We start from the raw sequence: 87264 nt of genomic DNA, 5'->3' as shown, positions 1-87264 counted from the left end.
GCATAGTGCATTGTGTACATGGTGTGCCAGGCACATTGTGCACTAAGTCGTACATATCAAGGCCGCACTTGCCTGTGCTTCGCCTTCTGGCACACTTTGCTGAACATGCGTGTGGGGCGGAACCTTCTTACGGGGTTCCGCCCCACACGCATTGCTTGATAACGCCGCCACTTGGGCCTGTTCCCGCCAGGCTTCTGCTTCAAACGTTTCGGCCTGGCAGGAATAGGAATGTGCTCCTAATGGCCCATCTTTTCGCGCGCCACGATGCTCATAATGCGCAGATTCAGCAGAGCAAACTTCACAAGCTGAATGGGAATGCAGCGGCGACGGCGCAGCGTGCTCTTGGTGGGCAAAGGTGCGCGTGCAATGCGCTCAGCCTGCTCAGGATCAAGCTCTTCAATGGTGGGTGCTGTGTCAGACATGAGAATCTCCTTTTCGCCCGTCACTCAGGAATGAAGGTCCAGCCCGGGCGAGCCTTTGCCTTATGGATGAACAGGTGGTGCAGCATGTACTTAATCCAGTGTCCGAACAGGCCGATTTCACCACGAGTATGGCGCGGATGGCGCCCAGTCTCGGGGTACTTCTTCCAGTCGGGAACGACGGGGTACATGACCATGGCAGCAGCAGAACCGCTGAGGAAACTTGAACCTGTCGATGCTACACAAGCGGCGCCCATTCGCGTCATTGGTGCTTCGTGGGCTGCCTTATTCCGCCCCTTAATACGATCGATGATCGTGTCAGCGACTGCGCGCCCAATAGTGCCCGACGGCTGGCCGGTTCGAGGCGGAGCAGGAGCAATCAAAGTGCCAGTGGCACTCTTGCGAGGCTGAGAGATTGCGTGCGGCGGCGCGAAAGCGATACCGGCTGCAAACATATTGGGATAGGTCGGATTTTGGTAGGTGCGCGGCCAATCCTCAGCGCTCCAATCCTCGTAGTTGGTCTTAGAGTAATCGGCATCGACCTTCATGAAACCACTGGGAGCAAAAACCACGTCGGTGATGTCTTCGCCTGCCTTATTGAAGGCCTTGATGGGATGACCAGAGAAGGGCGGCAGCAGCATCGCAAAGTCGAAGGTGAGATCATGCTCCACTCCGTCAAGAGTCTCGTAGGTCAAACCACCTTCGACGACCTTCTTGACGGCCGCACCGCTGATAGCCTTCACGCCACGCTCACGGAAGATTGACTCAGTCCAGAGCTGCGAGGTAGTCATGAAACCATCTTGGTGGAAACGCATACCGCCCACACCGAAGTCACCCAATTCGGTTTCATTCGTGAGGTAGACGAGTTCGCACTTGTCGCGCACCCCTGCTTCACGCAGTTCAAACTCAACGTTGAAGGCGTACTCGAATGCGGCACCTTGACAGGTGCAAGTGCCATTGCCCATGCCCACAATGAGGCGCTGCTGTTGGCCGGAGCGGGCAGCCTCAATGACTTTAGCTAGCTCTTTGGAGGCATGCTCAGCGTGAGCGGCTGTGCATACCGAAACCGAATAGCCGTTGTCAGGGCCCAGACCGGGGGTTGCTTCAAACTTGAGCTTCGGGCCGGTGGCATTGATGAGGTAGTCGAAGGGAATACGCTCGACCTCGCCTGCACGATCGGGGGAGGTGTATTCGATTTCCACCAGGGCACTGGCATTGTCGGCGGTCCCCTCAGGATAGATGGCCACGGCACGAGCTTGATGATAGATCACGCCTTTTTTGGCATAAAGAGGAGCGAGAGGGAAAAGAACCTGCTCCTTTGTCATTTTGCCGGTGCCCACCCAGATATTCGATGGGATCCAATTCCATTGAGAATTGGGGGTGACGACAACAACTTCGTGGGCCTTAGAGAGTTTGCGGCGCAAGTGCATGACAGCAGTATGTCCTGCCACGCCAGCCCCGAGTACAACAACTCGTGCCATGGGAAAACCACCTCTTGTGAGTCATGGATAGCAGCGCATCCTTGCATGCTGCTGAGACACACTATAGGCCAAAAGGACTAGATCGAAGAAGTTTTAATACGACACTTTGCAAATAATGCTGGCAGGGTGTCGTCGGAATCCTCGTCAGACTCTACACAGTGGCGCCGTCGTCAAGGAAAGAAAAGGTGCTGTTTGTGGGCCGCCACGAGCTACAACACTGTAAGGCCATGAGCCCGGAAGCGTTCCCGGACGGCTTCGGTGTCCTCCACAGAAGGTGGGCGGGTATCTTTCAGCTCATACTCCAGACCCAAGGCCTCCCACTTATCCATTCCCATTTGGTGGAAAGGCAAGACTTCCACGCGGCTCACTGAAGGCCAGCGGGTAATGATCTCTGCGACGGCCTCGATATTCTCTTCAGAGTCTGTCCAGCCGGGCACGAGAACAAAACGCACCCAAATTTCCTTACCGAGGGCTGAAAGACGGTCGCCAAAATCGATCGTAGGCTGAAGCTGACGGCCGGTGAGTTTCTCATAGACATCAGGGATCCCCGCCTTGACATCAAGAAGAACCAGATCAACGTCTTTGAGCATCTCATCGCTGCAGGCAGCACCAAGATAGCCTGAAGTATCAATGGCCGTGTGAATCCCCATCTCTTTCGCGCCGTGAAGAACCTTGGCAGCAAAGGCCGGCTGCATGAGGATCTCACCGCCCGACAGGGTGATACCCCCGCCGGTCGCTTTGAAGACCTTGCGGTAGCGCTTAATGCGTTTTAGAAGCTCGGCGGTTTCAATGGGCTGGCCGTCTTTCATAGCCATAGTGTCGGGGTTATGGCAGTAGACGCAACGCAAAGGGCAGCCGGAGACGAAAACCGTCATGCGGGTGCCAGGTCCGTCAACTGCAGTGACCAATTCCCAGGAGTGGATAGAGCCGAGGTCACCGCTGCGCATCTGAGCAAGACGATCGGTACGTTCAACGTCGGTCAGCTCTTCTAGACCCGCAGTACCCGCACCAGCAAGACGCGCAGTAGGGGCCTGGAAATCTTGAACACCCATAACAGTGGGGGCATCCAAAGGGACAAGAGACATAACCGCTCCTAAAGGGATGGGAGGTGAGGTGCAAATGCGGGTGGCAGGCCCGTTATGAGCCCGTCACCCGCACCTACGAAACGTGGTCTGATTCAGCTCAGGCCGAGTGGTGGAAGGTACGCGACAGAACGTCGAGCTGCTGCTCACGAGTGAGCTTCACGAAGTTCACGGCGTAGCCGGAAACGCGAACGGTGAGGTTCGGGTACTTCTCGGGGTGATCGATAGCGTCTTCGAGGGTTGCGTGGTCGAGGACGTTGATGTTGGCGTGGTAGAGGCCTGCGTTGCCGCCGTTGGCCTCGCGTGCTGCCTGCATGTCTGCCAGACGCTCTGCGTAGGTCTTGGTTGCCATTGTGCTCATCTCCTTTTTCGATGGGGCTGGGTAAGGAATATCAGGTGAGTGGGGGAGAGGTGGGGCAAGGCGTGGGGTCTGCCCCGTCTCGCCCTCAGTCTTCTTCGGGAATGAAGCCAGCGTCGAGGATGCCGACCAGGTTGGACACCTGCTCTTCCTTGGTGCGGCCCAGGCCCTGGGGGGTGATGGTATTGGTCAGCGAGATGCCGTCCAATGCGTCGTTGTAGTCGAGCTTAGCGACCGAGAGCATGGATGCAACCATGCCGTGCGTATCCACACCGTTTTCGGGGTTGGCGCCGGGGGCGAAGGGGGTGCCTGCGCGGTGACCGGAGGGGAAATTACCTGTTGCCTTGCCGTAAACGACATTCGAGGTGATGGTCAGCACCGACTGGGTCGGGATGGCATCACGGTAGAGGGGGATGGACTTGATCTTGCTCATCACCGTGTGGACGACGGTGGCGGCAATATCGTCAGCGCGGTCGTCGTCGTTGCCGTAGGTCGGGAAGTCGCCCTCGGTGATGTAGTCGACGATCAGACCGGTTTCATCGCGGACAGGGGTCACCTTGGCGTACTTAATAGCGGCCAGGGAGTCAGCCACGATCGACAGGCCGGCAATACCACAGCCCATGGTGCGGATGATTTCCGAGTCATGCAGGGCCATTTCCATTGCCTCGTAGGCGTAACGGTCGTGGCAGTAGTGGATGATGTTGAGGGCTTCAACGTAGGTGCCCACCACCCAATCCAGCATCTCTTCGTACTTGGTCCACACCTCGTCAAAATCGAGGGGGCCATCGCCGGTAATAGGCTCGTAGCCTTCCACAACCTGCTTGCCCGACATTTCGTCGCGACCACCATTCATGGCGTAGAGCAGGGTCTTAGCGGCGTTCACGCGAGCGCCGAAGAACTGCATCTGCTTGCCAATCTTCATCGGTGACACGCAGCACGCGATAGCGGCGTCATCACCCCAGTGGCAACGGATCTGGTCGTCAGATTCGTACTGGATGGAGGAGGTTTCAATGGAGATTGCCGCGCAGAAATCCTTGTAGCCTGCGGGCAGTTCCTCATCCCAGAAGATGGTGATGTTCGGCTCGGGCGCGGGGCCCAGGTTGCGCAGGGTCTGGAGCAGGCGGAAGGAAGTCTTGGTCACCAGGGTACGGCCGTCGTCACCAAAGCCTGCGTCTGACCAGGTCGCCCAGTAGGGATCGCCGGAGAAGATTTGATCGTAGTCAATGGTGCGCAGGAAGCGAACGATGCGGAGCTTAATGACGAGGGCGTCAATGATCTCCTGGGCGTCGCGCTCAGTGATGGTGCCATTGGCCAGGTCGCGCTCAAAGTAGATGTCGAAGAAGCCTGAGAGACGGCCAATTGACATGGCAGCGCCGTCCTGGGACTTCACCGATGCGAGGTAGGCGAAGTAGGTCCACTGGACAGCTTCCTTCGCGGTCTTTGCGGGGCCGGAGATGTCGAAGCCGTAGTCGGCTGCCATCTTCTTGAGCTTCTTAAGGGCCTTGATCTGCTCGGAGTGTTCCTCGCGGTAACGTGCCCAGTGCTCGGAGAAGGGCTGGTCAGCAACGGCGTCCTTATCGGCTTCCTTTTCAGCGATGAGGATGTCAACGCCGTAGAGGGCCACACGGCGGTAGTCGCCAATAATGCGGCCGCGGCCGTATGCGTCGGGCAGGCCGGTAATGATGTGCGAAGAGCGCGCGGCTCGAATGCGGGGGGTGTAGATGTCGAATACCGCGTCATTGTGGGTCTTGCGGTACTGGGTGAAGATCTTCTTGACCTCGGGGTCGATCTCCTTGCCAGCTTCCTTGATGGCAGTTTCAACCATGCGCCAGCCGCCGTTGGGCATCATGGCGCGCTTGAGGGGAGAGTCGGTCTGCAGGCCCACGCAGACATCATCGTCTTCGGAAATGAAACCGGGGGCAAAGGCGTCGATGTCGGCGGGGGTGTGGGTGTCGACGTCAAGGATACGAACCTTGCGCTCTTCACGCAGGTAGTTTTCCTCGAGGGTCTGCCAGACGCGCAGGGTCTTTTCGGTGGGGCCCTCTAGGAAGGCGGCGTCGCCCTCGTAGGGGGTGTAGTTGAGCTGGATGAAGTCGCGGACGTCGATGGTTTCCGACCAATTTCCGGGCGCGAAACCAGCCCATGCTTCGGTAGTGTCGATCGTTGCGCTCATCTTTGTCGTCATGATCCCTCGTTTCAGGTGTTCCGGGTCCCGTGGGTGGGGCCTCCGGTGGGGAGGTTGAAGCCTCCGTGTGGCGCCGGTTGGGCGGACATCTCTATTGTCCGTGTTTCCCGGCGAGTGGGGTATCAAATGTAAGGGTGTGGACCTATGGCCTACCTCTCAAAGCCTAGAAATTGCTAGACCGGTCACATGCCATTTGGGCCGAAAGTCCCCGCTCAACCGATGTCCCCTGTCATGCAGTGGCTCCACTGCTTTTTCTCCTACGATAGGCCACTATGGAGCTTCTTTCTCTGCCACTTTTCATCCTCATCTGTGCAGCTCTTGACGCCTTCCACGATCCGCGAAAACTGCGTATTGGAGTGGCGCTGCTAACGGTGACTCTGATGACTGGTTCCAGTGTTCTCGCCGCTCTTATGGGGCAGTTGCCGACTATCCCAGGCTTTGAGGACTCCGAACTGGCAACGTGGATACTGCTCCTTCTGTGTGGCGTGACTGTTGTTGGCATCTGTGTACTCGCGGGTCTGCTCATCGCCAACGGTGTGACCATGGTGCGCAAGGAAGGCAGAGCCCTTGCGCATATGCTTTCCCTTTTCCTTGGGGTGGGCATTCTGGCGTATGTGATGGGAGGCTTCCTCGCCGCTGCACTGAGCTTTTTTAATGTGGTGGCTTTCCTCCTCTTCCTCGCTTTTCCCCTCGGCTGGATCGGTTATGGTCTTGTGGCCTACCTGTTCTATTCGGCCATCTACGGCTTTTGTGTTCGCCACTTTGCCGGGCCGGTTTACGCCGTGATTGTGCTGGGTGCAGGTGTGCCCGATGGTGTGGTTCGTCCGCTATTGGCTGGGCGCATTAGCCGCGGCCTGGAGTGGGTGGATCGTGAAGATGCACGAGGCCGCCGCCCTCTGCTCGTCATGTCGGGAGGCCAGGGTCCTGACGAACCCTTGTCTGAGGCCGAGGCAATGGCGAAGTGGGCACAAGACAGGGGTGCAGATCCTCAGCGTCTTTTCGAGGAACGGACCTCCACAACTACGGAAGAGAACTTGCTGCATTCAGCGAAAGTTCTATCTGCCTATGGTCGCCTTGGGCGCTGCGCAGTGGTGACCAGTTCCTATCATGCTTTTCGTGCGGCACTGCTGATGCGTACCGTTGGATTGCGCGGCTATGCCATTGGCGCGCCCACGGCTCGCTACTACATGCCCAGTGCTCTTTTGCGTGAGTATGTGGCGATCCTTCGTGACCACAAGTGGCTCAATATCATCGTGATCGGTCTGATGCTCTTGCCTCCTGTATTGCTGGCAATCAACTCCCCGGGAGTGTGAACAGCCCTGCCTTCTGCACAAGATCGAGGCTGCCACGTTATGGACGTTGCCGCATGAGCAGGACGAGATTGCCTAGACTCCCTGCTATTGACCTCGATATTCTCCCTATTCGGTTGTCGCCATTCGTACGGTAGTGCTACCCGCGCATGCGAACACAACTGATGTGGAGATCCCCGCACCTGATGAACAGGAGAATGTATGTCGGAGCATTTGCCTCTCGTGTCTGTTGGCGTCCTTGGCGCTGGAACAGTGGGATCGCAAGTCATTCGACTCATTGGCGAACACGCCACAGACCTGAGTGCCCGCTCGGGCGCTCGCATTGAGGTCACCTCCGTCCTCGTGCGCTCCCTTGATGCCCAGCGCGATGTTGAGATTGATCCGGCACTCCTGACCACCGACCCTGACACTGCCATCAACGGCAAAGACCTCGTCATTGAACTTATTGGTGGCATCGAGCCTGCCCGAACCTTCGTCATGCAAGCCCTCACCCAAGGCATCACGGTTGTGACAGGCAATAAGGCCCTCCTTGCTGCTCACGGCCCGGAGCTGTACGAAGCTGCCGCCGCCAATGGTGCTGATCTTTACTACGAGGCCGCCGTCGCCGGCGCGGTTCCCGTCGTTTATGGCCTGCGTGAATCCCTTGTGGGCGACAAGATGATGCGCGTCCAGGGCATCGTTAACGGCACAACGAACTTCATCCTGGATTCCATGGCCTCCAAGGGCATGTCATACGCCGACGCCCTCGCCCAGGCTCAGGCTCTGGGCTTTGCCGAGGCTGACCCCACGGCCGACGTTGAAGGCCTGGACGCTGCCGCAAAGTGCGCAATATTGGCCTCTTTGGCTTTCCACACCCGCGTGAGCATTAACGATGTCAGCGTCGAGGGGATTACCTCCCTGTCGGCTGAGGATATGGCCGAAGCCGCTGAGTCGGGACACACCATTAAGCTGCTTGCCATCGCCGAGCGTCGCATTGATGGTGAGGGCACCGAAGGTGTGTCCGTGCGTGTCCACCCGGCGCTTGTTCCCAACACTCACCCGCTGGCCAGTGTTGATGGGGCCTTCAACGCCATTGTTATTGAAGGTGAATCTGCGGGCCGTCTGATGTTCTACGGCCAGGGTGCAGGCGGCGCTCCCACCGCATCGGCAGTTCTTTCCGATGTTGTTGCTGCCGCTCACCACCGTGCTTACGGCGGGCATGCCCCTCGTGAATCGGTCTACGCTGACCTGCCCATCTGCGATCATGGTAGCGTTCGCACTCGCTACCGCGTGCGTCTGCATGTCGCTGACAACGTGGGCGTCCTTGCTGAAGTTGCCGGTATCTTCGCTGCTCAGGGGGTCTCTTTGGATTCAGTGAATCAGCGCCCAAGTTCAGGTGAGGGAGAAGCCGTCCTTACTGTTACCACCCACGATGCCTCCGAAGCCGATATGACAGCCGTCATTGAGGCCCTCATACAGGCATCCGTTGTCCGTGAAATCGCATCAACCATCCGCATGGAAGGGGAATGATTATGGCTCACCAATGGCTTGGCCTCCTCAACGAATACGCTGACCGCCTTCCCCTTGTTGAAGGTGACCCCGTTGTCACCCTGCGCGAGGGCGGCACCCCGCTGGTGTACGCTCGCGCGATTTCAGAGCGTGTTGGTGCCGAGGTGTGGATTAAGGTCGAGGGCGCAAACCCCACGGGCTCTTTCAAGGACCGCGGTATGACCATGGCCGTGTCGAAGATCGCTGCCACTGACACAGAAATGATTGCCTGCGCCTCCACCGGCAATACCTCCGCATCTGCTGCCGCTTATGCGGTTGCCGCTGGCCTGCGTTCGGTGGTTGTCCTTCCTGCTGGCAAGATTGCCGCTGGCAAGATCGCTCAGGCTGTTATGCACGGTGCTCAGCTCATCCAGGTGGATGGTAACTTTGACGATTCCTTGCGTATCGTGCGGGCGCTGACCGAGGCCTACCCCGTGGCTTTGGTGAACTCGGTGAACCCCTACCGCTTGCAGGGCCAAAAGACCGCGGCCTTTGAGATTGTTGACGCCCTGGGGGATGCTCCCGACATTCATGTCCTGCCTGTGGGGAACGCTGGCAATATCTCTGCCTACTGGATGGGCTTCAACGAGTATGCGGGACGCGCAGTGGCCTCTACGATGGAGAACTCCTACCAGCGTCTTGAGCCCGTTGCCACGAAGGTTCCCATGATGTGGGGTGTGCAGGCCGCGGGCGCTGCGCCTTTTGTTGCCGGTGCTCCTATTGCGAATCCTGAGACCTTGGCTACCGCTATCCGTATTGGCGCCCCTGCCTCGTGGGATTACGCCGTTGCTGCCCGGGATGATTCGAAGGGGCAGATCACGTCGGTCACGGATGAGCAGATCCTTGAAGCGCAGCAGATTCTTGCCGCTGAGGTCGGAATCTTTGTTGAGCCCGCATCGGCGGCATCCGTTGCTGGCCTGCTTCAAGCAGCGCAGGCACATCAGGTACCCGAAGAGGCGCGCATTGTGTGCACGGTGACGGGCAATGGCCTCAAGGACACTAAGACCGCTCTGGCTGGCCTGGGTGCCGGTGATGATGTCGAGGCCGAGGTTGTGCGCGCCGACGTTGACGCTGTCGCTGCTGTTCTGGGTCTTTGACGAGCAGTAGGCTATGCAGGTGGGGCACTCACGCTCTGGCGTGAGATGTGCTCCACCTGCATCTCTTTCCCGTCCGTGTGCCTCTCACGCCTCCACGAAAGTAAAGGATGGCCATTATGCGTCTGCGCGAAGACTTCGTTGCCGTGAAGGTCCCTGCGACCTCGGCCAATCTTGGCCCAGGCTTTGACAGTCTTGGTCTGGCTTTGAGCCTTTATGACGATATTGCTGTTCATGCCGTCACCGGAGCAACCTCGGTGGTCATTGAGGGGGAAGGTGCAGGCAGCGTTGACACGGGCGAGAACAACCTTGTTGTGAGGGCTTTGCGCATTGGACTGGACCATGTGGGAGCCCCGCAGGTGGGGATTCGTATGCACTGTACGAATCGGATTCCTCATGGCAGAGGCCTCGGTTCCTCCGCTGCAGCGATTGTGGCCGGGTTGACGTTGGCGCGTGCTCTCGTGGGGGATCCCGAGGTGCTCACTGCCGGGGATCTTTTGCAGTTAAGTGCGGATATGGAAGGGCATCCAGATAATGTTGCCCCCGCGATTCTGGGCGGAGCAACGGTGGCGTGGATGGAGAACGGGGTTGCTGGCGCTTTGTCGGTAAATCCGCCGGAGGCCATTGCCCCGCTTGCTTTCATTCCGGCCTTTGAACTGTCGACGTCGAAGGCTCGTGCCGCTTTACCTGCGCATGTGCCTCACGGTGATGCTGCTGTCAATGCGGGGCGTGCGGCTTTGTTGTCGGCGCTATTGGCGAATGGGTCCTCGCGTTTTGTATCCGCTGAAGCTGACGGGGGTGACGGCATACATGAGCTGCTGATGGCGGGTACACAGGATCGTCTGCATCAGGAATACCGTCGTGGCGCAATGGAACCTTCCCTGGCCCTGGTGGATTGGTTGCGAGAGGCAGGATTTGCCGCGGTGATTTCAGGGGCAGGCCCCACTGTTTTGAGTTTGGAGGCTGTACCTGCTGATGTCAGAGAGCAGGCTCGCGCCGCCGGATGGACGGTGGTGAATATGCCGGTGGCGCGCCACGGCGTGTCAGTGACGAGGGGGCGTTTGGCTAAAGTGGCGCTCTGATTGTGCGAGGCAGTTCACCTTGGCCAGTCGGGTAATGTGCGCTAAACGGCACACTTGTGTGGGGTGAAGTGTGCCCAGAGGGGAAAAAGCTTGCTATGCTTGGGGTGTTGGACAGGTTTCCAACCTCAGGTGGCACCTGAGTTTTCGTCATCAAGTGACGTTACCCTTCTCGCAGATTGTTCGCCCTGCGTCACTAGGTTTCCTAGCAAGTTTCGGCAAACACCTCTGATTAGGTGGGGTAGTGTCCTTTACCTTCCCTGAGGATTTCCATAGGGATGTCACCCTGCCTTCACAAGGCCCTCAAAGTGAGGATCACTTCGTGAGTAACGAACTCCCCGCAGGCGTTTCCGCCGCATCGCTGCCCAGCATGAAGCTGGCTGAACTCCAATCTGTTGCTTCCCAGATGGGGCTTAAAGGCATCTCGAAGATGCGTAAGTCTCAGTTGGTTGAGGCTATTTCTGCGGCAGCCGGTTCGACTGCCGCCCCCGAATCTTCCGCATCTGCCGCGCCCTCGCGCGCAAAGAAGCCCGCCAAGGCAGAGAAGGCGGCAAAGAAGGCTGACGCTGCCGAGCAGGATACTCCCGTCCTTGACCTTCCGACACCACAATCAGAAGCTGAGCCGGTGGCATCGGATGCTACCGAGCGTCGCGGCCGTGGCCGCCGTCGCCGCGTGTCCACCGATGGCGCCATTGACACCTCCACCATTCAGCTTGACCTTCCCGCTCCCGTTGCGAAGAAGGACGAGGACAATGCCGAGGCTCCTGCCGCTACTGAACCAGCGATTGAGCTGACGGAGATTGAACTTCCTGAAGGAGATGGGACGGAAGGCCGTCGAGGCCGTCGTGACCGTAATGCTCGTCGTCGTGGACGTGACCGCGACCGCCGAGATAACGGTGATCGCCAGAATGGGCAGAATGGTGAACGCTCGCAGGAGGGCTTCAAGAGCCGCCGCGATCGTCAGGGCGAACCTCAGATTCGTGAGGATGAGCCCCTTGCTCCCATTGCGGGCATCCTCGATATTCAAGACAATCACGCGTTCGTGCGAACCTCGGGCTACCTGCCTGGTCCGAATGATGTCTACGTGACCCTGGGCAACGTTCGCCGCTGGGGCTTGCGTGCTGGTGATGCTGTGGCAGGTGCTGTCAAGCCTCCGCGTGAGGGAGAACGTCAACGCCAGAAGTACAACGCTCTTGTGCGCGTGGACTCAGTGAACGGCATGAGCATTGAGGACGCGCAGCGTCGCCGTGAATTCGGCAAGCTGACCCCGATTTACCCCACCGAGCAGCTTCGTTTGGAAACCACCCCCAAGGCCTACACACCTCGCGTCATTGACCTGGTTGCTCCGATTGGTAAGGGCCAGCGTGGTCTGATCGTGTCCCCACCCAAGGCCGGTAAGACCATGGTGATTCAGCAGATCGCCAAGGCCATTGAGATTAACAACCCCGAGGTTCACCTCATGGTGGTTCTTGTGGATGAGCGTCCTGAAGAAGTCACCGATATGCGCTCGATCGTCAAGGGCGAGGTCATTGCCTCGACCTTTGATCGCCCCGCATCCGATCACACGATTGTTGCTGAGCTTGCCATTGAGCGCGCTAAGCGTCTGGTGGAGCTTGGTCAAGACGTCGTGGTGCTGCTTGACTCGATTACCCGTCTGTCTCGCGCCTACAACCTGGCTGCCCCTGCGTCGGGTCGTATCCTTTCCGGTGGTGTGGATGCTTCGGCTCTCTATCCGCCTAAGAAGTTCTTCGGTGCTGCCCGTAACCTGAAGGAAGGCGGCTCGCTCACCATCGTCGCTTCGGCCCTGGTGGAGACCGGTTCGAAGATGGATGAGGTCATCTTTGAAGAGTTCAAGGGCACGGGCAATATGGAGCTGCGTTTGTCGCGTCAGCTCGCTGACCGTCGCATTTTCCCCGCTATCGATGTCAATGCTTCGGGTACCCGCCGCGAAGAGACTCTCTTTGCTCCCGAAGAGCTGCGCATCATGTGGAAGCTCCGTCGAGTGCTCGGCACTCTTGAACAGCAAAGCGCTTTGGAGATTGTGCTCGATAAGCTCAAGGAAACCCAGTCCAATGCTGAGTTCCTGATGCTCGTCCAAAAGACAACGCCGAGCGCTGACTGAGGTTCCATCACCTGAGGTGTTATGCACCTGAACGTCATGGCCGGGGGCGGAAGGGAAACCTTCCACCCTCGGCCGTTACAGTGCCAAAGTGCCTGAAGCGATGATCGTCCGTCAGCCAAAAAAGCTTTTGAGGGGCAGTCTCTTCCGGTGGACTTAAAGTGAGGAGGTATGAGACTTTTTCGCCATAATGAATAAAAGTGAACCCCCTCTACGAGACACAAGGACGAATGTGTGAACAACACGATCCCACGACTGCACTCATCTCCGCAGGAGAGAGCTCGGATCGCTGTCATCCTTGTGCTGAGTTTTCTCATACTCATTGCCTCTTCTCTGGTGGTTGTTGCTCTGTTCATCAACACAAAACAACCGCTTGAGACAGTACGTGTCTACGACAGGGGGCAAATCCTTGACGGCGACAGCCTATATCACAGCCTGAAAGCTCACCGCGTGGACGAAGAGCTCGCTGTCATCGTTGTTAGTGTTGACAGCGGCCACGGGGTGCCGCCCGACGTAGAGCTGTGGAATTTCTTGCGAAGTAACCCGCATGTGGACAGATGGCTTGTCCCAGGGGCGAAGGAAGGCCCAGCCTCACCGTCCTCGCCAGATCCGCGGCTGAGGGGGCGCGTTATTGTGATGGCGATGAACGCTGATAATCAGATGTGGGCAGCAGTTTCGCCGGATTTATGTCCCGATGAAGCGAGCTGTGATGCACTGCTGAGAGTAGTGTATTGGGACTCTCAGGCTCACACTCGAAACGATGCGTTGGAGGCGGTGGTGGCCCGTCAGATTAACCATCTTGACTCTGGTCTCTACCCACGTCTGCTTGGCCTTACTTTTGCCTTGTTCGCTGGTGGGGCCGCTGCCCTAGCCATTATGGAGATCGACAGTGTAGGGGTGAGAAACCGGAAGAGTCTTGCATGGATTTTGACACAGTATCGTGAGCTTGAGAGCCAGGCATTGGAGCGCTTCAGAGAGGTAGAAAGGATCCTGGTCGCCGATATGCACGCTCTCGATGCTCTCACGCATTACCAACGGTATGTGGAAAGTATCGAAGCGTGGGAGACAACAATGGCCTCCTACCTGCCACTAAGGTTCATCGAGTCCTGCACGCCCACGGCCGAAAAGAGCGTGGAACGTTTTGAATCAGCCCTAGAGGGACTCAAGATCTTGAGTGCTGAACGCGAAGGAATCGCCGATCTGATTGCCGGCAATGCGGCTGGAACTCAGCGCTGGGAGGCGCATGTAGAACTCGTCCGCGAAAGTATCCGTCACTATAGATCGATGTGGATCAGAGCCTATGAAGCCCCATCGGGAATCGCTCTGAGCGCGGGGGATGTTACTTCGGAGACATTCAGCTCTCAGTTGAGTGTGATTACCTGGGACTACCGGGAGGGGCGTATCGACATTGTCGAAGCCTTTCGTCGATTGGTGGCACTGCGGCGTGATCTGAAGCGCCAGGCCTGGATGATTGCGGTCCGTCATTGCGCGCAGGAGATTCTTCTGATTGAAGAGGGTACGCTCAATGTGGAGGAGCAACTTTATGAGAAGGTGCGTGCCCACCTTGAGGAGGAGTTTCTCAGCGACCTCCCTAACATCGACTGGCGAACTCTCCCTGATCTGTCCGGGCGCGAGGAGGAATACTTCCTCGCCGTTGCTCGCAAGAGGAAGGCCGATGCGGGGGAGCAGGACGAGGACGACACGGAGGTTTTCGTCGGCTCTTTGGGGGCTTTGCGCTTTGTCTACGAGCAACGGCTTAAGATGCTCAACATCGAGAACACGAGGCATGAATGACATCCCGCTTTCGACCGTCAGGAGCGTTGCTCACCTACGCATTGGTTAGTGTCTTCGCCCTATTTGCGGTATTTGCCCTCCCCGCGCTCTACGTTTTCGGCAGAGAGGAAGATCAGCCGATTGATTCCGTGTACATTTACGATGCGACGAAACAACTCAACGAAACGGAGTTGAGTAATCGCCTCGCCAGGAAGCAGTCACACCGTCTCCTTCACCTCGTCGTATTCGTCTCTGATACACCTTTGGCCAGCCCCCCAGAGCTGACGCTCCGAGAGCACGTGGCTGCGAACCCGGAGCTGGAGTGGGTCGATGAAGGTACTCCCAGCCGATGGCGGGAAGGACTGGCTGCACTCGTCCTTTCCCATGATTTTGGGCAGTTGAGCATCGTCGAAGCAGATGATCTTCGCAACACCCGAGGGAGGCGCTTGAGGGTCGTAGATGCTATTAATCATGCGCATGAAACGAAGCATTTTGACGAAGGCATTGAACGAGCGCTGGACGCCTATGTGAGTGAGGTGGATGAAACTCCCTGGGGTAGCTATTCCCTAAGATTCTTCACCTTCACCCTTTCTGCAGCGGGGGTGGGCTGGTTTGTCGTGCTTTTCTATCGGCGCCACTTCGCTACATTGGCGTTCAGGCAGGCTCAGGTGTGTTTTAGGCGCTCCCATGTTGTAGTTGATGAATGGAAAGCTCAGTATGCCTACGCCGAAGCCACCGGTGATGGCACGGAACGAATGAAGCAAGAACTGCACAAGTACATGGCCCGTTATGATGCTTTCCGAGGAGCCTTGAATGACTTCGGAGAACTAGGATTTTGGGAGTCTTTCACCGCTTTGGCCAGTCACCAGGCCGAGGCTCTCTGGTGGCAGGGGCTTGCTCTTATCGATGTTGAGCGAGACGCGCAACATGAGCTTTACTTGCCGGAGGACTCTGGGCTACGTATGAGACGCCGACGGGTACGTATGCGGCAAATGGCGGTGCGACAAGCCTCGCGATTATTTGTGGACAAGTGAATGAATGCGTGAATCTCTTATCAGCATGGCAGACTTGGGGTGTCGCACCGTGCCTGTCGATTGAAGGATCATTCATGTCCGTTGATTCTCCTGTTTCACTGCCGTCACCTACCGTGGCCGTAGTCAGGTTCCTTTTTGCCTGGATCACAGGTCTGACTCTGATCGCCGTATTGACCTACGGTGCGATCTGGGTGTGGGGTCTACACGGTGCGCCTTCCGTTGAAGTCCACGACAATGCGGGGATCCTTGATGAAGCGGCACTTGAAAGAGAACTCGCATCTCTTTCCTTTAACGGCCCGGTTCATATTGCCGTGCTGACGATGAATAGTCAGGCGAGCTCCGGTGAGGAAGTGAAGGAAGAGATCAAGCATTACGCGTTGAGTCATGTGACGGAAGCGCCGTGGGTCTACGAGGACATTAGTAGTCCACAGTGGATCTGGGCTGACACTCTTGTTCTCTTTGCGATTGTGCCGAATCAAGATGCAGTTCTTGTGGCAAAAGGCGGCTTTATTCGTTTTGACGTCTCTGAAGAGACGATCAATAAGGAGGAGCTTTCTGCACAATTGCCGCCGGAGAAGCTCGTGAAAGGTATTGCTAATAAAGCTTCTCAAGCTGAGCCAACCCTGCCCCTTCCCGAGCGGCCGTGGTGGCAAAAAGTTGTGCCAATTCTCATGGGTGCCTTAGCTGTATTCGGCATCCTCGCCGCATTGGGCTCCATTCTTGCCCTGCGCGACAGGCTGACACAACGCGCGGCACTCATGCAGAGACTCAGGGTTCTTGCTGAACTCAATAAGGAAGAGCTGACAGTCATCGCGCGCTCCCCGTACTCATCAACCGAAGCGGCACACTACTTCTATCAATCTGAGCGCGAGAAACAGAACATTGAGCAAGGAATTGATCAGGTGCGTGCCCTTTTGGCTCTGAGTATTCCTCAGATGACCTCTGAGTATGCGCATAAGCAATTGGCTCGTCTGGAACAACAGGTGACGACCCTTGAGCGTTCTCTAGAGAATGAGCGGTCGGATGCTGCTTTCCTGGTCAACGCAGGGGATTGGCGATCTGGGTGGGAAAAAGAGATTGCCAGTGTGAAAGCGGACTGCCAGAGTGCACGGTCTTTCTTGCAGAGCACGGATTGGTTTCCGACCTATGACAATCCAGATGGGGCACATTTTTCGGCCCTTCCTGACAGAGTCCTTTCTGAATGTGAAGGGGTTGACAGGGCCGTAACATCGGGGGAAATCGAGCCAGCTTTAGCCCTGAAGCGTTTGCGGGAATGTGACACACGGCTTCGGCAGTGGTTACTTGTTGACATTGTCCGTCTGATGAAGGCATCGGGTATGCACGTTCGGCCCTTTAACGAACGATTCGATGACAAGGTCGTTGCTATCGAAAGCAGATACTACGATCCGCATGGTGACTTATCGCGTGAGAACCTTATGAGGTATCGCCTTGCTGAGGCCGCCCCGGGTGCTGTGGGCGGTAGCGCTGTTGCTCACTATGTGTCCCTTGGGGCACTAGCGCAGGCTCTGGAAGAGTGGGTGTAAAGACTCTACGCCTGGACAACAGTATTCTTGCCTGAAACCAGTATTCTCGACAGGGAAGTACGCGAGGGAGTCTGTCATGAATGGAATGAGCGAATTAACCTCCTCACCCGTGGGGTGGAAGATTTTCCGTGTGGTGGCCGGTTTCCTTATTGCTTTTCTTGCAGCCGCGGCTTTCCCTGCATTGCAGTTTTTTGGAAAACCAGCCACCCAAGCTCCTGTCAGCGTTCATGTGTATGACGAGGCAGCAATTCTCAACGATCGTGAACTTGCTGGCGCGATTGCGCAGCTTCAGTTCGTTCGCCCGGTCAAGATCTCCATTCTGACCTTGCCCTCGTTGGATGACGAAAGCCTGAATTATCGCACGCTGGAATACGGTCGCACAGCGGCTTTGGAGGATGCGTGGATTTCTCCAGAGAACCCTAGGTTCTGGGCGGATCAGACGGTGATCCTCGCACTCGCACCCCAGGAACGCAACGTTGGAACGTACTTCGGTGAAGATCTTGCTATTGATGTCAACACTCAACTTGCTATTCAAGAGAGCATGAAGGATGATCTGCGGAACTTTGAGTTTGACCAAGCCTTCTATAAGGGGGCTCAGGCTGTAGCTGCTGAGATTGACACGTCACTGGCGAATAGCACCCTTGGGTGGGGTGTGTCAGGTTTTGCAAGTGCATGTGGCCTTTACTGGTTCGTTCAGCGTTTTTCATACCGCGCTCGTAGTCGACGCCTCCTTCAGGAGGCGCGCAGCAACTATGCGCAGGTCAGCAATGACTTTGAGGCAACGAGCATTGATGCAGGAATCCTTGACCTTACTGATATTCACGGAAGGCGCGTCTACGAACGTTACGAGCAGTATCTCAGTGACTACCACGAGCTCACGCGTCTCTTCCAAGACTTCGGTTCCTTGGGGTTCATTGATTCACTCTTTCCAGAAGGAACGAAGAATGTCACCATTTTGCGAGATAAAGCGGTAGCGCTGAATGCGGTTGACGACGGTATCTCAAATACGGCTGCCTTTCTCTCAATGAGTTCGCGATGGCCCGAGGTATGGAGGAATGAAACAGGGCCACTCTTTGAGGATATTGACGCCCTCGAACAGCTCATCAGTGATACGCGCGGGGTGCCGGAAGGCTTGCGGTCAAGTGCTCGCGCCGATGCGATGAAGGCGCGTCATCGACTGTGGGCGATGCCTGCCGAACTAGAGGCAAGAACTCTGAGCCCCTCGGATGCTCTCAGTGAGCTTGACCGTATGAGCAATATGTTGTGGAGCCTTTCACGGCAAGTCCTTGACGAGGCGATGCGCGCAGCGCGTCAGCGCGGAGAGAACGTGGGTGCCACTGACGTTGATGACCTGTTCACAGGCAATAGCACTCCCTATCGAGGGCAGTGGCGCGAAAGAGGGGAAGTGCAGACCTATCGACCCGGGTCAACGATTCGGGCCAACCGCGGCAGGATGGCAAGCTCTGTGCCGTCATCCACGGCACTAGCCGGAGTGGTAGTGGGGTATTCCTCCTCACGGATGAACCCTGACTATGTTGCCTCACTGTCACGTTCTTCTGGGGCGGGAGGCTCCTCATCTTCGTCGAGTTACTCGTCTTCTGGTGGGGGCGGCGGCGGTTTTTCCGGTTCGGGATCGTCCTCATCGTATTGACGAGCGTATTTCCCGTGATGCAACCAGGTAATACTCAGTGACATGGGGGTATAGTCGCTGTGCGTCGTAGCCTTGACGCAGATAGTTGAGGTACAAGGAGGAACCCGAGTGACCCCGATAGACCAGCCGAAGAAGTCTTTTACCCCTTTGCTCTACTTCTTAGCGAAGAAGTCTCCCCAGGCGTGGCTAGCGGGGGTGATCATCCTCAGCCTCGTCGGGATTGGATCGGGCGCAGGTATTCTTCTGCTCCGGCACGTCGTGGGTTTTGCTCCTTGGTCGGTCACTATTGAAGATGAAACCGGCAGTGTGGACGAGCAGTCTTTGACGGAAGAATTAGAACGACTTCGCTTCAGAGCGCAGGGGGTTCGCGTAGCAGTTGTCATTCTCAACCCCGACACTTCCCGTCCCCTCCAAGAAGCCGCCTTGGAATATGGCAGGCATACTGCGGATCAGTCATTTCTTGAAGGAAGAAACTCTCCCTACCTGAACGGTATGACTCTCCTTATCAGTGCCCGCCCTGGCAGCGGCGAATACGCCTATGCCCTGGGGAATAGCCTGAAGCAGGGATATTTTTCTCTCCCTGGTGGTTCCGGCGAGTTTCTTATTAAGCCCTCAGCGGCACTCACCGAAGAGAACATCACCATGATCGCCCGCGATATTTCGCCCACTATTGATTGGAAGGGCGGCCGCCGAAGCGGTGGCACCATGCTTGACTTTGTGGGCGTACTCTTCATCGTTCTGACGATTCTTGGATGCGCGATGATTGTGCGCCGGAAAGCGCGAAATCTTGCCCTACGTGATGAGATCTACGCTGATCTTGCTGTCGCTCGGAGCAGCTATGACAGGGTTGTCGCTGCCCTGGATGCCCAGACTGTTGATCCGGCTGAGTACCCTCGTCTGGTAGCGCGCGTGAATGACCACCGGCGTGACACCGACGATCTTGGCGCGCGGTGCGCCAACATCACACTTGATGGTGTGGCGGCGTACTCTCCTGCAACAATGTCAACGCTGGTGGATTTGAAGGAAAGGTCGGCAAATATTGCAGCCCAAGGGCGTGCGCTGACGCAGGAACTGTGACCATTCCGGGTCATTTCTGCTGCCTGTGCGCGGACGGCCGGGGGAGGAGGGGGATATCCTCGAAAGACCATGCCCCCTCCAAGGGACGATGTCGGGCATGTCACGGCCTGGCGCCTGGGTTGACATGGACGAGATCACCCCTTTAGTGGCAAAATTACTTCTCGGTTCTGGTTCACCTTTGAGACCAATCCCCAAAGGACCCAGCGCCCTCGAATTCCTAAGGAGAAAACCATGAAGCAGGGTATCCACCCCGAGTACGTTGACACCAACGTCACCTGCACCTGCGGTAACGCTTTCCAGACCCGCTCCACCATTACTTCCGGTGAGATGCGCGTTGACGTGTGCTCCGCTTGCCACCCCTTCTACACCGGCAAGCAGAAGATCCTCGACACCGGCGGCCGTGTCGCTCGCTTCGAGGCTCGCTACGGCAAGCGCGTTAAGTAACGCTTTCCTTCGGCGCCGGTGGTCACTGCGACCACCGGCGCCGTTGTGTCACTTCCAGCCTCGTCCCCATCACCAAGGAGCCTCGCGTGTCACACGTCGGAACTGAATTCGCTGCCCTCGAACCATTGTTGGAAGAGTACGCGCAAGTTGAAGCCCAGATGGCTGATCCTGCTCTGCACGCCGACCCCTCCCGAGCACGCTCCGTTGGACGGCGATTTGCTGAACTCGGGCGGATTAACGCCGCCTACCAGCGTTACTCAAGCGCCGCAGAGGACCTCGACGCCGCACGCGAACTTGCCCAAGAGGATCCCTCTTTCGCAGAGGAAATCCCCTCGCTTGAAGAAGAACTTGCCCAGGCTCACTCAGCCCTACGCACGATCCTCATTCCCCGCGACCCTGACGACGCCTGCGATGCCATCGTTGAGGTCAAAGCCGGGGAAGGTGGCGACGAATCCGCCCTCTTTGCCTCCGACTTGGCACGCATGTATGCCCGCTACGCTGAATCCAAGGGATGGAGCGTGACGGAGCTTTCCGCCACCCACACGGAACTGGGCGGATACAAAGACATCACCCTAGCAATTCGCGCAAAGGGCACCCCCTCGCCTGAAGAAGGCGTATGGGCTCACCTCAAATACGAAGGCGGCGTCCACCGCGTTCAGAGAATCCCCGTGACCGAATCATCTGGCCGAATTCACACCTCTGCCGCAGGTGTTTTCGTCATGCCTGAGATTGACACGGATGACACGGTCGTCATTGACCCTAACGATCTACGCATTGACGTCTATCGCTCCTCTGGCCCTGGCGGACAGTCCGTGAACACCACTGATTCGGCTGTGCGCATCACACACTTGCCGACCGGCATTGTTGTTTCCATGCAAAATGAGAAATCTCAGTTGCAAAACAAAGAGGCTGCCTTGCGTGTGCTTGCCTCTCGTTTAGCAGCCGAGGCGAAAGCCAAGCGTGAGGCGGAGGCCAGCGCTCAGCGTTTGTCTCAGGTGCGAACGGTGGACCGTTCAGAACGCATCCGCACCTACAACTTCCCTGAGAACCGTATTGCCGATCATCGGACGGGATTCAAAGCGCATAATCTCGATCAGGTGCTCAACGGTGCATTAGGGCCGGTTATTGCCTCTGCGATTGAGGCGGACGAGGCCGCACGCCTCGCTCAGGCAGGTGGGGCGTGACCCTCACGCCCGCAGGGTTTTCCACACCCGCTAGCCATGAGTTCACTGTTGCCGAGCTAGTCGCCTGGGGTAGTGAACGCTTAGGCGGCTTAGAGGGCGCTAATCCTGTCATGGATGCGCGCACGCTCATGGAGTGGGTGTGTGGCGTTGATAGCTTCTGGCAGGTTCCCTCAGTTATTGGCGCACACGCGGCTGAACGTTACCGTAGCGCGATTGCGCGACGCCGACACCACGAGCCTCTCCAACATATCGTGGGGCGCATGTGGTTCCGTGCCCTCACTTTGGAAGCCCGCCCAGGTGTGTTTATCGCCCGCCCTGAAACAGAAATGGTCGCCCAATACGCCATTGACGAGGCAGAAACTCTTGCTCGCTCGCGTTCGCAACACAGTGCTGGGCCTCTTGTTATTGACCTGTGCACGGGGTCGGGGGCGATTGCGCTCGCCCTAGCTACCGAAGTCCCAACCAGTCGCGTGTATGCCGTTGAACTGATGGACGAGGCCTACGCCCTGGCTCAGTTGAATTGTGAGCGTCTGGCTCCGGGGCGCGTCACCCTCGTGAAAGGGGACGCCACCACCGCATTGACTGAACTTGACGGGCGTGTGGACGTGGTCGTTGCCAACCCGCCCTACGTTCCCCTGGCTGACGTTACCCAACCCGAGGCTCTTGCTGACCCGCCAGAAGCCCTCTACGGTGGGGGAGAGGACGGCATGGTGATCCCTCGGGGCATTATTCACCGTGCAGCACATCTGTTGAGGCCGAGCACAGACACAGACAAAGGGGGCCTGCTCGTCATGGAGCATGCCGAGAAACAATCCCAACAGCTTCGTGAGGTCGCCCTGGCTGCAGGATTCCGCGACGTTCGCACTGCCCAGGATCTGTCGGGCGCCGACCGCATGCTCATCGCCCGAGCCCCCCTAGCCACTACCATGCCTCCTACTGAGAGTCTCCAGGAAGACGAATGAGCCTGAACTACGATGCACACAGCGGCCTTGCCGATGCCGACTGCCACTCCCTTGCCGCCCTCGTCCGTGAGGGAGGGGTAATTGTGTTGCCAACCGACACGGTTTACGGCATCGGCACGATTGCTACTCGTCCAGAGGCAATCACCCGCCTGCTTGCCGCCAAGGGACGAGATCGTCAGATGCCGCCCCCCGTGCTCGTGCCTACTGCAGCGAGCATTGACGAGCTGTGCGTCAATGTGCCCGAAGCGGCCTACCGCCTGGCAGAGGCCTACTGGCCGGGAGGTCTGACCCTCATCCTTGAAGCTCGCCCCGACCTGGGGTGGGACCTGGGGGAGACGAATGGAACCCTCGCGGTGCGCATGCCTGACCACGAGGCCACCCTCGCCCTCCTTGCCGCCACCGGTCCGATGGCTGTGACGTCAGCAAACACCACGGGAAATCCCCCTGCCATCTCCATTGACGAAGCGCGAGGATACTTCGCCGACCGCGTTGACGCCTACGTTGATGGAGGACAATCGAGAGTCGGAACGGCCTCGTCAATCATTGACCTCGCCCACGGGCAGGCGCGTGCTCTGCGCGTGGGGGCTCTATCCTTAGAAGAGCTCAGCCAGACGGCTGGCATCGTTATTGCTCCGCCGGCCTCGTAACGCGAAGCATCACTGCGCTACTGAGGGCACAAAGAAGGCCAAGGTCGAGAGGATCCGCAGGACGTGAAGGTCTACCTGCTGCTCATGCTGCTGGCAATGGGGATCACCGTGCTGGTGACGCCCATTGTCCGCTTCGCATGCTTGCACTGGGGAATCGTCCCGAAACTTCGCTCCCGAGACATTCAAAGCATCCCCATCCCTCGCCTGGGCGGCATCGCCATGACTATTGGTTTCCTTATCGCGATGCTTATTGCTTCCACCATTCCCTACATGGCACCCGTGTTCTCTACCTCCGTCCCCTGGGCTGTGATGGGTGGAGCGGCAGCCATGTCAGTGCTGGGGGTCGTTGACGATGTCATTGAGCTTGATTGGTTGACGAAACTCTCGGGACAAATCCTCATCACCGGATTAATGGCCCTTTCGGGCGTGCAGCTCGTGAGCTTCCCAATCTTTGGTATCACGATTGGCTCTTCGCGCTTATCGCTTGTCCTCACCTTGCTTGTGGTCGTTGCAATTATTAACGCGGTGAACTTTATTGATGGCCTGGATGGTTTAGCCGCCGGCACTGTAGGCATCGGTGCCATGTCTTTCTTTATTTACTCGTATTCGCTCTCCGTCAAAGCTGGCGCAGCAACCTATGCCACCACTGCTTCCCTTGTTGTCATCACATTGGTGGGAGTGTGCGGTGGGTTCCTATGGTTCAACTTCCATCCCTCGTCCATCATGATGGGGGGTGGAGCTGAAACCCTCGGCTTGATCCTCGCATCGGCGGCGATTATTGTCACCGGCCAGATTGATCCTTCCGTGTTGGGCGATCAACAGCTCCTTGTCGGTTTACTTCCTGTGCTGTTGCCCCTGTCGGTGATTGTTGTGCCTATGGGAGATTTAATCGCCACTTCACTGATCCGCTTGAAGAATGGAAAAAGTCCCTTCCACGCGGATCGTTCACATTTCCATGACCGACTGCTTGCTCGCGGGCATGGGCACCGAGGAGTGGTGGCGATTCTGTGGCTGTGGACAGCCCAGGTGTCACTGTCAGCGGTGGCTCTTTTGAACTATCCCTGGCATCGCGTCGCCTTAGTGTCCTTGCCAACGCTAGTCGTGGTCTTGATTCTGACCATTGCTGAGTTTCCCTGGATGCGAGAGGCTGCGCGCAAAGCTGCCGCACATGGAAAGGACGGACATGAACGACACCCCCATGAATAAGGGCCATGCCGTAGATGAGGCACAGTCTGCGGAATATGAGAACCGGCCGGTGACGCATGGGAATCCTGCGCTTCAGCGTGCCGGAGAGAGAATCCGGGTCGTTACCCTTGTGCTGGGGGCGCTGGTCATACTGGGCATCGGCGTGTGGATGATGGTGGCCTCATCTGATCTGAGGGGGTTGACCGGCCTTTGGGCAATGGCATCCGTGGCAGCAATGGCTTTCTTTTCTGTTGGCATTGTGAAACGTGTATTCAACGCTGCGCAGGCATCACTGCCCGCATGGCTGGGGATTGGCTACCTTGGTCGGATTTTGATTGTTGCCTTTTCCCTTATCGGAGGGCGCTTGGCGGGCGCCGAGGTGCGCATTATTGGGGTCGCTCTCATCATCATGATCCTGCTGTCAACTCTTGCTGAAGTGTGGATGTTGAGCCGCGCGCGCATCCTCAACGTCGTGCCGTTGGACACGTCCCACTAACATTCAATGAGATGGCATCCAGAACCCTTGACGGGACTGGTACAGTTATCTCTGGCTGTTATTTTCGCCCTTGTAGTTACGCCGTCAGTCATCGACGCCTGAAGAGTCCGGAAGGATACCCTGTTGACGATCACCACGACCGAGGCTGAGTCAACCCGCGCCTACCGCACCCCCCTCTGGTACTGGGTGGTCTTGGCACTGATCCTGGCTGTTCTGGCTCTCACGGCCATTCCTGCTTTCACACAGGCTCCACACGCTCCGGGCATCGGTGATTTCTTCCCGGCAGCCATCTTTGGTGAAGGCACGCTCTTTGAGTTCAATCGCCTGACCCTTGCACGCTTCATTATGGGCGGCCTCCTCTGCGTTGTTGCTCTTCTTGCCGTGCGCAACCTCAGCCTTGTGCCTGGTCGCGGCCAGGCAATGATGGAACTCATCGCAGAGTTCATTCGAGGCAACATCGCCGTGGAAATGCTAGGCCCCAAGCTTGGACGCCGCTACGCGCCCTACCTGGCCATGGCCTTCATGGGCATTCTCTTCATGAACATCTCGGGCATTCTTCCCGGTATTAATATCGCTGCTACTTCTGTAGTTGCAGTGCCGATGATGTTCGCCCTCTTCACCTACATCACCTTCATTGGTGCGGGTATTCGCGCGCAGGGCGCGGGGCACTTCTTCAAGTCTCAGCTCATGCCTTCAGGTCTTCCCGCACTCATGTACCTGATCATCACGCCCATCGAGTTCCTGTCGAACTTCGTGGTGCGTCCTGTGACGCTCACCCTGCGTCTTTTGAGCAATATGCTCGTCGGCCACATCCTGTTGGGCATGTCCTACTTTGGTACGGCCGTTCTCCTGTCTGAACTCAATGCGATGACCTCGGTCGCGGCCCTCACAGGCCTGGCCATGGTTGTTATGACGGTCTTTGAGATTTTCGTGGCCTTCTTGCAGGCCTACATCTTCACGATCCTCTCAGCCGTGTACATCAAGCTGTCCGTCGAAAGTCACTGACGGTCCGACCCCACTCAGACGTCCACAGGGACGTCCCAACATGAAAAGGAAACCCACATGGGCATCTCCCTCGCCTACATTGGTTACGGCATCGCCACCCTCGGCCCCGCAATCGGCATCGGTTACCTCGTGGGCAAGACCCAGGAATCCACTGCTCGTCAGCCCGAGGTTGCTGGTCGTCTCTTCACCAACATGATCATCGGTGCCGGTATGGTCGAAGCTCTCGGCCTCATTGGTTTCGTGCTGCCCCTCGTCGTTAAGTGATGAAGACCCTCCTGGCAGCAGCGGGGGACCACGGGGCGGAGAACTCCGTCATTCTTCCCCCGCTGTACGAAGTTTTCTATGCAGCACTGATCCTGCTTCTCATCTGGGTGCTCGTCGGAAAGTACGCCCTGCCGAAGATCTACGCCATGCTTGATGAGCGTCAGGCGAAGATTGAAGAAGGCCTCGGCGCTGCCGAGAAGGCTAAGGCAGACGCAGCTTCCGCTGAGCGTCAGCGCGAAGAGATGCTGCGCGAGGCAAACGCCGAGGCGCACTCCATCCGTGACCGCGCCAGTGAAGAAGCTAAGGGTATTGTTGCCGCCGCTCGCGATGAGGCCCAGGCTGAAGCCGCCCGTATTCTTGAAAACGCTCAGCGTCAGATTGAAGCGGAGCGCGCCGCTGCTGAAGGTACCCTGCGGACCGAGGTCGGTATTCTTGCCACCCAATTGGCAGAAAAGATCGTCGGTGAGCACCTGAGTGACACGGCCCTGACTGCACGCGTTGTTGATCGTTTCCTTGACGATCTTGAGAAGGAAACGGCCGCAGCCCCGGTAGGTGGAGTGAACTGATGAGAACCTCGGGAGAAGTGGCGCTCGCAAGCGCTACTCGCACATTGAACGCCGCCCTGGCTCAGCCCGGGGTGGATGCGATGCGCGTTGCTGAGGATTTCTTCGGTCTTTCCGACCTCGTCCGCGAAGATGCTCGCCTGCGTCGAGGCATGACTGACCCGGCTCGTTCTGTCGATGACAAGCGCACTCTTTCACGAGGCGCCGTCGGCTCGGTGGTGACTGCTACCACCGCAACCGTCCTCGACGACCTGGTCGCATCGCATTGGTCAGATCCTATGGATCTGCACGATGCCTGCGAAGTTCTGGGCATCATCGCCACCATGGAAGACGCTCGCCGCAATGATGCTCTGGAAACTGTTGGTCAGGAGCTCTTTGCAGTTGCTGACTTCCTGGCAGATTATCGCGATCTGAGGCTTGAGCTTTCGGATATGGGACACGGAAATCGCCACGAGCGTGGCGACCTCGCGCAGTCGATCTTTAAGGATCAGCTGACCAAGTGGACCATGCGACTGGTGCGCCGAGGCGTTGGCCGCACCTCCCATGGACGACTGCTTTCGACCTTGCGCCGTTTCGCTGAGCGCGCTGCATCGATGATGAATAGCGTGCTTGTGTCGGTGCAGGCAGCCGCACCCATGACGGATGCTCAGATTGAGCGTCTTCGTGCAGTGCTGACCTGCAAGCTTGGTCGCGATGTCACCTTGACCGTGTCGATCGATCCGGCTCTCGTTGGCGGTTTCCGCTTTGAGGTCGGTAATACCGCACTCGATTCCTCCATTCAGACGCAGCTCAACGATCTGCGTCGCGCACTGGTTGGCTCCCGCTGACCACCCCACACGTACACACACTGCTCACAGAAGGAATGCTCAATGGCTGATCTTTCCATCAGTCCCGAGGAGATCCGGGCGGCTCTGGACTCCTTCGTGGACTCCTACCGTCCCTCTGAGGTTGCCACCGAAGAGGTCGGCTACGTCACCGAGACCGCCGACGGTATCGCCCGCGTTGAGGGACTTCCCGGCACTATGGCCAATGAGCTCCTGCGATTCGAGGACGGCACGCTGGGCGTGGCCATGAACCTCGATCAGCGTGAGATCGGCGCTGTGGTCCTGGGCGACTTCTCCAATATTGAAGAAGGTCAAATTGTTCACCGAACGGGCGAGGTTCTCTCCGTTCCCGTTGGCGACGGCTACCTGGGCCGCACCGTGGATCCACTGGGCCGCCCCATTGACGGCCTAGGCGAGATTACCGATCTTGACGGACGTCGCGCTCTGGAACTCCAGGCTCCCGGCGTTATGATGCGTAAGTCGGTGCACGAGCCCCTCCAGACCGGCTTGAAAGCCATCGACTCAATGATCCCGATTGGCCGTGGTCAGCGCCAGCTCATCATCGGTGACCGTCAGACCGGTAAGACCGCTATCGCCATCGATACCATTCTCAACCAGCGTGAGAACTGGAAGTCGGGTGACCCCACTAAGCAGGTGCGCTGCATCTACGTTGCTGTGGGTCAGAAGGGCTCTACCATCGCCTCGGTGCGTTCGACCTTGGAAGATGCCGGTGCAATGGAGTACACGACGATCGTGGCCTCCCCAGCCTCTGACCCCGCAGGCTACAAGTACATGGCTCCCTACACCGGCTCGGCTATCGGCCAGCACTGGATGTACCAGGGCAAGCATGTCCTTATCGTCTTTGATGACCTGTCCAAGCAGGCAGAAGCATACCGCGCCGTCTCCCTGCTGCTGCGCCGTCCCCCGGGCCGCGAAGCATACCCCGGCGACGTCTTCTACCTGCACTCCCGTCTGCTGGAGCGTTGTGCGAAGCTCTCTGACGAACTCGGTGCCGGTTCGATGACGGGCCTGCCCATCATTGAAACCAAGGCAAATGACGTGTCGGCCTACATTCCGACCAACGTTATTTCCATTACCGATGGTCAGATCTTCCTTCAGTCCGACCTGTTCAACTCCAACCAGCGTCCCGCTGTGGACGTGGGTATTTCGGTGTCTCGAGTTGGTGGCGACGCTCAGATTAAGGCCATGAAGAAGGTTGCCGGTACCTTGAAGCTCACCCTGGCTCAGTACCGCTCAATGGCAGCCTTTGCCATGTTCGCCTCTGACCTTGATGCTGTGACCCGTAGGCAGCTCATCCGCGGTGAGCGTCTGATGGAGCTGCTCAAGCAGCCTCAGAACTCGCCCTACGACGTGGCCGATCAGGTGGCCTCTATCTGGGCAGGTACCAACGGCTACCTTGATGACCTTGACGTCGCAGATGTCCTTCCCTTCGAAGCTCGTTTGCTTGACTACCTGCGCCAGAACTCCTCGGTGCTGACTACTATCACCGAAACCGGTGTGCTCAGTGACGAAACGGAAGCTGAACTGAAGGCTGCTGTCGAAGAGTTCCACACCCAGTGGGTGAGCGCCCGTGGTGCGATGGATCTTGACGATTCCGAGGTTGAAGCTGAGCAATCCCGCGAAGAGATCACCGTTCGTCGCGCTGGCGGAAAGGCCTGACGCATGGGTGGTCAGCAGAGGATCTACAAGCAGCGGATCGCATCTACGCGAACGCTGAGCAAGGTCTTCCGCGCGATGGAGATGATCGCAGCCTCTCGTATCGGCTCGGCTCGCCGCGCGGCGGCGGAGCTTGGCCCCTACGAGAAGGCTTTGACCCAAGCTGTGGCGGCAGTGGCCGTCCACACGGACTTGGATCATCCGCTCACTGTTCATCGCGAGGACACCTCGCGCGTGGCTGTGCTTGTTGTGGCCGCAGACCGCGGTATGGCGGGTGCCTATTCGGCAACAATCCTGCGTGAGACGGAGCGTTTGATCTCCCGTCTGCGCGCAGAGGGCAAGGAGCCTGTGCTCTACGCCTGTGGCCGACGCGCCCAGAGCTACTTCCGTTTCCGTAACGTGCCGATTGAGCGCGCCTGGGAAGGGGAGTCGGACTCGCCAACGGTGACAACCAGCCGCGAGATCGCCGCAGAACTGCTTGCGCGCTTCCTGGATAAAGATCCGGTGACAGCAGTGTCTGAGGTTCACCTTGTCTACACGCGCTTCAAGTCGATGATGAGTCAGGTTCCTGACGTCCGTCAGATGATGCCCCTGACCATCGTTGACACTCCTATCTCGGATGAGGAACGCGGAGGTGAGCTGGGGTGGACTGACAACCCCGATCTGACCTTCCCCGAATACGAGTTCATTCCTTCGGCTGAGGCCGTTCTGGATGGCTTGCTCCCCCTCTACATGGAGAGCCGCATCCATAACGTCCTTTTGCAGGCAGCCGCATCGGAGCTGGCTTCTCGTCAGCGTGCTATGCGTACCGCTGTGGACAACGCTGAAGAGCTCATCACTAAGTACACGCGCCTGGCCAACTCGGCCCGTCAGGCGGAGATCACGCAAGAAATTAGCGAGATCGTTGGCGGGGCCGACGCACTGGTTCAGGGCTGAGTGCCCATGGAAGCGGAGAAGAACACCATGACAGAAACAGTCACCGGCGGCGAGGGCCGCGTCGCGCGAGTCGTTGGACCCGTTGTCGACGTTGAGTTCCCGCCCGACCGCATCCCGCCTCTCTACAACGCTCTCCACGTGGACGTGGATCTGGCGGGACAGGGCGAGGACGAGGGCACTTTCACCATGACCCTTGAGGTCGCTCAGCACCTGGGCGATAACCTCGTTCGCACTATTGCACTGAAGCCCACCGACGGCCTCGTTCGTGGAGCAAAGGTGACCGACACCGGCAGCCCCATTACGGTGCCCGTCGGTGACGTCACCAAGGGACACGTCTTTAACGTGACCGGTGAGCCCCTCAACCTCAAGCCGGGTGAAACCCTTGAGGTAACTGAGCGTTGGCCCATCCACCGTCAACCCCCGGCCTTCGACCAGCTTGAGGCTCGCACCAAGATGTTCGAGACGGGCATCAAGGTCATCGACCTTCTTACCCCCTACGTTCAGGGTGGCAAGATCGGCCTTTTCGGCGGCGCAGGCGTGGGTAAGACCGTTCTCATCCAGGAAATGATCCAGCGCGTGGCTCAAGACCATGGCGGTGTGTCCGTTTTCGCTGGTGTTGGTGAACGTACCCGTGAAGGCAATGACCTCATCCACGAAATGGAAGATGCGGGCGTCTTTGACAAGACCGCCCTGGTCTTTGGCCAGATGGACGAGCCACCGGGCACGCGTTTGCGTATCGCCCTGACTGGTCTGACCATGGCCGAGTACTTCCGTGATGTTCAGCATCAGGACGTGCTCTTGTTCATCGATAATATCTTCCGTTTCACTCAGGCAGGTTCTGAGGTATCGACCCTGCTGGGCCGTATGCCCTCGGCTGTGGGTTACCAGCCCAACCTGGCGGATGAAATGGGTCAGCTTCAGGAACGTATTACCTCTGCAGGTGGTCACTCCATCACCTCCCTGCAGGCAATCTACGTCCCCGCTGACGACTACACCGACCCCGCTCCGGCCACAACCTTCGCCCACTTGGACGCAACCACAGAACTTTCCCGTGAGATTGCTTCCCGTGGTCTCTACCCGGCCGTTGATCCGCTGGCTTCCACCAGCCGTATCCTTGATCCGGCAATCGTAGGCCGCGAGCACTACGACGTGGCAACCCATGTCAAGGCAATTCTGCAGAAGAACAAGGAGCTTCAGGACATCATCGCCATTCTTGGTGTGGATGAACTTTCTGAAGAGGATAAGATCACCGTTGCGCGCGCACGCCGCATCGAACAGTTCCTCTCCCAGAACACCTACATGGCAGAGAAGTTCACTGGCGTTGAAGGCTCCACCGTTCCTCTGTCAGAGACCATTGAGGCATTCAAGCGCATTGCTGAGGGCTACTACGACAAGGTGCCCGAGCAGGCCTTCTACAATATCGGTGGCATCGAGCACCTCGAGCGCCGTTGGCACGAGATTGAGAAGGACGCCTGATGGCTGGGGTTCTCCAAGTTGAGGTTGTCTCCGCTGAGGGACGCCTCTGGAATGGCGTGTGCACGCAGGTCCAGGTGCCGATCCTTGACGGCTCCCTCGGTATCTTGCCGCGCCGTCAGCCTCTGCTGGCTGCTCTCGGTAACGGACAGATGACCCTGAGCACCACTGACGGTCAGAAGCGGCATTTCACCGTAGACGGGGGTTTTGTCTCTGTTGACTCTGACTTTGTCACCGTGGTCGCAAATAGCGGTTTCGAATCCTGAACACTGAAGGGTGGTTGGTCCTGGTAAAAGGACCAACCACCCTTCATTTATACTCACATCACAACGGCCTGGCCTTCGGGCCCGAGATGAAAGGGACTGTCATGACACCTCTGGGTGTTCTTGGGTGGGTACTTGCTGTACTTGGTGTACTGGCAGTTCTGGCCCTGGTGTTTATTAATGTGCGCGCACAGCGTTTGAACCGAACAATCGGTTCTTTTTCTTCTGCCCTTCAAGTGGGCGACGATGGTAAGTGGTATGCGGGTGTTGGCCAGTACGGAGCGGAAACCCTGACGTGGTATCGCCTTGTGTCAATGTCGAATCGCCCTTATTTTGTGTTGGCGCGTCGCACTCTTGAGCTTTCTCCTGCCCGACCTCATGGCACTGTCGATGGCATGCTTGAGGTCACTATCACCTCTGGTGATGAACAGTGGGATCTTGCCGTCGATCCGCAGACTTTCAACGGTTTAGTGTCCTGGGTAGAATCCGGCGCGCCTCACCATACGGCCTTCTAAGCGCGCGTCATGCGGTAGGCTCACCTGCGTGCGTGTTGTCTTTACCCGTTGCACCGTTGATTATTCCGGTCGCCTCACCGCCCACCTTGACCCTGCCCTGCGCGTCATTATGCTCAAGGGCGACGGCTCAGTTCTGATCCATTCTGAGGGAGGGTCCTACAAGCCACTGAACTGGATGACGGCTCCGTGTACGGTGACTGTGTCGGAGCCGCACGAGGATGACCACCTGAGTGACAGCACTCAGGAAGTGTGGACCGTTCAAGCAGCAAAGAGCGACGATAAGCTCGTTATTCGTATTCACGAGATTCTTCACGATGTGACCGAAGATCTCGGCGTTGATCCAGGCTTGGTGAAAGACGGTGTTGAGGCTCATCTTCAGCATCTACTCTCTGAGCAGGTCGCAACCTTGCTGGGGCGCGGCTGGGAGCTTGTCCGCCGCGAGTACCCGACGGCAATCGGCCCGGTTGATCTGTTGGTTCGTGACGCTGATGGCGTTCATGTGGCGATCGAGGTGAAGCGTCGTGGAGGGATTGACGGCGTGGAGCAGCTTACCCGCTACCTGGCGTTACTCTCGCGCGATCCGCTTTTGGAAGGCGTGCGCGGTATTTTTGCCGCTCAGGAAATTACCAAGCAGGCACGAACCTTGGCTGAAGATCGCGGCATTGAGTGCATGATCTTGGACTATGACGCGATGCGGGGCGTGGACGATGTCGAGTCACGCCTGTTCTGAAAGCCTCCCGCCACGTCCACTGGGTGTCGTCCATGTCTAATGAGTTTTCCCTCCTGCGGATGTGTTCACTGGGCCTTGTCGAGGCCACACGCACTTCCACACCTGCACAGGTCGTGCGCTCCCTTTTGGCAATGCAGGGTCAGCAGGTGTCAGCCGTTCCTCATGCCATTGCCGCGCGACTGTCAACACAGGGGCCCCGCGAGACATCAGGGACGGATGCAGCAGCCGTGTGGCAGGCTTTCGCCAGTCACCAGATTCTTCGTTCGTGGCCGATGCGGGGCACCGTCCACATTTCCACCCGTGAGGATCACCACTGGCTGCGAGCTGCGCTGGCGCACCGATACGGCCCCTCTCGTTTCACCGATGCTGAGCTGACTCGCAGCGCCGATATTGCCACTGAGGTCATCGCCCGCACAGGTGGAGCCACTCGTGCCGATCTGCGTCGTGCGTGGGAAGAGGACGGACTTATTGATCCTGCTTCGGAAGACGCTCAGGCGCGCAGACGTGCTTTCCTGCTGCGCCTCCATATTGAGGGGATAGCTGTGGGAGCGCAGCAGGTCGCAGGGGAACACCTCATCGTGGATGCGACGCAGCTTCCTGATGCGGATTCAAGTCCGGTGGGTGTTGGGGTGGCCTTTGGCCAGGCAAATCATGATGCGGCTTTGGCGCAGATTGCCGCCCGATATGCGTGGGGACATGGCCCGGTATGTGCCGCTGACCTTGCACGATGGACGGGGCTGAGTGTAAGCGTCAGTGCGCGCGCCCTGCGTCACGCGGTGGAGGCATCGGCCTCGTCACCTGCAGGCACGACGGGCGGAATTGCCATCGGCCCCCTGGTGTGGGTGCGAGCGGTCTACGAGGGCGACGTTGAAGTTGGTGTTGAACTGTGCACGCATGCCCCTTCAGCTACTGCTTCGGGGACTGCCAGGACGAAGCACGCTGGGGGAGTGGGGATGCGCGGATTCTATGTGATGCGGGCTGATTTGCTTGATATTCTCAGCGAGAATCGTCAGGAGGCAGAAGCCCTGCACTACCTTCCCTCCTTCGAGGAATTGCATGTTGGATTTAAGAACCGTTTGAGTCTGACCGATGCGGCGGGGGAGAAGCTGATTTGCCCCACGAATAATGGGCTTTTCCGACCTTTGCTTGTCGAGGGCGGCCGCGTGATTGCTGTTAACCCGGTGAATAAGGGACTGTTGTGGGCTCAGGACATTCATGTGACCGAAGATATGGATCAGCGCGTGCGCATGGCGATTGCCGACATGCGGGAGCGGCTGGGAGTTGAGGGAAATGGGAGTTGAGGGAAAGACCCTTTCGAGACTGATGTGACAGCAATATGACGTCTTTTGACGACGTTTGCGCCAAGTGCTTTGGGCAGCGGCTGAAAAGTGGGAAGATGGGAATATGTCTGACAACGTGCTGGTCCTTCGTGGACGTGTGATCCTGCCCGATACCCTCTGTGAAGACGGACTTATCCTGTGCGCTGGTGACACTATCACCGCTGTTGGTGAGCGTGACGCTGTTGTTGCACAGCATCCTGAATATGCTGATCTCCTCAGCAGCACTCCTCACTCTGGTCTGACCTATATGCCGGGCCTGGTTGATGTCCACTGCCACGGTGGCGGCGGTGAGTCTTTCCCCAATGCTTCCACCCGTGAACAAGCGATGGTCGCCATTAACGAACACCGCGCTCACGGTACGACCACTCTTGTTGCTTCGACGGTGACGGCCGCCCCTGACGTTCTCGTTGAGCGTGCCACTTTGCTGGGGGCCCTCACTGACGAGGGCGAACTTGCAGGCATCCACTTTGAAGGGCCATTCGTTTCCCACGAGCGTAAGGGCGCGCAAGATGGTACTTACATCATTGACCCCGATCCCAAGCTGACTGCCCGCCTGATTGAGGCTACCAACGGCAATACAGTCACCATGACTCTTGCGCCAGAAAAGCCTGGCATGATCGGTGAGGGCTCCGTTGTGGATGTCCTGATTGAGGGTGGCGCTTTGCCGTCGTGGGGCCACACTGACGCCGATCCTGCTGCCGCAAAGGCAGCCCTTGAATATTCCCGCGAGGTCCTTGACCGCACACCATGCCGTCGTTCCGATCGTGCGACTGTCACCCATCTTTTTAATGGGATGCGTCCTTTGCATCACCGTGACCCCGGCCCGATTGCTGAGTTCCTGGCCGATTCTTCCCAGGGCGGCGCCGTTGTCGAAATGATCTGCGATGGTATTCATCTTGATCCTGCGATTGTTCGTGAGGTCTACACCATCCTTGGTCGTGAACAGTGCGTATTTGTCACCGACGCAATGGCCGCAGCGGGTATGGCTGACGGCGAATACCAGCTTGGCCCTCAGAAGGTGCGTGTGGAGGCGGGTGTTGCCCGCTTAGCTGAGGGTGATTCCATTGCTGGAGGTACCGCACACTTGATGGACTGTGTGCGCGTTGCTGTCCAGCAGGCGCAGATTCCCTTGATTGATGCTGTCTACATGGCAACCGAGACGGGTGCGGCCATTCTTGGTGATACGAGCGTTGGTCGCCTTGAGGCCGGTCGCAAGGCTGATGTCGTCGCCGTTGATGGCGAATTGTCTGTGGTGTCTGTGTGGCGCCGCGGCACACAGGTGCGCTGATGGGACGACGTTCCTCAAAGCGTCCGTGGGGGCAGGAGCACCGACCTCTTGATATGGGGCGGCTTGCTTCTGTCCCTCGAACGGAACTGGGACCTGAAGGTGCGCCCTACCAGGTTCGTCGGGTACGCGGAGGAACGAAGGACTATGTGTGCCCTGGCTGCCTGCATACTGTGGCGGCGGGGGTAGCACATGTGGTGGCATGGCCAGAAGAAGCTCCCTTTGGGATGCCTCAGGGCCTTGATGGGCGTCGGCATTGGCATTCAGATTGTTGGGACAGAAGATTAAGGCCCCGTTGACGTCGAAATACTAGAATGTCATGAGGGATTCCGCTTTTTCGGTGAGTTTTTTCTAATAGGACGCTCTCATTCTGACAGCGTTGCCACATTTCCCGTATCGTTATTAAGGATCGCTAGCAACAGCCGTCACAAGGAGCATGACCTATGGAACGCCTTCAACAATTTGCCGCAGCACTTGTCGCTGCAGCACTGGCTGTCCTTTGCATGATTGTGGGCATCTTGGGGCTGACAGTGTGGAAGCCCGCACAGGAAGTCGTCGCCTCGGTGACGCCTTCACAGCCCTTTGTCATGACGCGAGATGGCGTCTTGCCTCTATTTGGCCAGTCAGTGAAGGTTACTGCTTCTGCTGCCCAGGATGAGGAAGTCGCCCTTGTCGTGGGCACTCCGGCCGACATTATGGGATGGATTGGCACCTCTGCTTACACCGAGATTATTGGTGTTGAGGGTGGACTCACCATGCTCAAGACCGCAGAGCATGAATCGGCCAGCACCCAGGCTGCGCAGAGTGGTCAAGCCGCACAAAGCGGTGCTCAGGATAATGCGCAGTCCCAGGCAACACCACCAGCCGATGGTGCACAGTCTGCATCGGGCACGGCTGATACCGCACAGTCTGGTGGTGGCGTTGTCAACGAGATTGTTTCCAATGACATGTGGCTGCGGGAAGTGAGTGGCAAGGGCTCTGTTTCCCTGGATTTGAAGGATGTTGCTGCAGGCCAGGCAATTATGGCAGCGAGTGAATCGGGAAATGCGGCTCCGACGATCACCCTGACCTGGGGGGTGAAGAAGACGAATGTGCTTGCAGTCTTTGCGTGGGTTCTGTCGATCCTGTTTGCTGCAATCGCAGTATTCCTGGCGTATCGCCAGTGGCGTGTGATGAACTCGCGTCATGAGCGTGCGGAACGTATTGCTGCTCGCGAGAGTGCGGATATTACGGATACTCAGGCGATTTCTCTGGAAGAGATTGCTGACTATGCAGCCTCAGCGGAGCAACGCGACAGTGATGCCTCTGGGAACGAAGGAAGGGACGCCGCAGAAAAAGCTGTTGACACGGATGTACGCGTTGAGGACGCTGCTATGAGCGAGAACATTGCATCCGAAGGACAGCCTGATGCTGATGAATACCCCGCTGACCACTCCGATAAGGAAGCAGATCTCGACGTTGAGGGTGGGGACTCGTCTATTCCGCTAGAGACGACGATTGACGTGTTCTCCTCGGTACCCGATGATGGCTGGGACCAACCGGATACTCCTGATGATGCGGGGGAAGAACCCTCTTTCGAGGCCGATGAGCTCGGCGGAGAACCTGAACCTTCTGGTGAACATGCGCCTTCTCACGACGAGGCTGCCTACCTTGAAGAATATGCTGACATGGTGGACTCCCAGGTTGGGGAAGGACACGCTGCCGATCGAGATGATCACGCCGGGCAGGGGAGTGAGGTCAGTGATGACACCGCAGACGTTCCCGTAGTGTCAAAGACCGCTGGCTCGCCGCAGGCAAATGAGGACGAACCGCGTGTACTCACCATTGGACGCCACGCAGCCAATGGCGGGCCGATCGAGGCCGATCCGCCAGAGACTGTTCCAACCGATACCGGAACCATTGATCTGTCATCGATTCGGCCAGGTGCGGCAATTTTGCCCTCGCGCCGAGCGCTGCGTGAAGCACGGGAACGCGGCCTGGAACGTTTGGTGATCGACGGTAGAGAGTTCGATACAGGTTTGCTTCCCGTGGTGACCCGGCAGGTAGACACCGGCGATGGTGACGAAAAAGTAGATGAGCCTGCAGGGGAAGAAGATTCTTCGACAAACCATGACGAGGATTCCTCATCCTCGCGACCAACAGGGCAGGCAGGGGGATGGAGTTCCCTCATGTCGTCGTGGATGAAGCGTGGTACCCACGCGAAGGAGGAAGAATGAGCAACCGACGACGTGTGAGCGCCTTACTTGCTCTCACCCTTGCTGCCTCGGGCACTTTGGCAGCATGTTCAGGTGACGTTGTGGTGGATTCTCCCACTCAGTCCGAGAGCCAGAGTGGCACGCCGAATCTTGATGCTGAGCGTATCGACACAATGCTGCGTGAGGCGCAAGAGACTATCGATGAGGCCGATAAGGCGGGGAAATCGGAGCTTCTCGCTGAACGCGTGAGCGATCCTGCGCTGAAGATGCGCGCAGCTCAGTACACCCTGGCGTCCAAGACGGGTGCTGCTGTTCCTCATCTGGATCTGACTCCGCAGCTTTTGACGGTGACAAATTCGGCTGAATGGCCGCGTGTCGTTGTCGATATTTCGAAGGCAGAAAGTGGTGCCCTTCCGGCAGCCTATGTTTTCGTTCAAGAGGATGCACGTTCTGGCTACAAGCTCCAGAACTGGACGCGACTGCTTGGCGGCACGAAGATTTCAACACTGTCTGTCCAAGAGGGCTCCCCTTACCTTGCTCCCGATGCAGCGGGGTTTGTTGTGACTCCGAAGGATGCTGTCGCTAAGTATGCTGAGGTCTTGAACTCGGGTACGGCTGGCTCGGATCTTTTCACTGCTGATGAGTTCACTCAAAACAGCTACCTCAAAACAGTGAAGGACCTTAATGAGGCAGTGTCCTCTGCTGGTACGGTAACAGCGAAGGCTCAGACAGGTGATTTCCCTGTGACCGGTGTTCTCCTGCAGGATGGGGCAGCGCTTGTATCGGGTACTGTGACCTACTCTCACACGTACGATCGCACGATTGCCCGTTCAAAGATGCAGTTGGGTGGTTCTCCTGCAGCTTTGGCAGGGGATGCCAATGTCGTGGGTAAGGTAACGGTCAACTACCTGCTGAATGTGTTGATCCGTGTTCCTGTGGAGGGATCGAACGATAAGGCCAGTGTGATTGGCGTAGAGCGGGCCATTGAATCCGTGACCCGTGATGACGCCGCGAAGCCTGAGGGAGAGTGACCCTGACGATGACACAGCCAATGGGAGCCTCTGAGCCTCAGACGCCCTTAGCTCCGGCAGATTCTCACGGGGCGATTGATTTGGCGGCGCATGCTGCCCAGGGAAGCCCTGTGGGAGTTCCTTCTGAGGGGCAGGCGCCGGTGGGTGATGCCACTCAACGCGAGGATGTGGTGAGTGTTCGTCTGGACGTGCCACTTATTACTCAAGCTGATGAGTCCACTTTCGAGTTGGTCATGTCGACCTCGCGGGCAGTGCCGGTCGTCATTGTGCTGTGGGCGCAGGCCTCTTTGGAGTCGCGCAGCACTGTCACGATGATGGAAGATGTTGCGCGGCGTTTCGCGGGTCGCTTCCAGCTTGTGGAGATTGACGCTGCTGCTTCTCCTGCGATTGCTCAGGCTTTCCAGATTCAGGCTCTGCCGACGGTGGTTGCTGTTATTGGCGGCCGCCCTGTCCCCCTCTTCCAGGGGTCTGCTGCGGCTGAGCAGGTTGTGCCGGTGATTGAGGACCTTCTGGCTGCTGCCGCGCAGATGGGTGTGACGGGCGGGGTGAAGGTGTCCGAAGCCGACACTGCCGCCCCGATCCCTGAGGAACACCTCCCTGCTCTTGCCGCAGAGGAGGCTGGGGATCTGCTGGGCGCGATTGCCGCCTGGGAGAAGGTTATTGAGCACCACCCGAAGGATGAGGCAGCGAAGGCTGCTGTGGCTCGCGTGCGCCTACTGGCGCGCCAGCAGGGCTTGTCTGACGAGGCCGGAGCCGCCGGCGAAGCCGGAGCAGAAGAAGCTGCCGCTCAGGCGGACGCCCTTTTTGCCGATGGGCAGCATGCCCAGGCTTTCGAGGTGCTCCTGGCTGCGATTGCCTCAACAGCGGGGGAGGAGCGTGACGCTGCACGACTGCGTCTCTTGGACCTGTTCCGTATTGCTGGGGCTACTGACGAGGTGCGCGTTGCCCGGCAGAAGCTTGCCACGCTGCTGATGGTCTGAGGGATCAGTTCAGCGGATCGGATTGTCCGGCATCTTCGAAGCTGCTCTCTTCGGCCTCCGAGGGAGCGCCGACAGGGGGTAGTCCTTCCTCGCTGCGGCGAAGCTCTTCGAGGTAGTCGGGTTCGGGCACGTCTTCGCGATTGAAGCTCGAATTGCGGCTACATTCCGAAAAAATCCACTCGGCCGTGACTGGATCACCGATGAAGGAATACGGCCTTGCACCCAGGATCTCGGTCTGCTCTTTGACCTGGTGGAAAAAGGCTTCTGTCTCTCGGTGATACTGCTCTGGCGAATACCCGGGTTCAACGATTCGGTTGCGCACAAAACAGGCAACAAGGATCTCGAAACGGTTGTAGTTCGAAGGATTTTCTCTGATGTCTCTGTAGAGGAACTCGATGGCGTGGTAGCCGGTTTGCTTCTGGCAGTTGCTCTCTGCGGCATCGTACACAGCCCGAGTGACAGTGGCATCGTTCCCACCATCCCCAGTGAGACTTGCGGTGAAACCGCTGACACCATTGTCGATCATGCAGGCCGAATAGACATCGAGCAGTTCGAGCATCTCCTGCTCGCTAATAATATTGTCCTCAAGAATTTTTTGGGCAAGGGGTGAGGAGGCTGAATCACGGCGCGCCCGGTCAAACTCGGCGGCATACGCCTGGCCTGAGACCTCCGCCGTGACGCCGGTGTCCTGTGGGGCTATCGTGCAGCCTGTCAGGAGGATGCTACTCAGGCAGCCGGTGGCTAGCCAACGAATGGGCGTGCCAGCGCGCAGGTACTGGCCTGAACGCCCCGCATGAACCCGCTGCATGTCCCCGCTGTCCTTTCGCCATTGCGCGCCTATGACGCGGAGGACTGTCCTGTGCTGCCGGTGTTTTCCGTCGTTTCCCCATTGCGTTCACGGCGCATCATATCGACCCATGCGGGTTCGCTGACCGCCTGGCGGTCGAAACGATGATCGCGAGAACACTCGCCGTGGATCCATTCAGCTGTGGCTGGATCACCCAGGAAGGGGAATGACGGACCTCCAGCAACAACACTATCTTCGGTGATCGCCCGACCGAAGTCCTCAGCGACCTTGTCGTACTGTTCTGCGGTGAATCCAGGTTCAAGCACCTGATTGCGCGTGAGGCACTGAACGGTGAGCGCACTCCAATTGTAGTTCTCAGGATTAACGGTGATGCTCCGATAGAGGATGCTCACCTCGAAATAACCAGTTTTTGCGATGCAATTCTCTTGAGCGCGTTCATAGACCTCCCACGGCACCGAATCATCCCACTTCAGTGAATCCGGGTCCAGCCCCTCTTGGTAGCCTGTCACGCCATTGTCCTGCATGCAGGTCGACCACAGGTCCAACATACCGATCATCTCGGCTTCGGTGATGCGATTGTCAGCGAGGATCTCTTGGGCGAGGGGAGCGTTCGCTGTGCGTTGGCGCGCTTGTTCAAAATCGGCGGCGTAGAGCTCGGCGCTGCGAGCGGCTGAAGCGTCCTCATCCCCGCCGCTCATGGCCGCACACCCCGCACTGAAAGATATGAGGGGGATGAGGGCGGCGCAGGCACCCCAACGCTTCCAATAGCGTCGGTCAGCCTGGAGGGAAGGAGACAGCAATGACGAATGCGCTGTGTGTGTCATAGGGCTCACCTATTCTTGAAGAAGGACAGGAGGTGCTTCTCGCGCACGCCGAGGGTGGCAAGGAAAGCGCCGATCAGGCATGAAGCAGCACTGAGAAACAGGTAGAGAAGCACCATCATCCACATCTGACCTTGGTCAGCGGCAGGATTGCGCAAAACCATCCAGGTCATGACGGGCAGGGCCAGAATCTGTGTGGCCGTCACCCAGATGGCGCTCTCCCACATGAACTTCACGAGGATATCCGCGCGCGCCACACCAGCATGTAGATCTGAGGAGATCTCCAAGCGCCTGCGCCACACGCTGGCAGCACCAATGAGCACACCAAGCACCGCTACAAGCCACGGCGCATAAGCACTCAGACGATCGTGAAAGAGACCATTACCGTCAAAGGTTGCGCCCAAAGAAGAATTGAAGGGGTAGAGCTTGGGGCTCAGATGCGGAAGATTCTCGCCCGCCTCAACGCTTCCACGGATCATGGAATCGAGCGCAGGGTTCATTGGCCAGGTCTCTACCCAGCATTCATCGAAGCTTCCCCGGGGTGGCACCGGCAAAAAGAGGGAGTAGGCAAAACCGGGGCGGCGCCCGTCGGCCTCGTCCCACGGGAAGATCCCCATTGTCATCGTCTGCTGGCCGCCGAGGCTGAAGCGCTCGCCAGGGCCGAGCGCTAAGGTTTCGGCCACACTTTGGGACACGTAGGCTCCCACCTGCTCGGGCGCAATGTCAGTACCCGCGCGCTCCGTCACGGGGATACGAAGGATGCGCTCCACACCGGGGGTGGACTCGTAGGTACGGATCGAGGAGGAGGGCAGTGCGTCAGCACTCACCTGCTTCTCGGGGGAACGCACGGCAACGACGGCATGAACGCCCGGCTGGCGTGAGAGCGCAAGGCAGGCGTGAGCATTGATCTTCCCCTTGGCCTCCATCACCATAATCGAGGCCATCGAGGAGCGGTAGTGCTCGGCCTGAGCATTAATCCTGCTCACCAAGAGCACGTCGGCAGCGGCCAGCCCCGTCAAGAGCACAGAGGCAACGAGCGTGAATATGACACTCCACGCAGTGCCGGTCGAGATATCGCGCCAGATTTCGCGGCGCAATGCGGAGGACTTCACGCTCCCACCTCCGCTGCTGTAATGCCCTCGTCATCATCGAAGGAGACAAAATCCGCCAAATCAATGACCGAGGAACACTGATCGCGCACCGAGGGGTCGTGAGTGGCAATAATGACCGCCACGCCACGGCTTTGCAGGGCAGTTAAAGTTCCTGCGACCTGGTGTGCGGTGCGCTGGTCAAGCTGGGCAGTGGGCTCATCAACGAGGAGCACATCAGGAGCTGCAGCAAGAGCGCGAGCAAGCATGAGACGCTGGCCCTCACCACCTGAGAGGGTCGCAAAAGGTCTGTCTGCAACATGGCTGAGCGCAAAGTCTTCCATGAGGGCCTGCGCGGCCTCCTGCGCTTGGGGAATAGTAAAACCGCGCGCAAAGAGGGGAACCATCACATGATCGATGGCGCTGCGGCGCGGCACGCCATGAGGATTCTGGAACACCCAGTTGAGTCTTGCCGGAGAGCCATCCGCGCGCGGGGCAATCTCCACTGCGCCCTCGGCAGCGCCAATCCACCCAGCAATAATGGCCAGCATCGTTGACTTCCCCGAACCCGACGGGCCAATCAACGCTGTCACGTCACCTGGCACGACCTGGGCGTTCACCGTGCGAAACAGCCACGGGCCACCGGGGAAACGGTGTCCAAGATCGCGCAGAATCACGGACATTTCAGGCCCTCCACCTGCAGGTCAACCTCGGTCAGAGGCTCGGCGGTGGTGATGAAACTTTGTCCCAGTTCAGAGGCAATGATCGTCACAGGTAGGATCTTTCCGCCACTGGAGACACATGCCGTCTCAGGCGTGACATCAAAGAGTGCCGCAGCAGGCACAGCTTGCACGTCAATGGGCTCAGCGAGCTTCCACGGTAAAGACAGCACCGCGTCCTCCTTGCCTTGCTGTTGCATCTGGCCAAAGGTGTAGGCCTCAGAAGCAACGATGGCCTGAAGGACAGTTTGATCTTCGATAATGCCGGTGTCAGGAACGGGGTAGTCCTTGCCGCTGACTTTGAGGACGCGCGAGCCGTCAACAGCTCCCGGCGGCAGGGTAATGAAGCCGCTACTTGCCCCGCCTGTGAGCGTCACCAGCTCAGCGTTGGGTTCTAGCACGTCGCCCAGGTGTGCGTTGACAGCCTTAACGTTGACCTTCTGGGCAGGCAGCCAGAAGATAAGGTCGTGGGGGATCGAGGCGGGCACACCGCCATTACCGTCATCAATGTCGAGCAGGTCAGCTAGAGCATAACGTGTGCCCCAACTTCCGCGGCCGGTGACAGCAATGTCGTAACCAAGGTTAACGAGTTCGTTTTGAAGAGCTTCAATATCGGTGCCGACTGCCTCGTCATTGATCTCGCGATAGAGAGGCGTTGCAGTATGAAGAGCGATAATGCGATGACCGTCAAGGCTGAGCATAGGAGAGCCGGAGGTGAGCTCGCTACCAGGGACAACATTCAGCGCTGTGACACGTCCGGCTCGCGGAGTGACGGCAGCATCGGCTTCTTTGATCTTGAGAGTGATGGTCACGGTGCGTTCATCAACGAAGGAGCGACTGCTCACGGCTGCTGAGGTAATGGAAGGGGGCGTGCTCAAGGAACTGGGAACTGGGGGAGCAAAGGTGAGGGCTCCGAGCGTGGCGCCCAGAGCGCCAACAATGAGGGCCCCTGTCAGGCCAAGACCAATATGCCGAAGAGATAGTGCCATGGGGGTGCTCCTTCGCGTCCCGATGTGTCACAGTAGTTTATATATTCAAATCTTACATACTTTTCTGTGGGGGGGAAGCCTCCGCAAGGGGAGAGAACGCGTGTTGCCCGCATAAGGGATAAACAAGGGCGGGTGCGTTCGCTTGGAATCGCACCCGCCCTCAACGATCGGTCACCCGCCACAGGGGTGCCGAACGTCAGCTCAGTTCTTCTTGGGACGAAGCCACACGGCGCCCAGTGGCGGCACGCGCAGCTCCACGGAATGAGCCCGGCCATTCCAGCCGATGTGCTCGGCGTAGATCGTGCCCACATTGGTCACGCCTGAACCACCAAAGGCTACATCGTCGGTGTTGAGGACTTCCTCCCACTCACCCCCAAAGGGCAGGCCCACGCGGTAGCCCTCATGGGGGTTACCCGCGAAGTTGGCCACGCACACCAGCACGTCCTGCTCGCCATCTTCTACTGCGCCCTTACGCAGGTAGGAGATGACATTGTGGTCCCCGTCAGAAGCATCGATCCACTCAAAGCCGGTGTAGTCGTCATCCCACAGGGCAGGGGAGGAGGTGTAGATCTTATTCAACGCAGCCACCAGGCGGTTGAGCCCAGCATGATCGGGCTGGTCAAGCAGCCACCAGTCCAGGCCGTAAGCCTCCTGCCACTCCACCTCCTGGGCAATCTCTTGACCCATAAAAAGCAACTGCTTGCCGGGGTGGGACCACTGGTAGGCAAAGAGTGCGCGCAGGCCAGCCATGCGCTGCCACTTATCGCCGGGCATCTTATTGATCAGCGACCCCTTACCGTGCACGACCTCGTCATGAGAGAGCGGCAGAACGAAGTTCTCTGAGAAAGCGTAGACCAGCGAGAAGGTCAACTCCCCATGGTGCCAGCGACGATTCACTGGGTCTTCTTGCATGTAGCGCAGGGTGTCATTCATCCACCCCATATTCCACTTCATCCCAAAGCCCAGGCCGCCACCCGAGGTTGGTGCCGTGACGCCCGGCCATGCGGTGGATTCCTCCGCGATCATCATGATGCCAGGGTGGGCGCGGTAGGCGGTCGCGTTGGCTTCCTGGATGAACTCAATGGCTTCCAGATTCTCGCGTCCACCAAATTGGTTGGGGCGCCACTGGCCGTCATTACGCGAGTAGTCGAGGTAGAGCATCGAGGCCACTGCATCCACACGCAGGCCATCAATGTGGAACTCTTCGAGCCAGTACAGGGCGTTAGCGACCAGGAAGTTACGCACCTCGCGGCGGCCGAAGTTAAAGACGTAGGTGCCCCAGTCAGGGTGCTCGCCACGCAGTGGGTCGGGATCCTCATACAGGGCAGTGCCATCAAAGCGTGCCAGAGCCCAATCATCCTTGGGGAAGTGGGCGGGCACCCAGTCCAAGATGACGCCAATGCCAGCCTGGTGCAGGCGATCCACCAGATAGCGGAAGTCATCAGGGGTGCCATAGCGTGAGGTTGGCGCATAGTAGGAGGTCACTTGGTAGCCCCAGGAGCCGCCGAAGGGATGCTCGGCCACGGGCATGAACTCCACATGAGTAAAGCCCATCTTCGTCACATAGGGCACCAGCTCGTCAGCGAGCTCACGGTATCCCAGCCCCTGACGCCAGGAGCCTACGTGAACCTCGTAGATCGACATCGGGCCCTCATGGGGGTTGGTGGCGGCGCGTTTGGCCATCCACTCGTCGTCTTCCCATTCGTGGAAACGGTCGGTCACCACCGAGGCCGTAGCCGGAGGAATCTCCGTGGCGCGAGCCATCGGGTCAGCCTTTTGGAACCAGTTACCATCGGGACCCTGGATCTCGAACTTATAGCGGGCTCCCACTGTCACGCCAGGAACGAAGAGCTCCCACACGCCCGATGCTCCCAGGGAACGCATGGCGGTGGCAGTCCCATCCCAGAAGTTGAAGTCACCCACCACGCGCACAGCGCGAGCGTTGGGTGCCCATACGGCGAAGGCAACACCCTCGACAGCGCCCATGTCCCCGTCAAAGCACATCACGCGCGCACCCAGGACCTTCCACAAATCCTCGTGGCGGCCCTCAGAAATGAGGTAGGTGTCCATCTCACCCAGGGTGGGCAGGAAACGATAAGGGTCGTCCACCTCGGTGGTGTGATCCCCGTAGGTGACGCGCACGCGATAGTCGGGGATGACTGTCAGGGGCAGTACCGCCACCCATACACCCGAGCGTTCGTGAACGGCGGGGAAGGAACCTTCAGCGGTGACGATCTCGACGGCATCAGCCAGATGATGAACGCTGCGGATCGTGACGCTGTCTTCGCCCAGATGGGCGCCCAGCACGGCATGCGGCATGTAGTGGTGGCCTGCGGCAACGGCGTCAAGCAGGGACGTATCCACGGTAATTGGTGTCAGCTCCATCGGTTAATCCTCCCAGGTGGAATGTGTGCGGGACGGCACTACTGCCATGATATGCCCCAGGCGAGTCCAGGGCGACAATCTCACCCAGTTCTTTGTTCCCCAGGTGTAGTGGCGTCCGTCCAGTTCATCAACCAGGTCAACAAGGTGATCCCCGTGACCGCCGGATTCTCCGACGCCCATTTCACTCAAATCAAGTTCAATCGTGCCCTCGACGGTGTCGTGAGGATTCAATGACAAGACGGTGATGACCGTGTCCGTCTCACCCGAGGTGGTAAAACGTCCATCAACTTGGCGGGAGAAGCACAAAATTTCAGGGTGGTCGGTGTGGTGGAAACGAATCTGATGCAACTGCCGCAGGGCCGGGTGCTTCGCCCGCGCGGCATTGAGCAGGGTGAAGAGCTGAGGAATACCTGTCGTCTCGGCTTCTTCCCATACGCGTGGGCGGTACTCGTACTTTTCGTTATTGTTCTGCTCTTCAAAGCCGGGTCGAGGCTCATTCTCGACAAACTCATAGCCAGAATAGATGCCCCAGGTGGGTGAGGACGTGGCCGCCAGGATTGCTCGCAGAGCGAAGATCGCCGTGCCGCCCGTCCACATCTGAGGGGTCAAAATGTCGTGCGTGGTCGGCCAGAAAGCGGGGCGCATAAGGTGGGCGGTCTGGGTGGAAACCTCGGTGAGGTAGTCGATGATCTCGTCCTTGTCGACCCGCCAGGTGAAGTAGGTGTAGGACTGGTCAAAACCAATTGCTCCCAGCGTGCGCATCATGGCTGGACGGGTGAAGGCTTCCGCCAGGAAGATGACTTCGGGGTGGGTGGCGTGGAAGTGATCGAGGGTGTCCTTCCAGAAATTCAGCGGCTTTGTGTGGGGGTTATCCACGCGGAAGATCGTCACCCCGTGATCGATCCACACCTGGATCACATCACGAATAGCATCGCCTAAGCCTTCAGGGTCCTTGTCGAAGTTCAGGGGGTAAATGTCTTGATACTTCTTGGGAGGGTTTTCCGCATAGGCAATGGTTCCATCGGCTCGGACATTGAACCATTCGGGGTGTTGGGTGACCCAGGGGTGGTCTGGGGAGCATTGGAGGGCCAGATCAAGGGCGACCTCCATACCATTGGCCTTCGCGCGAGCGACAAAAGCATCGAAGTCATCGAAGGTGCCCAGATCAGGGTGGATAGCGTCGTGGCCGCCCTCGGCAGAACCAATGCCGTAGGGGGAACCTGGGTCGCCTTCAAGGGCTGTGAGGGTATTGTTTTTCCCCTTGCGGTGGGTGGTACCAATGGGGTGGATGGGGGTGAGGTAAATGACGTCAAAGCCCATCGAAGCGATACGCGGCAGGTCCTCTGTTGCGCCGCGCAGGGTGCCCGACACCCAGGTGCCGTCAGGCTTTTGGAAGGCTCCGGCTGAGCGAGGGAAGATCTCATACCAGGCGCCTGCCAGTGCGCGTGAGCGTGCCACGTCCAGGGGGTAGGCCTCGGTTGAGTCCAGGAGATCACGCACGGGGTGGGCCGCAAAAGCTGCCTTCACCTGCGAAGCTAGGCCCGCTGAAAGGCGTTGCTGGGGGGTCAGGGTGCGGTCGCGTAAGGACGAGGCCGCCGCCGTCAGCACCTCACGCAGGGCAGCGGGAGCAGGAGCCTGGGTGGGGTTTGCAATCGCCCTCCCGGCAATGCAGCGTTCCATGAGGCGCGCGCCCTCTTCGCACATGAGCTCAACATCGATGCCTGCCTTGATTTTGATCGTGGCATCGTGACGCCAAGTGGCGTAGGGGTCTGCCCAGGTGTCCACCCGGAAGGACCAGTCTCCGGGCGTGGGGGCCATCACCCATGCCTCGTAGCGGTCAAGCCCCTTGGCAATATCGCGCATCAGTGTGCGGGAGTGGACAGCTCCGGTAGGCGTCACAAGGACAGCTTCGGCGGCGAAGGCATCGTGTCCTTCCCGAAAGACGGTAGCGCGGATCGGGAAGGGTTCTCCTTCGGCGGCTTTGGCGGGCAGGCGGCCTCCCTCGACGGTGGGGAAGAGCTCAACTGCGGGAATACGTGTCATATGGAATTCGCTCACCCCACTAGCCTACTACTGAGAAGCACCTGAGTGTGGGGCAGAGCACACGGTTGTGTGCAGGGTGCTAGATATTTACTCCAAAGAGATGGCCAACCCAGTAGGTCAAGCCCATTGCCACACCACCACCAATAACCAAGCGTGCCGTTGCTTTAAGGCGCGGAGCCTGCCCCAACCATGCCGAGAGCCAGCCGGTCAGCGCCAGAGCCACCGTCACCGCGACGAAGGTTGCGCCGATACGCCACGCCACCGGCGATACAAGCATCGTGATAAAAGGCAGGAGGGAGCCAATGACGAAGGCAATAAAGGACGAGATCGCTGCAGCCCACGGACTGGTCAGATCGTCGGGGTCAATATTGTGTTCCGTCGTCAAATGCGCATCAATGGCATCATGGGCAGAAAGCTCAGCGGCCACAGCCTTTGCTGTCGTCTCGCTCAGGCCTCGATCCACCCAGAGCTTGGCCAAGCGAGCTTCCTCCGCTGCGGGGTTATCAGCGAGCGCTAACCACTGCTTACGCACCAGTTCTTGCTCAGTGTCTAACTGAGTTGACACCGACACGTACTCGCCCACCGACATCGACAAGGAAGCGGCAACGATACCGGCCACGCCGGCCAACGCAATCGCCGTCGTGTTCGCCGGGTCAACGGCAGCCACACCCACCAGCAGGCCAGAGATCGACACAATGCCGTCATTGGCGCCGAGCACGCCAGCGCGCAGCCAGTTTAGGCGCGAGGCAACGGAACGCTGCTTTTCACCGTTCGTGGCGTGAGCAGTGCTTTCAGTGCGCGCGGTGCTTTCAGCGTGGGTAGCGAGGCCATCTGAGGGGCCTTGCGAGGCCGACAACGAAGCCATCTGCGAGGGAGATAGTGCTGCACTCATACCCCCACCCTAAAAGCGAGAAAACAGCCTGTCTACGAAGGGCAGCCGCTCCTGTACGAGGGCAGGAAAGGCTGGCCTTAAACCTACGAATTGAGGGAACGCAAGGCTCCCACCACCTCGTAAAGTGCGCGAAAACTTGGGCGCATAGCGGCGGTTGAGCCGAAGTTAATGACAATATCTGCGTCGTGAACGGGATCGTGCCATACATGTGCGGCACTCACTCCCAAATGTCCACCAAGGCGTGGCCAATTGCGTGCCCAGGGGGACAACTCCGCAAAATTAACGATCATGGTGCCTGCCCCATAGCGCAGACCTACGCGGAAACGGTTTCGCAGGATCGTCATCCGCTCCCACGACTCTTGCGACACCAAGGTTCCATTTCGAAGGCCCCGAATAAGACGAACGAAGTCGTTTGGCGTAGCAGCAATGCCTCCGCCGGCCCAATCCAGAGTCAGCGCCGGGGAAAGGTCTACTCGTGTTTTTCCTAGCCACATGGGCGCAAGGCTGCTCCCGCCCTGATGTGGGGATGAGCGGTAGGGCATGAAGGCACTTGTCATCTCTAAAGGAGAAAACACCCTCTCGTGGAAGAGAGTCTCAAGGGGCAGACCGCTGGTCTCTTCAAGGATGCGCCCGAGCAGAACAAAACCGGTATCGCTATAGAAAAAGCGTTGTCCTGGCTTGCCGACGGGCCGTTGATTGGTACGAGTGTGATTAAGCAGATCGTGAGGTGACCATTTTCGTTCCAGGTCAGCAAGGGCACGTTTGCTGAGTTTGCCGCCCCTGGCCCGTCCATCGAAGTAGTCATTGACACCCGAGGTGTGGGTCAGGAGGTGCTCAATGGTGACCTCATAAAGATGTCCCGCAGCGAACAGTCCCTCAAGCTCGGCAGAAGCAAGGACGCTGGCAATCGGGGTATCGAGCGTTAAGGCACCATTGTCCACCTGCTGCATGACGCAGGCCGCTGTGACGAGCTTGCCTACGCTTGTCCCGTGAAAAGGGATGTCACGAGGCCCGTAATGAAAGTTGATGCCCCGATGGGGCGCCGAAACCGCGACTTGCGGTTGCCATGTGTGTGCCGACCGATCGAAGTGGCGTGTTAGGCGTGTATAAAAATCCTGCAGCTCCACACCATGCTCCTTCCTCTAACCTTCTTGCTAAGCAAGGCTCAGTGGAGGCCACTTGATATGGCAGGAGCCGCTCTCTGTTGACACCTTTACGTTGCTCTCGCAGTGTCGCCAACAGAAAGCGGCCTCCTCCCTTTAAGCCTGCACTTAGTACACCATCTGCATGGCCTGGCGAACCTCATTCAGGGTCGCCTCGGCCTGAGCAGTGGCCTTTTCATTACCGGCAGCCAGAACGGACAGCAGGTAATCCTCGTTTGCTACCAGCTCCGCACGGCGGGCACGAATGGGGGCCAGCATGTCATTGAGAGCCTCGGTCACGGTCGCCTTCAAGACGCCGCCACCGCCATCACCAATGCGCTCAGCGATCGCTTCGGGAGCCTCGCCCGTTGCCATGGACGCCATCATCAAAAGGTTCGACACCTCAGGGCGATTCACCGGGTCAAAGGTGATGACACGATCAGCGTCCGTCTTTGCCTTACGCAAAATCTTGGCCGTCTCATCGGCTGTCATAGCCAACTCAATGGTGTTTCCACGTGACTTCGACATCTTTGCCCCGTCAGTCCCCAACAGCAGCGGCACCTCAGACAAAAGCGCATCGGGGCGGGGGAACACGGGATGTTCAGGATCAACGCGACCGTAGCGCTTATCGAAACGCTGCGCGATCAGACGCGACTGTTCCAAGTGGGGGAGCTGATCCTGGCCGACAGGCACAATATTGGCCTTGCAGAACAAGATGTCGGCAGCCTGATGAACAGGGTAGGTCAGCATCAGGCCAGACATAGCTCGACCGTCCGTGGCCTCCAACTCGGCTTTGACTGTGGGGTTACGGTGAAGCTCCGACTCAGTGACCAGCGACAAGAAAGGCAGCATCAACTGGTTGAGAGCCGGAATCGCAGAGTGATTAAAGATCGTCGTGCGCTCAGGATCAAGGCCGACCGCCAGATAGTCGGCAACCAAACCCAGAACGCGCTCGCGGATGGGCCCCACGCCGTCACGGTCGGTAATCACCTGGTAGTCAGCGACAAGAACCCAGGTATCCACTCCGCGGTCTTGCAAGATCACGCGGTTGTGCAGGGTGCCAAAATAGTGGCCCAGATGCAGCCGACCCGTTGGGCGATCGCCCGTCAGCATACGGAAACGGCTGGGATCGGTGTCGATAGCGGCGTCAATCTCTGCACTGCGAGCGCGAGAACGCGCCAGGGATGCCTCGTTTGTTGAATTAGCCAAAATATCTTCGGAAGTGCTCACCCGAATAGTCTAATAGGCCAACTCACGAGAGCAGAATTACCACCGACTGAGGCTCTAACTGGATGCTTGTCTTATCGCTCTTGAGCATCTTGAACTCAGGAGTGGTGTGCCCGTCCAAAGCATTGACGTCAATACCACCATCAAGAGGTGTCGTCCACGCCGAGTCGAAGGCGATACTCCATCCCTTCTTGTGCCCAACAGGGAATTGGACTGTGCGGGGCTCAAGGGTGCCGTTGATGACAATGAGGGCATCATCCCCACCCCAGTGCTGGCCAGAACGCATGAGCTGGAAGACGCGGTTGTGTTGCTCTCCCCACCCGTGGTCGGGCATACGTTCACCTTCAGCAGTCCACCAGGACACGTCAGGAATGGAATCACCATTGAGCGCTTGCCCCTTGCCGAAATCATCGGGACGCAGTGCAGGGAAGTGGCGGCGCAGGTAAAGCAGCCAACGCGTGGTATCGAACATATCGCGCTGCGCTTGATCGAGTGTCCAATCCACCCAGGAAATCTCATTGTCCTGGCAGTAAGCATTGTTATTACCAAACTGGGTGCGGCAGATTTCGTCGCCACCAAGAATCATTGGCGTACCCGCTGCCACCAAAAGCGTGGCGAGAATATTACGGCGAGTACGCAAACGCGTCGGCATCAGGTCCTCGATGAGTTCTGCAATGTCGGGGTTAAGAACACCATCAACGGGCCCTCGAGAGGTTGTGCCCTCAATACCGTGATTCCACGAGCGATTATCGTTCGTGCCATCACGGTTTTCTTCGAGGTTAGCCATATTGTGCTTGTGATCAAAGCAGGTGAGGTCTGACAGAGTGAAACCGTCATGAGCTGTCACAAAGTTCACCGAGGCGCGGGGTCCACGCAGGTAGCCCACCCCATTACCGAAGAGGTCTTCTGAACCCTGCAAGCGTGTCGCAAGATCGTTAGGCCCGGGGGCGCAGCGTCCGGCAGCGAGCTCGCGCATATCCACCAGCCAGAAGTTACGGACTGAGTCACGGAAACGGTCATTCCACTCCGAGAAAGGCGGAGGGAAATTACCGGTCTGCCAGCCTCCCATGCCCACATCCCACGGTTCAGCAATGAGCTTATCCAGGCTCAGGGTAGCGTCGGTGGCAATCGCCATCAACAAGGGGTGCGCGGGAGTATAGCCGTCAGCAAAACGGCCAAGCGTCGCCGCAAGATCAAAGCGGAAACCGTCAACGCCCATCTCTTCGGACCAGTAGCGCAGGGAGTCCAACACCATCTGCATAGCGCGTCCGTGGTCAACAGCCACCGTGTTACCGCATCCCGTAACATCCACGATGTGACGGGGGCGTTCGGCCGAATGACGGTAGTAGACGAAATTATCCAGGCCTCGCCACGACAATGAGGGGCCGTCATTATTGCCTTCACAGGTGTGGTTGTAGACCACGTCCAAGATGACCTCAATACCTGCCTGGTGCAGGATCGACACCATGCCACGGAACTCATCAACGACGGCCTGCGGGCCGCGCTCTTGTGCGATGGCGGTGGCGTATGAGGCTTCAGGGGAAAAGAAGTTGAGTGTGGAGTATCCCCAATAGTTCGTTAACCCGCGAGTGGTGAGGAAGGTTTCCTCGTGCTTGACGTGAACCGGAAGGAGTTCAACGGCGGTGATGCCAAGGCTCTTCATGTGGGCGATTGAAGCGGGATGAGCCAAGCCAGCGTAGGTGCCGCGCAAGTCGGCGGGCACCTCAGGCATCTCTTGAGTGAAACCCTTGACATGGATCTCATACAGGACAGTGTCCTTCCAAGGCGTGCGCGGTTTGGACGCAATAGGGAAGGAGGAATCAACAACAACGGAGAAGGGAACATGGCCCGCTGAATCAAGCTCCGAGCGTGAAGGAGGCTGTGAGGTGGGGGCCAGGTCGGAGTTGACAACGTGGGCGTAAATTTCGGGAGAGACATTCACCTCACCGTCAAGCCCACGCGCGTAGGGATCAATGAGAAGCTTGGCAGGGTTGTGGAAGAGGCCCGAGTCAGGATCCCAAGGTCCGTCAACGCGGAAACCGTAGCGGGTCCCAACTCCATAGCCTTCGAGACGGCCATGCCACACGCCATTGTCGGGACCAAGCAGGGTATAGCGTTCCTCGTGGGAGAGATCGCCACCAGGGAAGACGCAAAAGTCCACGGAGGTCGCATGCGTTGCCACCACAGCAATGTTGAGTGCACCATCTTGGTAGTGCACACCCAGCTTCTCTGGCAAAGGATTAGGCACAGTCAAAGGATGGGCGGTAAACATTAGGGCTCCTGGTCGGGGCGGGACGGTTTTAATGACGCTCCATCCTAATACCGCCTCACGTAAATAGCCCTGTGGGGCGCTGTGAACTTCGCCCATTCATCACGGGGATTACCTGGAAATAGACGAATATGTGACATGTGCCGAGCATTGCTGTGGAAGGAGCGTTTTCCGCACAATTTATGGCACCCTTAAAGGCATGAGAATCGTAGTGTGTGTCAAGCACGTTCCCGATGTGCAATCCGAGCGTCGCTTTGAGGACGGTCGCCTCGTGCGAGGAGAGGACGATGTCCTCAACGAACTCGACGAAAACGCTGTTGAAGCGGCCGTTAGCCTCGTAGAAGAACACGGCGGCGAGGTGATCGCCCTGACAATGGGCCCCGCCGACGCAGAAGACGCCCTCATGCGCGCCCTGCAAATGGGTGCCGACCGTGCGCTCCTGATTTCCGATGATGCGCTGGAAGGCACCGACGCTGCCGGTACCGCCGCTGTCCTTGCCGCTGGGATTGCCCGCATTGAAGAAGAACACGGCCCGGCTGATCTTGTTGTGACCGGCATGGCCTCTCTTGACGCAATGACCTCCCTCGTTCCTGCAGCCCTGGCCGCCCACCTGGGCCGTCCGTTGCTGTCCTTGGCTCACGCCCTGGAGATTTCCGGCGAGGGCCCGTGGACTGCCACGATTACGCGCAGTGTTGATGGCATGGACGAAGTCCTCAGCGCCTCCACGCCACTCGTTCTGTCTGTCACCGACCAGATCAACGAGCCGCGCTACCCCTCCTTCAAGACCATGAAGGCCGCCCGCTCCAAGCCGCTCGACGAGGTCTCACTGGAGGACCTCGGATGCGACACGCCCGCCACCGCCACCATCGTCAACACCACGGTTGAACATCAGCGGGACGGCTCAGGAACGATCATCACCGACTCCGGTGACGCCGGCGAACGCCTCGCCCACTATCTCATCAACGAGGTGAAGTGACATGACTCTGACCACCCCAATCCTCGCCCTCGTGGATCATGACGAGGCGGGAGCCCTCACCGCCCCCTCCGCCCAGGTGCTCACCGCCGCTCGCTCACTCACCAGTGGCCCCGTCGTCGCCCTCGCACTGGACACTCCCGACACCGATGCCCTCGCCCGCTACGGCGCCGCCCGCGTTCTCGTTGCCGACTTGGGAGGCCGCAGCCCTCGGCTGAGCGCCGTTGTCGCTGACGCAGCGCAGGCCGCTATGCAGGCTGTTGGTGCGGAGGCGCTCCTGTGCGTCTCCCACTACCTGGGTCGCGAGGTCGCCGCACGCCTCGCTGTGGCACTCGGTGGAGCCCCCATTGTCGACGTCACCCGCGCATGGGAAGAAAACGGCAATATTCACGCTTCTAAGCCCGCCCTCGCCGGCGCCTGGGAGACCTCCATCCACGTCGAGGACGCCCCGGCAATCCTCGCCATCCGCCCCTCCGCGATTGAAGAAACCGAGGCACCCGCCGACGCAAACGTCGAGGCCCTCACCGTGGACTTTAGCGCCGCAGCCGACGCCGTCACCGTTGTCTCATCCACCCCGCAGGAGCGGACCGGCCGTATGCCCCTCACTGAAGCCCGCACCGTCATCGTTGGCGGCCGTGGCCTTGAGGGGGACTTCAGCCCTGCAGAAGAACTTGCCGACCTCCTGGATGCCGCTGTGGGCGCCACCCGCGTCGCCACCGATGAAGGGTGGGTGTCGCGCAGCCTTCAAGTCGGTCAGACCGGCGTCTCCATCTCACCCAATCTTTACATCGGCCTGGGTGTCTCAGGTGCCATCCACCACACGGTTGGTATGCAATCCTCACGCCACATCGTGGCTGTTTGTGACGATCCCGACGCACCCATCTTCGAGATTGCAGACTTTGGCGTTGTCGGTGACCTATTCGAGGTCGTTCCCCAGGCCATTGAGGTTCTTCGTCGAGAGGGCTACGGGCAAGCGTGACCGCAGCCGACTCGGTCTATCTTGACTACGCAGCATCAGCACCCATGCTTCCTGAGGTTGAGGAGGCATGGGTTGCTGCTGTACGCGCTTTGCGGGTCGCTCCAGGCAATCCAGCAGCCCTCCACGGCGGGGGGCGCACGGCTAAGCGCATGCTGGAGGACGCCCGAGAGCGCGTGGGCGCAGCCCTGGGGGCAGAACGCGCCGAGGTGATCTTCACCTCCGGCGCCACAGAGTCCTGCGCCCTCGGGGTAAGCGGTGGAGCACGAGGGGTACGTGCACGCCACCCCCAACGCCAAAAAGTGTTCTACTCCCTGGCTGACCATGATGCCGTCGCCCACCAGGAGGGCGTGCTGACAGCAGAAGGTTTTCAGGTCTCCGCTTTCGCTCTTGACGGGCGAGGTGTCAGCATCCTCCCTGACAATCTTGAAAGCATGCTGCCCCAGACCGCGCTACTGACCGTTCCTATGGTCTGCTCAGAACTGGGCACCATCCAGCCCTTAGAAGAACTCGTTGCCCGTGTGCGCGCTGGCTGCAACGATGCCGTGCCGGAACAGACTCACGATACGGCGGGGGAGGGCACTCCTTTGATCCATACGGATGCCGCCCAAGCCATCCGCACCCACGCCATTGATTTTGCCGCGATGGGCGTTGACCTGCTCAGCCTCGGCGGACACAAGATCGGTGCCCCTGTCGGCATTGGAGCACTACTCGCGAAACGTGGCACACCCCTGGCCACCGACCGCCCCGGCGGAGGCCACGAGCGAGGCATCCGCTCGGGCACCCCAGACGTTGCCGGCGCCGTGGCGCTCGCGGCCGCCCTCGAACATGCCGTGAGCGTGCGCGATGCCCACTATGCCCACATGGCGGAGCTCCGCGACTACCTCGTGAACCACCTGCCGGAGGATGTGGCAGTGACTGTTCCAACGGAGGTCGCCTCGCCAGCCATCATCCACCTGTCAATCCCCACCACCCACCCCGAGGCGGTCCTCATGGCCATGGATATGGCTGGAGTGATGGTGTCTGCAGGATCAGCCTGCCACGCGGGGGTTACGCGCCCCTCTGCCATGGTGATGGCTATGGGGCGTAGCGCTGACCAAGCCCTAGGTGTCCTACGTATCTCTTTGGGGGAGAGAAGTAGCCGCGCCGACCTTGAGAGGTTTGTTGCGGCATTACCGGCTGCTATTCGAGCCGGGCAGGCCCTTGACGCCCGCGACACACGCAAAACCACGCACACTGCTGCCAATAAGAGGAGCGCCCAATGAGAGTTCTAGCCGCGCTATCAGGTGGCGTTGACTCCGCAGTTGCCGCTGCCAAGGTTGTCGAAGCCGGACATGAGGTGGTGGGCGTCCACATGGCGCTGTCCACCAACCCCCAGGAATGCCGCATCGGTTCACGAGGCTGCTGCTCGGTAGAGGATGCCGGTGATGCCGCGCGTGCTGCAGAAATCCTTGGCATCCCCTTCTACGTGTGGGATCTTGCCGAAGAGTTCGAAGAGACAGTGATTACCGACTTCGTTGAACAGTACCAAAAGGGGCACACTCCTAACCCCTGCGTGCGCTGCAATGAGTTCGTGAAGTTCCGTGAGCTGGCTGATCGTGCCCGCGCCCTTGGCTTTGATGCCGTGTGTACGGGACACTACGCGCGTATCGTGGAAGGGGAGGCAGGTAAAGAGCTGCACCGCGGTTATGACAACCTGAAGGATCAGTCCTACGTGCTGGCCGTCATGGGAGAGGACGAACTTGAGCGGGTGCTCTTGCCTTTGGGGGATGCCCCCGATAAGGCATGGGTGCGCGCCGAGGCCGACCGTTTGGGCCTGGGGGTTGCCGATAAGCCCGACTCCTACGACATTTGCTTTATCCCTGACGGTGATACGCAAGGTTTCTTGCGCGCACGCCTGGGGTCAACTCCAGGACAGATCATTGACGCTGATGGAGCCGTTGTTGGGGAACACGATGGCTATTGGAACTTCACCGTCGGTCAACGTCGAGGTCTGCACCTGGGTAATCCCGCTGCGGATGGTCGGCCACGTTATGTCATTGAGACTCGCCCCGAGAGTAACCAGGTTGTTGTGGGCGCTGCTGAGCTTCTCAGCGTGGATCGGATTCTCTGCGAGGACATTATTTGGCTCGCTGGGGACGATCAGGGTGAGGATACTCACGACCTCTTCGTGCAGGTGCGAGCTCACGGCACGCCGGTTCCTGTCGCAGAGTGTGCGCATGAGGGCAGTGGTTTACGCGTTGACCTGGCTCAATCTTTACGAGGTGTTGCCGCCGGGCAATCGTTAGTGGTGTACCGGGGGACGCGAGTGCTTGGTGAAGGAACCATTGTCAAGGCGATGCGACGCTGATGATACGTGGGCAGATGCTGCGGTGCGGGTAGTGTCCCGGTAGCATTGAGTCCTGGCAACTGATAAAAAATCTGAAACATTGAGTGGGGGCGTGACGTCATGCTGACCTTGCCAGAAAACATCCAAGCCCAAGTGGGTGCAGCGCGACATAAAGTGAACGCATCAGCCAATATGGGGTACTACCTTGTGGGCGCAATCATGGCAGGCCTCTTTATCGGCCTTGCCGACGTCTTTATGATGACCGGCGGCGGCCCACTGCGCGTGGCAGGCTCTCCCTGGGCGTCACTGGTCGAAGGTGGTGTCTTTGGTATTGGCCTGATCTTGGTGGTCTTCGCTGGAGGTGAACTGGCTACCTCGGCCATGATGATTCTGCCAATCGGCCTCAAAGAAAAAGGTGTGAGTACCTCCGGGGCTGCACGTGCTTTCGGCATTATGATCGTCGGCAATCTTCTTGGATCAATTCTGGTCGCTGCCCTGGTCTGGGGAGGTGGCATCATGGCCGAGGGAACCGTCCCCGGCGCGGCGATGGCCTCCGTCGTTGCTGCCAAAGCCCACAAGACCACCGTGGAACTCTTCTTCCGTGCAATCCTGTGTAACATCCTTGTCTGCCTGGCCATTTGGTCGGTCTCTCGTGCACAGCATGAGGTGGCAAAGATGATCCTCATGGCATGGTGTATGGCAACCTTTGTTGCTTCAGGCATGGAACACGTTGTCGCCAATATGACCACCTTCGCCCTGGGAATTATGCACGGTGTTGACGGTGGTACATGGGTCGAGGCCGCCCGCAACCTCAGTGTTGTCTTAGCGGGCAATATTGTTGGTGGCGCTGTCTTTGTTGGTGGCACCATGTGGTTCGCAGCCCAGGCTGATCGCACACTCGTTCACTGACGCGCCGGTGCCTTCACTCAGTAGTGGGTGAGAGCACCGCGCTGGCTGTCAAAGACGGAGAAAAATCCCTGTAGAATAGACAGGGTAGGCGTGAGTGGCGGAATTGGCAGACGCGCTGGATTTAGGTTCCAGTGTCTTCGGACGTGTGGGTTCAAGTCCCATCTCGCGCACATGTGGATTGTGCCGCGACATCCCTTCTGGATGTCGCGGCACAGTGTTTATGTTCCCTTGGGTAAGTGTGGGGCGATTGGCCTATTCTTGCTGCCAATGCTCGCCTAGGTGCTGTCGCGGCTATAGCTCATTACTGGTCTGCAGGGTCTGAGGTCGCATGATTGGCGGATGAAGAACTGTTGTGCGAGATGAAACGCTATCGGTAGCGCGGTAAAGGGCTGCGGGGCGGCCGATGCCGCTTGAGGTGTTCCCTGTGGGTTCGATGAAACCTTTTGTGCCGGTTGCTTTGCGGTGAAAGTTTCGAGGATCAAGAGGGGTTCCCCACACTGTTTCGTAGACCCGACGTAGCTGCTCAATGGTGAACTCCTCGGGACAAAAAGCGGTAGCGAGTCCCGAATATTCGAGCTTTGCTCGCGCCCGCTCAAGCCCATCGTGCAGGATCTGGGTATGGTCAAAAGCCAAGGAGATCTGCTTTGTCAGAATCGTGTCAACGGGAACCCATTGAGCGCTGCGCGCGTCGCCACCTGCTGAAGGGAGATCAAAGCTAGGGGCAAGGAGAAGGTAGGCGACGGAAAGAATCGGCCCGCGCGGATCTCGACCAAGCGGGCCGTATGTTCGCAGTTGTTCGAGGTGTCCAAGGGGGGTGAGGCCTGTCTCTTCGCTGAGCTCGCGACGTGCTGCATCTGCTAGGTCCTCGCCCTGAAGGATAAAGCCTCCTGGAAGAGCGAATTTGCTGTCAAAAGGAGGAAGGGCGCGTTCAATGAGAAGCGTGCAGAGAGTGTCGTCGTGAATTGTTAGAAGGACAATGTCGACTGTGACGGGAAGTAATTCTGCCGTTGCAGGTATCGAAAGAGGGGTGGGGGTAGTCATGCAACCAGCCTACATTATCGTCAACTTGACAGAAAGGGGGTGGGGGAATTATCGTCATAGTGACGTTAATTAAGGAGGTCATCATGGGACACATCAGCCGCTACCCCTTCATCGCACACTACCAAGGTGCACCCACCGACCACATCGTTCACCTCAGCAATGGCAAGATCCACCATGAAGGACTGGGGCGTAGCTTCTGGTTCCGTCCCACTACCAGCGCCTTAGCTGAGGTTCCTGCAATTGATCATGAACACTCCGCGCTCTTCCATGCTGTCACCGCAGACCGGCAAGACATCGCGGTACAAGCCGTCGTCACCTACCGCTTTGCCAACCCCGCAATGGTTGCTCAACACTTCGACTTCAACATCTACCCCATTGATAGGGGACAACAACCGCAAGGACCGCGCCAAGTTGCCAAACTCGTCGAACAGCTCGCCCAATCCATCACCACCCACGTCATTGCAGCCCTGCCACTCAGTGACGCCCTCCACAGCGGTATCACCCACGTTCACAACGCCCTCGTTGAACAACTCTCCCAACAAACACGGCTCAGCGATACCGGTATCAACGTCTACGACGTCCGCGTCCTCTCCCTGCGCCCCACCCCGGAGGTAGAAAAAGCCCTCCAAACACCCCTGCGAGAACGCCTCCAAGCTGAAGCCGACCGGGCCCTTTACACTCGCCGCGCTCAAGCTGTCGAACAGGAACAACGCATCTCTGAAAACGAAGCTGCCGCCAAGCTTGAACTTGCACGCCGACACAAAGAAATCATCGCCCAGGAAGCCGCCAACGAGCGCCTCCAAGCTGAAGAAAAGGCTGCAGCCTCACTCATTGCTGCGCGAGGCAATGCCGAGGCTACTGAAGTCACCGAGAACGCTCGAGCGGCCGCAATGCGACTCATCGGTCAAGCAGAAGCAGATAACGAGCGTGAACGCCTCGCGGCATACACGACGGTTTCACCAGAGATCCTCCACGCTCTTGCTCTGCGTGAACTCGCCACTCATTTGCCGGCAATCGGTCAACTTAATCTCACCCCAGATATGCTCAGCAGCGCCCTTGGTAACTTCGTCGCCACCTCGAAGGAATAGCCACATGAGTATCCTGCGCCCGCGCCTCGTCCTCGTCTATCGCAATACCGAACTCACCGAACTTCTTGCCCGTCACTCTACGCGAGGCCAAGCAGAGTTCTTCCTGCGCTCGCGCGGGCGCTCTCTCGAAGATGTGGACAGAGCACACGCCAGCACCGAGGCCGCACTTGCCACCATACGAGCAGCGGTCCCTGCGGAATGGAACGTGGCCGAAGTAGAACGCGCTGACCTGTCACGCTTCCTATTTCTTGAGAACGACATTATTGCGGTTGTCGGTTCCGACGGACTCGTCGCCAATGTCGCCAAATACCTTAGCGGCCAACCCGTTTTTGGGATCAATGCGATGCCAGAAATCAATGCCGGGGTGCTTGTGCCACTCTCCGTTGACACAGGTGCCCGACTGCTCAGCAGACATGCTGCGGGTCAGGCTGCTCAGGCGACAGGCCTGACAATGGTGCAGTGCGAGCTTGACGATGGTCAGCGTCTGAACGCGCTCAACGACATTTTCATAGGGCACTCCTCGCATCAATCTGCGCGCTATCTCCTGCACGTTGACGGGCAAGAGGAACGCCAATCCTCCTCAGGAATCATTGCCAGCACAGGGGCGGGAGCAACAGGGTGGGCGGCCTCCCTGGCCCCTGCCTATGGGCATCCAGTGCTCCCAGCCCAAACAGATCGCGCCGTCGCCTGGTTTGTACGAGAAGCCTGGCCATCACCAGCAACCGGCACAACACTGGTTAACGGCATGATTGGTGATGGGCAAAGTCTTTCTCTCACTGTCCAATCTGAACGTCTCGTAGCCTTTGGAGACGGACTTGAAGAGGACTGCCTCGTTGCTCAGTGGGGGCAAACGCTTGCGGTAAGCGTGTCAGGAGAACGCCTCCACCTCGTTCAGCCCGACATCTGACAAGAAGTATTTCAGCGATCATCTGAGTGGTCCTGCCGATGAGCATGCCACCGGCAGGACCACAAGAGAGCGCTCATCACCGAGAGCGTTCGCCCTTAACGAGTGCTACGAAACGGTCGACATACGCTTGGACGAAAGCGCGCGTGTCATCTGATGCCCACCTTCCGTCCTCGCCCAGCAAAGAAGGGGACTGCCCAAGGAACACTTCGGGCTGACCGGGCATTGGCATGTCGAAGTATGACAAAGCCAACCGGAGATTCTTCTGCGAGGAATATCCGCCCATGCGACCCACTGAATGGCTGATAATTCCGGCAGGCTTACCTTTCCAGGCCACATCATGGTTGGGCTTGGAGCATATATCTACCGCGTTCTTCAGGCACGCAGGAATAGTGCGGTTGTTCTCTGGGGTGACGAAGAAAACCCCATCAGAGGCAGAAATCGCCTGACGGAAGGCGATATATGACTCAGGAAGGTGTATGTCCTCAACGCCTGGATCGTCATAATCAAAGTTGTAGAGAGGAAGATCGCCGATCTCAACAATGCGAACATTCCAGCCGTCTGGAAACATCGTCAGTAGATTCATTGCGATCTTTCGCGCATATGAGCCTCGGCGTAAGCTGCCCACTAGCACAGAAATAGTCGTCATCACGGGATCCTTGTCGTTCATAGAACTAATGACATCGATATTTGAGCAGCCTCACCATTGTAGGCTCCGGAGCGAGGCTATTCATAGCCTCGCTCCCCTCACACATACTTCCGTGCGAAGACTGCCCTATGCGGACACCTAGAAATTCCAGTCTTCGTCCTCGGTCGCCACCGCAGTGCCGATAATGTAGGACGATCCTGATCCAGAGAAGAAATCATGATTTTCCTCTGCGCCCGGTGCCAAAGCAGCCAAGATCTCAGGATTCACTTCGGTCTCTTCCGGGCTGAAGCGTGCAGCGTACCCAAGGTTCATCAACGCTTTGTTCGCGTTGTATCGAACGAACACAGCAACGTCGTCCATCAGCCCCAAAGGTTCATAGAGTTCACCGGAGTAACGTAACTCCAGAGCGTAGAGTTCCTCCAGAAGGCCGTAGGTGAAATCATGCATCTCTTGGCGTTCTTCGGGGGAGCACTTTTCTAAACCACGTTGATACTTGTACCCCGAGTAATAGCCATGAACGGCCTTATCACGCAGAATCAAACGGATCATGTCTGCGGTATTCGTCAATGTTGCATGTACCGAGAAATGCAATGGCAAGTAGAACCCTGCGTACAACAAAAGCGAGGACAACAGGGTTGAAGCCACTTTGCGCTTGAGGGGATTGTCACCGTAGTAGTAGCCCAGCACCGTCTTAGCGCGTTGTTGGAGCAGATCATTGTCAACCGCCCAACGGTACGCCTCATCAATCTCATCAGTGTTACTTAGGGTTGAAAACACCGATGAGTAAGAACGAGCGTGCACCGACTGCATGAAGGCAATGTTGGTATACACCGCTTCCTCATGTTCGGTTTGGGCGTCTTGAATCTGGCTAATCTCGCCAACTGTTGCCTGGACGGTATCGAGCATCGTCAGGCCAGTGAACACCCTCATCGTCAGGGTGCGCTCCTCGGGCCTCATCCGATTCCATGCAGGTAAATCATTCGACAGCGGAACCTTCTCGGGAAGCCAAAAGTTCGCTGTCAGACGATTCCAGACTTCCAAGTCCTTATCATCACTGATGCGATTCCAGTTAATCGGACGCAGACGTGCCGTCGGGTCGTGGCGGAAGAAGGGCGGGGTAACAGAAAACTCGCTGATGGGGTTGTTAGGCAAGACAGGGTACATGATGTGTCCTTCGGTGGGGGATGTGTAAAACGCGAGGTAAGGGTGCCTTAGAGTTCGCATGATGCGCAGCCTTCAACTTCGGTTCCCTCAAGTGCAGGTTGACGAAGTCGGATGTAGTACAGGGTCTTGATCCCTGCTCTCCAGGCATAGATTTGTGCTTTGTTGATATCTCGCGTAGTTGCCGTATCACGGAAGAAAAGAGTCAAAGATAAGCCTTGATCGACGTGCTGAGTCGCCGCCGCATAGGTATCGATAATCTTCTCGTATCCGATCTCGTAGGAGTCAGCGAAGAACTCACGATTCTCATCGGTGAGATGGGGCGCTGGATAGTACACGCGGCCGAGCTTGCCTTCCTTGCGGATCTCAATTTTCGCAGCAATCGGATGAATTGAAGCGGTGGAATGGTTGATGTACGAAATGGAACCGGTGGGAGGAATCGCTTGTAGATAGGCGTTGTAAATGCCGTGTGTCATCACTGCATCGCGTAACGTCACCCAATCAGCACGAGTGGGAATCGCGACTCCGGCCTCGTCAAAAAGTTCCCGTACCCGAGCGGTTGCAGGCCCCCACTCCTTTTCGGTGTATTTGTCGAAGAAAGAGCCGTCGGCATAGGAGGAGTCCTCAAAACCTTCAAAACGGCTGCCGTGCTCGCGAGCAAGTGTCATGGATGCTCGAATCGCATGGTAGGTAACGGTAAGGAAATAGATGTCAGTGAAGTCAATACCTTCAGGGCTACCGTAGTGGATACGCTGGGACGCAAGATATCCATGGAGGTTCATCTGCCCTAAACCGATGGCATGAGAAGCAGCGTTACCGCTCGCAACGGAAGGGACAACCTCAACGTCCGTTTGTTCGGAAACGCTGGTGAGAGCGCGCACTGCTATCTCAACGCTTTGAGCAAGATCGGGGCTGGACATCGCATGGGCAATATTCATCGAACCGAGGTTGCAGGAAATATCGTGGCCGACAGTCTCGTAGGCTCCAGAGGGGCGGTAGGTTGATGGCGAGTTGACCTGCAAGATCTCACTGCACAGGTTAGACATATTGATCCAGCCGCTCAGTGGATTTGCTCGATTTACTGTGTCTTCAAAGAGAATGTAGGGATAACCCGACTCAAATTGCAATTCAGCGAGGGTCGTGAAGAACTTTCGGGCACTGATCGTGCTCTTTCGGATACGGGGATTGGCCACAAGGTCCTCATAGTGGCTGCTCACCGAAAGATCCCCCAGAGGGATACCATATTCGCGCTCAACATCGTAGGGGCTAAATAGGTGCATCTCCTTGTTGTCGCGAGCAAGCTCGAAGGTGATGTCGGGGATGACCACTCCTAGTGAGAGGGTCTTGATTCGGATTTTCTCATCAGCGTTTTCACGTTTGGTATCAAGGAAACGCAAAATATCGGGGTGGTGGGCGTGAAGGTACACCGCACCTGCGCCTTGGCGGGCACCCAGTTGGTTGGCGTAGCTGAAGGAATCTTCCAAAATCTTCATCACGGGCACCACGCCGGAGGCTTGGTTTTCAATCTTCTTGATCGGTGCCCCTTGTTCGCGCAAGTTGGTCAAGAGGAGTGCCACTCCACCTCCGCGTTTTGACAGTTGCAGGGAGGAGTTAATTGCGCGCCCGATGGATTCCATCGTGTCTTCGATGCGTAGGAGGAAGCATGAGACGAGTTCACCTCGTTGCGCCTTGCCAGCATTAAGGAAGGTTGGGGTGGCGGGTTGGAAGCGACCGCTCATTATTTCGTCAACGAGATCCTCGGCGAAAGCCTCGTTGCCGCGCGCCAGGAAGAGGGCGCAGGCGACGACGCGCTCCTCGTAGTTCTCCAGGTAGGTGCTTCCATCGAAGGATTTGAGGGCGTAGGAGGTGTAGAACTTGAAGGCCCCGAGGAAGGAGGAAAAGGAATGATGAAAGTCCTGAGCGCGTTGGTGGATGCGCACGAGGAAATCCTCAGAGTATGCGCGCAGGTAGGTTGATTCGTAGTAGTCGTTGCTGATGAGCCATTCGATGCGTTGTGGAATCGACTCAAACTTCATGGAATGAGGAAGGACGTGCTGGGTGATGTAGGCATCAACGGCTTGGCGGTCCTTCTCAAGCTGGATCGAGCCATCCGGGGTGAGAAGATTGAGCTGAGCGTTGAGAGCGTGGTATTCCTTGCGTTCTCCAATGCCGCCTTCGGGGGGTGTGCTCATAGGGGGTTCCTTTCGGGACTGGTGGCCTGCGATTCCCAGAAACGGGTGAGGCCATTTTTTACTTTCTCGACGTCGCGTTGCGTGCCCAAAAGCTCGAAGCGATAGAGTTCTGGGACATGACACTTGGAAGCGATCATGGGGCCAGCGAGGCAGTATGCCTCGCCAAAGTTGGTGTTTCCGCTGGTGATAACCCCGCGTAGAAGAGAGCGGTTCTGGGGGTCGTTGAGAAATAGCGCTACCTGGCGGGGAATAGCGCCTTCTCGCGCGCCGCCGCCATAGGTGGGGACGATGAGGACGTAAGGGGTGGATACCCGAATCATTCCCTCTTTACGAGGGCGAAGGGGAATGCGCAGCGCGGGACGTTCTAAACGTTGGACGAAACGCAGGGTGTTTTCTGATGCGCTGGAGAAGAAGACAAGGTCGGGTGAGTGCTCAGGGTCGAGATCTATGAATGAGATGTCTGTCGGAAACCGTGGGGACGGGGTGGGCATGGGAATCCTTTGGGGCATGGTGTGTGACGTGGAGCAGGCGCTTCCACTACAGGTAGTGGTGATCTGATCTTCAGGGTGCCGTATCTAGTAATACACCTATTCCGCAGCAAAAACTACGACACGCCGTAATGTGAACTACGGCATGGCGAACTTTTGTGGGGAGAGTGTAGCGTGATCTGAGAAAGAGACGCTCACGGCAGGCGATCTGCCAGCGCCTGCTCTCAGGTTGAAGCGCTCACCCAAATAGCGTCAGTGGCAGTTGTCCCCAGGGAAAGAATCATCCCCGACCCCTCGATCATCACATCGCACGCCTGCGAAAAAGGAGGGCTCGGTTGCTTCTCAATCACCACGCCGTACAGCAAGCCCCGATCCGCGAAGAACTGGAGAAGAGCCGGATCGTTGTCGCTGATCCGTTCGACGCGCGCTCGCGTACCAACTGGCAATGAAGACAGGGGCATGGCATGAGGGATTGAGATAGTGCCATCGGAGCGAGGAATGGGATCTCCGTGAGGATCCCTTTCGGGGAATCCCAACAGAGAATCAATTCGCTCAGCCATGAAATCAGATATTGAGTGTTCAAGGTTCTCGGCCTCGTCATGAACCTGATCCCAGGTGTAACCAAGAATCTCGACGAGGAAAGTTTCAATTAAACGGTGGCGGCGCACCACGGCCAAGGCCAATACCTGGCCTTCGGGTGTGAGCTTGACATCCCCGTAAGGAGAGTGCTCCAGCAGCCCTTGAGCGGTGAGTTTGCGAATAGCGTCAGATGCGGTGGATAAACGTACCCCAACGCGCGCAGCAATCGTTGAAGCCGTCACAGGCTTTTCAGACCACTCATTCAAGCTCCACACGGCCTTGAGATAGTTCTGACTACTGTCCGACAGACTCGATAGCGACATGTTGGCATGTTAACAAATCAGAGAGCATTCGCTTGATGCGAACGGTCAGTTGTCAGCAGGCTGGTCGACATCAACAGTCATTAGCTTGCGGCGGCGACGCAAAATCTTCGGACGATTGAAGGAGCGCAGAACCGGTTCGGTGTCGTCTGACATGAGGATTGCCAGAGGGCGGGTTGCCGGAATCTCCTTGAAAATGATCGTCAAGATCGACGTCAAAGGCACAGCAAGAATCGCGCCAGCAATCCCCCAAATTGCCGACCAGAAGGACAAGGCCACGAGGACAACGAAGGGGGAGAGGTTCACCCTGCGTCCCAGCATCTTCGGCTCAAGGACATTGCCGGTAATGAGCTGCACCACCTGCAAAACGACAAAAAGGATAAGCGTTTGCGTCCAGGAACCAAATTGGACCAGGCTCAGCAAGGTGGGAAGCAGGACAGCAATAATCGAACCAATGTAAGGAATGTAGTTCAGCAGACCGATGAGAAGTGCCCAGAATGCTGCGTAATCAAGGCCGAAGGGCAACATGACGATGTACGAGACGATACCAACAATGATGTTGATTAAGGTCTTGGCACCTAGATACTGGCCGACCGACTCGTTGATGGCGGTGATGATGTTCTGAGTGCGTTCAGCCTGCTCAGGGTTGGGGAAGGCATCACGCAACTTAGAGGCAAATCCTGCGCGCTCACCAGCCAGGAAGAAGACGTAAATGAGAATTAGGAAGAACATGCCACCAGCGGATGAAAGCTGAGAAGCAGCTAGAGAAAGCCAAGCCTGAATATCAATACGCTTCACGATTGCCGCACGTGCGGTCTCCCAGTCGGGCAGGCTCTCAACGGGAAGAGCCGATGTCAACTGTCCAAAGAGCTTTGTCAGATTCTCTTGATAGAGGGGCGCCTGGTAGACAAGCTGTTGAACGGTACTGGAGATCAGAGTCGCCAAGCCCGCAATCAGGGCAATGAAAACGAGGTAGAGAGAAATCTTGCGCAGCCAGGCTGGTAGGTGCCGAAGAACTGGTACGCGCGCCAAGAACTTATCGAATGCCGCCACGATGTAGACGAAAATAAGCGCCAGAATGATAGGCAGCAGTAGGGACTGGCCAATAATGAGCAGCCATCCGATGAGTACAGTGAAGATCGTCGCATAAGTAATGTTCTGCAGCGTCCGACCTTGAGGTTTCTCAGGGGTCACAGGGGGCCTTTCTTTCCTAAATAACGGAGTTCAGCCTAGCGGTAGATATCGCGGAGCGCGCGCGATCATGCGAATATGGAACAATGACTGAACTTGTTGAGGGGCAAAAGGCCCCAGATTTCACTCTTGAATCCACAGCGGGTCCCATCACCCTTTCCGCCCTTCTTGAACAGGCTGATAAGGGGGTCATCGTCTACTTCTATCCCAAGGCTTCGACCCCTGGTTGCACGACTCAGGCCTGCGACTTCCGCGATAACCTCAACTCCTTGCTGGGTGCTGGGTACACAGTCGTTGGTGTTTCTGCTGATTCGATGGAAGCGCTTGAACGTTTCGCTCAGAAGCAGTCATTGAACTTCCCTCTTGCCACTGACCCCTCGAAAGAGATGCTCACCGCATGGGGAGTGTGGGGCGAGAAGAAGAACTACGGAAAAATCTTCCAAGGGATTAAGCGCTCCACCATTGTCATTGGGAAAGATGGAGTGATCGTCCTCGCTAAGTACAACGTCAAGGCCACCGGACACGTCGCTCGTTTGCGCAAGGAACTCGGCATCGATCAGTGATAGGCGAGTAACTGTCAACTAGCAGACGTTACGCGTGAATTGTTCCTACCAGCGGCGCCCTCGTCTGTCCCTATCAAAGCGATGGACGAGGCCGACGCCGTGGGCTGAACGGTGCGGAGATGTGAAGTGGCGTGGATAGTACTCATTGGTTCAGGTCTGTTTGAAGCCGTCTGGGCAACAGCATTGAGTAAAAGCGAAGGCTTCACTCGCCTGTGGCCATCAGTGATCTTCCTCGTGGGCCTGTTTATATCAATGGCTGGTTTGGCGTGGGCTTTGCGTGAGATTCCTGTTGGCACCGGGTATGCGGTGTGGGTGGGAGTCGGCGCGGGAGCAACAGTCATGTGGGCGATGCTGACTGGAGCAGAAGCAGTCTCTGTCGTTCGCGTGGCGCTTTTATTGGGTCTCATTGGCTGTATTGCTGGATTAAAACTTGTAGGGGAGTAACGAGATGCTCGGATGGTCAAAGAAAAAAGAGATTGCCCCTGTGACGGATGGGGTGAGTAGCCTCATTCCGGGCGCGAAAACCTTCACCCCTGAAATGGCGTCATTCGTCGATGGTGAAACTGAAGAGTTTGCCTCCTCGGTGCTGCGCCGTGCCGCTTCCCTGCCTTTTGTGAAGGTTGACCGTGATTCCTTCCTGCGTAAGGAAATTGGTCGCTACTATCCCAAGGCTGATAGTGAGAAAGCTGTTGCCCTCTCACCACTGGCAGCAGGGCTCAGTATGGCTCAGATTGACCGCATTGCCGCCAAAGTTATCAACGCTGAGGCAAAGCAGACCGCAGGCCTGTCCTTTATTACGGGGCTTCCCGGCGGCATTGGCTTGGCGGTTGCCGTTCCCGCTGATGTCATCCAGTATTTCGGTCACGTCATTCGGGTTGAGCAAAAACTTGCCTACCTTTACGGCTGGCGCTCCCTGCTTAACGAGGACGGCGAGGTGGACGATAACACCATGCATGATCTCCTGATGTTGATGGGAGTTATGCTCGGGGTTGAGGCCGCAGAAAAGGCTGTTACCGCGCTGGCCAGTACTGTCGCGCAGCAGTCCATGGCGAAGGCTGCGAAACGTAAAGCATTGTTGGCAACCGCGGAATCTCCAGTACGTCGGCTGATCTTGCGAGTTCTGGGGATTAAACTCACCGAGGAGGCAACCTCGAAGGCCGTGGGGAAGATGCTGCCTGTCGTGGGTGGTGTTATTTCAGGCGGTCTGACCTATGCGACCTTCAAGCCCTCCGCAAAGCGACTGCAGGCGTATCTGCGTACCCTGCCTCCTGCGACAGGAGCTGGGGTTGTTGAAGGCCAGGTCGTGCAAGGACAGGTTGAACACGGCCAGATCGTGCAGGGGCAGGCCCAGTTCGTGCAGGGGCAGGTTAAGCAGAACTAGCGCGGCTTTCCGTGGAGGCCGCGTGGCGCGGCTGTCTCTGGATTTACGTGACACTTGTTGCGTAAGGGAGCATTTGCCTCCTTACGTGACAGGTAGAGGCGTCACAAACAGTCGCACATGCAATGCGCTGCAACAAGTGTCACGCAATCACTGCAGGAGAGAAGGAATTGCAGGCGCATGGCGGGGCAATGCCAGCATAAACCGGCAATACAAAACCCCGAACCGCTACGCGATCCGGGGGACAAGTGCGTCATGAGGGAATCGAACCCCCAACCCGCTGATTAAGAGTCAGCTGCTCTGCCAATTGAGCTAATGACGCGGGATCTGCATGATCCACAACCAATGTTGAGCACCATCCAGATGGTGCGTCATGAGGGAATCGAACCCCCAACCCGCTGATTAAGAGTCAGCTGCTCTGCCAATTGAGCTAATGACGCGGCATCTTTCGACAAGAGAAAACTCTAGCGGGGAAGGCATCCAACTGGCAAATCAATCGGGTGCGGATCGGGCCACATTTTCGGACGGTGTACGCGCCATAAGGCGTCCTATGCTTAGGGTGGGCAGAGGAAACCAGGGGAGGGTGCATGAGTACCGAGGCGAAGAAAGCCCGCACGACGGTCACGGAGGACTACCTGAAGGCCATATGGTCTGCAGAAAGTGTGGGTCGAGGGATTTCCATCAATGAGCTGGCAGCAAAGATGGGGGTCGTTGCTTCAACGGCCTCAGAAAATGTCAGCCGCCTCAAAGAGCAGGGCCTCGTGGAGCACGCGCCCTACCAAAAAGTGCACCTCTCAGTAGAAGGCCGTGCGATTGCCGTGGGCATGGTGCGCCGTCATCGCATCCTTGAGACATACCTTCATGAAGTCCTCGGCTTCGAATGGGATGAGGTCCACATAGAAGCTGAGATCCTCGAGCATGCCATCTCTGACCGTCTGCTTGACCGCCTTGACCAGGCTTTGGGCTACCCAACGCGCGACCCTCATGGCGACCCGATTCCTACAGCAACGGGGGAGTGGGTAGCTCCCATTACCCGTCCCCTCGCTGAACTGTGTGAGGGCGGCGAGGGAGTTGTTGCACGAATCTCCGATCGAAACGCGCAGGTACTGCGCGATCTTGAACGGCAAGGGATTGGGCCTGACGTTCGGATCAGGGTCGATCGCGTTCATGAAGGACGGGGCATGAGCCTGGCCATCCTCAACGATTCGGGCGAACGCCCCATTGTTTTGGGGGTGGAGCATGTGCAATCCGTGCACCTCGTCGACGACGAGGCTGGTGTCTGATCAAGAGCCTGCTCACCTCAGCGTGCTTGCCTGAAAGGGAGCTTGGCGTGCTGTGCCTTTCGCTGGGATGAGGGGCTAGTGCGTGACCGGTGGGCAAATGCTCATATCCTCAGGTACGAACTCGCCGTAGCCAGCGGCCACTAAACCGTCGCGTAGACGCCTCATTGCGTCGTCAAGAGCCTCGTCAGAGGCAGGAGCCGCATTGGCAAGGGCGACGTCAGCCTCGCTAAGTAGGGGAATGACATGCAGGTGCGTGTGTGGGACCTCAAAACCAGCGATGACTAGGCCGGAGCGGGGTACATCGAACACGCCTTCTTGGACGCTCCCGATCATGCGCGCAACCTCGAACAGTCGGGCGGTAATATCTGCGGGAACATCCGTCCACTTTGCCCACGGTTCACGCGGAACAACCAGCACATGTCCCGGTGCTGTGGGAGCAATAGTCGCAAAAGCAACGCAAGAATCCTCAGCCCAGCAGAAGCGTCCGGCCCATTCGCCACTGATGATTTTCTCAAAAACGGTACTCATGACTCCTATTGTGAGCCAGCGAAGGCATCCCGGCTAGTGCGGGTAGCCTCGTCTGCGTGACGCTGCGCCATCGCGCGCATCTCAGGCGCGACGGGAGGGGCTCAAAGTGGGTCAATCTCACCCGGACGTCTCCAAGAAAAGCAGGGCGAATGAGCTACCCTTGAAGGGTTGATTTCACGGAAGAAATGGGAGACACCACGTGAGTGAGGAACAGGCCGTTCAGGCGCCTGCGGCAACTGAACCCACCTACCGCTACACCGCCGAAATGGCCGGTGACATCGAACAGAAGTGGCAGGAACGCTGGGAAGAACTCGGCACCTTCCACGCCGATAACCCCGTTGGAGACCTTGCCGGTCCCCTCGCTGAACGAGCACCCTTCTTCCTGCTGGACATGTTCCCCTATCCCTCGGGTAAGGGCCTGCATGTCGGTCACCCCCTGGGCTATATCGCCACCGACACTGTCGCACGATTCCGCCGCATGAAGGGGGACAATGTCCTCTACACCATGGGCTATGACGCTTTCGGCCTGCCTGCCGAGCAATACGCCGTGCAGACCGGTCAGCACCCACGTATTACCACCGAAGAAAACGTGGCCAATATGCGCCGCCAGCTTTCTCGCATGGGGCTGTCCTATGACTCGCGCCGCAGCTTGTCCACGACCGATGTTGACTATGTGCGCTGGACCCAGTGGATCTTCCTCCAGATTTTCAACTCCTGGTTTGATCCTGAAGCCACCGCCCCCGATGGGTCGATCGGCGCAGCCCGCCCCATTGAGGAGCTGCGCGCCAAGCTTGCCTCTGGCGAGGTCGCAGTCCCTGACGGTCGCAACTGGACCGACCTGAGCGCCGTGGAACAGGCGAAGGTCGTTGATTCCTTCCGCCTAGCCTTCATCTCTGAGGCCCCTGTGAACTGGTGCCCCGGCCTGGGCACTGTTCTGGCTAATGAAGAAGTCACCGTTGATGGCCGCTCTGAACGTGGTAATTACCCCGTCTTTAAGCGCAATCTGCGCCAGTGGATGATGCGTATCACCGCCTACGGCAAGCGCCTCACTGATGACCTTGACGGCATTGACTGGCCCGAGAAGGTACGCACCATGCAGCGCAACTGGATTGGGCGTTCTGAGGGTGCCGACGTTGACTTCCGTATTGACGGTGAAGGTGTGAATGGCTCCGAGGTGACCGTCTACACCACTCGTCCCGATACTCTCTTTGGCGCGTCCTTTGTTGTGTGGTCTCCTGAGCATCCCCTGTTGGAAGGTACGACCGCTGGAGCGCCTGATGATGCTGATGCCCTAGAGGTTCCTGCGCAGTGGCCAGAGGGCACTCGCGAGGAATGGACCAATGGTTTTGCCACCCCCGCGCAGGCCGTTGCCGCATACCGTGCGCAAGCTGCAGCAAAAACCCCGCAGGAACGCGCTGAAGATGCTGGCGAAAAGACCGGCGTTTTTACGGGCCTGTGGGCAACTAACCCGGTGAATGGTAAGCAGATCCCGGTCTTTATTGCCGACTATGTGCTCATGGACTACGGCACCGGCGCCATTATGGCTGTGCCTGCCCACGACGATCGCGACTGGGCGTTTGCGACGAAGTACAACCTTGACATTATTCGCACCATTGGCCCGGCCGATGACCCCTACGGTCATGACCTGACCGAGAGCGCCTACACGGGCGATGGCATCGCCGTTGACTCCGCCAATGACGAAATCTCCCTCAATGGCCTGTCCAAGGATGAGGCTAAAGCCGCCATGATCGAATGGCTCGTCACCAAGGGCGAGGGCGAAGGCGCGGTCACCTACCGCCTGCGCGACTGGCTTTTCTCTCGCCAGCGTTACTGGGGAGAACCCTTCCCGATCGTCTGGGATGAGGATGGCCTGCCTCACGGCGTGCCCGAGGACATGCTGCCCGTTGAACTGCCCGAGATCAGCGACTACTCGCCTCGTACCTTCGACCCCGATGATGCGAACTCTGAGCCTGAAGCGCCGCTGGGCCGCGCTCAAGAATGGGTCAATGTTGAGCTTGATCTGGGGGATGGCCCCAAGATGTACCGCCGCGAAACGAACACCATGCCTCAGTGGGCAGGCTCGTGCTGGTACGAAATGCGTTACACCGATCCTCACAACGACGAGGCCCTCTCCGCACTGGAGAACCTCACCTACTGGATGGGGCCGCGCGAGGGCAAGCCCATGGGAGGCACTGACCTCTACATCGGCGGCGTTGAGCACGCCGTTCTGCACCTGCTCTACGCGCGCTTCTGGCAAAAAGTCCTCTTTGACCTCGGGCATGTGCCCGACGCTGAGCCTTACCACCGCCTCTTCAACCAGGGCTACGTCCAGGCATACGCCTACAAGGATGCACGCGGCCAGTACGTGCCCGCCGACGAGGTGGAAGGCGACGCTGAAACAGGCTTTACCTGGCAGGGTGAGCCCGTCACACAGGAATACGGCAAGATGGGCAAGTCGCTCAAGAACATCGTCACCCCCGACGAGATGTATGACGCCTACGGCGCTGACGTCTTCCGCGTCTACGAGATGAGCATGGGCCCGCTGGACCTGTCTCGCCCGTGGGATACCCGCGCTGTCGTTGGCTCGCAACGTTTCTTGCAGCGTCTGTGGCGCAATGTCATCGATGAGACCACTGGCGAGGTCACGATTGTTGATGAGCCTGCCGATCTGGAAACGAAGCGTCTCGTGGCTCGCACGATTGCTGATGCCACCGTCGAGTTTGAGAACCTGCGTATCAACACCGGCATCGCTAAGCTCATCGTCCTGAACAACCATCTGACCGGTTTGCCCGCGGTGCCGCGTGAAGCCATTGAGCCTCTGGTTCTTATGGTTTCCCCGGTGGCTCCCCACATTGCTGAGGAGCTCTGGGAGCGCTTGGGCCATGGTGAGTCTCTGGCGCGTGTGCCTTTCCCTGTGGTGGAGGATGAATCCTTGCTGGTGGAGGATTCTGTCACTTGCGTCATCCAGGTCAACGGCAAGGTGCGTGCCCGCCTGGAGGTTTCGCCCTCGATTAGCGAGGACGACCTGCGTGCTGCCGCCCTTGAGTGCGAGCCTATCGCCCGTGCCCTGGATGGGGCTGAGCCGCTGAAGGTGATCGTTCGCGCGCCAAACCTCGTGAATGTCGTGTTGCCACGTCAATGAGGTGTCACTCGGGCGTCTAGCCCGCTTAGTGTGAATGATGGTGTTGGTAGGGGCGTTGCTCCTACCAACACCATTGTCATTGCCGATGTCTGACCTGGGATAAACCCTTGTGATGAAAGAAGAAGTCCATGCCTGAAGGTGATGCCGTACGCCGCCTTGCCACAACGCTCACAGACGTTTTTGGCGGGCAGAGCTGCCAAATGTCCTCCCCACAAGGGCGTTTTGCTTCTTCCGCCGCCCTGCTGGACGGCTGGGTGATGGAGCGTGTGGAGGCCCACGGGAAGCACATGTTCATTGGTTTTGTCCCGCCAGAACTCTCCCAGGGTGGCAGCGCCGACATTGACCACTGGATCCACATTCACTTGGGTTTGTACGGAACATGGCGCTTCAGCGGCGATGAGACGCTACGCGATCATGGGCACGGCGTGGTTGAGCGTCTCGCTCCTGAACCCGAACGCCCCGGCCCAGAAGGGGCGCATAAGGCAGAGCGTTGGAATCCTGGTGGACATCACGAGGGCGGCGCATGGAACCCTCCAGAGCCCATCGGTCAGGTTCGTCTGCGCATCCTCACCCCTTACGCGGTGGGGGACCTGTCAGGTCCGAATCGCTGCGAGGTGATTAGTGACGTTGAACGCCAGGTGGCATTGGCAAAGCTTGGCCCAGATCCCTTGATTCCTGGTGCCCGCGATGACCAGGAGGCCACGGAACAATTTGTGCAGGCTGTGCGCTCACGCAAGCGTGCGATTGGTGAGCTCATGATGGACCAGTCGATTGTGGCCGGCGTGGGCAATATTTACCGCGCCGATATTCTTTTCCTCGCGGGTCTTTCTCCGATGCGAACCGGTAATCGGATTGCGGCATCCCGAGTGGCCGATCTGTGGCGGCTGACCTGCGACATTATGAATCGTGGGCTTGCTGCGGGACGCCTTGACACAATGGACCCGCAAGAGGCTCCCGCAGAGGAGATCCCGGGGGACGCAGAAGCCTCGCGCTGGTATGTCTATCACCGAACGGGACGTCCCTGCCTGCGCTGTGGGACGCCTGTGGCGGAAAAGCCCATGCAGGGGCGTCGCCTGTTCTGGTGCCCCAGTTGCCAACGCTAAAGGCTCCTTATCGAGTGAGGGCGCGTCTGCGGCAACCTCGTCGATTGGGGTAAGGCTTCTATGCTGGAACTTCGGTGAACCCAAGAAGCTCGTAGAGTTTAGCGGCTGCGCCGTGACGCGGGCCGACCCTGAGGGTAAGAGATCCCCAGCCCCATTCGGTGGCTCGCCGTGCGAGTTCAGCAACCAGGCCGGTGGCAATGCCGCGGCGTCGGTATTCGGGGTCCACCATGAGATCAATAACGCAGGGGCCGGTGGGGAAATCATCCCAGGGGGACTGGGCAACGCAGAGGATAGCGCCGACCAGCAGCCCATCATCCCAGGCACCAATGAAGGAGTGATCGAGGGGCTCACCGAAGGCTCCTTCAAAGCACATGCGCATTTCCTCGGCGGATTCCCACAGGTTCTCGGCGGTGGGGGGTTCGTCGTAGGCGACGACGTGCAGCGCTGCGAGTGCGGGGATGTCGTAGCGCGTGAGAGAGGCGACCTCGAGGCCTTCAAGACGCTCGACATCTGCCAATACATCCAGATCTGCTCGTAAGGTACGTTCGCTCATACACCCAGTGTAGGTGAGCTGTACCACAAATGGTAGGGAAGTGGGCATGTGGCGCAGAGTCCACCACACTCAACTGGCCACGGGTAGCTATGCGAGGCAGACGACGTGTGGGGCGAGATCAGATGAAAAGCGAGGGATCGCCAGCTTCAGCCATTTGTTGGGCCTGCTTAGCAAGGAGCTCAGCTGCAATATGGCCAGCTTTTTCCTCGAAACCGTCCTCATGGCAGTTGGGATCAACAATCAGATCCTCATCGGACTCGTCATGCACCTTGGGTGGGCGAATAGAAGCCGGAATGCCAATCGCTACCGAACCGCACGGCACATCCTTCGTCACCACCGCGTTCGCACCGATCTTGACGTCATTACCAATCTCAATGGGGCCAAGAACCTTCGCGCCGGCACCGATCATCACATGATTACCCACTGTGGGGTGACGCTTACCGGGGTTCATCGACACGCCACCCAAGGTCACGCCATGGAAAATAACCACGTCCTCACCGACCTCAGCGGTTTCACCGATCACCACGCCGGTGGCATGGTCAATAAAGACTCGGCGGCCAATGGTGGCGCCAGGGTGAATATCAACGCCTGTGAAGGTGCGAGCAAAGGAGGACACCATGCGGGCAATTGTCGACCAGCGGTGTTTCCACAATCCATGTGCCAGGCGGTGTGCCCAGATCGCATGAACACCCGGGTAGGTCAGGGCTATCTCAATGCGTGAGGTTGCTGCAGGGTCACGGCGGCGCACATTATCGAGGTCCTCGCGCATGAGAGAAAAGAAGCCGGGGTGCCCTGCTGAACCCTGCTGGCCTGAACCCTGCTGGGTTGAACTTTGCTGGCCTGAACTCTGCTGGGCTGAACTCATGAGGACCTCACTTGGTGGACACAACTGGCATATACACTAACAGCCTGAACGTAGGGGCGGCGGGGCCCATGCGAAAAAGTCAGTCGCAATTCCTAGCCCCGCCGCCTTCTCAAAGCATTCAGTCGCGCAGATCCTCGAACAGGGGGGTGGAAAGGTAACGTTCGCCGGTGTCAGGCAAGACGACAACAATGGTCTTGCCAGCATTTTCGGGACGTGCCGATACCTCTGCGGCGATGGCGAGCGCAGCACCAGAGGAAATACCTACCAGGAGGCCTTCCTCAGCGGCAGCCCGGCGAGCGTAGGCCATGGCGGTTGCTGTGTTCACGTTGAGTACTTCGTCAACAACAGAGGCATCGTAGGTCTGGGCAACGAAGTTCGGACCCATGCCTTGGATGCCGTGAGGCGCGGGCGAGCCCCCAGTTAGGAGGGGAGATTCTTCAGGCTGGGCGGCGATAATCTGAACGCCGGGCACGCGCTCTTTCAGGATCGCCCCCACGCCAGAGACGGTTCCACCCGTGCCAACACCGGCAATGAAGATATCCACCTTACCGTCTGTATCTGCCAGGATTTCTTCGGCGGTGGTGCGGCGGTGCACAGCCGGGTTCGCGGGGTTGGTGAATTGAGAGGCGATGATGGAACCGGGGCGTTCATCACGGATTTCTTCCGCCTTCGCCACCGATCCTTTGATGCCGTCTTTAGGGTCGGTGAGGATAAGTTCGGCACCAAAAGCACGCATGAGAATGCGACGCTCAACAGACATGGACGAGGGCATGGTGATCACCACCTTGTAGCCACGAGCAGCGCCGACCATTGCTAAGGCTACGCCGGTATTGCCCGAGGTTGCTTCGATGATGGTGCCGCCGGGTGTTAACTGGCCGGACGCTTCGGCTGCATCAATGATGGAGGCGGCGATGCGGTCCTTGACGGAGGATGCAGGGTTGAAAGCCTCGATTTTGGCCAGGACGGTTGCCTCCGGCGAGACCAGGCGGTTGAGGCGGACTAGGGGAGTGCGTCCAATGAGTTCAGTGACGTTGTTTGCAACGGTAGCCATGGGGATTCCTTATAAAAGCAGTGTGAGAAAAATGAAGGCCTCAGTGGAGGCAAAAGTTTGCGCAAAGTGACATGGGCGGATAGAGCACAGGGGCGCAGAAAACTACCCGCCCTAGAGACAGTCAGCGTGGCAGCATGCGAAGGCGATGCTGTAAGAGTCACGCACAGGCAGCGCGCAGGCACTCCCGCGAAGGGGGAAAACATTACGCACGCGGTTCATCACAAAAACACTCTATGCCCGTGACTGAGGGATGTCGACTTCAACGATTGTGGATCCCGCCATCTGGAAGCGTGTAACACCGCCTGTCAGTTGAGCGAGCCTTTCTTGTAAAAAAGGTACCTCGGTGGCCTCGGTTCCAATGCGTATATGCACCTCAGCAGCCCACTGAGTATCGAGAATCTGCGCGCCACAGTGGCGTAAATCAGCCTCAATACGGCCCGCATCCGTGGGGGAGAGTGCGGCCTCAAGGACTTCTAGGCTGCGTAGCTCAGCTCGGGGAGCTAGAGCGAGGGCCTCAGATACCGCTGTGGAGTAGGCGCGAATCAGGCCGCCTGCCCCTAAAAGAACGCCCCCGAAGTAGCGCGTTACCACGGCTGTTACGTTCCATACACCTGCGCCACGGAGAGCTTCAAGCATGGGGGTTCCAGCGGTTCCTGCGGGCTCACCATCATCGCTGGAATGTTGGTGTGGATTACGCCCATTAACCTGGATGAGATAGGCCGAACAGTTATGGCGAGCCTGAGGGTGCTCACTTTTCACAGCATCAATGAGGCCCTGGGCCTCCTGAGGTGAATCAGTGCGCCCAATCGTGGCGATAAAGCGTGAGCGTTTGATTTCTATTTCATGGGTGAGGAAGGTGCCGGAGCGAATCGTTGAGATCGCAGTCATCAATCCTCCAAGACATTGGGTATGGGAAGCGGCGGGGCTATCGGGCATGTGTCGTGCGGCAAAGAAAGTTAACAAGCCTTCGTCATAGCGTAGTGCTTTGGGTGAGAAGGTGGCGCGTATCGCATGAGGAAAAAGGCGATGTGGTTGGGAGAACCTGGTGGCGGCATGCTAACCTTGTCGGGTTGCCGGAACGCGATCGATCTCAATGCGTCGCACCGCAGCGCACTTGACCGTGGCGCCCACTGGGCAGTTAGGGAAGGTGCTGCGCCGGTAAGTCGACAATGAACCTGAGAGATAGAGGAGCGGTAGGGTCATGGCAGTTCCCAAGCGCAAGATGTCCCGTGCAAACACCCGCACTCGCCGGTCTGCATGGAAGGCCGACCTGACCGAGCTGAACACCATTAAGGTGAACGGCCGCGAGGTCCGCGTGCCCCGTCGCCTGGCGAAGGCCTACAAGAACGGCCTGCTGGACGTCGAGGCCTGATATACGCACGAGGAAACCCGGTACCGACACGGTGCCGGGTTTTTCGTTCCCTAAAGCGTTCCGTACTGCCCGCTGTGGATTACGTACAGCAATAGCCTCTTATTCGCAGCAAGCGGAAGTTGCCCGCTGCGAATAAGAGGCTATGTAAGAGCGAAGGGGAAGCTACTCGGAATCCGATGCGGCCGAGAGCTCCTCACCAATGGCTTTCCCCATGGCTGCACCTTCAACGCGGCCCTGAATAATTGCTGCCATGTCGATACCAGTCGAAGCCTTCAGCGTGGCGAAGGTTGCTGCAAGAGCCGTTCCTTGCTCACCATTGAAGTGCTCGGCCATTGAGGAATCCGCGCCACCAATAAGCGTGACCTCACCGACGTTGGAGTAGCCCTCAGCAAAGGATGCCATGAGGGAGGGGAGCGTCTCAAGAGCGCGGACGGCCAAGAGTGCCTGCTGGTTGTAAGAGAGAGCATCGGCCTCTTGGCGCAGGGCCTCGGCGCGGGCGCGGCCCTCAGCCTCAATCGCTTCCGCATTTGCGCTGGCCTTGAGGCGGGTTGCCTCGGCCTCCTTCTCGGCCTGGAAACGGCGTGCCTCTGCGTCTTTTTCTGCCTCAAAGAGGCGAGCCTCAGCCTGTCGTTCGATGATGCTGGCCTTTGCCTCGGCATCCTTCATCTGTTCGTAGGCGCGCGCTTCAGCGGCTTTTGTTTGTTCGTAGGCTTTGGCTTCAGCGTCTTGCTCGCGGCGGTAGCGGTCAGCTTCGGCTGTGCGGCGAACCTCGGCGTCAAGTTGAGCCTGTCGGTTGAGGGCTTCTTGCTCAAGGACGCGCTGTTGAGCTTGGGCGCGGGCGAGGGCTTCGGCTTGTTCGGCTTCGGCTTGGGCCTTACCGACTTCTGCTTCGGCGTTGGCGCGGTTTTGGTCGAGGCGGGTTTGCTCGACGAGGTTTTCTTCGTCGGTGGCGATTTGGCGTTGGGTGATGGCGCGCTCGGCGTTGGTTTGAGCGATCTCCGCTTCTCGGCGCTTGGCCTGAATCTGCGGCACGCCCAAACTTTGGATGTAGCCGACAGCGTCTGTGATGCCCTTGATCTGGAAGGAGTCGAGGATGAGGCCCTGCTCTTCAAGTTCGGCGGAGACGTCGGTGGCAATCTGATCGGAGAATTTCTTGCGGTCTCGCATGAGGACTTCGACGCTGAGTGTTGCCACGACGCCGCGCAGAGCGCCCTCAAGTTGTTCGGTGGTGAAGTGCTCGATGGCGCTGTCTTGGCTAGCAAAACGTTCCGCAGCACGACGAACAAGGGTGGGGGAGGAGCCGATCTTGACGATAGCGACACCTTCAACCTGCAGGGTCACATTGTCTTCAGACTGAGCTTCAGCCTGAAGGGAAACCTGACGTGAGCGCAGAGAGATCGTCTCTGCGCGCTGGGTAATGGGGTTTATAAGGGCGCGGCCATTAACGACGACGGTGACGGGAGAGGTCACGCCATCAATCGTCTGCTTACGGCCACTGATGACCAGGGCTTCGTCTGGGGAGGCCACGCGGATCCAACGCCGCAAGCTAAACACGATGAGGCCAAACGCTAGGGCGATAAGGGCGAGGATTATCAAGATCGGGATGAGGATTTCTAAGAGCACGATAGTCATGCGATCAGACTTTCATAGGGTGACCGGGGGTGGGGCTGGCTTCTGTGATGCTTCAAGAGAAAGAGGAGCAAGAAACCTATATATGACCTTAATACGTTAACGGTTTGATCCGATAGCTGGGGTGATCTTGAGCGGATGACGGTCAGAGGCGGACGAAACGCCCAGATTGGCTGATATATCAATGGGATATTCCTGGAATATTCCTGTGAGTAGATGTGTGTTGGAGGGGGTCGAATGGAAGGAGGATCCGGCACTCTTTTGGGGAAGTGTTGCGTGGCAAAGGCATAATCATGCCGATCTTTCTGGCTGTATGCGTAGTAGAGGCTTAGGGGGTATCGCCTTTGAGGGCGAGGGAATGAAGGTTGCGATTGTGTCGCATTGTTAGCTCGTGTCTCTCATATGTCTTTACAAAGTTATCCTGTGGTGTACGATCGTCACTAAGGCATCAGGGTAGATGTCGCTACGGGATGCAATGAACGACTCCCTAGAGAAGCGCCTCCAGGAGTGGGCGCTGAAGTCGCTCAAAGCACCAGAAAAACTGACATTCGTCCAAAGGGGGGCGGATGTGAGGACTGAGCAAGACACAAGGAGGCTGTTGATGACGCAGCAACAGAGTCACACGATGACACGTATCGCTCTTTTTGGAGTGGGGCGTATCGGTGTCGGGCATGCTGCAGCCTTAGTGACAATTCCTGACATACACCTGACAATCTGTGATGCTGATCCTGAGCGAGCTCACAGTGTCGCCAGCGAGCTTGCCAGCCAACATCCAGGAGCCAGCATCAACCATGCAACTCCTGAGAGCGTGTTTGCCCATCCCGACAACTACGACGGTGTCGTTATTGCTACTCCCACTGCCACCCACGAAGAGCTTATCCTTCGCTGCGCAGAAACAAAGCTTCCTTTCTTCTGTGAAAAGCCGGTTGCCGTTGACCTTGACGGCACGCTGCGTTGCATCCAAGCTGTCCAAGAGGCCGGCATCGCCTCGCAAATCGGATTCCAGCGACGTTTTGACCCCGCTTACACTGAAGCGCGACGCCGAGTGCACAGCGGCGAACTCGGCGACGTGCACCGCGTGCACATGATGACCTGCGACCAAAACCCACCCCCCGAATACTTCGTTGCAGAATCAGGCGGTATTTGGCGCGACTGTCTCATCCACGACTTCGACATCCTGCGCTGGATCACCGGACGGGAAGTTGAGGAAGTATTTGCCTTCGGAGCTGTCCGCGGAGCTGACTACTTCCGCACTCACGGAGACGTTGACGAGGGAGTGGCGGTCCTGCGCATGGACGACGACACCCTCGTCACCGCTCACACCTCGCGCAACAATGGCCAAGGCTACGACGTGCGCATGGAAATCTCCGGCACCAAAGCCAACGCCACCGTCGGCCTCGAACCTAAAGTGCCCCTTGTCAGCGTCGAACCTGGAGTGACCTTCCCCGACGACGAGCCATGGGTTGACTTCATCGCCCGTTTCCGTCACTGCTACGACGTTGAGTTACGCGCCTTCGTTGATGTTGTTCGCAGCAAGGCACCGAGCCCCTGCCCCATCGAAGACGCACTCGAAGCACTTCACATCGCCCTAGCGGTAGGCAAGTCCCGTGAAGAAGGACGCCCCGTCAAGGTGTCCGAAATCCGTCAGCACTGAACCATCACCCCGCGGCACACGAGAGAAAAGGAAAGCCCACATGGCCATTGATACCACTGTGGTGCCTCTCATTGAGGCAAAAGGGATAACAAAGAAGTTCCCCGGTGTGCTAGCTCTCGATGACGCGCAGTTCGCACTGCGCCCAGGAGAGGTACACGCCCTCGTCGGTGAGAACGGCGCCGGCAAATCCACAATGATGAAAGTCCTTGGAGGAATCTACACTCCCGACGCTGGAAGCGTATTCCTTGACGGACAAGAAACCCGCATCAACGGGCCACTCGACGCCCAAAACAAGGGCATCTCGATCATCCACCAGGAACTGAACCTCATGCCAGACCTCACGGTCGCTGAGAATATATTCTTCGGGCGTGAACCCTGGACAGGAACCCGATTCACCCTCTCACCCAAGAAACTCCTTGCCGAAACGCGAGAGTTGCTCGACAGGATTGGCCTTGACCTTGATCCCGAAGTGAAGGTTGGACACCTTACCGTCGCCAACCAGCAGATGGTGGAAATCGCTAAAGCCCTGTCCTTCGAGGCCAAAGTCCTCATCATGGATGAGCCGACAGCCGCCCTCACCCAACGTGAAGTCGAAGCCCTATTCCGAGTCATGGAGGACTTCGTCTCGCCTACCACCGGCATCGTCTACATCTCGCACCGCATGGAAGAGATCAAGCGAGTCTCCAATGCCATCACTGTCATGCGTGACGGACGATGGATCTCCACAGACTCCGCCGACGATCTTGAGATTGACGACATCATTGAGCGAATGGTTGGACGACAAATTGTGTCCAATATTCGCCCAGAGCCCCTACCGGAGGGACGAGAAACCGTTCTCGAAGTACGAGGACTCTCAACCCGCCACCTTCTCAAGGACGTCTCCTTCGACCTTAAACGCGGTGAAATCCTCGGATTCGCAGGACTCGTTGGAGCTGGGCGCACCGAAGTCGCCCGCGCCCTCATCGGCGCCGACCCCATCAGTGCAGGCGAGATCATCATCAAGGGCAAACAAGTCACGATCAAGAGCCCCGAAGACGCTGTACGCCAATCGATCGCCTACCTCTCCGAAGACCGCAAACAATTTGGCCTGCTTCTCGACAAGGACCTCATTATCAACACGGGGCTGCCCTCGTACAGGATCTGGTCGCGGGCAACCATCGTTGACGACTCAAAGGCAGAAGAAGTCGCTGAGGCCTACTGCAAACGCTTGCGCGTCAAAACCCCCTCGGTTCACCAGCGGGCCAAAAACCTTTCTGGAGGTAACCAACAAAAGGTCGTCCTCGCAAAATGGCTCGCCCGAGACTGTGAAGTCCTCATCTTCGATGAACCCACACGAGGTATCGACGTCGGCGCGAAAGATGAAATCTACGACCTGCTTGGCGAACTCGTCGCCCAAGGCAAATCCATCATCGTCATCTCCTCAGAGATCCCCGAAGTTCTTCGTCTGTCCCAACGCATTGTCGTCATGTGGGAAGGCCGAGTCACCGGCATCCTGACAAACGAAGAAGCCGCCCAAAACTCGATTATGACCCTCGCCACCGGGCAGGGAGCCAGCACAATTAAGGAGTCAGCGTGAGCACCACCCCCACTTCCGCCGCCTCGGCCGCATCAGACGCTCAACGTCCCAGCGGGGCAATGTTGTACTTCCGTCGACACGCCTCCCAAGTGCTGGTACTCGTCTCCGAAATCATCCTGATTATCGGATTCTCCCTGGCAAGCCCCTACTTCTTCCAGGTCAACAACTTCTCCGCACTACTCCTTGACGCCTCCGTCTACATCCTTCTTGCCTTGGGCCTGACCTTCGTCATCGCCACAGGCGGCATCGACCTGACGCCCGGCTTCGGTATTGCTTTCACCGGCGTATGCCTAGCGGTAGCGATGAAATGGTCATTAGAAGCAGGCCTTCCCCTGTGGCTGTGCATCCTCATCGGCGTCATCGTCGGCATCGCCTCTGGTGCACTCCTCGGCGCAGCAAATGGCCTCATGGTCGCCTACCTCAACATGCAGCCCATGATCGCCACCCTCGCCATGATGCTCGTCGCCTGGGGTCTGGCCATGGTGCTTTCAGGAACCTCCGCCATCCCACTCACCGAATTTGGAGCCTTCCTTGAACTCGGACAAGGACGCACCCTCGGCCTGACGAACGCCATGTACCTCATCCTCATTGCTGCACTCATCGCAGCATTCTTACTCAACCGCACCCTCATTGGCCGCTACGCACTGGCAATGGGGTCCAATGAGGAAGCCACGCGACTGTCCGGCGTCAACGTCCAACGCTGGAAGTTCCGCGTCTACATGCTTGCCGGCTCCTTCACCGGCCTCGCCGGTGTGCTCATGGCATCCCGCCTCGCCTCTGGCAAACCAGACGTTGGTCAGTCGTACGAAATGTACGCCATCGCTGCAGCCGTCCTTGGTGGCGCCTCCCTCCGCGGCGGCAAAGCCTCCGTATTCGGCTCAGTGATCGGCGCAATCCTCATCGCCACCATCCGCAATGGCGCAGTGCTCATGGGCATCCCCGATCAGTGGCAGAAGGTTCTTCTCGGCGCTGTCGTCCTCGCCGCGGTCTACCTCGATACCCGCCGCCGCGACCAATAACTATCCACCATTCCACAGCGCGGCATTCCCGCCGCCCCCCGATTTCAGTGCCCAGCATGGGCTGGCCTGACAAGAGAAATGAGGAAGATTATGAGGCTCACTAAGCCGCTCGCACTGGTAGCAGCACTGGCGCTGTCCGCCGCAAGTCTGAGCGCATGCTCGGGCGACACCGGTTCCAGCTCGGGTGCCTCAGGCGCTCCTGCAGCAGACGGAACAAACAAGTCCATTGCTGTCGTCGCCAAGGGCTACGCCAGCCCCTTCTGGGCTGCCGTCAAGTCTGGCGTTGAGGCTGCAGGCAAGGACCTCGGCTATGAAGTCACCTTCAATGGCCCGGACAACGAAACCGACGTCACCCGCCAAAACGACCAGCTCAACCAGGCTCTCGTACGAACCCCCGCAGCTCTAGCCTTCGCTGCCCTGGACTCCACCGCGCAGTCCTCTGTGCTGCAGCAATTCGCTGACGCAGGCATCCCTGTTGTTGCCTTCGACTCCGGTGTTCCCGGCTCTGACATCCCGCTCACCACGGTCGCCACCGACAACAAGGCAGCCGCAGCAGAGGGCGCAAAGAACCTGGCAGACCTGATCGGCAAGAAGGGCAAGGTCGCCATCATCTGCCACTCGCAAACGTCACTG

The 87264-nt window shown here is 58.1% G+C and carries 79 protein-coding genes and 3 tRNA genes (1 of these 82 cut by a window edge); 51 read left to right on the top strand and 31 right to left on the bottom strand.

The window, feature by feature from the left end; genetic code table 11:
• Positions 1-236 precede the first annotated feature (236 nt).
• The 5 genes from EII11_RS08525 to pflB all read right to left on the bottom strand — a co-directional run bounded on the left by EII11_RS08525 (position 237) and on the right by pflB (position 5525).
• Positions 237-422: a hypothetical protein gene (locus tag EII11_RS08525; protein WP_124871515.1), complete on the bottom strand. Its 186-nt coding sequence runs from the start codon at positions 420-422 to the stop codon at positions 237-239.
• A gap of 20 nt (positions 423-442) precedes the next feature.
• Positions 443-1900, bottom strand: a complete 1458-nt coding sequence (locus EII11_RS08520) for an NAD(P)/FAD-dependent oxidoreductase (protein WP_124871513.1) — start codon at positions 1898-1900, stop codon at positions 443-445.
• A gap of 209 nt (positions 1901-2109) precedes the next feature.
• On the bottom strand, positions 2110-2985 hold the full coding sequence (pflA, locus tag EII11_RS08515) for a pyruvate formate-lyase-activating protein (RefSeq protein ID WP_124871511.1): 876 nt from the start codon (positions 2983-2985) through the stop codon (positions 2110-2112).
• A 97-nt stretch (positions 2986-3082) separates the two neighbouring features.
• A complete protein-coding gene (grcA2, locus tag EII11_RS08510) occupies positions 3083-3334 on the bottom strand; it encodes an autonomous glycyl radical cofactor GrcA2 (RefSeq protein ID WP_124871509.1) in 252 nt (83 codons plus the stop codon).
• Between the two features lie 94 nt (positions 3335-3428).
• Entirely contained in the window at positions 3429-5525 is a 2097-nt protein-coding gene (gene pflB / locus EII11_RS08505; RefSeq protein WP_124871506.1) for a formate C-acetyltransferase, read from the bottom strand.
• A 272-nt stretch (positions 5526-5797) separates the two neighbouring features.
• Here pflB and EII11_RS08500 point away from each other — a divergent pair, with 272 nt between their 5' ends.
• From EII11_RS08500 to EII11_RS08345, 32 genes are all read left to right on the top strand, one after another.
• Positions 5798-6838, top strand: coding sequence for a YdcF family protein (locus EII11_RS08500; RefSeq protein WP_124871503.1), 1041 nt, complete (start codon positions 5798-5800; stop codon positions 6836-6838).
• 198 nt (positions 6839-7036) lie between these two features.
• A complete protein-coding gene (locus EII11_RS08495) occupies positions 7037-8344 on the top strand; it encodes a homoserine dehydrogenase (protein ID WP_124871500.1) in 1308 nt (435 codons plus the stop codon).
• A 2-nt stretch (positions 8345-8346) separates the two neighbouring features.
• On the top strand, positions 8347-9459 hold the full coding sequence (gene thrC / locus EII11_RS08490) for a threonine synthase (protein ID WP_124871497.1): 1113 nt from the start codon (positions 8347-8349) through the stop codon (positions 9457-9459).
• A 116-nt stretch (positions 9460-9575) separates the two neighbouring features.
• Positions 9576-10538: a homoserine kinase gene (thrB, locus tag EII11_RS08485; protein WP_124871493.1), complete on the top strand. Its 963-nt coding sequence runs from the start codon at positions 9576-9578 to the stop codon at positions 10536-10538.
• Between the two features lie 319 nt (positions 10539-10857).
• Positions 10858-12657 carry a transcription termination factor Rho gene (gene rho / locus EII11_RS08480; RefSeq protein ID WP_124871490.1) on the top strand — a complete coding sequence of 600 codons (1800 nt, stop codon included), beginning with the start codon at positions 10858-10860 and terminating at the stop codon, positions 12655-12657.
• 231 nt (positions 12658-12888) lie between these two features.
• A complete protein-coding gene (locus tag EII11_RS08475) occupies positions 12889-14448 on the top strand; it encodes a hypothetical protein (protein ID WP_124871487.1) in 1560 nt (519 codons plus the stop codon).
• Positions 14445-15461: a hypothetical protein gene (locus EII11_RS08470; RefSeq protein ID WP_124871484.1), complete on the top strand. Its 1017-nt coding sequence runs from the start codon at positions 14445-14447 to the stop codon at positions 15459-15461. The genes EII11_RS08475 and EII11_RS08470 overlap by 4 nt, the downstream gene beginning before the upstream one ends.
• Positions 15462-15535: 74 nt before the next feature.
• Complete coding sequence (locus EII11_RS08465) at positions 15536-17005, top strand: DUF5129 domain-containing protein (protein WP_124871482.1); 1470 nt, start codon at positions 15536-15538, stop codon at positions 17003-17005.
• Between the two features lie 76 nt (positions 17006-17081).
• On the top strand, positions 17082-18656 hold the full coding sequence (locus EII11_RS08460; protein WP_124871479.1) for a DUF5129 domain-containing protein: 1575 nt from the start codon (positions 17082-17084) through the stop codon (positions 18654-18656).
• A 108-nt stretch (positions 18657-18764) separates the two neighbouring features.
• Complete coding sequence (locus EII11_RS08455) at positions 18765-19733, top strand: hypothetical protein (RefSeq protein ID WP_124871476.1); 969 nt, start codon at positions 18765-18767, stop codon at positions 19731-19733.
• 231 nt (positions 19734-19964) lie between these two features.
• Positions 19965-20177, top strand: a complete 213-nt coding sequence (gene rpmE / locus EII11_RS08450; protein WP_124871473.1) for a 50S ribosomal protein L31 — start codon at positions 19965-19967, stop codon at positions 20175-20177.
• Between the two features lie 86 nt (positions 20178-20263).
• The gene (gene prfA / locus EII11_RS08445; protein WP_124871470.1) at positions 20264-21361 is read left to right on the top strand and encodes a peptide chain release factor 1; all 1098 of its coding nucleotides are present in this window, start codon (positions 20264-20266) and stop codon (positions 21359-21361) included.
• Positions 21358-22323 (top strand): peptide chain release factor N(5)-glutamine methyltransferase, encoded by a 966-nt coding sequence (gene prmC, locus EII11_RS08440; protein ID WP_165867125.1) that lies wholly within the window; start codon positions 21358-21360, stop codon positions 22321-22323. Before prfA ends, prmC begins: the two co-directional genes overlap by 4 nt.
• Positions 22320-22970: an L-threonylcarbamoyladenylate synthase gene (locus EII11_RS08435; protein ID WP_124871466.1), complete on the top strand. Its 651-nt coding sequence runs from the start codon at positions 22320-22322 to the stop codon at positions 22968-22970. The genes prmC and EII11_RS08435 overlap by 4 nt, the downstream gene beginning before the upstream one ends.
• 63 nt (positions 22971-23033) lie before the next feature.
• Positions 23034-24176, top strand: coding sequence for an MraY family glycosyltransferase (locus EII11_RS08430; RefSeq protein ID WP_124871462.1), 1143 nt, complete (start codon positions 23034-23036; stop codon positions 24174-24176).
• Positions 24154-24651, top strand: coding sequence for a hypothetical protein (locus EII11_RS08425; RefSeq protein ID WP_124871459.1), 498 nt, complete (start codon positions 24154-24156; stop codon positions 24649-24651). The genes EII11_RS08430 and EII11_RS08425 overlap by 23 nt, the downstream gene beginning before the upstream one ends.
• 123 nt (positions 24652-24774) lie before the next feature.
• Positions 24775-25656 (top strand): F0F1 ATP synthase subunit A, encoded by an 882-nt coding sequence (gene atpB, locus EII11_RS08420; RefSeq protein WP_240623116.1) that lies wholly within the window; start codon positions 24775-24777, stop codon positions 25654-25656.
• A 57-nt stretch (positions 25657-25713) separates the two neighbouring features.
• Positions 25714-25920 (top strand): ATP synthase F0 subunit C, encoded by a 207-nt coding sequence (gene atpE, locus EII11_RS08415; RefSeq protein WP_124871456.1) that lies wholly within the window; start codon positions 25714-25716, stop codon positions 25918-25920.
• Positions 25920-26486 carry a F0F1 ATP synthase subunit B gene (locus EII11_RS08410; protein ID WP_124871453.1) on the top strand — a complete coding sequence of 189 codons (567 nt, stop codon included), beginning with the start codon at positions 25920-25922 and terminating at the stop codon, positions 26484-26486. The genes atpE and EII11_RS08410 overlap by 1 nt, the downstream gene beginning before the upstream one ends.
• Complete coding sequence (locus tag EII11_RS08405; RefSeq protein ID WP_124871450.1) at positions 26486-27310, top strand: F0F1 ATP synthase subunit delta; 825 nt, start codon at positions 26486-26488, stop codon at positions 27308-27310. Before EII11_RS08410 ends, EII11_RS08405 begins: the two co-directional genes overlap by 1 nt.
• A gap of 42 nt (positions 27311-27352) precedes the next feature.
• Entirely contained in the window at positions 27353-28987 is a 1635-nt protein-coding gene (atpA, locus tag EII11_RS08400) for a F0F1 ATP synthase subunit alpha (protein WP_124871446.1), read from the top strand.
• A gap of 3 nt (positions 28988-28990) precedes the next feature.
• Complete coding sequence (locus EII11_RS08395) at positions 28991-29920, top strand: F0F1 ATP synthase subunit gamma (RefSeq protein WP_124871442.1); 930 nt, start codon at positions 28991-28993, stop codon at positions 29918-29920.
• Between the two features lie 27 nt (positions 29921-29947).
• Complete coding sequence (gene atpD, locus EII11_RS08390; RefSeq protein ID WP_124871439.1) at positions 29948-31396, top strand: F0F1 ATP synthase subunit beta; 1449 nt, start codon at positions 29948-29950, stop codon at positions 31394-31396.
• A complete protein-coding gene (locus EII11_RS08385) occupies positions 31396-31659 on the top strand; it encodes a F0F1 ATP synthase subunit epsilon (protein WP_124871436.1) in 264 nt (87 codons plus the stop codon). The genes atpD and EII11_RS08385 overlap by 1 nt, the downstream gene beginning before the upstream one ends.
• Before the next feature lie 101 nt (positions 31660-31760).
• Complete coding sequence (locus EII11_RS08380; protein WP_165867124.1) at positions 31761-32171, top strand: DUF2550 family protein; 411 nt, start codon at positions 31761-31763, stop codon at positions 32169-32171.
• Between the two features lie 28 nt (positions 32172-32199).
• Positions 32200-32901, top strand: a complete 702-nt coding sequence (nucS, locus tag EII11_RS08375) for an endonuclease NucS (protein ID WP_124871430.1) — start codon at positions 32200-32202, stop codon at positions 32899-32901.
• Positions 32902-32933: 32 nt separating this feature from the next.
• Positions 32934-34202 carry a DNA glycosylase AlkZ-like family protein gene (locus EII11_RS08370; RefSeq protein ID WP_240623115.1) on the top strand — a complete coding sequence of 423 codons (1269 nt, stop codon included), beginning with the start codon at positions 32934-32936 and terminating at the stop codon, positions 34200-34202.
• A gap of 103 nt (positions 34203-34305) precedes the next feature.
• On the top strand, positions 34306-35529 hold the full coding sequence (locus EII11_RS08365) for an N-acetylglucosamine-6-phosphate deacetylase (protein ID WP_124871428.1): 1224 nt from the start codon (positions 34306-34308) through the stop codon (positions 35527-35529).
• 53 nt (positions 35530-35582) lie between these two features.
• Positions 35583-35825 (top strand): hypothetical protein, encoded by a 243-nt coding sequence (locus tag EII11_RS10880; protein WP_124871551.1) that lies wholly within the window; start codon positions 35583-35585, stop codon positions 35823-35825.
• A 144-nt stretch (positions 35826-35969) separates the two neighbouring features.
• Positions 35970-37742 carry an ICP22 family protein gene (locus EII11_RS08355; RefSeq protein WP_124871425.1) on the top strand — a complete coding sequence of 591 codons (1773 nt, stop codon included), beginning with the start codon at positions 35970-35972 and terminating at the stop codon, positions 37740-37742.
• The gene (locus EII11_RS08350; RefSeq protein WP_124871422.1) at positions 37739-38752 is read left to right on the top strand and encodes a DUF8094 domain-containing protein; all 1014 of its coding nucleotides are present in this window, start codon (positions 37739-37741) and stop codon (positions 38750-38752) included. The genes EII11_RS08355 and EII11_RS08350 overlap by 4 nt, the downstream gene beginning before the upstream one ends.
• 8 nt (positions 38753-38760) lie before the next feature.
• Positions 38761-39732: a tetratricopeptide repeat protein gene (locus EII11_RS08345; RefSeq protein ID WP_240623114.1), complete on the top strand. Its 972-nt coding sequence runs from the start codon at positions 38761-38763 to the stop codon at positions 39730-39732.
• Between the two features lie 4 nt (positions 39733-39736).
• Here EII11_RS08345 and EII11_RS08340 read toward each other — a convergent pair whose 3' ends face one another.
• From EII11_RS08340 to glgX, 11 genes are all read right to left on the bottom strand, one after another.
• Positions 39737-40540, bottom strand: a complete 804-nt coding sequence (locus EII11_RS08340) for a hypothetical protein (protein ID WP_124871418.1) — start codon at positions 40538-40540, stop codon at positions 39737-39739.
• Positions 40541-40569: 29 nt separating this feature from the next.
• Positions 40570-41364, bottom strand: a complete 795-nt coding sequence (locus EII11_RS08335) for a hypothetical protein (RefSeq protein WP_124871416.1) — start codon at positions 41362-41364, stop codon at positions 40570-40572.
• A 5-nt stretch (positions 41365-41369) separates the two neighbouring features.
• The gene (locus EII11_RS08330; protein ID WP_124871413.1) at positions 41370-42473 is read right to left on the bottom strand and encodes a hypothetical protein; all 1104 of its coding nucleotides are present in this window, start codon (positions 42471-42473) and stop codon (positions 41370-41372) included.
• Entirely contained in the window at positions 42470-43132 is a 663-nt protein-coding gene (locus EII11_RS08325) for an ATP-binding cassette domain-containing protein (RefSeq protein WP_124871410.1), read from the bottom strand. Before EII11_RS08325 ends, EII11_RS08330 begins: the two co-directional genes overlap by 4 nt.
• Positions 43123-44157 carry a hypothetical protein gene (locus EII11_RS08320; protein WP_124871407.1) on the bottom strand — a complete coding sequence of 345 codons (1035 nt, stop codon included), beginning with the start codon at positions 44155-44157 and terminating at the stop codon, positions 43123-43125. Before EII11_RS08320 ends, EII11_RS08325 begins: the two co-directional genes overlap by 10 nt.
• A gap of 201 nt (positions 44158-44358) precedes the next feature.
• Positions 44359-46542 carry a 1,4-alpha-glucan branching protein GlgB gene (glgB, locus tag EII11_RS08315; protein WP_124871404.1) on the bottom strand — a complete coding sequence of 728 codons (2184 nt, stop codon included), beginning with the start codon at positions 46540-46542 and terminating at the stop codon, positions 44359-44361.
• Between the two features lie 3 nt (positions 46543-46545).
• Entirely contained in the window at positions 46546-48600 is a 2055-nt protein-coding gene (locus EII11_RS08310; protein WP_124871400.1) for a maltotransferase domain-containing protein, read from the bottom strand.
• Between the two features lie 64 nt (positions 48601-48664).
• Positions 48665-49477 (bottom strand): VIT1/CCC1 transporter family protein, encoded by an 813-nt coding sequence (locus EII11_RS08305; RefSeq protein WP_205649273.1) that lies wholly within the window; start codon positions 49475-49477, stop codon positions 48665-48667.
• A gap of 83 nt (positions 49478-49560) precedes the next feature.
• Positions 49561-50604, bottom strand: a complete 1044-nt coding sequence (locus tag EII11_RS08300) for a serine hydrolase domain-containing protein (protein WP_124871396.1) — start codon at positions 50602-50604, stop codon at positions 49561-49563.
• A gap of 144 nt (positions 50605-50748) precedes the next feature.
• Positions 50749-51849, bottom strand: a complete 1101-nt coding sequence (gene trpS, locus EII11_RS08295) for a tryptophan--tRNA ligase (protein ID WP_124871393.1) — start codon at positions 51847-51849, stop codon at positions 50749-50751.
• Positions 51850-51871: 22 nt separating this feature from the next.
• On the bottom strand, positions 51872-54118 hold the full coding sequence (gene glgX, locus EII11_RS08290) for a glycogen debranching protein GlgX (RefSeq protein WP_124871390.1): 2247 nt from the start codon (positions 54116-54118) through the stop codon (positions 51872-51874).
• A gap of 196 nt (positions 54119-54314) precedes the next feature.
• Here glgX and EII11_RS08285 point away from each other — a divergent pair, with 196 nt between their 5' ends.
• The 6 genes from EII11_RS08285 to EII11_RS08260 all read left to right on the top strand — a co-directional run bounded on the left by EII11_RS08285 (position 54315) and on the right by EII11_RS08260 (position 59472).
• Complete coding sequence (locus EII11_RS08285; RefSeq protein WP_124871387.1) at positions 54315-55091, top strand: electron transfer flavoprotein subunit beta/FixA family protein; 777 nt, start codon at positions 54315-54317, stop codon at positions 55089-55091.
• 1 nt (position 55092) lies between these two features.
• Positions 55093-56067 carry an electron transfer flavoprotein subunit alpha/FixB family protein gene (locus EII11_RS08280; RefSeq protein ID WP_124871384.1) on the top strand — a complete coding sequence of 325 codons (975 nt, stop codon included), beginning with the start codon at positions 55093-55095 and terminating at the stop codon, positions 56065-56067.
• Complete coding sequence (locus EII11_RS08275) at positions 56064-57329, top strand: cysteine desulfurase family protein (RefSeq protein ID WP_276310962.1); 1266 nt, start codon at positions 56064-56066, stop codon at positions 57327-57329. Before EII11_RS08280 ends, EII11_RS08275 begins: the two co-directional genes overlap by 4 nt.
• Positions 57326-58414 (top strand): tRNA 2-thiouridine(34) synthase MnmA, encoded by a 1089-nt coding sequence (gene mnmA, locus EII11_RS08270; RefSeq protein WP_124871381.1) that lies wholly within the window; start codon positions 57326-57328, stop codon positions 58412-58414. The genes EII11_RS08275 and mnmA overlap by 4 nt, the downstream gene beginning before the upstream one ends.
• A gap of 99 nt (positions 58415-58513) precedes the next feature.
• Positions 58514-59302 (top strand): formate/nitrite transporter family protein, encoded by a 789-nt coding sequence (locus EII11_RS08265; RefSeq protein ID WP_124871378.1) that lies wholly within the window; start codon positions 58514-58516, stop codon positions 59300-59302.
• 88 nt (positions 59303-59390) lie between these two features.
• Positions 59391-59472 (top strand) — tRNA-Leu (locus tag EII11_RS08260).
• Positions 59473-59593: 121 nt separating this feature from the next.
• Here the strand turns inward: EII11_RS08260 and EII11_RS08255 are convergent.
• Positions 59594-60343 carry an NUDIX hydrolase gene (locus EII11_RS08255; RefSeq protein ID WP_124871375.1) on the bottom strand — a complete coding sequence of 250 codons (750 nt, stop codon included), beginning with the start codon at positions 60341-60343 and terminating at the stop codon, positions 59594-59596.
• Positions 60344-60426: 83 nt separating this feature from the next.
• On the opposite strand from EII11_RS08255, the gene EII11_RS08250 reads away from it, so the two are divergent.
• Both EII11_RS08250 and EII11_RS08245 read left to right on the top strand, forming a co-directional pair.
• Complete coding sequence (locus EII11_RS08250) at positions 60427-61431, top strand: SPFH domain-containing protein (protein ID WP_124871372.1); 1005 nt, start codon at positions 60427-60429, stop codon at positions 61429-61431.
• Between the two features lie 4 nt (positions 61432-61435).
• Complete coding sequence (locus EII11_RS08245) at positions 61436-62338, top strand: diacylglycerol kinase catalytic domain-containing protein (protein ID WP_338068046.1); 903 nt, start codon at positions 61436-61438, stop codon at positions 62336-62338.
• A 76-nt stretch (positions 62339-62414) separates the two neighbouring features.
• Here the strand turns inward: EII11_RS08245 and EII11_RS08240 are convergent, their stop codons facing one another.
• From EII11_RS08240 to EII11_RS08215, 6 genes are all read right to left on the bottom strand, one after another.
• Positions 62415-62984 carry an NADPH-dependent FMN reductase gene (locus EII11_RS08240; protein ID WP_124871369.1) on the bottom strand — a complete coding sequence of 190 codons (570 nt, stop codon included), beginning with the start codon at positions 62982-62984 and terminating at the stop codon, positions 62415-62417.
• A gap of 138 nt (positions 62985-63122) precedes the next feature.
• Positions 63123-64148, bottom strand: coding sequence for a class 1b ribonucleoside-diphosphate reductase subunit beta (gene nrdF, locus EII11_RS08235; RefSeq protein WP_124871365.1), 1026 nt, complete (start codon positions 64146-64148; stop codon positions 63123-63125).
• A gap of 47 nt (positions 64149-64195) precedes the next feature.
• Positions 64196-66337, bottom strand: coding sequence for a class 1b ribonucleoside-diphosphate reductase subunit alpha (gene nrdE, locus EII11_RS08230; protein WP_124871363.1), 2142 nt, complete (start codon positions 66335-66337; stop codon positions 64196-64198).
• Positions 66334-66828 (bottom strand): class Ib ribonucleoside-diphosphate reductase assembly flavoprotein NrdI, encoded by a 495-nt coding sequence (nrdI, locus tag EII11_RS08225; protein ID WP_124871361.1) that lies wholly within the window; start codon positions 66826-66828, stop codon positions 66334-66336. Before nrdI ends, nrdE begins: the two co-directional genes overlap by 4 nt.
• 221 nt (positions 66829-67049) lie before the next feature.
• Positions 67050-67727 (bottom strand): metal-dependent transcriptional regulator, encoded by a 678-nt coding sequence (locus EII11_RS08220; protein WP_124871359.1) that lies wholly within the window; start codon positions 67725-67727, stop codon positions 67050-67052.
• Positions 67728-67772: 45 nt separating this feature from the next.
• Entirely contained in the window at positions 67773-68918 is a 1146-nt protein-coding gene (locus tag EII11_RS08215; protein WP_124871356.1) for an AI-2E family transporter, read from the bottom strand.
• 83 nt (positions 68919-69001) lie between these two features.
• Between EII11_RS08215 and EII11_RS08210 the strand changes: the two genes are divergently transcribed.
• The 3 genes from EII11_RS08210 to EII11_RS08200 all read left to right on the top strand — a co-directional run bounded on the left by EII11_RS08210 (position 69002) and on the right by EII11_RS08200 (position 70859).
• Positions 69002-69478, top strand: a complete 477-nt coding sequence (locus tag EII11_RS08210) for a peroxiredoxin (RefSeq protein WP_124871353.1) — start codon at positions 69002-69004, stop codon at positions 69476-69478.
• A 126-nt stretch (positions 69479-69604) separates the two neighbouring features.
• A complete protein-coding gene (locus EII11_RS08205; RefSeq protein WP_124871351.1) occupies positions 69605-69922 on the top strand; it encodes a DMT family transporter in 318 nt (105 codons plus the stop codon).
• Between the two features lie 4 nt (positions 69923-69926).
• A complete protein-coding gene (locus EII11_RS08200; RefSeq protein ID WP_124871347.1) occupies positions 69927-70859 on the top strand; it encodes a hypothetical protein in 933 nt (310 codons plus the stop codon).
• A gap of 246 nt (positions 70860-71105) precedes the next feature.
• Here EII11_RS08200 and EII11_RS08195 read toward each other — a convergent pair.
• Positions 71106-71178: transfer RNA gene (locus tag EII11_RS08195), tRNA-Lys, on the bottom strand.
• Positions 71179-71220: 42 nt separating this feature from the next.
• Positions 71221-71296, bottom strand: a tRNA-Lys gene (locus EII11_RS08190).
• A 147-nt stretch (positions 71297-71443) separates the two neighbouring features.
• On the opposite strand from EII11_RS08190, the gene EII11_RS08185 reads away from it, so the two are divergent.
• The gene (locus EII11_RS08185; protein ID WP_124871344.1) at positions 71444-72139 is read left to right on the top strand and encodes a metal-dependent transcriptional regulator; all 696 of its coding nucleotides are present in this window, start codon (positions 71444-71446) and stop codon (positions 72137-72139) included.
• A 75-nt stretch (positions 72140-72214) separates the two neighbouring features.
• Here the strand turns inward: EII11_RS08185 and EII11_RS08180 are convergent, their stop codons facing one another.
• Positions 72215-72667, bottom strand: a complete 453-nt coding sequence (locus EII11_RS08180) for an HIT family protein (RefSeq protein WP_124871341.1) — start codon at positions 72665-72667, stop codon at positions 72215-72217.
• A 265-nt stretch (positions 72668-72932) separates the two neighbouring features.
• On the opposite strand from EII11_RS08180, the gene EII11_RS08175 reads away from it, so the two are divergent.
• Together EII11_RS08175 and EII11_RS08170 are read left to right on the top strand one after the other, a co-directional pair.
• Positions 72933-75809 carry a leucine--tRNA ligase gene (locus EII11_RS08175; RefSeq protein WP_124871536.1) on the top strand — a complete coding sequence of 959 codons (2877 nt, stop codon included), beginning with the start codon at positions 72933-72935 and terminating at the stop codon, positions 75807-75809.
• Positions 75810-75937: 128 nt separating this feature from the next.
• Positions 75938-76912 carry an Fpg/Nei family DNA glycosylase gene (locus EII11_RS08170; protein WP_124871339.1) on the top strand — a complete coding sequence of 325 codons (975 nt, stop codon included), beginning with the start codon at positions 75938-75940 and terminating at the stop codon, positions 76910-76912.
• Positions 76913-76970: 58 nt separating this feature from the next.
• Here EII11_RS08170 and EII11_RS08165 read toward each other — a convergent pair whose 3' ends face one another.
• The 4 genes from EII11_RS08165 to EII11_RS08150 form a co-directional block, all read right to left on the bottom strand.
• Positions 76971-77465 (bottom strand): GNAT family N-acetyltransferase, encoded by a 495-nt coding sequence (locus tag EII11_RS08165; RefSeq protein WP_124871336.1) that lies wholly within the window; start codon positions 77463-77465, stop codon positions 76971-76973.
• Positions 77466-77583: 118 nt separating this feature from the next.
• Complete coding sequence (cysE, locus tag EII11_RS08160) at positions 77584-78234, bottom strand: serine O-acetyltransferase (RefSeq protein WP_240623118.1); 651 nt, start codon at positions 78232-78234, stop codon at positions 77584-77586.
• A 214-nt stretch (positions 78235-78448) separates the two neighbouring features.
• Positions 78449-79381: a cysteine synthase A gene (cysK, locus tag EII11_RS08155; protein ID WP_124871330.1), complete on the bottom strand. Its 933-nt coding sequence runs from the start codon at positions 79379-79381 to the stop codon at positions 78449-78451.
• A gap of 231 nt (positions 79382-79612) precedes the next feature.
• Positions 79613-80269 carry a YigZ family protein gene (locus EII11_RS08150; RefSeq protein ID WP_124871327.1) on the bottom strand — a complete coding sequence of 219 codons (657 nt, stop codon included), beginning with the start codon at positions 80267-80269 and terminating at the stop codon, positions 79613-79615.
• Positions 80270-80582: 313 nt separating this feature from the next.
• Between EII11_RS08150 and rpmF the strand changes: the two genes are divergently transcribed.
• The gene (rpmF, locus tag EII11_RS08145) at positions 80583-80753 is read left to right on the top strand and encodes a 50S ribosomal protein L32 (RefSeq protein ID WP_124871324.1); all 171 of its coding nucleotides are present in this window, start codon (positions 80583-80585) and stop codon (positions 80751-80753) included.
• A 162-nt stretch (positions 80754-80915) separates the two neighbouring features.
• On the opposite strand, the gene EII11_RS08140 is transcribed toward rpmF, so the two are convergent.
• A complete protein-coding gene (locus tag EII11_RS08140) occupies positions 80916-82385 on the bottom strand; it encodes an SPFH domain-containing protein (RefSeq protein ID WP_124871321.1) in 1470 nt (489 codons plus the stop codon).
• Positions 82386-82983: 598 nt separating this feature from the next.
• Here EII11_RS08140 and EII11_RS08135 point away from each other — a divergent pair.
• From EII11_RS08135 to EII11_RS08120, 4 genes are all read left to right on the top strand, one after another.
• On the top strand, positions 82984-84036 hold the full coding sequence (locus EII11_RS08135; protein ID WP_240623112.1) for a Gfo/Idh/MocA family protein: 1053 nt from the start codon (positions 82984-82986) through the stop codon (positions 84034-84036).
• Between the two features lie 40 nt (positions 84037-84076).
• Positions 84077-85612 carry a sugar ABC transporter ATP-binding protein gene (locus tag EII11_RS08130; protein WP_124871318.1) on the top strand — a complete coding sequence of 512 codons (1536 nt, stop codon included), beginning with the start codon at positions 84077-84079 and terminating at the stop codon, positions 85610-85612.
• Entirely contained in the window at positions 85609-86631 is a 1023-nt protein-coding gene (locus EII11_RS08125; protein WP_124871315.1) for an ABC transporter permease, read from the top strand. The genes EII11_RS08130 and EII11_RS08125 overlap by 4 nt, the downstream gene beginning before the upstream one ends.
• A 90-nt stretch (positions 86632-86721) precedes the next feature.
• Positions 86722-87264: the 5' portion of an ABC transporter substrate-binding protein gene (locus tag EII11_RS08120; protein ID WP_124871312.1), read on the top strand. 453 nt of this gene lie beyond the right edge of the window; 543 of the gene's 996 nt are visible here — the first part of the coding sequence; it begins with the start codon at positions 86722-86724; its stop codon lies beyond the right edge, outside the window.

Source organism: Schaalia canis (genome assembly GCF_003858455.1).
In the GTDB taxonomy this organism is placed as follows: domain Bacteria; phylum Actinomycetota; class Actinomycetes; order Actinomycetales; family Actinomycetaceae; genus Pauljensenia; species Pauljensenia canis.
This window is presented reverse-complemented; position numbering and strand designations above follow the sequence as displayed.

Coding starts and splice junctions, on each gene's coding strand:
- EII11_RS08525 (WP_124871515.1), bottom strand. CDS start 422: ATGTCTGACACAGCACCCACCATTGAAGAGCTTGATCCTGAGCAGGCT.
- EII11_RS08520 (WP_124871513.1), bottom strand. CDS start 1,900: ATGGCACGAGTTGTTGTACTCGGGGCTGGCGTGGCAGGACATACTGCT.
- pflA (WP_124871511.1), bottom strand. CDS start 2,985: ATGTCTCTTGTCCCTTTGGATGCCCCCACTGTTATGGGTGTTCAAGAT.
- grcA2 (WP_124871509.1), bottom strand. CDS start 3,334: ATGGCAACCAAGACCTACGCAGAGCGTCTGGCAGACATGCAGGCAGCA.
- pflB (WP_124871506.1), bottom strand. CDS start 5,525: ATGACGACAAAGATGAGCGCAACGATCGACACTACCGAAGCATGGGCT.
- EII11_RS08500 (WP_124871503.1), top strand. CDS start 5,798: ATGGAGCTTCTTTCTCTGCCACTTTTCATCCTCATCTGTGCAGCTCTT.
- EII11_RS08495 (WP_124871500.1), top strand. CDS start 7,037: ATGTCGGAGCATTTGCCTCTCGTGTCTGTTGGCGTCCTTGGCGCTGGA.
- thrC (WP_124871497.1), top strand. CDS start 8,347: ATGGCTCACCAATGGCTTGGCCTCCTCAACGAATACGCTGACCGCCTT.
- thrB (WP_124871493.1), top strand. CDS start 9,576: ATGCGTCTGCGCGAAGACTTCGTTGCCGTGAAGGTCCCTGCGACCTCG.
- EII11_RS08470 (WP_124871484.1), top strand. CDS start 14,445: ATGACATCCCGCTTTCGACCGTCAGGAGCGTTGCTCACCTACGCATTG.
- EII11_RS08465 (WP_124871482.1), top strand. CDS start 15,536: ATGTCCGTTGATTCTCCTGTTTCACTGCCGTCACCTACCGTGGCCGTA.
- EII11_RS08460 (WP_124871479.1), top strand. CDS start 17,082: ATGAATGGAATGAGCGAATTAACCTCCTCACCCGTGGGGTGGAAGATT.
- rpmE (WP_124871473.1), top strand. CDS start 19,965: ATGAAGCAGGGTATCCACCCCGAGTACGTTGACACCAACGTCACCTGC.
- EII11_RS08435 (WP_124871466.1), top strand. CDS start 22,320: ATGAGCCTGAACTACGATGCACACAGCGGCCTTGCCGATGCCGACTGC.
- EII11_RS08425 (WP_124871459.1), top strand. CDS start 24,154: ATGAACGACACCCCCATGAATAAGGGCCATGCCGTAGATGAGGCACAG.
- atpE (WP_124871456.1), top strand. CDS start 25,714: ATGGGCATCTCCCTCGCCTACATTGGTTACGGCATCGCCACCCTCGGC.
- EII11_RS08410 (WP_124871453.1), top strand. CDS start 25,920: ATGAAGACCCTCCTGGCAGCAGCGGGGGACCACGGGGCGGAGAACTCC.
- EII11_RS08405 (WP_124871450.1), top strand. CDS start 26,486: ATGAGAACCTCGGGAGAAGTGGCGCTCGCAAGCGCTACTCGCACATTG.
- atpA (WP_124871446.1), top strand. CDS start 27,353: ATGGCTGATCTTTCCATCAGTCCCGAGGAGATCCGGGCGGCTCTGGAC.
- EII11_RS08395 (WP_124871442.1), top strand. CDS start 28,991: ATGGGTGGTCAGCAGAGGATCTACAAGCAGCGGATCGCATCTACGCGA.
- atpD (WP_124871439.1), top strand. CDS start 29,948: ATGACAGAAACAGTCACCGGCGGCGAGGGCCGCGTCGCGCGAGTCGTT.
- EII11_RS08385 (WP_124871436.1), top strand. CDS start 31,396: ATGGCTGGGGTTCTCCAAGTTGAGGTTGTCTCCGCTGAGGGACGCCTC.
- EII11_RS08380 (WP_165867124.1), top strand. CDS start 31,761: ATGACACCTCTGGGTGTTCTTGGGTGGGTACTTGCTGTACTTGGTGTA.
- EII11_RS08370 (WP_240623115.1), top strand. CDS start 32,934: ATGTCTAATGAGTTTTCCCTCCTGCGGATGTGTTCACTGGGCCTTGTC.
- EII11_RS08365 (WP_124871428.1), top strand. CDS start 34,306: ATGTCTGACAACGTGCTGGTCCTTCGTGGACGTGTGATCCTGCCCGAT.
- EII11_RS10880 (WP_124871551.1), top strand. CDS start 35,583: ATGGGGCGGCTTGCTTCTGTCCCTCGAACGGAACTGGGACCTGAAGGT.
- EII11_RS08355 (WP_124871425.1), top strand. CDS start 35,970: ATGGAACGCCTTCAACAATTTGCCGCAGCACTTGTCGCTGCAGCACTG.
- EII11_RS08350 (WP_124871422.1), top strand. CDS start 37,739: ATGAGCAACCGACGACGTGTGAGCGCCTTACTTGCTCTCACCCTTGCT.
- EII11_RS08345 (WP_240623114.1), top strand. CDS start 38,761: ATGACACAGCCAATGGGAGCCTCTGAGCCTCAGACGCCCTTAGCTCCG.
- EII11_RS08340 (WP_124871418.1), bottom strand. CDS start 40,540: ATGCAGCGGGTTCATGCGGGGCGTTCAGGCCAGTACCTGCGCGCTGGC.
- EII11_RS08335 (WP_124871416.1), bottom strand. CDS start 41,364: ATGACACACACAGCGCATTCGTCATTGCTGTCTCCTTCCCTCCAGGCT.
- EII11_RS08325 (WP_124871410.1), bottom strand. CDS start 43,132: ATGTCCGTGATTCTGCGCGATCTTGGACACCGTTTCCCCGGTGGCCCG.
- EII11_RS08320 (WP_124871407.1), bottom strand. CDS start 44,157: ATGGCACTATCTCTTCGGCATATTGGTCTTGGCCTGACAGGGGCCCTC.
- glgB (WP_124871404.1), bottom strand. CDS start 46,542: ATGGAGCTGACACCAATTACCGTGGATACGTCCCTGCTTGACGCCGTT.
- EII11_RS08305 (WP_205649273.1), bottom strand. CDS start 49,477: ATGAGTGCAGCACTATCTCCCTCGCAGATGGCTTCGTTGTCGGCCTCG.
- glgX (WP_124871390.1), bottom strand. CDS start 54,118: ATGTTTACCGCCCATCCTTTGACTGTGCCTAATCCTTTGCCAGAGAAG.
- EII11_RS08285 (WP_124871387.1), top strand. CDS start 54,315: ATGAGAATCGTAGTGTGTGTCAAGCACGTTCCCGATGTGCAATCCGAG.
- EII11_RS08280 (WP_124871384.1), top strand. CDS start 55,093: ATGACTCTGACCACCCCAATCCTCGCCCTCGTGGATCATGACGAGGCG.
- mnmA (WP_124871381.1), top strand. CDS start 57,326: ATGAGAGTTCTAGCCGCGCTATCAGGTGGCGTTGACTCCGCAGTTGCC.
- EII11_RS08265 (WP_124871378.1), top strand. CDS start 58,514: ATGCTGACCTTGCCAGAAAACATCCAAGCCCAAGTGGGTGCAGCGCGA.
- EII11_RS08255 (WP_124871375.1), bottom strand. CDS start 60,343: ATGACTACCCCCACCCCTCTTTCGATACCTGCAACGGCAGAATTACTT.
- EII11_RS08250 (WP_124871372.1), top strand. CDS start 60,427: ATGGGACACATCAGCCGCTACCCCTTCATCGCACACTACCAAGGTGCA.
- EII11_RS08245 (WP_338068046.1), top strand. CDS start 61,436: ATGAGTATCCTGCGCCCGCGCCTCGTCCTCGTCTATCGCAATACCGAA.
- EII11_RS08240 (WP_124871369.1), bottom strand. CDS start 62,984: ATGACGACTATTTCTGTGCTAGTGGGCAGCTTACGCCGAGGCTCATAT.
- nrdF (WP_124871365.1), bottom strand. CDS start 64,148: ATGTACCCTGTCTTGCCTAACAACCCCATCAGCGAGTTTTCTGTTACC.
- nrdE (WP_124871363.1), bottom strand. CDS start 66,337: ATGAGCACACCCCCCGAAGGCGGCATTGGAGAACGCAAGGAATACCAC.
- nrdI (WP_124871361.1), bottom strand. CDS start 66,828: ATGCCCACCCCGTCCCCACGGTTTCCGACAGACATCTCATTCATAGAT.
- EII11_RS08220 (WP_124871359.1), bottom strand. CDS start 67,727: ATGTCGCTATCGAGTCTGTCGGACAGTAGTCAGAACTATCTCAAGGCC.
- EII11_RS08210 (WP_124871353.1), top strand. CDS start 69,002: ATGACTGAACTTGTTGAGGGGCAAAAGGCCCCAGATTTCACTCTTGAA.
- EII11_RS08200 (WP_124871347.1), top strand. CDS start 69,927: ATGCTCGGATGGTCAAAGAAAAAAGAGATTGCCCCTGTGACGGATGGG.
- EII11_RS08185 (WP_124871344.1), top strand. CDS start 71,444: ATGAGTACCGAGGCGAAGAAAGCCCGCACGACGGTCACGGAGGACTAC.
- EII11_RS08180 (WP_124871341.1), bottom strand. CDS start 72,667: ATGAGTACCGTTTTTGAGAAAATCATCAGTGGCGAATGGGCCGGACGC.
- EII11_RS08175 (WP_124871536.1), top strand. CDS start 72,933: ATGGCCGGTGACATCGAACAGAAGTGGCAGGAACGCTGGGAAGAACTC.
- EII11_RS08170 (WP_124871339.1), top strand. CDS start 75,938: ATGCCTGAAGGTGATGCCGTACGCCGCCTTGCCACAACGCTCACAGAC.
- EII11_RS08165 (WP_124871336.1), bottom strand. CDS start 77,465: ATGAGCGAACGTACCTTACGAGCAGATCTGGATGTATTGGCAGATGTC.
- cysE (WP_240623118.1), bottom strand. CDS start 78,234: ATGCGCGAGGACCTCGATAATGTGCGCCGCCGTGACCCTGCAGCAACC.
- cysK (WP_124871330.1), bottom strand. CDS start 79,381: ATGGCTACCGTTGCAAACAACGTCACTGAACTCATTGGACGCACTCCC.
- EII11_RS08150 (WP_124871327.1), bottom strand. CDS start 80,269: ATGACTGCGATCTCAACGATTCGCTCCGGCACCTTCCTCACCCATGAA.
- rpmF (WP_124871324.1), top strand. CDS start 80,583: ATGGCAGTTCCCAAGCGCAAGATGTCCCGTGCAAACACCCGCACTCGC.
- EII11_RS08140 (WP_124871321.1), bottom strand. CDS start 82,385: ATGACTATCGTGCTCTTAGAAATCCTCATCCCGATCTTGATAATCCTC.
- EII11_RS08135 (WP_240623112.1), top strand. CDS start 82,984: ATGACGCAGCAACAGAGTCACACGATGACACGTATCGCTCTTTTTGGA.
- EII11_RS08130 (WP_124871318.1), top strand. CDS start 84,077: ATGGCCATTGATACCACTGTGGTGCCTCTCATTGAGGCAAAAGGGATA.